The 115,343-nt window shown below is 56.2% G+C and carries 101 protein-coding genes and 3 pseudogenes; 46 read left to right on the forward strand and 58 right to left on the reverse strand.

Features of this window, described 5'->3' with window-relative positions; genetic code table 11:
* Nucleotides 1–449: pseudogene (locus IQ22_RS16600) on the reverse strand (signal recognition particle-docking protein FtsY); the annotation flags it as partial.
* 152 nt (nucleotides 450–601) lie between these two features.
* On the opposite strand from IQ22_RS16600, the gene IQ22_RS16605 reads away from it, so the two are divergent.
* From IQ22_RS16605 to IQ22_RS16630, 6 genes are all read left to right on the forward strand, one after another.
* On the forward strand, nucleotides 602–1,972 hold the full coding sequence (locus IQ22_RS16605) for a M16 family metallopeptidase (protein WP_145144024.1): 1,371 nt from the start codon (nucleotides 602–604) through the stop codon (nucleotides 1,970–1,972).
* Complete coding sequence (locus IQ22_RS16610; protein WP_145144027.1) at nucleotides 1,969–3,426, forward strand: M16 family metallopeptidase; 1,458 nt, start codon at nucleotides 1,969–1,971, stop codon at nucleotides 3,424–3,426. The genes IQ22_RS16605 and IQ22_RS16610 overlap by 4 nt, the downstream gene beginning before the upstream one ends.
* Nucleotide 3,427: 1 nt before the next feature.
* On the forward strand, nucleotides 3,428–4,000 hold the full coding sequence (gene rsmD / locus IQ22_RS16615) for a 16S rRNA (guanine(966)-N(2))-methyltransferase RsmD (RefSeq protein WP_145144029.1): 573 nt from the start codon (nucleotides 3,428–3,430) through the stop codon (nucleotides 3,998–4,000).
* A 7-nt stretch (nucleotides 4,001–4,007) separates the two neighbouring features.
* Nucleotides 4,008–5,045 (forward strand): hydrolase, encoded by a 1,038-nt coding sequence (locus tag IQ22_RS16620; protein WP_145144363.1) that lies wholly within the window; start codon nucleotides 4,008–4,010, stop codon nucleotides 5,043–5,045.
* 202 nt (nucleotides 5,046–5,247) lie between these two features.
* A complete protein-coding gene (gene coaD, locus IQ22_RS16625) occupies nucleotides 5,248–5,733 on the forward strand; it encodes a pantetheine-phosphate adenylyltransferase (protein ID WP_145144031.1) in 486 nt (161 codons plus the stop codon).
* A 124-nt stretch (nucleotides 5,734–5,857) separates the two neighbouring features.
* Nucleotides 5,858–6,109, forward strand: a complete 252-nt coding sequence (locus IQ22_RS16630) for a YfhL family 4Fe-4S dicluster ferredoxin (protein ID WP_145144033.1) — start codon at nucleotides 5,858–5,860, stop codon at nucleotides 6,107–6,109.
* A gap of 161 nt (nucleotides 6,110–6,270) precedes the next feature.
* On the opposite strand, the gene IQ22_RS16635 is transcribed toward IQ22_RS16630, so the two are convergent.
* From IQ22_RS16635 to IQ22_RS16645, 3 genes are all read right to left on the reverse strand, one after another.
* Nucleotides 6,271–6,633: a multidrug transporter gene (locus IQ22_RS16635; protein WP_145144035.1), complete on the reverse strand. Its 363-nt coding sequence runs from the start codon at nucleotides 6,631–6,633 to the stop codon at nucleotides 6,271–6,273.
* An 87-nt stretch (nucleotides 6,634–6,720) separates the two neighbouring features.
* A complete protein-coding gene (gene lgt / locus IQ22_RS16640) occupies nucleotides 6,721–7,533 on the reverse strand; it encodes a prolipoprotein diacylglyceryl transferase (protein ID WP_145144037.1) in 813 nt (270 codons plus the stop codon).
* 27 nt (nucleotides 7,534–7,560) lie between these two features.
* Nucleotides 7,561–8,343, reverse strand: coding sequence for a sulfite exporter TauE/SafE family protein (locus tag IQ22_RS16645; RefSeq protein ID WP_145144039.1), 783 nt, complete (start codon nucleotides 8,341–8,343; stop codon nucleotides 7,561–7,563).
* A gap of 105 nt (nucleotides 8,344–8,448) precedes the next feature.
* Between IQ22_RS16645 and IQ22_RS16650 the strand changes: the two genes are divergently transcribed.
* Nucleotides 8,449–9,195: an NRDE family protein gene (locus IQ22_RS16650; RefSeq protein ID WP_145144041.1), complete on the forward strand. Its 747-nt coding sequence runs from the start codon at nucleotides 8,449–8,451 to the stop codon at nucleotides 9,193–9,195.
* Nucleotides 9,196–9,221: 26 nt separating this feature from the next.
* Here IQ22_RS16650 and ptsP read toward each other — a convergent pair whose 3' ends face one another.
* The 4 genes from ptsP to ilvA all read right to left on the reverse strand — a co-directional run bounded on the left by ptsP (nucleotide 9,222) and on the right by ilvA (nucleotide 14,431).
* Nucleotides 9,222–11,501 (reverse strand): phosphoenolpyruvate--protein phosphotransferase, encoded by a 2,280-nt coding sequence (gene ptsP, locus IQ22_RS16655; protein ID WP_145144044.1) that lies wholly within the window; start codon nucleotides 11,499–11,501, stop codon nucleotides 9,222–9,224.
* A 1-nt stretch (nucleotide 11,502) separates the two neighbouring features.
* A complete protein-coding gene (locus IQ22_RS16660) occupies nucleotides 11,503–11,739 on the reverse strand; it encodes a hypothetical protein (RefSeq protein ID WP_145144046.1) in 237 nt (78 codons plus the stop codon).
* A 51-nt stretch (nucleotides 11,740–11,790) separates the two neighbouring features.
* Nucleotides 11,791–12,264, reverse strand: a complete 474-nt coding sequence (locus tag IQ22_RS16665; protein WP_167654176.1) for an RNA pyrophosphohydrolase — start codon at nucleotides 12,262–12,264, stop codon at nucleotides 11,791–11,793.
* A gap of 598 nt (nucleotides 12,265–12,862) precedes the next feature.
* Nucleotides 12,863–14,431, reverse strand: a complete 1,569-nt coding sequence (gene ilvA / locus IQ22_RS16670; protein WP_280177096.1) for a threonine ammonia-lyase, biosynthetic — start codon at nucleotides 14,429–14,431, stop codon at nucleotides 12,863–12,865.
* 98 nt (nucleotides 14,432–14,529) lie between these two features.
* On the opposite strand from ilvA, the gene rpiA reads away from it, so the two are divergent.
* The gene (rpiA, locus tag IQ22_RS16675) at nucleotides 14,530–15,201 is read left to right on the forward strand and encodes a ribose-5-phosphate isomerase RpiA (RefSeq protein ID WP_145144052.1); all 672 of its coding nucleotides are present in this window, start codon (nucleotides 14,530–14,532) and stop codon (nucleotides 15,199–15,201) included.
* A gap of 83 nt (nucleotides 15,202–15,284) precedes the next feature.
* Here the strand turns inward: rpiA and IQ22_RS16680 are convergent, their stop codons facing one another.
* From IQ22_RS16680 to IQ22_RS16695, 4 genes are all read right to left on the reverse strand, one after another.
* Complete coding sequence (locus IQ22_RS16680) at nucleotides 15,285–16,235, reverse strand: SdiA-regulated domain-containing protein (RefSeq protein ID WP_244309235.1); 951 nt, start codon at nucleotides 16,233–16,235, stop codon at nucleotides 15,285–15,287.
* 86 nt (nucleotides 16,236–16,321) lie between these two features.
* The gene (locus tag IQ22_RS16685; protein WP_145144054.1) at nucleotides 16,322–17,221 is read right to left on the reverse strand and encodes an SdiA-regulated domain-containing protein; all 900 of its coding nucleotides are present in this window, start codon (nucleotides 17,219–17,221) and stop codon (nucleotides 16,322–16,324) included.
* Nucleotides 17,222–17,288: 67 nt separating this feature from the next.
* Nucleotides 17,289–17,954, reverse strand: coding sequence for a fumarylacetoacetate hydrolase family protein (locus tag IQ22_RS16690; RefSeq protein ID WP_145144056.1), 666 nt, complete (start codon nucleotides 17,952–17,954; stop codon nucleotides 17,289–17,291).
* 127 nt (nucleotides 17,955–18,081) lie between these two features.
* A complete protein-coding gene (locus IQ22_RS16695; protein WP_145144367.1) occupies nucleotides 18,082–19,473 on the reverse strand; it encodes an FAD-binding oxidoreductase in 1,392 nt (463 codons plus the stop codon).
* Between the two features lie 154 nt (nucleotides 19,474–19,627).
* Between IQ22_RS16695 and serA the strand changes: the two genes are divergently transcribed.
* Entirely contained in the window at nucleotides 19,628–20,857 is a 1,230-nt protein-coding gene (gene serA, locus IQ22_RS16700) for a phosphoglycerate dehydrogenase (RefSeq protein ID WP_145144058.1), read from the forward strand.
* Nucleotides 20,858–21,522: 665 nt separating this feature from the next.
* Here the strand turns inward: serA and IQ22_RS16705 are convergent.
* On the reverse strand, nucleotides 21,523–22,014 hold the full coding sequence (locus IQ22_RS16705) for a 2-thiouracil desulfurase family protein (RefSeq protein WP_145144060.1): 492 nt from the start codon (nucleotides 22,012–22,014) through the stop codon (nucleotides 21,523–21,525).
* The gene (locus tag IQ22_RS16710; RefSeq protein ID WP_145144062.1) at nucleotides 22,015–22,653 is read right to left on the reverse strand and encodes a 2OG-Fe(II) oxygenase; all 639 of its coding nucleotides are present in this window, start codon (nucleotides 22,651–22,653) and stop codon (nucleotides 22,015–22,017) included.
* 215 nt (nucleotides 22,654–22,868) lie between these two features.
* Here IQ22_RS16710 and IQ22_RS16715 point away from each other — a divergent pair, with 215 nt between their 5' ends.
* Nucleotides 22,869–23,606, forward strand: a complete 738-nt coding sequence (locus IQ22_RS16715) for a DUF2059 domain-containing protein (protein ID WP_145144064.1) — start codon at nucleotides 22,869–22,871, stop codon at nucleotides 23,604–23,606.
* Nucleotides 23,607–23,610: 4 nt separating this feature from the next.
* Here IQ22_RS16715 and bipL read toward each other — a convergent pair whose 3' ends face one another.
* Nucleotides 23,611–24,555 carry a phospholipase BipL gene (gene bipL, locus IQ22_RS16720; protein WP_145144067.1) on the reverse strand — a complete coding sequence of 315 codons (945 nt, stop codon included), beginning with the start codon at nucleotides 24,553–24,555 and terminating at the stop codon, nucleotides 23,611–23,613.
* A gap of 131 nt (nucleotides 24,556–24,686) precedes the next feature.
* Between bipL and IQ22_RS16725 the strand changes: the two genes are divergently transcribed.
* From IQ22_RS16725 to IQ22_RS16745, 5 genes are all read left to right on the forward strand, one after another.
* A complete protein-coding gene (locus IQ22_RS16725) occupies nucleotides 24,687–25,256 on the forward strand; it encodes a DUF6436 domain-containing protein (RefSeq protein WP_145144070.1) in 570 nt (189 codons plus the stop codon).
* Nucleotides 25,257–25,469: 213 nt separating this feature from the next.
* Entirely contained in the window at nucleotides 25,470–25,937 is a 468-nt protein-coding gene (locus tag IQ22_RS16730) for a MarR family winged helix-turn-helix transcriptional regulator (RefSeq protein WP_145144072.1), read from the forward strand.
* 7 nt (nucleotides 25,938–25,944) lie between these two features.
* Nucleotides 25,945–27,411 carry an efflux transporter outer membrane subunit gene (locus tag IQ22_RS16735; protein WP_145144074.1) on the forward strand — a complete coding sequence of 489 codons (1,467 nt, stop codon included), beginning with the start codon at nucleotides 25,945–25,947 and terminating at the stop codon, nucleotides 27,409–27,411.
* 11 nt (nucleotides 27,412–27,422) lie between these two features.
* Nucleotides 27,423–28,625 carry an HlyD/EmrA/EmrK family protein gene (locus tag IQ22_RS16740; RefSeq protein WP_145144076.1) on the forward strand — a complete coding sequence of 401 codons (1,203 nt, stop codon included), beginning with the start codon at nucleotides 27,423–27,425 and terminating at the stop codon, nucleotides 28,623–28,625.
* Nucleotides 28,626–28,635: 10 nt separating this feature from the next.
* On the forward strand, nucleotides 28,636–30,159 hold the full coding sequence (locus IQ22_RS16745) for a DHA2 family efflux MFS transporter permease subunit (RefSeq protein WP_145144369.1): 1,524 nt from the start codon (nucleotides 28,636–28,638) through the stop codon (nucleotides 30,157–30,159).
* A 108-nt stretch (nucleotides 30,160–30,267) separates the two neighbouring features.
* On the opposite strand, the gene IQ22_RS16750 is transcribed toward IQ22_RS16745, so the two are convergent.
* The gene (locus tag IQ22_RS16750) at nucleotides 30,268–30,654 is read right to left on the reverse strand and encodes an MAPEG family protein (protein WP_145144078.1); all 387 of its coding nucleotides are present in this window, start codon (nucleotides 30,652–30,654) and stop codon (nucleotides 30,268–30,270) included.
* A gap of 255 nt (nucleotides 30,655–30,909) precedes the next feature.
* Here IQ22_RS16750 and IQ22_RS16755 point away from each other — a divergent pair, with 255 nt between their 5' ends.
* Together IQ22_RS16755 and IQ22_RS16760 are read left to right on the forward strand one after the other, a co-directional pair.
* Entirely contained in the window at nucleotides 30,910–32,178 is a 1,269-nt protein-coding gene (locus tag IQ22_RS16755) for a cation:proton antiporter (protein ID WP_145144081.1), read from the forward strand.
* 449 nt (nucleotides 32,179–32,627) lie between these two features.
* The gene (locus tag IQ22_RS16760) at nucleotides 32,628–34,163 is read left to right on the forward strand and encodes a succinyl-CoA:acetate CoA-transferase ScpC (RefSeq protein ID WP_145144083.1); all 1,536 of its coding nucleotides are present in this window, start codon (nucleotides 32,628–32,630) and stop codon (nucleotides 34,161–34,163) included.
* Between the two features lie 77 nt (nucleotides 34,164–34,240).
* Here the strand turns inward: IQ22_RS16760 and IQ22_RS16765 are convergent, their stop codons facing one another.
* Nucleotides 34,241–34,756 carry a dihydrofolate reductase gene (locus IQ22_RS16765; RefSeq protein WP_145144085.1) on the reverse strand — a complete coding sequence of 172 codons (516 nt, stop codon included), beginning with the start codon at nucleotides 34,754–34,756 and terminating at the stop codon, nucleotides 34,241–34,243.
* 105 nt (nucleotides 34,757–34,861) lie between these two features.
* Between IQ22_RS16765 and IQ22_RS16770 the strand changes: the two genes are divergently transcribed.
* Both IQ22_RS16770 and IQ22_RS16775 read left to right on the forward strand, forming a co-directional pair.
* Entirely contained in the window at nucleotides 34,862–36,259 is a 1,398-nt protein-coding gene (locus IQ22_RS16770; protein ID WP_145144088.1) for a DUF2868 domain-containing protein, read from the forward strand.
* Between the two features lie 42 nt (nucleotides 36,260–36,301).
* Nucleotides 36,302–37,681 (forward strand): DUF3482 domain-containing protein, encoded by a 1,380-nt coding sequence (locus tag IQ22_RS16775; protein ID WP_145144090.1) that lies wholly within the window; start codon nucleotides 36,302–36,304, stop codon nucleotides 37,679–37,681.
* A 13-nt stretch (nucleotides 37,682–37,694) separates the two neighbouring features.
* Here IQ22_RS16775 and IQ22_RS16780 read toward each other — a convergent pair whose 3' ends face one another.
* Entirely contained in the window at nucleotides 37,695–38,642 is a 948-nt protein-coding gene (locus IQ22_RS16780) for a LysR family transcriptional regulator (RefSeq protein WP_145144092.1), read from the reverse strand.
* A gap of 347 nt (nucleotides 38,643–38,989) precedes the next feature.
* On the opposite strand from IQ22_RS16780, the gene IQ22_RS16785 reads away from it, so the two are divergent.
* Nucleotides 38,990–41,194 carry an FUSC family protein gene (locus tag IQ22_RS16785; protein WP_244309236.1) on the forward strand — a complete coding sequence of 735 codons (2,205 nt, stop codon included), beginning with the start codon at nucleotides 38,990–38,992 and terminating at the stop codon, nucleotides 41,192–41,194.
* A gap of 20 nt (nucleotides 41,195–41,214) precedes the next feature.
* Here the strand turns inward: IQ22_RS16785 and IQ22_RS16790 are convergent, their stop codons facing one another.
* Nucleotides 41,215–42,105 carry a DMT family transporter gene (locus tag IQ22_RS16790; protein ID WP_145144093.1) on the reverse strand — a complete coding sequence of 297 codons (891 nt, stop codon included), beginning with the start codon at nucleotides 42,103–42,105 and terminating at the stop codon, nucleotides 41,215–41,217.
* A 169-nt stretch (nucleotides 42,106–42,274) separates the two neighbouring features.
* Between IQ22_RS16790 and IQ22_RS16795 the strand changes: the two genes are divergently transcribed.
* Nucleotides 42,275–43,186, forward strand: a complete 912-nt coding sequence (locus IQ22_RS16795) for a LysR family transcriptional regulator (RefSeq protein ID WP_244309238.1) — start codon at nucleotides 42,275–42,277, stop codon at nucleotides 43,184–43,186.
* Nucleotides 43,187–43,288: 102 nt separating this feature from the next.
* Here IQ22_RS16795 and IQ22_RS16800 read toward each other — a convergent pair whose 3' ends face one another.
* Entirely contained in the window at nucleotides 43,289–44,083 is a 795-nt protein-coding gene (locus IQ22_RS16800) for a thymidylate synthase (RefSeq protein ID WP_145144095.1), read from the reverse strand.
* Between the two features lie 326 nt (nucleotides 44,084–44,409).
* On the opposite strand from IQ22_RS16800, the gene tkt reads away from it, so the two are divergent.
* The 4 genes from tkt (at nucleotide 44,410) to IQ22_RS16820 (ending at nucleotide 51,229) form a co-directional block, all read left to right on the forward strand.
* Nucleotides 44,410–46,485 (forward strand): transketolase, encoded by a 2,076-nt coding sequence (gene tkt / locus IQ22_RS16805; RefSeq protein WP_145144097.1) that lies wholly within the window; start codon nucleotides 44,410–44,412, stop codon nucleotides 46,483–46,485.
* Nucleotides 46,485–49,313 carry a bifunctional transaldolase/phosoglucose isomerase gene (locus IQ22_RS16810; RefSeq protein WP_145144100.1) on the forward strand — a complete coding sequence of 943 codons (2,829 nt, stop codon included), beginning with the start codon at nucleotides 46,485–46,487 and terminating at the stop codon, nucleotides 49,311–49,313. The genes tkt and IQ22_RS16810 overlap by 1 nt, the downstream gene beginning before the upstream one ends.
* Before the next feature lie 29 nt (nucleotides 49,314–49,342).
* A complete protein-coding gene (gene gnd / locus IQ22_RS16815) occupies nucleotides 49,343–50,320 on the forward strand; it encodes a phosphogluconate dehydrogenase (NAD(+)-dependent, decarboxylating) (RefSeq protein ID WP_145144101.1) in 978 nt (325 codons plus the stop codon).
* Between the two features lie 81 nt (nucleotides 50,321–50,401).
* Entirely contained in the window at nucleotides 50,402–51,229 is an 828-nt protein-coding gene (locus IQ22_RS16820) for an HAD family hydrolase (protein ID WP_145144103.1), read from the forward strand.
* A 306-nt stretch (nucleotides 51,230–51,535) separates the two neighbouring features.
* Here IQ22_RS16820 and IQ22_RS16825 read toward each other — a convergent pair whose 3' ends face one another.
* From IQ22_RS16825 to IQ22_RS16860, 8 genes are all read right to left on the reverse strand, one after another.
* Nucleotides 51,536–52,429 carry an ABC transporter permease subunit gene (locus tag IQ22_RS16825; RefSeq protein ID WP_145144105.1) on the reverse strand — a complete coding sequence of 298 codons (894 nt, stop codon included), beginning with the start codon at nucleotides 52,427–52,429 and terminating at the stop codon, nucleotides 51,536–51,538.
* Nucleotides 52,426–53,322, reverse strand: a complete 897-nt coding sequence (locus IQ22_RS16830; protein WP_425298878.1) for an ABC transporter permease subunit — start codon at nucleotides 53,320–53,322, stop codon at nucleotides 52,426–52,428. Before IQ22_RS16830 ends, IQ22_RS16825 begins: the two co-directional genes overlap by 4 nt.
* The gene (gene potA / locus IQ22_RS16835) at nucleotides 53,319–54,473 is read right to left on the reverse strand and encodes a polyamine ABC transporter ATP-binding protein (RefSeq protein WP_145144107.1); all 1,155 of its coding nucleotides are present in this window, start codon (nucleotides 54,471–54,473) and stop codon (nucleotides 53,319–53,321) included. The genes IQ22_RS16830 and potA overlap by 4 nt, the downstream gene beginning before the upstream one ends.
* Nucleotides 54,474–54,608: 135 nt before the next feature.
* On the reverse strand, nucleotides 54,609–55,652 hold the full coding sequence (locus tag IQ22_RS16840; protein ID WP_145144377.1) for a polyamine ABC transporter substrate-binding protein: 1,044 nt from the start codon (nucleotides 55,650–55,652) through the stop codon (nucleotides 54,609–54,611).
* 240 nt (nucleotides 55,653–55,892) lie between these two features.
* Nucleotides 55,893–56,990 carry a polyamine ABC transporter substrate-binding protein gene (locus IQ22_RS16845; RefSeq protein WP_145144109.1) on the reverse strand — a complete coding sequence of 366 codons (1,098 nt, stop codon included), beginning with the start codon at nucleotides 56,988–56,990 and terminating at the stop codon, nucleotides 55,893–55,895.
* Nucleotides 56,991–57,174: 184 nt separating this feature from the next.
* A complete protein-coding gene (locus IQ22_RS16850) occupies nucleotides 57,175–58,536 on the reverse strand; it encodes an aspartate aminotransferase family protein (protein WP_145144379.1) in 1,362 nt (453 codons plus the stop codon).
* 59 nt (nucleotides 58,537–58,595) lie between these two features.
* On the reverse strand, nucleotides 58,596–59,954 hold the full coding sequence (locus tag IQ22_RS16855) for a glutamine synthetase family protein (protein WP_145144111.1): 1,359 nt from the start codon (nucleotides 59,952–59,954) through the stop codon (nucleotides 58,596–58,598).
* Between the two features lie 90 nt (nucleotides 59,955–60,044).
* Complete coding sequence (locus tag IQ22_RS16860) at nucleotides 60,045–60,794, reverse strand: gamma-glutamyl-gamma-aminobutyrate hydrolase family protein (protein WP_145144113.1); 750 nt, start codon at nucleotides 60,792–60,794, stop codon at nucleotides 60,045–60,047.
* A gap of 268 nt (nucleotides 60,795–61,062) precedes the next feature.
* On the opposite strand from IQ22_RS16860, the gene IQ22_RS16865 reads away from it, so the two are divergent.
* The 4 genes and pseudogenes from IQ22_RS16865 (at nucleotide 61,063) to IQ22_RS16880 (ending at nucleotide 65,262) form a co-directional block, all read left to right on the forward strand.
* Complete coding sequence (locus IQ22_RS16865) at nucleotides 61,063–62,439, forward strand: glutamine synthetase family protein (RefSeq protein ID WP_145144115.1); 1,377 nt, start codon at nucleotides 61,063–61,065, stop codon at nucleotides 62,437–62,439.
* 380 nt (nucleotides 62,440–62,819) lie between these two features.
* Nucleotides 62,820–63,249 (forward strand): annotated as a pseudogene (locus tag IQ22_RS16870) (nitrilase-related carbon-nitrogen hydrolase); the annotation flags it as partial.
* A complete protein-coding gene (aguA, locus tag IQ22_RS16875) occupies nucleotides 63,246–64,352 on the forward strand; it encodes an agmatine deiminase (RefSeq protein WP_145144117.1) in 1,107 nt (368 codons plus the stop codon). The pseudogene IQ22_RS16870 and the gene aguA, both read left to right, overlap by 4 nt.
* A gap of 229 nt (nucleotides 64,353–64,581) precedes the next feature.
* Nucleotides 64,582–65,262: a type 1 glutamine amidotransferase domain-containing protein gene (locus tag IQ22_RS16880; RefSeq protein ID WP_145144119.1), complete on the forward strand. Its 681-nt coding sequence runs from the start codon at nucleotides 64,582–64,584 to the stop codon at nucleotides 65,260–65,262.
* A gap of 103 nt (nucleotides 65,263–65,365) precedes the next feature.
* Here IQ22_RS16880 and IQ22_RS16885 read toward each other — a convergent pair whose 3' ends face one another.
* The 6 genes from IQ22_RS16885 to IQ22_RS16910 form a co-directional block, all read right to left on the reverse strand.
* Nucleotides 65,366–65,767 (reverse strand): Rho termination factor N-terminal domain-containing protein, encoded by a 402-nt coding sequence (locus tag IQ22_RS16885; protein WP_145144121.1) that lies wholly within the window; start codon nucleotides 65,765–65,767, stop codon nucleotides 65,366–65,368.
* A 22-nt stretch (nucleotides 65,768–65,789) separates the two neighbouring features.
* Nucleotides 65,790–66,011: a YgdI/YgdR family lipoprotein gene (locus IQ22_RS16890; protein WP_145144123.1), complete on the reverse strand. Its 222-nt coding sequence runs from the start codon at nucleotides 66,009–66,011 to the stop codon at nucleotides 65,790–65,792.
* Nucleotides 66,008–66,244, reverse strand: coding sequence for a hypothetical protein (locus IQ22_RS16895; RefSeq protein ID WP_145144125.1), 237 nt, complete (start codon nucleotides 66,242–66,244; stop codon nucleotides 66,008–66,010). The genes IQ22_RS16890 and IQ22_RS16895 overlap by 4 nt, the downstream gene beginning before the upstream one ends.
* Before the next feature lie 119 nt (nucleotides 66,245–66,363).
* Nucleotides 66,364–68,421, reverse strand: coding sequence for an AsmA family protein (locus IQ22_RS16900; RefSeq protein WP_145144127.1), 2,058 nt, complete (start codon nucleotides 68,419–68,421; stop codon nucleotides 66,364–66,366).
* Between the two features lie 103 nt (nucleotides 68,422–68,524).
* Nucleotides 68,525–69,271 (reverse strand): SDR family oxidoreductase, encoded by a 747-nt coding sequence (locus IQ22_RS16905; RefSeq protein WP_145144129.1) that lies wholly within the window; start codon nucleotides 69,269–69,271, stop codon nucleotides 68,525–68,527.
* Between the two features lie 67 nt (nucleotides 69,272–69,338).
* The gene (locus IQ22_RS16910; protein WP_145144131.1) at nucleotides 69,339–69,767 is read right to left on the reverse strand and encodes a VOC family protein; all 429 of its coding nucleotides are present in this window, start codon (nucleotides 69,765–69,767) and stop codon (nucleotides 69,339–69,341) included.
* A 192-nt stretch (nucleotides 69,768–69,959) separates the two neighbouring features.
* Here IQ22_RS16910 and IQ22_RS16915 point away from each other — a divergent pair, with 192 nt between their 5' ends.
* Nucleotides 69,960–70,484 (forward strand): GNAT family N-acetyltransferase, encoded by a 525-nt coding sequence (locus IQ22_RS16915; protein WP_244309251.1) that lies wholly within the window; start codon nucleotides 69,960–69,962, stop codon nucleotides 70,482–70,484.
* Between the two features lie 233 nt (nucleotides 70,485–70,717).
* Here the strand turns inward: IQ22_RS16915 and IQ22_RS24305 are convergent, their stop codons facing one another.
* Entirely contained in the window at nucleotides 70,718–70,816 is a 99-nt protein-coding gene (locus IQ22_RS24305; RefSeq protein ID WP_483247338.1) for a small membrane protein YohP, read from the reverse strand.
* Between the two features lie 157 nt (nucleotides 70,817–70,973).
* On the opposite strand from IQ22_RS24305, the gene IQ22_RS16925 reads away from it, so the two are divergent.
* Nucleotides 70,974–71,870 carry an alpha/beta hydrolase gene (locus tag IQ22_RS16925; RefSeq protein WP_145144135.1) on the forward strand — a complete coding sequence of 299 codons (897 nt, stop codon included), beginning with the start codon at nucleotides 70,974–70,976 and terminating at the stop codon, nucleotides 71,868–71,870.
* A gap of 163 nt (nucleotides 71,871–72,033) precedes the next feature.
* The gene (locus tag IQ22_RS16930; RefSeq protein ID WP_145144137.1) at nucleotides 72,034–72,423 is read left to right on the forward strand and encodes a hypothetical protein; all 390 of its coding nucleotides are present in this window, start codon (nucleotides 72,034–72,036) and stop codon (nucleotides 72,421–72,423) included.
* Nucleotides 72,424–72,522: 99 nt separating this feature from the next.
* On the opposite strand, the gene IQ22_RS16935 is transcribed toward IQ22_RS16930, so the two are convergent.
* The gene (locus IQ22_RS16935; RefSeq protein WP_145144139.1) at nucleotides 72,523–73,836 is read right to left on the reverse strand and encodes an MFS transporter; all 1,314 of its coding nucleotides are present in this window, start codon (nucleotides 73,834–73,836) and stop codon (nucleotides 72,523–72,525) included.
* 220 nt (nucleotides 73,837–74,056) lie between these two features.
* Here IQ22_RS16935 and IQ22_RS16940 point away from each other — a divergent pair, with 220 nt between their 5' ends.
* From IQ22_RS16940 to IQ22_RS16960, 6 genes are all read left to right on the forward strand, one after another.
* Entirely contained in the window at nucleotides 74,057–74,749 is a 693-nt protein-coding gene (locus IQ22_RS16940) for a TetR family transcriptional regulator (protein ID WP_145144141.1), read from the forward strand.
* Between the two features lie 97 nt (nucleotides 74,750–74,846).
* Nucleotides 74,847–75,347, forward strand: coding sequence for an urease accessory protein UreE (gene ureE / locus IQ22_RS16945; RefSeq protein ID WP_145144143.1), 501 nt, complete (start codon nucleotides 74,847–74,849; stop codon nucleotides 75,345–75,347).
* Nucleotides 75,344–76,015 carry an urease accessory protein UreF gene (locus IQ22_RS16950; protein WP_145144145.1) on the forward strand — a complete coding sequence of 224 codons (672 nt, stop codon included), beginning with the start codon at nucleotides 75,344–75,346 and terminating at the stop codon, nucleotides 76,013–76,015. The genes ureE and IQ22_RS16950 overlap by 4 nt, the downstream gene beginning before the upstream one ends.
* A gap of 13 nt (nucleotides 76,016–76,028) precedes the next feature.
* A complete protein-coding gene (gene ureG / locus IQ22_RS16955) occupies nucleotides 76,029–76,643 on the forward strand; it encodes an urease accessory protein UreG (protein ID WP_145144147.1) in 615 nt (204 codons plus the stop codon).
* A gap of 506 nt (nucleotides 76,644–77,149) precedes the next feature.
* The gene (locus IQ22_RS23210; protein WP_158635450.1) at nucleotides 77,150–77,290 is read left to right on the forward strand and encodes a hypothetical protein; all 141 of its coding nucleotides are present in this window, start codon (nucleotides 77,150–77,152) and stop codon (nucleotides 77,288–77,290) included.
* A 54-nt stretch (nucleotides 77,291–77,344) separates the two neighbouring features.
* On the forward strand, nucleotides 77,345–77,638 hold the full coding sequence (locus IQ22_RS16960) for a YciI family protein (protein ID WP_145144149.1): 294 nt from the start codon (nucleotides 77,345–77,347) through the stop codon (nucleotides 77,636–77,638).
* Between the two features lie 41 nt (nucleotides 77,639–77,679).
* On the opposite strand, the gene nhaA is transcribed toward IQ22_RS16960, so the two are convergent.
* Both nhaA and IQ22_RS16970 read right to left on the reverse strand, forming a co-directional pair.
* Entirely contained in the window at nucleotides 77,680–78,855 is a 1,176-nt protein-coding gene (nhaA, locus tag IQ22_RS16965; protein WP_145144151.1) for a Na+/H+ antiporter NhaA, read from the reverse strand.
* Nucleotides 78,856–78,897: 42 nt separating this feature from the next.
* Entirely contained in the window at nucleotides 78,898–80,001 is a 1,104-nt protein-coding gene (locus IQ22_RS16970; RefSeq protein WP_145144153.1) for an AI-2E family transporter, read from the reverse strand.
* Between the two features lie 469 nt (nucleotides 80,002–80,470).
* On the opposite strand from IQ22_RS16970, the gene ahpC reads away from it, so the two are divergent.
* Together ahpC and ahpF are read left to right on the forward strand one after the other, a co-directional pair.
* Nucleotides 80,471–81,034, forward strand: coding sequence for an alkyl hydroperoxide reductase subunit C (ahpC, locus tag IQ22_RS16975; protein ID WP_122041560.1), 564 nt, complete (start codon nucleotides 80,471–80,473; stop codon nucleotides 81,032–81,034).
* Between the two features lie 121 nt (nucleotides 81,035–81,155).
* Nucleotides 81,156–82,712, forward strand: a complete 1,557-nt coding sequence (gene ahpF, locus IQ22_RS16980; RefSeq protein ID WP_145144155.1) for an alkyl hydroperoxide reductase subunit F — start codon at nucleotides 81,156–81,158, stop codon at nucleotides 82,710–82,712.
* A gap of 84 nt (nucleotides 82,713–82,796) precedes the next feature.
* Here ahpF and IQ22_RS16985 read toward each other — a convergent pair whose 3' ends face one another.
* The 3 genes from IQ22_RS16985 to IQ22_RS16995 form a co-directional block, all read right to left on the reverse strand.
* Entirely contained in the window at nucleotides 82,797–83,150 is a 354-nt protein-coding gene (locus IQ22_RS16985; protein WP_145144158.1) for a rhodanese-like domain-containing protein, read from the reverse strand.
* Nucleotides 83,151–83,180: 30 nt separating this feature from the next.
* Complete coding sequence (chrA, locus tag IQ22_RS16990) at nucleotides 83,181–84,530, reverse strand: chromate efflux transporter (RefSeq protein WP_145144160.1); 1,350 nt, start codon at nucleotides 84,528–84,530, stop codon at nucleotides 83,181–83,183.
* A gap of 139 nt (nucleotides 84,531–84,669) precedes the next feature.
* Nucleotides 84,670–86,013: an alanine/glycine:cation symporter family protein gene (locus IQ22_RS16995; protein ID WP_145144162.1), complete on the reverse strand. Its 1,344-nt coding sequence runs from the start codon at nucleotides 86,011–86,013 to the stop codon at nucleotides 84,670–84,672.
* Nucleotides 86,014–86,310: 297 nt separating this feature from the next.
* Here IQ22_RS16995 and IQ22_RS17000 point away from each other — a divergent pair, with 297 nt between their 5' ends.
* A complete protein-coding gene (locus tag IQ22_RS17000) occupies nucleotides 86,311–86,940 on the forward strand; it encodes a hypothetical protein (RefSeq protein WP_145144164.1) in 630 nt (209 codons plus the stop codon).
* Nucleotides 86,941–87,025: 85 nt separating this feature from the next.
* Here the strand turns inward: IQ22_RS17000 and IQ22_RS17005 are convergent.
* The 11 genes and pseudogenes from IQ22_RS17005 to amaB all read right to left on the reverse strand — a co-directional run.
* A pseudogene (locus IQ22_RS17005) lies at nucleotides 87,026–88,030 on the reverse strand (glycoside hydrolase family 5 protein); the annotation flags it as partial.
* A 743-nt stretch (nucleotides 88,031–88,773) separates the two neighbouring features.
* On the reverse strand, nucleotides 88,774–90,573 hold the full coding sequence (locus IQ22_RS17010) for a glycoside hydrolase family 5 protein (RefSeq protein ID WP_145144168.1): 1,800 nt from the start codon (nucleotides 90,571–90,573) through the stop codon (nucleotides 88,774–88,776).
* A 1,067-nt stretch (nucleotides 90,574–91,640) separates the two neighbouring features.
* Nucleotides 91,641–93,299, reverse strand: a complete 1,659-nt coding sequence (locus IQ22_RS17015; RefSeq protein WP_145144383.1) for a glycoside hydrolase family 5 protein — start codon at nucleotides 93,297–93,299, stop codon at nucleotides 91,641–91,643.
* 899 nt (nucleotides 93,300–94,198) lie between these two features.
* A complete protein-coding gene (locus IQ22_RS17020) occupies nucleotides 94,199–94,960 on the reverse strand; it encodes an SDR family oxidoreductase (protein WP_145144170.1) in 762 nt (253 codons plus the stop codon).
* An 809-nt stretch (nucleotides 94,961–95,769) separates the two neighbouring features.
* Nucleotides 95,770–96,483 carry an ABC transporter ATP-binding protein gene (locus IQ22_RS17025; protein WP_145144172.1) on the reverse strand — a complete coding sequence of 238 codons (714 nt, stop codon included), beginning with the start codon at nucleotides 96,481–96,483 and terminating at the stop codon, nucleotides 95,770–95,772.
* On the reverse strand, nucleotides 96,480–97,355 hold the full coding sequence (locus IQ22_RS17030; RefSeq protein ID WP_145144174.1) for an ABC transporter ATP-binding protein: 876 nt from the start codon (nucleotides 97,353–97,355) through the stop codon (nucleotides 96,480–96,482). The genes IQ22_RS17025 and IQ22_RS17030 overlap by 4 nt, the downstream gene beginning before the upstream one ends.
* Nucleotides 97,352–98,689, reverse strand: coding sequence for a high-affinity branched-chain amino acid ABC transporter permease LivM (gene livM / locus IQ22_RS17035; RefSeq protein WP_145144176.1), 1,338 nt, complete (start codon nucleotides 98,687–98,689; stop codon nucleotides 97,352–97,354). Before livM ends, IQ22_RS17030 begins: the two co-directional genes overlap by 4 nt.
* A 3-nt stretch (nucleotides 98,690–98,692) precedes the next feature.
* The gene (locus tag IQ22_RS17040) at nucleotides 98,693–99,607 is read right to left on the reverse strand and encodes an ABC transporter permease subunit (protein WP_145144385.1); all 915 of its coding nucleotides are present in this window, start codon (nucleotides 99,605–99,607) and stop codon (nucleotides 98,693–98,695) included.
* A 249-nt stretch (nucleotides 99,608–99,856) separates the two neighbouring features.
* On the reverse strand, nucleotides 99,857–100,975 hold the full coding sequence (locus tag IQ22_RS17045; protein WP_145144178.1) for a branched-chain amino acid ABC transporter substrate-binding protein: 1,119 nt from the start codon (nucleotides 100,973–100,975) through the stop codon (nucleotides 99,857–99,859).
* A 282-nt stretch (nucleotides 100,976–101,257) separates the two neighbouring features.
* On the reverse strand, nucleotides 101,258–102,538 hold the full coding sequence (gene amaA / locus IQ22_RS17050) for an L-pipecolate oxidase (protein ID WP_145144180.1): 1,281 nt from the start codon (nucleotides 102,536–102,538) through the stop codon (nucleotides 101,258–101,260).
* 164 nt (nucleotides 102,539–102,702) lie between these two features.
* Nucleotides 102,703–104,193 carry an L-piperidine-6-carboxylate dehydrogenase gene (gene amaB / locus IQ22_RS17055; protein ID WP_145144182.1) on the reverse strand — a complete coding sequence of 497 codons (1,491 nt, stop codon included), beginning with the start codon at nucleotides 104,191–104,193 and terminating at the stop codon, nucleotides 102,703–102,705.
* A 148-nt stretch (nucleotides 104,194–104,341) separates the two neighbouring features.
* On the opposite strand from amaB, the gene IQ22_RS17060 reads away from it, so the two are divergent.
* Nucleotides 104,342–105,241, forward strand: coding sequence for a LysR substrate-binding domain-containing protein (locus tag IQ22_RS17060; RefSeq protein ID WP_145144184.1), 900 nt, complete (start codon nucleotides 104,342–104,344; stop codon nucleotides 105,239–105,241).
* A 197-nt stretch (nucleotides 105,242–105,438) separates the two neighbouring features.
* Here IQ22_RS17060 and IQ22_RS17065 read toward each other — a convergent pair whose 3' ends face one another.
* The gene (locus IQ22_RS17065; RefSeq protein ID WP_145144186.1) at nucleotides 105,439–106,152 is read right to left on the reverse strand and encodes a GntR family transcriptional regulator; all 714 of its coding nucleotides are present in this window, start codon (nucleotides 106,150–106,152) and stop codon (nucleotides 105,439–105,441) included.
* Between the two features lie 232 nt (nucleotides 106,153–106,384).
* Here IQ22_RS17065 and IQ22_RS17070 point away from each other — a divergent pair, with 232 nt between their 5' ends.
* The 4 genes from IQ22_RS17070 (at nucleotide 106,385) to IQ22_RS17085 (ending at nucleotide 111,511) form a co-directional block, all read left to right on the forward strand.
* Nucleotides 106,385–107,446 carry an aromatic ring-hydroxylating dioxygenase subunit alpha gene (locus tag IQ22_RS17070; RefSeq protein WP_145144189.1) on the forward strand — a complete coding sequence of 354 codons (1,062 nt, stop codon included), beginning with the start codon at nucleotides 106,385–106,387 and terminating at the stop codon, nucleotides 107,444–107,446.
* Between the two features lie 77 nt (nucleotides 107,447–107,523).
* Nucleotides 107,524–108,474, forward strand: coding sequence for a PDR/VanB family oxidoreductase (locus tag IQ22_RS17075; RefSeq protein ID WP_145144192.1), 951 nt, complete (start codon nucleotides 107,524–107,526; stop codon nucleotides 108,472–108,474).
* 196 nt (nucleotides 108,475–108,670) lie between these two features.
* Nucleotides 108,671–110,014 carry an MFS transporter gene (locus tag IQ22_RS17080; protein ID WP_145144194.1) on the forward strand — a complete coding sequence of 448 codons (1,344 nt, stop codon included), beginning with the start codon at nucleotides 108,671–108,673 and terminating at the stop codon, nucleotides 110,012–110,014.
* 246 nt (nucleotides 110,015–110,260) lie between these two features.
* Nucleotides 110,261–111,511, forward strand: coding sequence for an alpha/beta fold hydrolase (locus tag IQ22_RS17085; protein WP_145144196.1), 1,251 nt, complete (start codon nucleotides 110,261–110,263; stop codon nucleotides 111,509–111,511).
* A gap of 53 nt (nucleotides 111,512–111,564) precedes the next feature.
* Here IQ22_RS17085 and rutF read toward each other — a convergent pair whose 3' ends face one another.
* The 5 genes from rutF to rutA all read right to left on the reverse strand — a co-directional run bounded on the left by rutF (nucleotide 111,565) and on the right by rutA (nucleotide 115,263).
* Nucleotides 111,565–112,098 (reverse strand): NADH-dependent FMN reductase RutF, encoded by a 534-nt coding sequence (gene rutF / locus IQ22_RS17090; RefSeq protein WP_145144198.1) that lies wholly within the window; start codon nucleotides 112,096–112,098, stop codon nucleotides 111,565–111,567.
* Between the two features lie 40 nt (nucleotides 112,099–112,138).
* A complete protein-coding gene (gene rutD, locus IQ22_RS17095) occupies nucleotides 112,139–112,909 on the reverse strand; it encodes a pyrimidine utilization protein D (protein WP_145144200.1) in 771 nt (256 codons plus the stop codon).
* Between the two features lie 147 nt (nucleotides 112,910–113,056).
* Nucleotides 113,057–113,443, reverse strand: coding sequence for a pyrimidine utilization protein C (gene rutC / locus IQ22_RS17100; protein WP_145144202.1), 387 nt, complete (start codon nucleotides 113,441–113,443; stop codon nucleotides 113,057–113,059).
* A gap of 3 nt (nucleotides 113,444–113,446) precedes the next feature.
* Entirely contained in the window at nucleotides 113,447–114,175 is a 729-nt protein-coding gene (gene rutB / locus IQ22_RS17105; RefSeq protein ID WP_145144204.1) for a pyrimidine utilization protein B, read from the reverse strand.
* Complete coding sequence (gene rutA, locus IQ22_RS17110) at nucleotides 114,175–115,263, reverse strand: pyrimidine utilization protein A (RefSeq protein WP_145144387.1); 1,089 nt, start codon at nucleotides 115,261–115,263, stop codon at nucleotides 114,175–114,177. Before rutA ends, rutB begins: the two co-directional genes overlap by 1 nt.
* Nucleotides 115,264–115,343: the final 80 nt, after the last annotated feature.

Below are 115,343 nucleotides of genomic sequence, written 5' to 3' on the forward strand. Positions count from 1 at the left end.
GGCTCTGGCTCTGGCTCTGGCTCTGGCTCTGGCTCTGGCTCTGGCTCTGGCTCTGGCTCTGGCTCTGGCTCTGGCTCTGGCTCTGGCTCTGGCTCAGTGTTGGGCACTAAAGCAGGCGTGTCTACCGGCTTGATGGGCGTTTCTACCACCGGCTCTGGCAAAGAAGCCACAGGCGCAGGTGCGGGCTCCTCTAACGCCTGGCTCTCCGCTTGACGAGCAGGTTCATCTCGCCCCTGTTCGTCAGACGCCAGCGCTGCGGCGTCAGCAGGTGGTAATTGAGTCGAAGGGATCGAATCCGCCGGCTCAGGCACCGGTTCAGGATGAACAACGGGCTCGGAAGCCGCTTCCTGAGCGGTATCGGTTGTCTCTTGGGGCTTCTTACGGAACCAGCTGAAGAACCCTTTCTTTTCCCCGGCTGGCGGGGACTTTTTGTCGTCGGAACCAAACATGCAAAGGTCTATCTCAAAGGCGGGCCACGGGTAGCAAAATCCATATTGATCTGCCGCTAGGCGTGGCCGGCATGAAAAGGGATGCGTATCCTAGCACCTCATCGCTTGCTGGCGCTAAAGACCGGCAAGCCCCGGAACGAGTTCATCGCGTCATGACAGCTATTTCTCGCCGTACTCTCGGGCTGTTGATCAGCCTGCTCTGCGCACCGCTCCCAGCCTGGGCCGCCGAAAGCCAACTTACCCATGAATACCAGCTCGATAATGGGCTTACCGTCATAGTGCGGGAAGATCATCGGGCGCCGGTGGTCGTTTCGCAACTGTGGTACAAAATAGGCTCCAGCTATGAAACCCCCGGCTCGACCGGCCTCTCCCATGCTCTTGAACATATGATGTTCAAAGGCAGCAGTAAGACAGGCCCTGGCGAAGCCTCATTAATCCTGCGTGATCTGGGCGCCAAAGAAAATGCCTTTACCTCAGATGACTATACGGCTTATTACCAGGTATTGGCCAAGGATCGCCTGCCGGTAGCGCTCGAACTCGAAGCGGATCGCATGGCTACGCTTCGCCTGCCCGCCGATGAATTCAGCCGCGAGATGGAAGTCATCAAGGAAGAACGCCGCCTGCGGACTGATGACCAGCCCATGGCATTGGCCTATGAGCGCTTCAATGCTGCAGCTTATCCTGCGAGTGGCTATCGTACACCGACCATAGGCTGGCCAGCCGACCTGAAACGGATGACCATTGATGAGCTCCGCCACTGGTATCAAACCTGGTACGCACCTAACAACGCGACGCTAGTCGTCGTAGGCGACGTTGCAGGCGAAGAAGTGAAACAACTGGCCGAGCGCTATTTCGGCAAGACTCCTGCGCGAGCCGTCCCTGCGGCCAAACGTCCGCTCGAACTGAACACTCCTGGCGAGCGACGGCTTGTGCTCCCGGTCAGGACACAGATCCCGGCACTCTTGATGGGCTTTAACGTGCCTGGCATGGCCAGCGCTGAAAATCCACGCGACGTGCAAGCCCTGCGATTGATCTCCGCCCTTCTCGACGGCGGTTACAGTGCCCGCCTTGCCACACAGCTAGAGCGTGACGAGGAGCTAGTAAGCGGCGCCTCTGCTTCCTACGAAGCGTACACGCGAGGCGATAGCTTGTTCATGCTTAGCGCCACGCCAAATATGCAGAAGGGCAAGACGCTTGACGATGTAGAAAAGGGCTTGTGGAAACAGCTTGATGTGCTCAAAAGCACACCACCAACCCCTGCAGAACTTGAGCGTGTCCGGGCTCAACTCATTGCAGGTCTTGTTTATGAGCGCGACTCTATTACTGCACAGGCCAGTAGCATAGGTCAGCTGGAAAGTATCGGCCTGTCCTGGCATCTGATGGACAATGAACTGTCGGAATTACAGTCCATCACGCCAGCCGACATCCAGCGGGCAGCCCGTACCTATTTTATCCGCACGCGCCTGACCATTGCCCACGTCATTCCGGAAACCTCGTCCGTGCAGCAGGAGGCTCGCCAATGATTTCTCGCCTTATATCTACGACTGGCATCCTGCTGAGCCTGGCTCTATTAACAGGCTGTCAGGGCACCTCGCCTCTTGCAGACAGCGCGGCCGCTTATCCTCAGGTACAGTCACTGGCTGCCTTGAGCAAGCAGTCGCCGGTTACCCGCCCACTCAACATCCAGAGTTGGCGGACCGCGGAAGGTGCCCGCGTGCTATTCGTAGCCGCTACAGAACTGCCCATGTTTGACCTGCGCCTGACTTTTGCAGCTGGCAGCAGCCAGGACGGCAAACAACCCGGCATTGCCATGCTGACCAATGGCATGCTCAACGAAGGCATTGCTGGAATGGATACCACCGCCATTGCCACTGGATTCGAAAACCTCGGCGCAGACTTCACCAACGGCGCCTATCGAGACATGGCTGTAGCCAGTTTGCGAACCTTGTCCGACCCGACCAAGAGCGGCCCGGCGCTCGACCTGTTTGCACGTGTGGTTGGGCAGCCTACCTTTCCTTCCGCTGCCTTTGAGCGAATCAGAAATCAACTGTTGACCAGCATCGACTATAAGCAGCAGGACCCCGGTGCGTTGGCAGGCGACATGCTGATGAAACGGCTTTACGGCAATCATCCTTATGCCCACCCAAGCATAGGCACCGCTGATTCGCTGAAAACAATCACACCTGCTCAACTGCGGACGTTTCATCAGCGAGCCTATACAGCTGGCAATGCTGTTATCGCATTAACGGGTGACCTTACCCGCGCCCAGGCTGAGGCGATTGCCGCCCAGGTATCCCATGCCCTGCCCAAAGGGCCAGCGCTACCCCAGGTTGCACAACCGTCACCGCCTACAGGCGGCATCACCCATATTGAGTTTCCCTCTGAACAGACGCATCTGCTTCTGGCCGAGCAAGGTATTGCTCGTCGTGACCCTGATTACGCCGCGTTGTATCTGGGTAATCAAATTCTGGGCGGCGGCGGGTTTGGTACACGCTTAATGACAGAGATACGTGAAAAGCGTGGACTGACCTATGGCGTCTACTCAGGATTTACCCCAATGCAGGTACCAGGGCCCTTTACCATTACGCTGCAGACGCGTGCTGAAATGAGCCAGAACACACTGGCTCTGGTGCAAGATATCGTACGCCGTTATCTTGCTGAAGGACCAACCCAAAAAGAGCTGGACGATGCCAAGCGGGAAATGACAGGAAGCTTTCCGCTGTCCACAGCCAGCAACAGCGCGATTGTCGCGCAGTTGGGTATGATCGGATTTTATGATCTTCCTCTTACCTTCTTAGATGATTTTATGAAGCAGATCCAGGACGTTACCCCTGAACAGGTACGCACCGCGCTGAACAAACACCTGTCGGCAGACCGTTTCGTCATCGTGACAGCCGGTCCAACCGTAGCGCAACAACCGCTTCCTCCTGCTGTGGAACGTGGCGCCACACCACTGCCCAGCGTTCCGGAGCATTGATATGGCCCAGCAGAGTAAAGGCGGTCAACTCCGTATCATCGGCGGAGAATGGCGCAGTCGCCGCTTTACCTTTCCGGACGCGCCCGGCCTACGACCCACACCGGACCGCGTACGCGAGACACTTTTCAACTGGCTCGCGCCTTACTTGCCTGGCGCCCGAGTTCTTGACCCCTTCATTGGCAGCGGGGCGTTACTGCTAGAGGCTTTATCACGTGGTGCAGGTAGTACCGTGGGGCTGGATCTAAATCCTATCGCTGTAACAACCCTGCGAGGACACCTTGATGAGTTGAGCTGCTCTTCGGCTCAGCTTGTTCAGCAGGACGCACTGGTCTATCTGAACCAGAAAGAAGCTTTGGCTTTCGATATTGTCTTTCTTGACCCACCTTTCCAGAAAGGCTTGCTCGAGCCAGCTTGTCATGCCTTGGAAACCCAGGGCTGGCTAGCCGAAGACGCCTGGGTCTATACCGAAAGTGAAGCCCGGCCCTCAGCGCTTACCTTACCAACCAACTGGCATCTGCACCGGGAAAAGAAGGCTGGCAGCGTTCACTATGCCCTATGGCATCGAATGGCCTAAATACCGTATGCCCCAGCGCAGCCACTTATCCGAGCCAAATTTTACACCGGCCTGGTGGCTGCCAAGCGCTCACCTGCAAACACTATGGGGCTCTTTGTGGCGGCGCATTCCACTGATGACCCGCCCCCGCGAGCGCCTCTGGTTGGCGGATGGTGATTTTCTCGACTTGGATTGGTACGGCCCCGATGATCCTTCGGCACCTGTGGTACTGGCCATCCATGGGCTAACTGGAAGCTCATCGTCTCATTACATCTTAGGTTTACAGTTAGCCCTAGCCCGGCAGGGCTGGGCCTGTGTAGGTCTGAACTGGCGAGGCTGCTCAGGCGAGCCTAATTTATTGCCGCGCGGCTATCACTCTGGCGTGACTGAAGACCTTGCTGCTGTTATTGACCACTTGCAAGCCAAGCGCCCAAAGGCTCCTCTGTATGCCGTTGGCTATTCGTTAGGCGGTAATGTGTTGCTCAAATACGTTGGCGAGACAGGCACCCGCTGCCCGCTCAAGGCGGCCGTTTCGGTATCGGTACCGTTTCGCCTGGATCTTTGTGCGGACAGAATTGGCATAGGCTTTTCTCGTATATACCAAGCACATTTCATGCGCGAGCTAGTGGCCTACGTCAGACGCAAACGCCAGGCACTTGAACAACGACAGCAGCATGAGCACCTGGCCTCGCTGGATGCACTCGGCACGCTGGAAAACATGCGCACGTTCTGGGATTTCGACGGTCGTATTACAGCCCCCCTTCATGGATTCCTTGACGCTCAGGATTACTACAGGCGCGCCTCCAGTCGCTACTATCTGGGAGGCATGCGCATCCCTACCTTAATGATTCAAGCAGAAGACGATCCCTTCATTGGCATCGATAGCCTGCCCGAGCCAGCGGAACTATCTGACTGCACAACATTCGAGCGACATGAACATGGAGGGCATGTAGGGTTTATTGGTGGCTCTTGGAGAAATCCGGATTATTACCTGGAGCGTCGAATACCCAGCTGGTTGGCAGACCGCCAAGCCGAGCCTCTTAACGATACATGCTCCGACAGTTAGCCGATCAGCGAACAATATTTGCAGTCTTTTTTCGTTCCATTTTTCGGCTGATCTATAACTGTTTGCGATTTTTACCGGATATTTCGTTTACTTTTTTTCCAGCTCATACACAATTGTTATCTGGGATAACGTCTTGATGCTTGGCCGTCCTGTCAGGCTGAGCTACCATCCAAGCCCCCACGGACCGTAAGGACGCCGCGCGATGAATCGAGTGCTTTACCCGGGAACCTTCGACCCTATTACTAAGGGTCACGGTGATCTCATCGAGCGAGCTGCCCGTTTGTTCGAGCACGTTATCGTGGCAGTAGCGGCCAGCCCAAAGAAAAATCCAATTTTTTCGTTGGAAAAACGCGTCGATCTGGCCCGCCAAGTGACGGCTCATCTGCCTAACGTAGAGGTGATTGGCTTCTCGTGCTTGCTGGCCAATCTGGTCAAAGAACAGAAGGCAACTATCCTGTTACGAGGATTGCGAGCAGTTTCTGATTTTGAGTTTGAGTTCCAGCTAGCCAACATGAATCGCATTTTGGCGCCTGATGCGGAAAGTATGTTTCTAACTCCGTCAGAGAACTACTCCTATATTTCCTCGACACTGGTACGAGAAATCGCAGCACTCGGTGGTGATGTAACCAAGTTCGTTCATCCACTGGTTAAGGAAGCGTTGCATGAGCGCTTCAATTTGACGCCTTAAGCGCTAACAAGAGGAAAAGCAGCTCGGATCATCGGCGCAGGCGTGCACTGTAGGCGCCGATAGGGCACAATTTGTGTTTCTCTGTTTTGTATCGCCGCTTACCTTTGCGCGGCGGGAGCATTTCATGTCCCTCAAGATTACCGAAGACTGCATCAACTGTGATGTATGCGAGCCCGAATGCCCAAACGGAGCTATTTCCCAAGGCGAAGAGATTTATGTGATCGACCCTAACCTATGCACGGAATGTGTTGGTCATTACAACGAGCCGCAATGCCAGCAAGTATGTCCAGTTGACTGCATCCCCCTGGATCCCGAGCATGTGGAAAGTAAGGACCAGTTACACGAGAAGTACCTTAAAATCAGCGGCCAGGCCTGATCGTCTAAACGAGCTTGCCATAGCCTTATAGGCCTCTTGGTCTGCCTCTTTGATATCGCTCTAAACGCTTCGCCGCCAACAGCTCACGCTTGAAGAGAAGCAGAACTTTATTGAAAGGCTAGAAAAAGCCGGTCATTTGACCGGCTTTGAAGGTGCAAACCTTACTCGGTCTTCCCATATCCGCTGCGTGTACATCCCAGGCAGCGAACAAAAGCCGCCTTGCCTGGCTCGACAACCAGAGCCTGTCCTGCCTCGCCAACGTTCCCACCCAACAGGGTGAACGGCAAGCTGACCACGAACGCACCTGCGCCAATAGCCGTTGCAGCGATCAATAAGGGACGTGCGATCAAGAGATCGCCAATCATGGCATAACCCTTAGGCGCATTGGCATCGGTTGTATAGCTCGGATTGCCACTGTTATAGCTGACTTCGTCAACACTGCTCGAAGCAGCCTGCGCCGGAGCCAAACCGACCAGAGCGATAAGAAAGGTCATCGTCGTGACCCAGGTGCGAAACAGGCTCATACATCCATCCTTTCAAGGAGAGGCGATTATCTTTCAACTATAAGCACCGCCTCTTGGGTTGTCGCGTCCTTTCAACGGAAGATAAGGTCATTCCGTCAGGGGTTTATGTCCAGCCTGCTGCCGATAGGCCCAGATCATCAGCCCTATGCCAAGCACAATCATCGGAACGCAAAGTAGCTGTCCCATCGTCAGCCATCCCCACGCCAGATAGCCCAATTGTGCATCAGGGACACGTACGAACTCTACAGCGAAGCGGAAGAGACCGTAGCACAACACGAATAGGCCGGACACAGCCATAGTTGGCCTTGGCTTGCGGGAATACAGCCAGAGAATGACGAACAGGGCTACCCCCTCCAGAGCGAACTGGTACAGCTGAGAGGGATGTCGTGGCAGCTGGGAAGGATCGCTGTAAAGAGGAAAAATCATGGCCCACGGTACATCGGTCGGCTTGCCCCATAACTCTGCATTGATGAAGTTGCCGATCCGCCCTGCGCCCAAACCGATCGGGACCAGCGGCGCGATAAAATCCATCAGTTGAAAGAAGCCTTTGTTATGACGTCGGCCGAACCACCAGACCGCCAGAATGACACCCAGCAGGCCGCCATGAAAGGACATGCCGCCCTTCCATACTTCGAAAATCAATGTAGGGTTGGCAATGTACTCTTCTAGGTTATAGAACAAAACGTACCCTAACCGCCCGCCTACAATAACCCCGCAGGCTACCCAGAATACGAGGTCCGATAACGTCTCCTTGCTCCAGTTTGGATCGAAGGTCTTGAGCCGACGCGATGCCAATAACCAGGCACCACCAATACCGATCAAGTACATCAGCCCGTACCAATGGATCTTCAGAGGACCAATTGCGACCGCTACCGGGTCGATTTGTGGATAAGGCAGCATTACAACTCCTTGAAAAGAAAGGGCAGCTCAGAGTAGAAAGCTCAGCCCTACACTGAATAACAACAACGCAAATAAACGTTTTAGCAGGCGCGGCGATAATTTATGCGCTAAAACGGCCCCGAATCGGGCGAAGATCATGCTAGTCAAGGCGATGCCGGCCAAGGCAGGTAAATAAACAAAGCCAAGGCTCCACTCTGGCAGGCTATCTTCGTGCCAACCGACGAAGATAAACGAAAGAGCACCAAAAATGGCAATGGGTAAACCACATGCCGCAGAAGTCGCCACAGCCTGTTGCATGCTGGCGCTCCGCCAAGTCAGGAAAGGCACGGTCAGCGATCCGCCGCCGATACCAAAAATGGCCGAAGCCCAGCCAACAATGACACCTGCGACGGTCAACCCTGAGCGCCCCGGAATGCCTTTGCTCGCCGTGGGTCGAATATCGAGCACCATTTGCAGCGCTACGAGAATTGCGAACGTACCAATAATTTTCTGCAGAACAGGACCCTGAATATAAGACGCCGTTATGCCCCCAATAGCGCTGCCGAACACGATACCAACAGTCATCCATATGACGATTGGCCACAACACTGCTTTCTTGCGGTGATGAGCCAGAATCGAATTAATGGATGTGAATACAATGGTCGCCAGCGAGGTGCCTACGGCTAAATGGGTAAGTACATCAGCCGCCATGCCCTGTAATGTGAAGCTATAAACCAGCACCGGCACGATGATCAAGCCGCCACCGACGCCAAACAACCCGGCCAGCACGCCTGCGCATGCGCCCAACACCAGATAGAGTACGAATTCCACACCGACTCCTGCGAAGCAAAGCGGCCATGGTAGCCCAATCGCTCCGGTCAAACGAGCGCAGGCTTATGACTTCATACCAGATCTATCTTAGGAGAACGTTTTTCGATGTGCCTGATCGTATTTGCCTGGCGCCCTGGGAAGGCCGAGCCGCTAATCCTTGCTGCGAATCGGGATGAGTTTTATGCTCGCCCAGCCGCACCACTCGCCCGCTGGGAAGATACCTCACCCATTATCGGCGGTCGCGACCTCACTGCTGGCGGAACCTGGCTAGCCGCCGCGCCCGGTGGACGTTTTGCCGCGTTGACCAACATACGTGACCCTCATCAGACTCCCTCCGAACGCTCACGAGGCGAGCTAACAACCCGCTACCTGCTAGGCACGTTGTCCGCAGAAGCCTATATGACGGAAGTAGCCCAGCACAGCCACGCCTATACAGGATTCAATCTGCTGCTTGGCGACCGGCACACACTATGGCACCTCAATTCCAGAAGCAATCATCCACGCCGCCTCGAAGCAGGGCTTTATGGTGTCTCGAACGCAGATCTGGATACGCCTTGGCCTAAACTTCTCAGAGCCAAGGAAGCGTTGAATAAAGCACTTAACGAGGCCACAGATGACAATCTTTTTGCCTTATTAGGTGATACATGGCGACCAGACCCTGCCACGCTACCGCATACCGGTGTTAGCGCCGAACTCGAGCATCTTCTTTCGAGCGTTTTCATCAGCAGTAGGCATTACGGCACCCGGGCAAGTACCGTTTTACGTTTAAATCAGGAAGGATTGATACAACTTGTAGAGCGTCGTTTCGGCGAACAAGGTGTATTCCTGGGAGAAGCTCGCCAAACTCTTTAAGCTCGGCGAGACGATGCAGCAATCCGTCAGGACTGTACGGTAGTTACAGGATTAATGACGCGCCCCAGCCCCAAATTACGCAAGGCCAGGTGCAGGGCACTGTGTACTACCTGAGGGTTGTCTATTTTAAGCAACTGCTCAAGCATCTCACGTGCTTTGCTCAGGCTCATCTGCCGTAACAGCCACTTCACTTTGGGCAGGTTAGTCGCATTCATGGACAGTGAGTCATAACCCATAGCCATGAGCAGGACCGCGGCGGCCGGATCACCTGCCATTTCGCCGCAAATGCTGACCGGAATGTTTTCCGCATGACCGTCTTCTACGACCTTTTTCAAGGCCTGCAGAACAGCTGGATGAAAATAGTCGTACAGGTCAGCTACGCGTGGGTTGTTGCGATCTACAGCCAGCAGGTACTGGGTCAGATCGTTTGATCCTACAGAAATGAAATCCACTTCGCGCGCCAGATCACGTGCCTGATAGACTGCCGAAGGCACCTCCACCATTACCCCCACCGGCGGCATGGGAACATCTACGCCTTCGTCACGCACTTCACACCAAGCACGATGCAACAGGTGCTGGGCCTCGTCGACCTCATGTACACCTGAAATCATAGGCAGCATGATGCGCAGGTTATTCAACCCCTCGCTGGCTTTGAGCATAGCCCGTGCCTGCACTAGAAAAATTTCAGGATGATCCAGCGTGACGCGAATGCCTCGCCATCCCAGGAAGGGGTTATCTTCTTTAATTGGGAAGTAAGACAAGGCCTTGTCTCCCCCGATATCGAGCATGCGCATAGTTACAGGCAGCGGATGGAAAGCTGCCAACTGTTCCCGGTAGATGGAAAGCTGCTCCTTCTCGCTCGGGAAACGGTCGTTGATCATGAAAGGAACTTCAGTCCGGTACAGACCGACCCCTTCAGCGCCTCGCTGCTGAGCACGCGCCACATCAGCCATCAAACCGGTATTTACCCATAGAGGCATGCGATGGCCATCAAGGGTTTCGCATGGGAGGCTCCGCAGTGCCTCCAGACCCTGGGTTAGCTGCCGTTCCTCTTCTACAACCTCACCGTACTGCTTGAGCAACTGGGGCGAGGGATTGGTAAAGACCTCACCATGATAACCGTCGACAATAAGAGAGATACCGTCGACCTTGGAGTATGGAAGATCAACAGCGCCCATTACCGTGGGGATACCCATGGCGCGAGCTAAAATGGCAACATGGGAGTTACCTGAGCCCAAGACCGAAATCATACCGGCCAGCTTGCCCTCCGGCACTTCACCCAGCATGGCCGGTGATAATTCTTCACTTACCAGAATGGTCTGATCCGGATAAACCAGACACTGCTGGCGAGCCTGCTGAAGGTAAGCCAGAAGGCGACGTCCCAGGTCCTTCACATCGGCAGCCCGTTCGCTTAGGTAAGCGTCGTCCATAAGCTCGAAGCGCTGAACATGATCGCCTACAACCTGGCGTAAAGCACCCTGTGCCCATTGCCCGCCTTTAATGATCTGGATGACCTCCTTACCTAAGGCCGCATCATCAAGCATCATCAGGTATACATCGAACAGTGCGCGTTCTTCCTTGCGCAACTGGGTCGATAGCCGCTCGGACAACTGACGCATATCCTGCCGGACAGACTCGAGAGCATGCTGAAACAAGGCGATTTCAGCTTCGATATCGCTTACTTGCTTATCAGGCACGACCTCCAGATCAGCCGGAGGCAAGACCACTACAGCTGTACCGACCCCAACACCGGGCGCTCCAGGAATACCGACGAAACGGGCCTCTTGGATGCCTTTGCCAAGACGGCCAAGCCCGCGGATGGTACCGGTGGCCTCGGCATGGGCAATAACTCCGGCCAGCTGCGCGCTCATGGTGACAAGGAAAGCCTCTTCACCCTCGTCAAACTGACGCCGCTCCTTCTGCTGGACAACCAGAACGCCCATGACGCGGCGATGGTGAATAATCGGTGCTCCGAGGAAAGAAGCGAACCGCTCCTCTCCGGTCTCAGCGAAATAGCGAAAACGGGGGTGACTGGAAGCATCTTCCAGGTTCAGAGGCTCTTCGCGTGTGCCAACGAGGCCTACCAGCCCTTCATTGGGCGCCATGCTGACACGGCCAATGGAGCGCTTGTTAAGCCCCTCGGAAGCCATCAGAACGAACCGATTGGTTTCCGGATCAAGTAGATAGACCGAGCAGACCTGGGTGCCCATGGCTGCCCGAACACGCTGGACAATAATAGACAATGCCGACTTGAGATCCTTGGCGGCATTTACCTCTTGAACGACCTTACGCAGCGTATTCAGCATGCTAGAAGCCCTGGGCCTGGGTGACATCGAATGGCAACCGTGCGGCGGATGCCGAAGTGCGGGCGGATAATTCTTCCGCCACGACGGGAAGCGCCGTAATGAAGGAAGGGTGGCAACGATGCCCATATGACAGCACCATAGCCCACAACGTCACAAATCGTTCATCCCGCATGACCAACGCATACCCTCCATACCACGGCCCGCCAGAACAGCCCGGCAGCCGGTGAGGCAATGCCAACGGTGCCTCTTCCGTCTTCTATACGTATTGCCGGACGTGTCTACACTCCTTTCAGGCGAGCAGACGCGGCGCCAATTCCTTAAGGGCCCGGCGGTAGACCTCTCGCTTGAAGGTGACTACCTGCCCCAATGGATACCAATAACTTACCCAGCGCCAGCCATCAAATTCCGGCTTGCCGGTTACATCCATACGTACCCGCTGGTCTTCCGACATCAACCGCAGCAGAAACCATTTCTGCTTTTGACCAATGCACAGAGGCCGACTATGGGTCCTGACCATGCGCTGTGGCAGTCGATAGCGCAGCCAACCTCGGGTACAGGCCAGAATTCGAACATCCTCCGGCCCTAGCCCTACTTCTTCATTCAATTCACGATACAGCGCTTCTTCTGGCGTTTCACGATCATCGATACCACCCTGTGGAAACTGCCAGGCGTCCTGATTGATGCGCCGAGCCCAGAGTACTTGTCCAGCATCGTTTGCAAGAATGATGCCGACGTTTGGGCGAAAACCATCAGAGTCAATCACGGCTGACACCCCTGGAAAAATCAATAGGCTTGCATTGTTCCATAAAGCCCGCAAGCGCAGCAACGCGGCGCCTGGCCAGTATTTTGCCGCACCGGGTAAAGGGCTGCCCGTTATGCTCAGACTATGACAGACCGTGTTCCTGAGAATGCGCGTGAAAGTATCCCGGGCACTAGCTGAACCGCAGCTTAAACGTCAGCGAATCCCAATGTATTAGTTGCAGAGTAACTGATTAAATCTCGCAATACTTTTTAAAAGAATCCTGCCGGCTTTCTCGTTATCACAAGGCTCTAGCCAATCACCTCATTGGCTTGGCATTTGTTATTGATGGATGAGAAAAGGCCCATTGCTGTAAGAGAGGCTTCAGGCCAAGCCAGTCGCACGAGTGGAGTACCCACCTGATCTGTAACATGGCCTAACGGTTGTAATAGCCATGCCATTTACGGGTTGGGTTAGATAAGCATGAATAGTGGTCTTTAAGAGATTAAAGCCCGGGCCAGCGCATCGATGCTGCCAGGGGCTCACTACACGCCTGGAAAAGCGCAACCATATTGGCCATTACAGCGTCTTTCTGATTGAAGACGCTGTAAGGTACGGACTGTTAGCCCAGGAACAATCGGTAGGCTGGATTACTGGTCTCGTCCCAATAGCGGTAACCAATCTCGGTCAAGGCCTCGGGCACAAGATGACGCTCATCTTCTGGCACTTCCAGAGCCGCCAGGACACGACCGTCAGCAGCACCGTGGTTACGGTAGTGGAACATCGTGATGTTCCAGCGCCCGCCGAGACGATTAAGGAAATTGAACAAGGCACCCGGTCGCTCGGGAAACTCGAAGCGAAAGACCTGCTCCGTGTCTACATGAGGCGCATGGCCACCTACGGTATGACGTATATGAAGTTTGGCCAGCTCGTTTTCGGTGAGATCAACTACCGGGAACCCCTGGTCACGTAAACTTTCCACCAGCTTTTCCCGCGGGTCGGTTTCTGGATGGGTCTGCACGCCAACAAAGATATGAGCTTCTTTCTCAGTGTTATAACGGTAATTGAACTCGGTAATTTGCCGTTTGCCCAAGGCCTCGCAGAACGCTTTGAAGCTGCCCGGCCGCTCAGGGATAGTCACCGCAATAATCGCCTCGCGCTGCTCACCCAGTTCTGCCCGTTCCGCTACATGACGCAGACGGTCAAAATTGACGTTTGCCCCGGAATCGATGGCAACCAGGGTCTGACCTTTTATCCCGTGGGTTGCGACATATTTCTTAATCCCTGCCACGCCTAGCGCGCCTGCCGGTTCGGTAATGGAGCGCGTATCGTCGTAAATATCCTTGATGGCTGCACAAATCTCGTCGGAACTGACAGTTACCACGTCATCAACATAACGCCGACAGATTTCGAACGTGTGATGGCCAATCTGCCCTACCGCAACGCCATCTGCAAAAATGCCGACCTGGCTAAGCACCACTCGTTCATTAGCCTGCATAGCCGCCTGCAAGCAATTGGAATCGTCAGGCTCCACGCCAATAATCTTAATTTCCGGACGCAGGTACTTAACGTAGGCGGCGATCCCCGCGATCAGCCCACCTCCGCCTACCGGCACAAAAATCGCGTTCAGCGATCCGGGCTGCTGGCGCAAAATTTCCATTGCGACCGTGCCCTGCCCGGCAATGGTGTCCGGATCGTCATAGGGATGAATAAAGGTATAGCCCTTTTCTTCGACCAACTTGAGCGCATGAGTCAGGGCCTCCGGAAAGGCATCGCCATGCAATACCGCCTTGGCCCCACGAGCACGCACCGCCTTGACCTTGATCTCTGGCGTAGTCTTAGGCATGACGATAACCGCCTTGATACCCAGCTTTTGCGCAGCCAGTGCTAACCCTTGGGCATGGTTACCAGCCGAGGCAGCAATTACCCCGCGGGCCTTTTCTTCGTCGGTCAGCTGAGCCACCTTGTTATAGGCCCCTCTAATCTTGAAGGAAAAGACCGGTTGCAGATCTTCACGCTTGAGCAGAATCTGGTTACCCAACCGTTCAGATAAAGTACGGGCGGGTTGCAAAGGGGTTTCGACGGCGACATCGTAGACGGGCGAGGTCAGCATTTTCTTGACGTACTGTTCGAGCATCGATGTTTCTCGACAAGGCTTGGGCGGGGCCGACCAGTCTACTGCGCCAGCCACACACGAAGCCACCCACAATGAAACCAATCTCTTGTCAACGGCATGCCTAGCAAGCCCAGGTATACTCCTCTTACCTTCATTTTCTGTCGGAATCGCCTATGAACCAGGATCAACTCAAGCAAGCGGTGGCCCAGGCCGCTATCGACTACATCCTTCCGCATTTGTCCCGTGACAGTATCGTTGGGGTTGGTACAGGCTCTACCGCCAACTTCTTCATCGACTTGCTCGGTCAGCACAAGATGGAGTTTGACGGTGCGGTGGCTAGCTCCGAAGCTACCGCCGAGCGCCTGAAAAAACATGGCATTCCGGTCTATGATCTTAATGGAGTTAACAATCTGGAGTTCTATGTTGACGGTGCCGATGAAGCTACAGAGCACTTGCAGCTGATCAAGGGTGGTGGTGCAGCACTTACACGCGAGAAAATTGTTGCAGCCGTTGCGCGCACGTTCGTCTGTATCGCCGACGGTAGTAAGCGCGTAGACATTCTGGGTGAGTTCCCCTTACCGGTAGAGGTCATCCCTATGGCCCGCAGCTATGTTGCACGAGAACTCGTCAAGCTGGGCGGGGATCCTGTGTATCGCGAGGGCGTTAAAACCGACAACGGCAATGTGGTTCTTGACGTCCATAACCTACATATTGTTGATCCGGTCGGCTTGGAATCCGCCATCAATAATATTGTGGGTGTGGTCACTGTAGGTTTATTTGCCGCGCGCCCTGCTGATGTCCTGCTGCTCGGCACGGCTGAAGGGGTAAAAGCACTGAAACGCTAAACATACGCTTAGTGCTTTCAACGCGTGCACAGGGAACGTGCCCGTAATTAATGATCAGTAGTGCATAGCGCATAAGAAATCGTTTAACGCTTGCTAAAGCGATAAAACAGATTCGGCTCACTGATGACATAAAGGCGGCCTTGATCATCCAGGGTCATACCTTCTGCCTGAGGCACATCCAGATTCAGACCGTGCTCACCGGCTTCAAGCGACATGGAGCCAACAGGAAGGCTTTCCTTGTCCAGTTCAATTACTTTCTTTGATTCGTCCGACAGCGCTAGCAGATGCCCACTATCAGAATCGAACGCAAGGCTGGACAGATCCTTGACCAGCAGGCCGCTGTCGCGTTGTGTGTCTGTATACAGGCGGATTTCCATGGGCTGCTCAGGATGTGTCCCGGCAAATCCGTCAATCTCATAGATCTGTACCGGATCCATTTCTTTTGCCACGAAAAGCCGCTTGTGCTGGTAGTCGTAGGCTAGCCCTTCGAATCCCTTGTTATCAGGCTTAGATACATTCAAGGAAAATTGGGTCTGATTGACGGGATCGTTTACATCGATAACGCGGGTGTGCTCGTCGACATGAATCTGGACCAACCGCTGACTACGCTCCTCGACAACTATATAGACGCCTGGGCTGATGTATTCGATGGCCTCGGGATCGCTAAAACCACGCATGGGAATACGGCGCAGTACATCGCCTTCCAATGAAAGCTCGACGAACTCGGAGTCCTTGTTAGTCAGTGTTACCAACGTCTGCCGTGACGGGTCGAACGTTGCAGCCGAAAAGTCTCGATTGCCCGGTATAGGCTTAGCCTCGATATCGACCTGGTAGGCTGGCAGCCAAAGCGAACGTTCTTTCCACTCCTTGGCATACCACCGCTCTTGAACGCTATACCAGAGTCGGTCGAAAAGGCGCTGCTCCTGAACGATAAAGAGTGAGCCGAGTACGACACACAGTGCCGCTGCAGCCATGAAGCGAGGGGAAGGATGGCGCAGGGTTGTACGCCAGACCACTAACCGCTGAGTTGTCATAGGTCGTCCTGATATCGGAATCATCACAGCCTAGCGGGCCAAGATGAATCAAACCTGAATGATCAGAAGATTACGCAGCAAATGTGTCAGCTAGATTTCTTGAACACGTAGAACAGATTAGGCTCACTGACAATATAGACCGTTCCGGCTTCATCAATGGCTACCCCTTCGGCCTGGGGAATACTAGTGGAAAGGCCATTCAACCCACCAATCAGGCTGATAAAGCTGACCGGACGCCCCTCCTCGTCCAACTCCAGTAACAGATGTGATTCATCGGACAAGACGAGAGTGTGTCCGGTTCTCGGATCTATACTCAAGGCTGAATAGTCGTTCATCAAATGACTGTGCTCATCCATGCCCTGCAAAGTACCGAGAATATTCGTCCCGTCACTAGACAGGCTGAACAATGCAGCAGGATCACGCTCTTTGCTGAACAACAGACGCTGTTGCCGCTGGTCCCAGGCTACGCCTTCGAATCCCTTATTGCCCGCATCGGCAAAACCAAGATCGAAGAACTTGAAATCCTGGGGACCTAAGGACTCGGTATAGATATCAAGGTCGAACAAAGCCAGTGTTCGCTTTCGTTCATCAACGATCCCCATATGCCCGCCTCCCAGGACAACTACGCCCTCCGGGTTGGATAATCCCGTAATAGGGATCCGTCGAAGAATGTCACCTGTGAGACTAACTTCGACCAACAGCGGCTTTTTCCCCGTAACGATAAACAGACTGCCAGTAGCCGGGTTATAAGCGATATCAGAGGTCTCGGCATGCTCCAGGTCCGCCAGCGGCTTGGCCTGAATAATGGCCGTGTAGCCTGGTAGCCAGATAGTCTCGGCTCGCTGATCGGAAGAAGTGTTGTGCTCTTGCCACCAGAGCAGTGCTCGCTCATCCCAATGAAAAACTTTGGTTAAAATGGCCAGGATCATCAGTAGTGTACCGATGATCCAGACCTTCCATGAGCGTGGACGTAACGCATTTAACATGATGACGGTTTCGACTGCCGGACAGATGGGACGTGACCGCCGCTGAGTTATTGGGGTTGTAGATAAGTTACAGAACGCGACTTTCGAACTGGCTTTTGCCTGGTAGCTCCAATACCAGAGTGTCGCCCTTGTTCAATGGCCCGACCCCTTTTGGCGTGCCTGTCAGGACTACATCACCGGGCTGCAACGAGAAATGACCGCACAGGTGCTGAATAAGCGGCACGATAGGGTTGAGCATATCGCAGCTGTTACCGTCCTGACGGATCTCGCCATTAATAGTCAGCCGTACGTCAATATCTGCCAGATCGCTATAAGCATCGCCTGGTATGAAAGGCGCCAATACGCAGGCACCGTCGAAACTCTTGGCGATTTCCCAGGGGTAACCCTTTTCCTTAAGCCGAGCCTGGACATCACGCAAGGTAAGATCCAGCGCCGGTGCAAAGCCGGAAATGGCATCGCGCACTTCCTCCTCGCTCGGCTTGCGAGACAGAGGCTTGCCGATCAATACGGCAATTTCCGCTTCATAATGCACTGACCCACGATCATCCGGAATACTGAAGCCTCCCTCTATCGGCACGACGGCGCTGCTTGGCTTAATGAACAGCAGCGGCTCGGTCGGCACGGGATTGTTCAGCTCCTGAGCATGTTCGGCATAGTTACGGCCGATACAGACAACCTTACCTAACGGAAAGTGAATTTTTGTACCATCGACATACTGGTGCTGATAGCTCATGGTAAACCGACTCCTGAGGGAAAGCCCATGTTGATCCTTGAAGCCAGAGGCCTGGCCGCGCTGCCGAAACGGGCGACCAAGCATACCGGCCTAAACCTGAACATTACCGGAATGGCCGGCATGGACGTCAGGCAAATACTTTGCCTGGATTCATGATGCCGTTCGGGTCGAACGCCGACTTGATAGCTTTCATGTAGGCGATCTCGGCTTCTGAACGTGAATAGGTGAGGTAATCCCGCTTGGTCATACCTACGCCATGCTCGGCCGAAATCGAGCCGTTGTACTTCTCTACCGTCTCGAACACCCATTTGTTGACGATCTTGCACTTGTCAAAAAACTCATCCTTGGACAGGTGATCCGGCTTGAGGATATTAAGGTGCAGATTGCCATCGCCGATATGGCCAAACCAGATGATTTCGAAGTCCGGATAGTGCTTGCCAACAATGGCGTCAATGTCACGCAGGAAAGCGGGCACTTTGGAAACCGTGACAGAAATGTCGTTCTTGTACGGTGTCCAGTGCGCGATCGTTTCGGAGATGTCCTCACGCAGGCGCCACAAGTTCTGTAGCTGCTGCTCGCTCTGGCTCATAACGCCATCTACGACCCACCCTTCATTGACGCAATGCTCGAATGTAGCCAGAGCCTGATCGGCACGCTCCTCGGTGGTCGCTTCGAACTCCAGCAAGGCGTAGAACGGGCAAGGGGTATCAAACGGTGCCGGAACGTCTCCCCGAGCCAGAACCTTGGCCATGGCTTTGTCCGAGAAAAACTCAAAGGCAGTCAGGTCGAGCTTGTCCTGGAAGGCATGCAGTACCGGCATGATCGAATCGAAATCCGGTGTTCCTAAAACCAACGCCGTCAGGTTAGTAGGTTGACGCTCCAAGCGCATAGTGGCTTCCACCACGAAACCCAAGGTGCCTTCAGCACCGATGAACAGATGGCGCAGATCATATCCGGTCGCATTCTTCATCAGCCCTTTGTTCAGTTCTAGCAACTCGCCTGTGCCAGTAACGACCTTAAGCCCAGCCACCCAATTACGCGTCATGCCGTAGCGAATGACCTTGATACCGCCAGCATTGGTACCGATGTTACCGCCAATCTGGCTAGAGCCGGCCGAGGCGAAATCTACTGGATAGTAGAAGCCTTTTTCTTCGGCAAAAGCCTGTAGTTGCTCGGTGACAACGCCTGGTTGGCAAACGACGGTACGGTCATACACGTCGAAATCAAGAATCTGGTTCATATGGTCGAACGCCACGACCACCTCACCATGGGCCGCAACCGCCGCAGCCGATAGCCCAGTACGGCCGCCGGATGGCACCAGTGCCACGCGATGCGCGTTGGCCCATCGTACGATGGCCTGCACCTCCTCAGCTGTCTTGGGAAAGACGATGGCTGAGGGGGCTGGTGCGAAATGCTTGGTCCAATCTTTACCGTAGGTCTCCAGCGAGTCCGCATCGGTAAGGACCTTTCCAGGTTCGACCAGGGCCTTCAGGGATTCGATCAAGGCGGCGTCAATCATGATGGAAACTCTCGTGAAATTCATGGTCGCCCTGAGAATTCCTCAGGTCGCATCCGGGCAAGAAAAAGGAAGATCATGCTAGCATATGCCTATCTTACGGTGCTGCCAGCAGGCGACCGATTCACACTTCCTCGGGACTACGGGTTTAACGCAAATGAGCAAGACCTCACTCGACAAGAGCAAGATCAGATTTCTTCTTCTCGAAGGCGTACATCAAAGCGCAGTAGATACACTTAAAGCTGCCGGTTACACCAACATCGAGTACATCGCCAAAGCCCTGCCCGAGGCCGAGCTCAAGGAAAAGATCGCCGACGCGCATTTCGTGGGTATCCGCTCCCGTACCCAGCTGACCGAAGAAGTATTTGATTGCGCCAAGAAGCTAATCGCGGTTGGCTGCTTCTGCATTGGTACCAACCAGGTCGATCTGAACGCGGCGCGAGAGCGTGGCATCGTTGTTTTCAATGCCCCCTACTCTAATACCCGTTCGGTCGCCGAGCTGGTTCTGGCTGAAGCGATCCTGCTGCTACGCGGCATCCCCGCCAAGAACGCATCCTGCCACCGGGGCGGCTGGATCAAGAGCGCCAACAACTCCTATGAGATACGTGGCAAGAAACTGGGTATTATCGGTTATGGCTCCATTGGTACACAGCTATCCGTCCTAGCCGAGGGCCTGGGCATGCAGGTGTACTTCTATGACGTCGTCACCAAATTGCCGTTGGGTAACGCCCAGCAAGTCAGCTCCCTGACCGAGCTGCTCGGCATGGCCGACATCGTGACCCTGCATGTGCCAGAAACGCCGTCTACCAAGTTGATGATGGGCGAGCGCGAAATCCGTGCCATGAAAAAGGGTAGCATCCTACTCAACGCTGCACGCGGTACGGTCGTTGATTTGGAAGCCCTGGCCGCCGCGATCAAGGACGAACACCTGCTTGGCGCTGCGATCGACGTATTCCCCGTCGAGCCGCGCTCCAATAATGATGAATTCGTTAGCCCGCTGCGTGGCCTGGACAACGTGATCCTGACTCCACACATCGGTGGTTCCACTATGGAAGCACAGGCCAACATTGGCCTGGAAGTCGCCGAGAAACTGGTCAAGTACAGTGATAACGGCACATCCGTTTCCTCGGTCAACTTCCCGGAAGTAGCCCTGCCATCTCACCCAGGCAAGCATCGCCTGCTGCATATTCACCAGAACATACCGGGTGTGCTTTCTGAGATTAACCGTGTGTTCTCTGAGAATGGTATCAACATTTCTGGCCAGTACTTGCAGACCAATGAGAAAGTGGGCTACGTCGTGATTGATGTCGACGCTGAGTACTCCGATATGGCTCAGGAAAAGCTTCAGAACGTCAAGGGCACTATTCGCTGCCGCGTACTGTTCTAAGCGCGCATTGCTTCGATAGTCAAAAGCCAGGGTATATACCCTGGCTTTTTTATTGCGTGAGTATTTTGATTCTAAAAACCGATCTCTTACCGGATATGAAAGCCGTCTAGGGTTTCGAGGTAATCCAGCATAGCGTCAGCTGGATTAGGCTTTATAAACACGTTATCTACCGTGAGCTGTAACTACTGCCCATGATGCTTGGCGCGATCAGGTACTGGTTTTTCCAAAACAGACACCCAATCAAGTCATCTTTGTTCGATCCAGAGCGATGGAATTGCCACAGCTTTTAGGCCCAGCGCATTGCTCAACGTTTGGGTCATGTTAACAAGAATAAATACTGCCCCGCCCTCCTCGAACGTTTTCAGTAGTAGAGAGGGAAATACCTGCCTTGCTTGAAACGCGGGCTCGTACGATCAATTGTATTACGGCGCTTATCGAAACCGCTCGCCAGCGGGGAGAAATTCAGCCCGCTGAAGATGATGCCTTCGTCACGCAGACGATCTTTTATTTATAGCAGCTGAGATCCGGATGTGGCTGGCGGATGCCTCGGAAGAACCGGCGGATGGTTTGAAGCAGTTGATGCGTCGTGTCTCGCTGCTTGTTTTTGGGCTTTCTGCCAAGACACATCGGTAACGCGTCAAGTAAAAGGCCACCGAAAAACCGTCTTAGAGAGCTTCCAGCTGCTGGAGAAACTCAACCGCCTTGGCTAGTTCTTCCTCATTGAACACGGCAACTCCTGCCTGCCGCAGAGCCGCAGCCGTTACGCCTTCGCCCGGCACCTTGCGCCCAGAAAAGGTGCCGTCGTAGTTTTCTTGGTTACCACAGGAAGGGCTGCGCGCCTTGAGAACGGCCATACGAATGTTATGACGCTCCACTAGCGCGACGGCCTCCGCTGCACCGGCTATAAAAGCGGCCGTCACGTCTTCACCTGTGTTGGTAATGACTGGTTGCAGACCTTGCAGTACGGTAACGCCCTGCCCGCCTGGGATTTCTGCAGGTGCCCTAGGTGTAGGCAATCCTCCTGCGACTTCAGGACAAAGCGCGATGACACGGCCTTCGGCCTGCCAAGTGCCGAGCAGGTCGAACGGGCCATGGGCTCCGCCGTCATACCGGACGCGATGCCCTAGCAGACAGCGGCTGACCAGGATCTTTTGCATTTACAGCACATTCTCCAAAACGTTTTCACCACGTCGACGAAACCAACCGGTCAGTGACATCCGCTCGCGTGTTGCTGGCAAGACCTCATGGGGCATTTCACCGGACATGAAACAGACAAGACTCCCTCCAGTAGGCAACACATCGCGCTTCTCTCCATTCGGCAGGTGCAGGCGCAGGGCTCCGCCATGCTCGGGCAGCCATACATCATTAAGATAGAGCACGAGCGAAATCACACGCCGGTCATCATCGCGAAAACGGTCAACATGTGTTGCATAGAACGCACCCGGCGGATACAGGGCAAAATGGCTTTCGTAATCTTCGAGCCCCAGGAACAGTCCCTGGTTGAATGCCAGCCGCAGCGCATCCATCAAATCCAGATAGCGAGTCAGGGCCGGCTCGGTCTCATCTCCTTCCAGCCAGGCAATGTGATCACCACGTACACCCTCGCGGATAACCTGCGCTTCACCCCGCCCGATGGCCGCTGGTGCCAACAGACCATTGTCGGATCGCCGGCGGCACTCTTGCGCCAGTTCGTGAGTCAGATCGTCCGGCAGAAAAATGCGCTGATGCGACCAGCCAACATCGGCCAGATCATCGACGATACGTTGTAAAAGAGGATGATCGGAGCGAATGGACATATGAATTCCTGCGAGAAATCGCAACGAGATAAACCAGCATAGATGAGCGTGTTGCCAGCGCAGCGGCATTGTAATGGAGTCGCTGAGAGAACTGCTTAGGTTTATGTAGCCGACGAAGCGACTTTGTACAGCCTCGACAGCCGTGACATAGCTCACCACAATATTGTTCTTTTCCGATACGCCGTAGGTTCGAGCGTGTCCTTTCAGGAGTGTTCATGCGCGTTTTCATTGCTTTCGTACTGCTGGTATTCGGTCTTCCAGCACTGGCAGACAATTACCAAGCCCTCTATCAGGCTGCCGGCTGGCCGGAGCAACGCGGTCACTTCCGTGATGCCCTTCAGGCAGCACAACAACGTTATCAGAACAGCCTACCACCAGCGCTGTACCAGACCCTGGTGGACAACAGTAATCGCCGCTTTACCGCCGAAGCCATCGATCAACGTGCCATTGGTCAGTTACGCCTGAGCCTGCCGGAGGTCGATCCGGCCCTGCAATTCTTTCAGTCCCCGGTGGGCCGCAAGGTAGTCGCGGCTGAGGTCAGCGCCACACGCAGCGATCAAATCGCCCGCAGCAGCAGTGGTTTACCTAAGGTACAGGCCAGCCCGGAACGGCTTACTCAAATCAGGCGTCTTGCCAGTGCCATTCCCGCCCGCGAAGCGGGAGCCGAGGTCAGCATGGCTCTGGCCGGGCTGGCAGCCGATAGTCTGAGCCAAATGCTGCCGGGCTTGCTGGGCCAAGCTCAAGGTATGATCGGCCAGCAGCGTGAGCGCATCATGCAGCAAATGAACAACGGTGATCTGGAAAATACTCTGTTGTATGTCTACCGCGGCCTGACGGATGCCGAGCTAGGCCAATTTGCCGACTTTGCTAGCTCGCCTCAGGGCACGCTGTATTACCAAGCCGCCCTGGCTGCCTTAAAGGCTGGGCTGGGCTCAGGCAGCGAAACGCTGTAACCTGCTACGCCAGCCGATCGCTTAAAAAAGCGAAATAACGCTGGCGCAGCGCTTCTGTCTCGTTGACCAGATGGTGCCGCGCCTCCGGCAGGCGCAGTACTTCGGGACGATCAAACTTATCTTCCAAGACCCCAAGGTTATACCGCCAGTCGACGGTATAATCCTGTTCGCCCTGCACGATGATAGGCCGCCGCGTACTTTTCGGAGCCCGCTCGATCATTGGAATCCAGCGCGCCAGGGCCCCTACCCAGCGGCTGGGCAGTTCACGGGGCTGAAGCAAGTCGTGCTGCTGTAAGAAGGTTAGAAACTCCGCATCGCCGGAATTTTCCGAGAACCGCCGCGGTAACGCCTTGATGAAAGGTCCCACCAACCGGTAGGTCAGGTGCGAGGTGCGCCAACCATACGGACGTACCAAGGGCGCCAGCAACAAGGTCTCGCCAAGTTCAGGCGCAGGCTCACCGTTGAGCAGATAATCGAGCAGGATCGCCCCACCCGTACTTTGGCCAAGCACGTGCCAGGGCCTCGGAAGATCTAGCCGTCGAGCCTGATCGAACAATGCCCTGAGCACCGCCTGGTATTCAGCGAAGTCATCGATACTGGCCCGCGGGCCACTGGATAAACCATGTCCCGGCAGATCGCATGCCAGCACGGCAAACCCCATTGACAGAGCCCAATCGACCGCATGCCGGTATAACCCCATGTGATCGTAATAACCATGCATCATCAACACGGTGGCACGCGGCTGCGCAGGCCACCAGCCTTGCATCACAACCTCGTAGCAGTCCACAGTCACACGCCCCAGACGTGTCTCGATACCAGGATGGCGGCAGTGCAAATCAAGACCATAAAATGCCTGGTAGGCCTGCATGGCGGGCAACGGATCAGCAGCCTCCCGGCATAGGGGAGACAGGCACTGGCGTAAATGATCAGGATGAAACGGCGTAGTCATGGTCTTCTCGGACATACTAGGGGCAGACCTCATTTACGAAGCGCTACCGTAACGCTTGGACACGTTATGATGTTCTGCCTTGCATTGTCCCATGGCAAGCTATCCATTTACTTTTCCAGCGACACCTGCCTATGCCTTCTCGTCGAATGACCATCCTGTTCTGCCTTTTCACATTTCTCATCATCGTGGGTATAGGGGTCTCCTACTGGTGGTTCGAACTGCGTTACCTGCGCTCGTTTGGTGAGCAAACGGCCCTGTTCGACGGCAGCCAACTGCAACTGCCCCAGGAATTGGCCGGACCCGGCCCGATCCGGCTCGTGCACTTCTGGGACCCAGACTGCCCTTGTAACGAAGGCAACCAGCAGCATCTGAGAAACCTTACAGCGCGTTATGGCGACCGTAACGTGGAGTTTTATAGTGTGCAGAAACCTGGCAGCACGGGCGAGCTACCCACCATGCTACAAGGGCGCCTCAAGGCCCTTCCAACCATTCCAGGTGCGGAAACCCTGCCTGCCAGCCCAGCGGTCGCTATCTGGGACAGTACCGGCAAACTGGCCTATGTCGGCCCCTACAGCGAGGGCATGATCTGTACGGCTGGCAATAGTTTTGTCGAACCCATTCTTGAAGCGCTTTCCTCAGGCCGTAAGGTCGAAGCGATTAACACCTTATCCGTTGGATGTTATTGCGGCTGGAACTCTTAACCCCAAAGGCTGCATGCATGAGGTATGCAGCCTTTCTCTCCATTGATCCTTCCTCTTTCCAATAAAGCCTCGCCTCTAGCAAAGCGCTCTTTCGTTTTGGCACTTCTCATCATTGTTACGTTCTGAGCAATACATTTATTACTAAATGTATCTAAATGAATTACTGCCTGGGCAGTAACATAGAGAAACATTGCTGCCTAGACAGATACTGCCATGCCACATTTCAACCATGATGACTTTCCACTGTATCAATCGGTGGGCCATCTCATTCATCTGACCAACGCCTTGAAAGATCGCTTGCTCGATAAACATCTCGAGTCCCATGGCATTACGTCAGCCCAATTCAAGGTGCTTCTGCTGCTCTCCCGCGACGATGTGAACACGCCGGTCGGCCTATGCCGCTGCCTGTCTCTGGATAGCGGAGCTATGACACGCATGCTGGATCGGCTGGAAGGCAAGTATTTGATCACCCGTGTGCGCAGCACAACAGATCGCCGTCAGGTGCGGCTGGAGCTGACCGAGCAGGGACGCAGCCTGAGCCAACTGATTCCACAGATTGCCGCCGACGCCCTGAATGACTTGACCGGGGCGCTAAGCAGTACCGAGTTACGTGAATTCGAGCGGCTATTGCGCAAGGTTCTGACGCCAGCCGGCCTGCTACCGCCAATTCCAGGAGAGTAATGACTTCATGAAGCTCCGATTTTCTCTAACTGCCCTTACCCTGGCGCTGACCCTAGCCGGCTGTGTATCTCCGCGCGGGCTTCACACCGAAGGTCAGGCGCTTGATGCTACACATTTGCACAGTGAGAAAACGCTGGCTGGTACGACGTTATCGCCAGCTGCCTGGCCCCAAAGCGACTGGTGGAACAGCCTCGGCGACTCCCAACTCGATAGCCTGATCCGTGAGGCCCTGCAATCAAGCCCCGACCTGCAGGTAGCCGATGCCCGCTCTCGTCAGGCCAGTGCCGCCGTTGTGGCCGCCAATGCCGCACGCCAGCCTACCGTAGACGGTAACGCCTCGGTAACCCGATCCCGCTTGTCCCGGGTCAATGATCCAGTAGGCCTTGGCGACCGCTATAGCACGCTGCGTGAGTTATCGATCGGTGGTAGCTACACCTTTGATATCTGGGGCGGGCAACGTGATGCCTGGGAAGCGGCAGTTGGCCGTGCCCGTGCCAGCGAAGTGGACCGCAAGGCCGCTGAGCTGACCGTGGCGGCCAACGTGTCCCGCGCCTACAACCAGCTGGGTCAGGCCTATGTCCTTAGTGACTTGGCGGAGCAGGACCTAAAACGGACCCGCGCTATGCTCAACCTGGCTCAGCGCCGGGTCGAGGCCGGCCTGGACAGCGAGTTCCAACTGCAACAGACCCAGAGTCTCGAAGCGGCAGCCCAGGCGCAGTACACCGCTGCCCGACAGCAGGTAGACAGTGCCCAGATCCGACTTGCTGTCTTGCTGGGTAAAGGCCCTGACCGTGGCGGAGAAATTGCCCGCCCGCATCTCATTGCGCCCAAGGCCGTCAGCTTGCCCAGCCAGCTTCCGGCTGACCTACTAGGTCGCCGCCCCGATCTGATAGCCGCCCGTTGGCGGGTCGAAGCCGCGTCGAAAGATATCGAGGCCACCAAAACCACGTTTTATCCAAACCTCAATCTGGTCACCGAGGCAGGCACTCAGTCGCTTTTGGGTGATGCGCTGTTAGGCGCCCCCAGCCGCTTTTTCAATATAGGGCCGGCCCTGTCGCTACCGATCTTTGACGGTGGCCGCCGGCGGGCCGATCTGGCGAGTCGCAACGCAGACTATGACTTGGCCGTGGCGCAGTACAACCAGACGCTGGTAAAGGCGCTGGGCGATATCAGCGAAAGCCTTTCCAACCTGCACTCGCTGGACCAGCAGATCCAGGAACAGCAGCGCGCCCGAGACATCGCCCAAGCTTCATTTGATATTGCCATGCAGCTTTACGGCGCCGGCATCGGCAACTACCTCGATGCGCTTAGCGTCGAGCAGCAGTTATTCCAGGCCGAACGCCAGCTGGCCAGTCTTGCCGCCCAGCGCGTAGACAACGCCATTCTGCTGATGCAGGCCCTGGGTGGCGGCTTCGCCCCTTCTTCCAGCATGCCGCCGGCTCTTTCAGGTCCGCGTGCCGTCAATGATCGTTGAGATACAGAATCATGGCTGAATCAAACGTACAAACCGCTACTACTTCCCAAGAACCACCGCGCTCTGGTAAGCGCAGGCTATTTCTGCTGCTGCTTTTGTTGGTCGTTGTACTCGGCGCGGTGGGTGTCTATGCCTATCACATCCTGTACGGACGTTTTCACGAAGGCACCGACGACGCCTACGTGAACGGTAATGTCGTTCAGATCATGCCGCAGGTTACCGGTACGGTCATAAGCATCGCGGCAGACGACGGCGATCTGGTTCATGAAGGCCAGGCGCTCGTCCAGCTCGACCCGAGCGACACGGAAGTGGCTCTGCAAAGCGCCGAAGCCAACCTCGCCAAAACCGTGCGTCAGGTTCGTGGTCTCTACAGCAATGTGGATGGTTACAAGGCTCAGGTAGCTGCACGCAAGGTAGAGCTGGAGCGTGCTCGCGCCGACTATCAACGGCGTCAGGCTCTGGCTAAAAGTGGAGCGATTTCCCAGGAAGAACTGTCCCATGCTCGCGACACGCTCAATGCCGCACAAAGCGCCATGACCACAGCCGAGCAGCAGTTGAATACCAGTCGTGCCCTGGTGGACGACACTGTGATCGCCTCGCACCCGGATGTGAAAGCAGCGGCTTCGCAGGTGCGCCAGGCCTACCTGAACAACGTCCGGAGTACCCTGGTAGCGCCCGTGACAGGCTATGTCGCGCAGCGTTCAGTCCAGGTGGGCAGCCGCGTACAACCCGGTACGCCGCTGATGGCTGTAGTTCCGTTGGAGCAAATCTGGGTTGATGCCAACTTCAAGGAAACCCAGCTGCGCGACATGCGTATCGGCCAACCTGTCGAGGTTCATGCGGACCTGTACGGCGATGATGTGCTTTATCATGGCACCGTGGAAAGCCTGGGCGTGGGCACCGGTAGCGCCTTCTCGCTCCTGCCGGCCCAGAATGCCAGCGGTAACTGGATCAAGATCGTCCAGCGCCTGCCGGTCCGCATTCGGTTGAAGGACGACTCACTGCAAACGCACCCGCTGCGCATTGGCCTGTCGATGAACGTCGATGTGGACCTGCATAACCAGGACGGCCCGGTACTGGCACAAAAACCACTGCAACAGCCTCGCTATTCGACCGACGTCTATACCCGGCAGCTGGCCCAGGCCGACGAGCTGATCGAGCATCTGATTCATGAGAATGGCCCGGCCGCGCGTGACGCGATCACCAAGCGCTGAGGCATTTCCCATGACTGATAATGCCTTTCGCCCGGCGAGCCTTGTGCTCGCCACGATCGGTCTGTCACTGGCCACCTTTATGCAGGTGTTGGACACGACCATCGCCAACGTGGCCCTGACGACTATTTCCGGTAACCTCGGCGTAAGCTCTGAGCAGGGTACGTGGGTTATTACTTCGTTCGCGGTCAGTAACGCCATTGCCCTGCCGCTGACGGGCTGGATGGCCCGACGCTTCGGTGAGGTGAAACTGTTTCTTGCCGCTGTTGTGCTGTTTGTTATTACCTCCTTCCTGTGCGGGATTGCTCAATCCATGCCGCAGCTGGTGTTTTTCCGCGCACTGCAGGGATTCGTGGCCGGGCCGCTCTACCCCATGGCGCAAACGTTATTGCTGTCGATTTTTCCGACCGCCAAACGCGGCATGGCGCTGGCATTACTGGCCATGGTCACCGTCGTAGCGCCCATCGTCGGCCCTATCTCCGGGGGCTGGATCACCGATAACTACACCTGGCCGTGGATATTTTTTATCAACGTGCCGATTGGTATCTTCGCCACGCTGGTGGTCTGGGCACAACTGCACAAGAAGCCCGAGCAGATTGTTCGTCAGCCGATCGACTACGTGGGCCTGACCCTGCTTGTCATCGGCGTAGGCGCGTTGCAGATCGTGTTGGACAAGGGCAATGACCTGGACTGGTTCGAGTCGAACTTCATCATCATCGGCAGCTTGATTGCAGTCATTGCCCTGACCGCCTGTGTAATCTGGGAGCTGACCGACAAGCACCCCATCGTGAACCTGCGGCTGTTCAAATACCGAAACTTCACCTTTGGGACACTGGCGCTGGTACTAGGGTATTCAGGCTTCTTTGGTATCAACCTGCTCCTGCCGCAGTGGTTGCAGACGCAGCTAGGCTATACGCCTGTCTGGGCCGGTCTGGCCGCAGCCCCCATGGGTATTCTGCCGCTGTTCTTGTCACCTCTGGTCGGCCGCTTCGCCCATAAAACGGACCTGCGTCTACTGGCGGGAGGATCGTTTCTCATCATCGGCGCTTCGTGCTTTATGCGGGCAACCTTCAACACCGAGGTCGACTATCGGCACATTGCCGAGGTGCAGATGTTCATGGGGCTGGGGATTGCACTGTTCTTTATGCCGACAACCAGCATTCTGCTCTCCAGCTTGCCGCCCAAGGACATCGCGGACGGCTCGGGGCTGGCAACCTTTCTACGGGTGCTTGGAGGCAGCTTCGCTTCGTCGTTGACGACCTGGATCTGGGCCCGGCGCGCCACGTTCCACCATGCCCAACTGACTGAACACGTGACCGCCTACGACCCGGCAACACGGGATTACCTCTCGATGCTGGGCGGCCCTTCGCAGACAGCGTATGCGCAAATTGACCGGGTGGTGGAAGGACAGGCGTACATGCTTTCCACCATGGACTACTTCACGCTGCTTGGCTGGATGTTCATGGGCCTGTTTCTCATCATCTGGCTAGCCAGGCCCCCTTTTGGTGCCAAGGGCGCCGGTGGCGGTGGACACTGACTCAAGACACCCGAGACCCGAGCGCTTAGCGCTGCGGTCTCGGGATAGCCAGCGCCACCAGACTATAGAGCCTGACTTGTGCGACGCGCCTTTCACACGCCACCCAGGTCAGACAGCGGCGAAAAACAGGATCACGATACACAGCATGCCAAACGCCCAGACCTTGGAGCGTTGGCTGGCGCGGTCCTTGATATAGAGCCAGGTATAAACGATCCGGCTGATCACGAACAGAAAGGCAAAAAGATTGATCGTGCCCTGGGCAGCCCCACCCGTCACATGGGCCACGATAACCGCGGCGGCGAAAAGCGGCGTGATCTCAAAGGCGTTCTGCTGTGCCGCATGGGCACGGCCACGAGGCCCCTTGAGTCCGGCCAGAAAGGCGCGTGGCTCGCGGTTGTTCTCCGGCGTGAATCCGCCACCGGTGAATTTGGCATAGCTCGCAGCGGCGTAAGGGATGAGATAAGCGAAGAGAATGCACCAGTAACCGAACGTCATGACAGCTCCTTTGGTATCGAAGGTCCAGAGACCGCCAAGCCAGGAATACAACCAAAAGCACGTACCCGACCTGAAGCGAAAGCTCTCCTATAACGTAGCGGCCTCTCGGCCAAACGTCGACGCGTGCCGTCTGTTCCTGCAATCACATCCACTTTTCCGCTGTAACTTTTTACGCCTGCTGTCACTCAATAATGGAACGTTCGTGCCATCGAAGCGCCACGTCTCCATTGGCTTCTACTGCAAAAAGGACTCCTCATGCTTGAGCTTGCAGCTGTCTTCATCTGCTTCACTGCGCTGCTGACCTATGTGAATTACCGGTTCGTAGGTCTGCCGCCCACCATTGGAGTGATGGTCATCGCCCTGGTGTTCAGCGTGCTCTTGCAGATCGCTTCTTGGCTGGGCTTCCCCCTGCTGGAGGAAAGCATTGAACGCCTGATCCAACGGATCGACTTCAATGAATTGCTCATGAACTGGATGCTATCGTTCCTGCTGTTTGCCGGTGCGCTGCATGTGGACTTTTCGGAGCTGCGCAACTACCGCTGGCCGATCGGGCTGCTGGCTACTGTAGGCGTACTGTTTTCGACTGCGCTGATTGGCGGGGCCGCCTACTGGATTCTGCCGCTGCTCGGCTGGCAGGTGGACCTGCTCTATTGTCTACTTTTTGGTGCGCTTATTTCACCCACGGACCCTATCGCCGTATTGGGTATTCTGCGTTCGGTGGGAGCGCCCAAATCGTTGGAAATCACCATTGTTGGCGAGTCGCTGTTCAATGATGGCGTCGCCGTCGTGGTCTTCACCGTGCTACTCGGCATCTTGGTTTCTGGCACCACGCCCTCAACGGGCGAAGCCGTCCTATTGTTTGCCGAGGAGGCGCTGGGCGGTGTCCTGCTGGGTGCGGTAATCGGCTATGTCACCTATCATCTGCTCAAAAGCATTGATCAGTATCAGATTGAAGTTCTGCTGACCCTTGCACTGGTGATCGGCGGCACAGCACTGGCGCCTCACCTACACGTCTCCGGACCTATTTCAATGGTCGTGGCCGGTCTCATCATTGGTAACCGGGGACGGCAGCGGGCTATGTCGGACATTACCCGCCAGTACGTAGATGGCTTCTGGGAGCTTATCGATGAAATCCTCAATGCTCTGCTTTTTGTGCTGATTGGTATGGAGCTGCTGCTTCTGCCCGTTTCTGGCTCCCATCTGGTAGCAGCCCTGACCCTGGCAGTCGTCATTCTGCTCATCCGCTGCCTGAGCGTTACGCCGGTTGTATTCATGAGCTCCCGCTGGAGGCACGTGGCCAAGGGTACGATGGGAATCCTGACCTGGGGTGCCCTGCGGGGGGGAATCTCAGTGGCGCTGGCCCTGTCGCTGCCGGTCAGCCCTGAGCGTGATCTGGTGCTGACGCTCACCTATATTATCGTGCTGCTTTCCATTCTGTTGCAGGGCCTGACAATTGGCCGCCTCATACGCCGCGTGACCGGTGCAACAACATCCGAACGGAGTACCACTGGTCACGAACACTGATATCACCGCTCATCCAGCAGCTCTTCGAGCGCTGAAGGGCTGCCGGTTTGTCGCCCAGTATTGAGCCAGGTCAAAGGCCCGAGTGCCTATCCTGAGGAAAGATAAGGTGTATCAAGCGCCTGCCCTAACAATCAGAAGCCCTCTGACTGACCGATGATGCGCTCTATCCGGGTACTTATGAGAGCTCTTTCCGGCAGTGCCCGTATTGACGTAATCGCTATAGTTGGCACGGTCGCACACAGCGCGCCCGTCCCGTTTCATAAGCATTATCAACGTCACCAGATTGATTAAAGTGAGGCATCCAGTCGCATTCAGGTCCCGATTGAGGTAAAAGAATACGACCTATTGATTAGGGAACTATCGACCGTTTTGGTCTACTGTGCCTGCCGATCCGTTCTGCGTACCGTGGCGCAGGACGTGCTTCAACTCTTGCTGTGAGGTTTCGTCTGATGAGTGATCGCATCCGCCACCCCGCGTTCGCTGCGCGGCGCATGTCCGCTGAACAAGCGGCCCGTCATATTCGTCATGATATGACGGTTGGTATGAGCGGCTTTACCGGTGCGGGGTACCCCAAGGCCATTCCGGGCGCGCTTGCCCAGCACATCACCGATGCCCACGGCCGGGGTGAGCCGTTTCGTATTCGTGTTCTGACCGGCGCTTCCACCGCGCCGGAACTGGACGGTGCGTTGGCGCGGGTCGACGGCATCGAATTGCGCGTCCCGTTCCAGTCCGACCCGGAGCTGCGCAGCCGCATCAACGCCGGTAAGTTGGACTACATGGATATCCACTTGGGTCAACTGGCGGAAAAGGTCCGCTACGGGTTCTTTGGCAAGATCGACGTGGCCGTGATCGAGGTTAGTGCCATCCGCGAAGACGGTAGCCTCGTGCCCTCCTCTTCGGTCGGCAATAACAAGACCTGGCTGGACATGGCCGATGCGGTGATCCTCGAAGTGAACCGTTGGCAACCAGACGCCCTTGATGGCATGCACGATATTTTCTACGACACGGCCCTGCCCCCTTACCGCAGCCCCATTCCACTGACCCATCCGGGTGAGCGTGTCGGCGACCCCTACCTGCAGGTGCCGCTGGAAAAAGTCATCGCTGTGGTCGAGACCGATGCGCCGGACCGCAACAGCCCCTTCAAGGCGCCCGATGCCACGTCCAAGGCAATTGCCGAGCACCTGATCGACTTCCTGCGTTTTGAAGTGCGCCAGGGCCGTATTCCGGCCAACCTACTGCCGATCCAGTCTGGCGTGGGTAACATCGCCAACGCTTTTATGCAGGGCTTGGGCGAGAGCGAATTCACCGGGCTGACCGCTTTCACCGAAGTGATTCAGGACGGCATGCTGGAATTGATTATCAGCGGCAAGATGGATCTGGCGGCAGCTACGTCGTTTTCATTGAGCCCGGTGGGTATCGAGCGCTTCCTGGAGCACGCCGATGTCCTGCGCGACAAGATCATTCTGCGTCAGCAAGGCGTGAGCAACCATCCCGAACTCGTCCGCCGCCTGGGCTGTATTGCCCTGAATGGCATGATCGAGGCGGATATCTATGGCAATGTGAACTCGACGCACCTGATGGGTACGCAGATGATGAATGGCATTGGCGGCTCGGGGGATTTCGCCCGTAACGCCTATCTGTCGGTCTTCATGGCACCTAGTACGGCTAAAAATGGCCTGATCTCTACTATTGTACCGATGGTCAGCCATGTTGATCACACCGAGCATGATGTATCGGTAATCGTGACGGACCAGGGTCTGGCCGACTTACGCATGCTCAGCCCGCGCCAGCGCGCCAAGGTGATCGTAGAAAAATGCGTGCACCCAAGCTACCGCGACATGCTGGCCGACTATATCGAGCGTGCCACTGCCACCAGCTACGGCAAGCATACGCCGCACCTGCTGCCGGAGGCTCTGTCGTGGCATGAGCGGTATCTTGTTACTGGCAGCATGTTTGGGCCTGAGGCGACCCAGGCAAAAGACTGATCGCTTACGATACGACGCACTACGGTACGTGTAGTGCGTCTTCAACCGTTATGTCTCGCCCTTTAACCCGTTGTGCGTTATGCCTTGCGTTCCCAGACTTCCAGGGCATACGCCGGGCGACCATCTTCCGCAGCATGCTCGTCACGGGAGACACGCTGCCACTGCTGCTCGTCCCAAGCCGGGAAGTACACATCGCCTTCCGGTTCGAGCGCCACGCGGGTCAGGTAGAAGCGGTCAGCTACAGGCAACGCCTCGATAAAGAGCTGCGCGCCACCGATCAGCATGACTTCGCTGGCACCCTGCGCCTGTGCCCAGGCGTCGGCACGGGCTACGGCCTCGTCCAGCGAGGTAAAGGTTTCGGCACCTTCGAGCGTCAGGTCGGTCTGACGGCTAACGACCAGGTTCAAACGCCCAGGCAAGGGCCGCCCAAGCGAGTCCCAGGTCTTGCGCCCCATGATCACCGGCTTGCCTAGCGTCACGGCCTTGAAGTATTTGAGTTCTGCCGGCAGATGCCAGGGCAGGCGATTTTCATGGCCGATCACACCGTTGTCGGCGACCGCCACGATTAAGCTGAGAGGAAGTATCTTGTTCATAGCCGCGCAGCATAGCAGAGGCTAAATCGCTTGCCAGTGGCTTGCCCGTTAACAGGTTGGAGGGCTGCCGTTATCCTCCACGCATTCCCAGGACGAGTGTAACGCGTGACCGACCCTACCCTATCCCATACTGCCCCTACGCTGGACGATCTCTGGCTTACCGAAGCCGTACGCCTGACCGAAGAAGAAACCGGCCCATTGGACGATGCTGAGGCCAACCGCCGTGCCCGCGCAACCGGAGGTTCGTTCCTGCAGCGGCTCCTGCTTCGTGCCCACCTGCTTGGCCAGCGTGACGGCCTGCTCGAAGCCCGTCGGCACTGGCGGCAGGGCGCCAATCTGTCCTTGTGGCTGCTGCTCCTGCTGGCATTGCTTTCCGGAGCGGGCCTGGGCTTTGGCGCGTTGGGCGATGGCCTGCGCCCGGTCAATGTCTTCTGGGCGTTGGGCAGCCTGCTGGGGCTGCATCTGCTCACCCTACTCCTCTGGCTACTGGGCTTTCTGGGCGGCGGTCGCCACGCCAGTGTACTGGGCCGCCTGTGGCTGTGGCTGGCCGGTAAGCTCGCACGGGATGCACGCGCCGTTCATCTGGGGCCGGCCCTGATCGTTTTATTGGGCCGACAACGGTTGGTCCGCTGGGGCCTGGGAATGATTGTTCATGGACTTTGGCTGGTCGCGCTGCTGGCCGCGCTGGGAGTCGTACTCGCCCTGCTCTCTGCCCGCAGCTATAGCTTTATCTGGGAAACCACCATCCTTGGTAGCAACACGTTTGTCAGACTGACCCAGATTCTCGGTGTTCTTCCCGGTCTACTTGGCTTTCCTACACCAGACGTAGAAACCATTCGTGCCAGCGGTAATATCGCACAGGGCCTGGAGGCGGCTCGTCAGGCCTGGGCGGGTTGGCTGATGGGTGTGCTGGTGGTGTACGGCCTCTTTCCCCGAGCCGTGCTGCTGGCCTTGTGCAGCTGGCAGTGGCAGCGCGGCCGTCATCGCCTGACCTTGGACCTTGATCAGCCTGGCTACGTCCTGCTACGGGAGCGCTTGATGCCTACCAGTGAGCGCCTGGGCGTAAACGATGCCGCACCGGAGCTTTTACCCGAACCCGTCGGCGGCAACCTTGCCCTGGCCAGCGAAGCTGCCGTGCTGGTCGCCATCGAACTGGACGATAGCCAACCCTGGCCGCCCGTTCTGCCTGAACGTATCGTCGATGCGGGTGTGCTCGACGATGGTCAGCAGCGCCGTCGTCTTCTGGAGCAATTGACCCGCTATCCACCGGTTCGTCTGGTTATCGCCTGCGATCCTCGCCGATCACCTGACCGCGGAACGCTGTCGTTGATCGGTGAACTGGCCCGCTGCGCCGGTACTACCCGTGCCTGGCTCTTGCCTGCACCTAACGGTGAAACCCTCGACCCGGATCGCCTGGATGACTGGCAACAGGGCCTCGACCGCCTGGGCCTGTTTCATGGCGAACACTCGCCTCTGGACTGGCTGGAGACCGGCCATGAGTAAGACACCGGACGTTATCCGGATCGACTGCAGAGGGAACACATGATGACCCAGCCGCTGATACTTGCCGTGGTGGGCCACACCAATGTTGGCAAGACCTCGCTGCTGCGCACCCTGACACGGGACGTGGGGTTTGGCGAGGTCTCCCATCGTGCCAGCACCACGCGGCATGTAGAGGGAGTACGCCTTTCAGTAGACGGCGAGGCGTTGATCGAACTCTATGACACGCCCGGCCTGGAAGATGCCATTGCCCTGCGTGACTACCTGGAGCAACTGGATCGTCCCGGCGAGCGGCTGGATGGTCCGGCGCGGCTGGAGCGCTTTTTCGAAACCGTCGAGGCACGCAACCGCTTCGAACAGGAGGCCAAGGTGTTGCGACAACTACGGGTATCGGACGCTGGCCTGTACGTCATTGACGCCCGCGAGCCGGTACTAGCCAAGTACAAGGATGAACTCGCCGTGCTAGCCAGCTGCGGCAGGCCGCTCCTGCCCGTACTAAACTTTGTCGCCTCCCCCTCGCACCGTGAAGAGGAATGGCGCGCCGCCTTGGCACGGCTGGGCCTGCATGCCCTGGTGCGCTTCGACAGCGTAGCGCCGCCCGAGGATGGTGAGCGGCGTCTGTATGAAAGCCTGGCACTGCTGATCGAGCCTGCCCGTCCGCGCCTAGAACGTCTAATCGCCGACCATGAGGCGCAAGCGGTTGCCCGCCAGCACAGCGCCGCCTTATTGATTGCCGACTTGCTGATCGACGGCGCCGCCTGTCGCCATGTAGTGCCGCCGGAAGACGAAGCCGTCAAGGCCGCGACCCAGCGATTACGGGACGCTCTTCGCCAGCGCGAGCAACGCTGCGTGGAGGAGTTGCTCAAGCTCTACGGCTTTCGTCCGGGCGATGCCCGCGCCGCTGACCTCCCCTTGCTGGACGGCCGCTGGGGCGACGACTTGTTCAACCCGGAAACCCTGCGCCTGCTTGGAATTCGCCTGGGTGGCGGTGTGGCGGCAGGCGCGGCGGCGGGCGCAGGTATCGATCTGCTGGCCGGTGGCCTGATGCTGGGCGCGGCAACCGCCCTCGGCGCCCTGGCCGGCGGTCTGCTCCAAACCGGCGGCCATTACGGCCAGCGCCTGCTCAGCAAACTGCGCGGCCAACGCGAGTTGACCGTGGACGACGCCGTACTGCGCCTGCTGGCTCTACGGCAAAGGCAACTGCTCAAGGCTCTTAATGCTCGCGGCCATGCGGCGATAAAAACCATTGAAGTGGACACGCCACAGGATCAACGCTGGCGCGAGGGCAAGCTTCCCCCTGCGCTGAACCATGCCCGTGCTCATCCGGAGTGGTCATCGCTCAATGGCTCGCACAAACTGCGCGACAGCGCACGCCGTGAACATGTCGAAGCCCTGGCGGAACGGCTCTTGGAAGAGACTGAGTAAAGGCCTATATCTCTTAGCCGCTACGCGCCTCGCACAGCTCCCGGACCATCCGCTCATCGGCCTTGAGCAACCCTGGCAAGGTCTCGCGCAAGAAGTCCACCAGCGTACGGATCTTGGCATCAAGGTATTGCCGTGAGGGATACAGGGCATAGACATTCAGAGGATACAGGCTGTAGCCGGGCAAAACCTGCCGCAGGCTACCATCTTTGAGCCCTTTCACCGCCGCGTAGATAGGCAGCGCACCGATGCCCATACCCGACACAATGGCCTCGGTCAGCGCATCAGCCGTGTTTACCTGGAACAAGGTCTGGTTGATAGTGATCAGCTCCTCTCCCTTCGGCCCCTGCAGCAGCCACTTGTCGAGCGACATGGCCTTGTTGACCAGCCGCAGGCACCGGTGTTTGTGCAGAGCGGTTGTCGTCCGGGGCTCACCGTAGCGATCCAGATACGTAGGCGATGCGCAGAGAACGCTGTAAGTGCTGCCCAGGTGCTTGGAGAAATAGCCGGAATCTTTTAGCTGCGAGGCCAGAATCACCGAGACGTCATAACCGTCCTCCAGGATATCCGTAAAGGTATTACTCAGGCGCAGGTCGAAATTCACGTCCGGATACTGCTCGCAGTAACGGGCAATGGTCTTGATCAGGTAATGCTGGCCCAAGCCGGTCATGGTGTGAAGCTTGAGCTTGCCCATGGGGCGCGAGTGAGCATGCCGGGCTTCGGCCTCGGCATCCTGGATATAGGCAAAGATCTGCTGGCAACGCTGCAAATAGCGCTCACCGGCCTCGGTCAGCGCAATACGCCGGGTGGTTCGATGTAGCAGGCGAGTCTGCAGGTGGGTTTCCAGATTGGTGACCGCTCGGGAGACGTAGGCGGTGGTCAGTTCCAGACGCTGGGCGGCAGCTGTAAAGCTGCCAGTTTCGACGACGCACATAAAAGCGCGCATGTTGAACAGGTTGTCCATAGTACTCCTCTCAGGCGAAGCGATTCTGGCATACCTACCCCTCCTTCGATTACTCGCTTTTTAGTTAATAATGAATCGTTATTTTCCTGCTTATTCCGGCGGTGGCAGCTTCATAGAATGGTGACGCTCGTTCGAGCTGATGACCTTTGAGTATGCCGCTGTGCAGCAGCCCTTCCAAACCGCCTTTTCCCTACTTCCGCCTTTTCCCATTTTGCGCTTGTGCTGGCAGGCAGCAGTAACGCTATCGCTCCAGCCCAAACCCGGCCCAGTTATCCCGACGTAATCCTGCTGGCGTCTTTACCCCTCTCGAATTGTTTGCCTGCGCCTGAATAAGCGTTGAGGTCATTGTGCGTGTGATATCGCTGTTCAACCGATTGCCCAGCCGAAAAGCCTTGCGTCGCGGCCTACGTGAATGGAGCCGCACAGACGGCCTGACCTGGGCCTTTATCTTCAAAGTATTACTAACCGCCCTGCTGGCCTTGTGGCTCGCCTACCGGCTCGAGCTGCCTCAACCCAGTACCGTACTGGTCACAGTGTTTATCGTCATGCAACCCCAGAGCGGACAGGTGCTGGCTAAAAGCTTCTACCGCATCCTTGGCACGCTCGTGGGGCTAAGCGTCATGGTGCTGATCATTGCCCTGTTCGCCCAGGAACGCATCCTGCTGCTTGCCTCACTGGCCGTCTGGGTCGGCCTCTGCACAGCAGGCGCGGCCCGTTATCGCGACTTTCGCGGCTATGCCTTTTTGCTGGCGGGCTATACGGCCAGCCTGATTGGCCTGCCCACCACGAGCCATCCGGAAAATGCCTTCATGCAGGCGCTATGGCGCGTACTGGAGATCAGCCTGGGCATCTGTTGCAGCGGTATGGTCAGCGCGGTCGTCCTGCCGCAAACGACGCGCACCGTTCTGCACAATACCTTGTCCCTACGTTTTCGTGACTTTGCGCGCATGGCTCATGACGGCCTTAGTGGACGTCTATCCACCGAGCAATTCGAAGCCCTGGCCGCTCGCTTCGCTGCCGAGTCGGTCGGCTTCGAAAACCTGCGTAGCGCCAGCGCGTTCGAAGACCCGCACCTGCGCCAGCGAAGCGGCCGTCTGGCGTCGTTAGGCAGCCGCTTTATGCTGCTCAACACGCGCTTTCATGCCTTGCATCAATTGTTGAACCGCCTCCAGACACGACCTTATGTACTGGACACGCTCGCACCGTGCCTGGACGAAATCACCGCTTTGCTCGTGCCGCTGCGCGACCGACTGCCTATCGAAGCGGATGCGGCCCGCCTAGCACAGCGGCTGGCCGAGCGCAGAGAGCCTCTGATGCAGAGTATTCGTACGGCACGCGAACAGCTGACGCAGGCACAGCTTTCCGTAGAAGATTTGCTGGATTTCAATACCGCAGCGGAACTGCTCTACCGCTTCGCCGATGACCTGCACGGCTATGCCTCAGCCTACGCGACCCTGCACGGCCCTCGCCCCGCCAAAACACCAGAACCGGAGAGCTTCACGCCAATAGCCAACCGCATCGCAGCGGCAGTTACCGGGCTGCGCAGTGCGTTGGTTGTAGGCGTGCTGGGCCTGTTCTGGATCGAAACGGCCTGGCCGAGCGGCGACAGCTGCGCCCTGGCAGCAGTACTCATTTCTGCTTTGTCGTCTACATCGTCCAATCCCAGACGGTATTGCCTTCAGCTATCGGTCGGCACCTTGGGCGGTGCGCTCGCAGGTTTTGTCCTGGTATTTTTTGTCCTGCCACAAGTAAACGGGTTTGCCTTACTGTTTTACGCCCTATCGCCGGTATTCATCCTGGGTGCCTTTCTAATTACCCGCCCGCTCTGGGCCGGCTATGGCACAGGCCTGATGGTCTGGTTCTGCTCCGCTGCATTGCCGGGCAATATGCCGATATACGATGCCAGCGTCTTCCTTAATCAGTACCTGGCTTATTTGCTGGCCGCTTTCGTGGCAGCCGTGGCCGCGGCGGTTCTTATGCCGCCCAACCGCCCCTGGATGTGGCGCCGCCTGGAGCAAGACTTGCGCCTGCGGGTGGTTCAGGCCATTAGCGGTAAGCTGAAGGGGCTGAGTTCGGGCTTTGATAGCGGCACACGCGATTTACTTAACCAGGCGTACGTTCTGTCAACCGGCCATACCGTAGTACAACGTCAGTTCTTGCGCTGGATGTTTCTAGTGTTGGAAGTAGGTCATGCCATTATCGAGCTTCGCCATGAGCAGGAGAATCTGCCCAACCATCCTTGTTATCTTGAATCACGCGCTTGGCGTCAAGCCATCCGTGCCATGGGCCGCGCGCTGATCCGCCTGTTTATTCAGCCGGGCCCGAAACACCTCGAGCGTGCCCTCAGGGCAGTGGATTATGCAATCAATAGTGCCCAGGACGCTCGAATCCATCAGGAGCCCAACGCCGGTCACTTCGATCATTCGCCGCTACGGCGGGTATGCAGTTACCTGCATTTCATTCGAACCTCACTGCTCGACCCGAACTCACCTTTAGCCCGGCACCAGCGAGGACGCCTGGCGGAACGCTCGGCTCGGCTGGATGAGTTGTAATGTTGCTGTATGTGAGCTACTTATCCCCCCTGGCGCAACCGCGTAGCCCACAGTGCCGCGGCGACAATCAGCAAACCGCCTATCCAGGCCAGGGTATTTAGCGATTCGTCCAGCCACAGCACCGCGAACAACGCGCCGAACAAGGGCTCGGAGCCCATCAGCAGCGATACCCGGCTCGGGCTGGTATGGCGAATCGCATGGTTCTGCGCCACGAATGCAAACAGGGTACAGAACAGCACCAGATACCCCATGATCAGCCAGAACGCCAGAGCAGTCGGCAGCGGAGGCAGACCGGCAGGCAAACTAAAGGCCACGCCCAAACAGCCCAGCCCAACGACAGCCGTCTGCGCGGCCGTCAATGCCAACGCCGGAACAGCGCGGTCACGCATCAGCCGCTTAGTTAGACACATGGACAGGGCGCGCAGGCCGGCAGCTGCCACCATCAAGGCATCGCCCTGATTGAACTTAAACTCAGCTGACTCACCACTCGTCAACAGCCACGTCCCGATTAGAGAGACCATGGCTGCGAAAAAAGCGCCGTTCGACGGGCGACGGCGCAACATCCACCATTCCACGAGTGGTGTGAAGACTACGAACAGACTGATCAGGAAAGCCGCATTTGTGGCAGTCGTCAACGCCACGCCAAACGTCTCACACAAAAAGATCGCCAGCAGCATCAGCCCGAGCGGCAGCCCTGGTACCAGTGCCTTACGCCCGTCTCCACGCAGCTTTGGTAGCAGAAGCAGCGACGTCAGGCAGAAGCGGATCGCTAGAAACCCTAATACCGGATAGAACAGCAAGCCGTACTTGACCATGCTGTAACTGGAGCCCCAAAGAATGGCCACCAGTAGAAGAACCAGATCGGCCATCCACACGGGATAAGTCGCTTGTCGCCAGAATACGTTGATCATTAGAGCCTCCATGCATAAGCCCACCAGCCCAGTATGGCCAGCTCATCCTGTTTGGATAACCCGTGATGCCAGCACAACATTTGTTCCTTAATCGCATAAATGGTCTCTTTTTGATATGGCACTTGTGAATCGCAAGCTACTATGCGCTATTCATTGAATGGAGCGCCGTATGGACCAAGCACACCAGCTTTCCTTATTGCCGCTCATGGCAACCTTTGCGCGCGTGATCGAGACGGGTAGCTTTTCAGCGGCGGCCCGGCAAGCCGACACTAGCGCCTCGGCCATTAGTCGACAGATTGCCCGTCTGGAGCAGGCTCTGAGCCTGCGCCTTGTGGAACGCACCACGCGCCAACTGAGACTTACCGAAGCGGGTGCGGAAATCCTTGAGCAGTGCCACGCTCTGCTCATGGCGGCGGATGCTGTGCATTCGATCAGCGAGCGCTTTTTGACCGGGCCGCAAGGTGTAGTCCGCCTCGGTGTACCCAAGGCCCTGGGTCAGCGCATGATTGGTCCGCTGCTGCCCGCTTTCCTGAATGAATATCCTCAGGTGGATGTTCATTTGCTATTGAATGACCTGCCCCTGGACCTTATCGGCGACCGGCTCGATCTGATGATCCGTATTACCGAGCAACCGCCGCCAGGCCTGGCAGGACGGCCGTTGTTGCAGGTAAGTCATGTCCTGTGTGCTACGCCTGATTATCTGGCCACGCATGGAACCCCAACTACGCCTCAAGGCCTTAAGCAACATAGCTGCCTGTATCTGGGCGAATCGCTGGGAGACCATCGCTGGCACTTACGCCAAGGCGATGTACTGGAAACCGTGGCGGTACACGGCCGCTTGGCTACTAACCACAGCGGTGTCCGCTTGGAAGCTGCCTTGCAGCATTTAGGTATCGCCTGCCTTCCCGCCTTTACCGCCGCGCCGGCGTTGGCCGAGGGCTTGCTCGTACCGGTTCTGGAGGAATGGGAGTACACCGGCCCGTATCAGGGCACAGCCTGGTTGCTCTATGCGCCGAACCGGTATTTGCCGGCCAAGGTACGGGTATTGATTGACTTTCTGGCGGCGCGACTGGCAAGGTGAGTTGGGCTAAATGCAAGCACGGGTGCGCCGCAAATTTATTGCCCCCTGCTCTCTACCGCAGGGGGCAATAAGCGCAGCGCCGTGCACCCAGGGTACCGCTGGTTAAACCGCAACCGGCGCCTTGATATGCGGATGGGACTCATAGCCAACCAGCTCGAAGTCGTCGAAGGTAAAGTCGAACAGGTCCTTTACCTCCGGGTTGAGCTTCATGGTGGGCAGCGGCAACGGCTCGCGGGAGAGTTGCAGATCCGTCTGTTCCAGGTGGTTGGCGTACAAGTGGCTGTCACCGCCGGTCCAGATGAATTCGCCCGGCTCATATCCCGTTACCTGGGCCACCATCATGGTCAGCAGCGCATAGCTGGCGATGTTGAAAGGCACCCCCAGGAAAATGTCTGCCGAACGCTGATACAGCTGACAGGAGAGCTTGCCGTCTGCCACGTAGAACTGGAACAGAGCATGGCACGGCGGTAGCGCCATCTCGTCTACCAGCGCCGGGTTCCAGGCGGAGACGATTAGCCGGCGCGAATCCGGGCTCTTCTTGATCATTTCGATGACATTGGCGATCTGGTCGATATGGCGGCCGTCCGGCGCGGGCCAGCTGCGCCACTGGTAACCATAGACCGGGCCGAGATCACCATTCTCGTCGGCCCATTCGTCCCAAATGGAAACGCCGTTTTCCTTGAGATAGGCGATGTTGGTCGAACCCTTCAGGAACCATAACAGCTCATGAATAATCGAGCGAAGGTGCAGCTTTTTAGTGGTTACCATGGGGAAGCCATCGGCCAGATTGAAGCGCATCTGATAGCCGAACACGCTATAGGTGCCGGTTCCGGTGCGGTCGCTCTTGAAGGTGCCGTGCTCACGCACATGGCGCATCAGGTCTAGGTACTGTTTCATGCGGGACTCTGGGCGCGTCACTGAATGACGGTAAATGAATAGCCCATCATGATACCGGACCCATCGGTCTCGATCATCACCGCTTCTCGGGCCAATCGTGCGTCGTTTGGCGCAACATCCACAAAACGTGGAACAAACGCCTGCTTGAGAGCTCACACCAGAGAAGGTTTCGTCGCATGCGGGGCAGGCGCCATCACGCGAACCGCCCGACCTATCGTCCCGCATGGGCGAACGACCGCAGCGCCGCCGGTAGACTCTTAAGTGAGCTGCCCAGAGCGGCCGTCCCGGTAAAACAGCTAACCACGCTTCAACCGAGGGTCTTTGTAATGTGCTCTGCCACTACCGCTTCCACGCATGACCGCGATCAACTTTGTATCAACACCATCCGTACCCTGTCCATGGATGCCGTGCAAAAGGCCAATTCCGGCCATCCCGGCACGCCCATGGCCCTGGCGCCGGTCGGCTATACGCTGTGGAGCAAATACCTCCGTTATCACCCGGAACACCCGGATTGGCCTAACCGCGACCGTTTTGTCCTGTCGGTAGGGCACGCCTCAATGCTGCTTTATTCACTCCTGCACTTGTCCGGGGTAGTCGAGATCGATGAGCACGGCCAGGCTTCTGGCAATCCTGCTGTCAGTCTTGAAGATATCCGCCAGTTCCGCCAGATGGACTCCAAGACCCCCGGCCATCCCGAATACCGTATGACCACCGGTGTTGAAACGACCACCGGGCCGCTGGGCCAGGGTTGTGCGAACAGCGTTGGCATGGCAATGGCTGGCAGCTGGCTGGGTCAACGCTTCAACCGAGACGGTGCTGCCCTGTTCGATTACAACGTCTATGTTCTATGCGGTGATGGCGACATGATGGAAGGCGTCACCGCCGAGGCGGCGTCCATGGCAGGCCACCTGAAGCTGTCTAACCTGTGCTGGATTTACGACAACAACACCATCAGTATCGAAGGCCATACCGATCTGGCCTTCAGCGAGGACGTAGGCGAACGCTTCCGCGGCTATGGCTGGAATGTCATTCATGTCACCGACGCCAACGATACTCACGCGCTCGGCCAAGCCATCGAAGCGTTCCAGGCCCACGATGATGCCCCGACGCTGATCATCGTGGACAGCATCATTGGCTATGGTGCTCCAAACAAAAAGAATACCGCCGCTGCTCATGGCGAGCCCTTGGGCGCTGACGAGATCCGCCTGGCCAAACAAGCCTATGGCTGGCCGGAGGATGCAGACTTTCTGGTACCAGACGATGCCCGTACCTATCTGCGCGATCAGATGGTTGAACGCAACCAGCCTGCCTATGAACAATGGCAAGCTACCCTGCAGCAGCTAGACGCTACCCTGGCGGACGAATTGAACCGGATGCGTGCCGGGCAGATGCCGGACGGCTGGATGGATGTCATGCCCGATTTCGAAGCCAATGCCAAGGGCGTGGCGACACGGGAGTCAGGCGGTAAGGCGCTTAACGCCTTTGCCAGCAAGATCCCCTGGCTGATCGGTGGTTCAGCCGACTTGGCGCCGTCTACCAAGACCAAACTGACATTTGAAGGCGCTGGCAGCTTTTCCGCTCAGAATCCTTCTGGCCGCAACCTGCATTTTGGCATCCGTGAACATGCCATGGGCGCTATCGCCAATGGCATGGCGCTCTGCTACCTACGCTCTTTCACCGCGACCTTCCTTGTTTTCAGCGACTACATGAAGCCGCCGATTCGTCTGGCCTCCATCATGGAGCTGCCTGTCATTTTCGTCTTTACGCATGACTCTATCGGCGTAGGCGAAGACGGCCCGACCCACCAGCCCATTGAGCAATTGGCTCAGCTTCGCGCCACGCCTGGAGTGTTGACCTTACGTCCTGGCGATGCCAACGAAGCGGTTCAGGCCTGGAAGATTGCCCTGGAGCAAACCGACCGCCCCTCTTGCATTGTCTTGTCTCGCCAGCCGATGCCTACACTGGATCGAACACGCTATGCTTCAGCAGAAGGCGTGGCACGCGGTGCCTATGTCGTAGCCGATGCCGAAAACGGGCAGCCCCAGATCATCCTCATGGGTACTGGCAGCGAAGTCGGCTTGTGCGTAGAGGCTTATGAACAGCTCAAGGCCAACGGTATTGCAGCCCGTGTTGTCTCCATGCCGTGCTGGGAGCTTTTTGAGGAGCAAGACGAGGCCTACAAGCAGAGCGTTCTGCCGGATGCCGTAATAGGACGCGTGGCTGTTGAGCAGGCTGGGCCGCTGGGTTGGGAACGCTATACCGGCCGCACCGGGGCGATGGTTGTCATGAGTAGCTTTGGTGCTTCCGCGCCTATCGGCAAGCTACAGGCTAAATATGGTTTTACCGTCGATAATATTGTGAAACTGGCTACTGAACAGGCTCAGGCCACCGGGAGGTCATAATGACTATGCGCTTGCGTCAGCTGAGCTTGGCCGGACAGGCCGTCTGGCTGGACTTCGTCAGCCGTGAGTTCCTGCGCAAGGGCGAGTTGCAAAAGCTGATCGAACAGGACGGGCTGACCGGCGTAACGTCGAACCCGTCCATCTTCGAAAAGGCCATGGGGCATGGCACCGATTACGACGCATCCCTGGAGCGCTTTCTGAACCAGGGCGACGCCGAACCGGTGGATGTCTATGAGTATCTGGCGGTCGAAGACATTCAGAAAGCAGCCGAGATCCTGCGTCCGGTCTACAACCACCTCGACGGTAAAGATGGCTACGTTAGCCTGGAGGTATCGCCTTATTTGGCTCTGGATACCGAGGCTACGCTGGCTGAGGCTCGCCGCCTCTGGCAGGCTGTAGGCCGGTCTAACCTCATGGTCAAAGTGCCGGGTACCCAGGCGGGTGCTGCAGCTATCCAGCAGTTGATCGCCGAAGGAATCAACGTCAACGTTACCCTGCTGTTCTCGCGTGAATCCTACCGCGCCGTGGCCGAAGCCTATATGGCGGGTCTTGAGGCGCGGGTACAGGCGGGCCAGGACATTACCCGGCTGGCCAGTGTGGCAAGCTTTTTCATCAGCCGGATCGACGCCGAGATCGACAAGAAGATCGACCAGCGCCTCCAGGCCGGAGCAGGCGAAGACGAAGCCGCCCTCAAGGCGCTTAAAGGACGCGTGGCCATTGCCAATGCCAAACTGGCCTACGCGGACTACCAGGCCATGATCCGCAGTGAACGGTGGCAGGCTCTTGCGGCCAAGGGTGCCCAACCGCAACGCCTGCTATGGGCTTCGACTGGCACCAAGAACCCTGACTACCCGGACACGCTATATGTGGACGAGCTGATCGGGCTAAACACCGTCAATACCATGCCACCCGCCACCATGGACGCGTTTCGCGACCACGGCACGGTTCAGCAGACGATTACTCAAGATCTGGATGAGGCCAAAGCGGTACTCGAGTCGGTCGAACGTTTAGGGCTGGACTTGCCCGGCATTACGAACGGACTGGTTTCCTCGGGCGCCCAATTGTTCGCCGATGCGGCGGATAACCTGCTCGGCGCTGTAGGGGCCAAACGGATCGCCTTGTTGAAGGGCAATCTCAACCATGTGGAATATGCGTTGCCAGCTGATCTAGAGCAGGCTGTCGAGCAGGGGCTCGATAAAGCCCGGAAAGAAGGATGGTCACGTCGCCTATGGCAGCGTGATGCATCCTTGTGGACGAACCAGGACGAGGCCCAGTGGGGTGGCTGGCTCACAGCAGCCCAGGGATCACACATCGATACGACGGCCCTGGTGATTTTAAGCGAGTCGCTCAAGGCTGAAGGCTATACCGACGTCGTCCTGTTGGGCATGGGCGGCTCAAGCCTCGGCCCGGAAGTGCTGGCCAATACGCTAGGCACGACACCGGAGGGCTTGCGCCTGCACGTGCTGGATTCCACCGATCCGGCTCAGATCGCTCGTGTTCGGCAAGCGGTCGATCTTGCCCATACCCTGTTCCTAGTCTCAAGCAAATCAGGCTCTACGTTAGAGCCTGAAATCCTCAACGCCTACTTCTTCGAGCTGGCCAGCCAGGCGCTTGGCCATGAGCAAGCCACTCTTAATTTCATTGCGATTACCGACCCTGGCTCAAAATTGGAGGCTAGCGCCAAGGCCCAGGGCTACCGCACCCTCTTTTATGGCGACCCGACCATTGGCGGGCGTTATTCCGTTCTGTCAGCCTTTGGCGTCGTGCCGCTCAGCCTGCTTGGCCACGATGTGGACAGCTTTTTCGAAATTCTGCGGCCTATGGTGTTGTCCTGCGGGCCGAGTGCCCCGCCCTCAATCAACCCGGGCGTACACCTGGGCGTAGTTTTAGGCACAGCCGCTCAGACCGGGCGTGACAAACTGACTCTTCTGGCTTCCCCCAAAATCGCCAGTATGGGTGCTTGGCTGGAACAACTACTGGCCGAGTCCACCGGCAAACAAGGCAAGGGCATCATTCCGGTCGACCTTGAGCCCCTTATGGCGCCTTCGCAGTATGGGCACGATCGGCTATTCGTTTACATTCGAGTAGACGGCGACAATAGTGCCCTGGATGGGCAGGTAGATGCGCTGGAGCAGGCTGGCCAGCCGGTTATCCGAATTTCCCTCATGCGCCCTGATCTGATCGGCCAGGAGTTTTTCCGCTGGGAAGTAGCAACAGCCATTGCTGGAGCCGTCCTTGAGATCAATCCATTCGATCAACCGGACGTGGAGGCCAGCAAGATAAAGACCCGGGCGTTGACTGACGAATACGAGAAGTCCGGCCAACTCAGCACTGACAAGCCCTTTTACAGCGAAGATACACTGGCGTTCTATAGTGATATACCGTTGGACGGCGAATCGGGAGAAGCGATTTTAAAAGCCCATTTTGCACGTCTCCAACCCGGCGACTATGCCGCCATGCTGGCTTATATGGAGCGCAACCCGGCTCACGAAACCTTGCTCACCCGCATCAGGGTACTCTTGCGCGACCGCTACCGTGTCGCCACGGTGGGTGGCTTTGGGCCTCGCTTCCTGCATTCGACGGGACAAGCCTACAAAGGCGGCCCTAATAACGGAGTATTCTTGCAAATTACAGCAGAACCCGAGCAGGATTTGCCCATTCCAGGGCGGCGGGTCAGCTTTGGTGTCGTCGAAGCCGCCCAGGCGCAAGGGGATCTTTCCGTACTGGCCGAACGGGGTCGACGCCATTTACGTATTCATATTCAGCACGGCAATAGCGAAGCCGGGCTGCAACGTATCGTACAATTGGTCGAGGCGGCTATCGCCTGACGTAGAAAACGCTCGTGGAGGCAACAAACATGCAACTTGGCATTATCGGACTGGGCCGGATGGGCGGAAACATTGCTCGCCGGCTGATGAATAAAGGGCACGAGGTCGTTGTTTTCGATCGCAGCGCCGACTCCATCGAGACGCTTGCCAAAGAAGGTGCCGAGCCGGCGACGAGCCTCGAAGCCATGGTCCAGCAGATGGCCAAGCCGCGTGCCCTATGGGTCATGCTGCCCGCTGGCGACCCAACCGAACAGACCATCGAAACCCTGGGCCAGCTTTTGGAGCCGGGCGATATCATCATCGATGGCGGCAACACCTACTACAAGGACGACCTCCGCCGGGCCAAAGTCCTGGCTGAAAAGCAGATCCACTACCTCGACGTAGGCACCTCTGGCGGTGTCTGGGGCTTGGAGCGCGGCTACTGCATGATGATTGGTGGCGACAAGGAAACCGTTAACTATCTTGACCCCATCTTTGATGCCCTGGCTCCTGGGTACGGCAACATCGAGCGCACCCGTGGCCGTAACGCCCCAGATGAGCGCGCCGAGCGCGGCTATATCCATGCGGGCCCAGCAGGTTCCGGTCATTTTGTGAAGATGGTTCACAACGGCATTGAATACGGCATGATGCAGGCCTATGCCGAAGGTTTTGACATCCTCAAGATGCGTGGCTCGGAAAACGTACCGGAAGCGGAACGTCTGGAGCTGGACTTGGCCGATATCGCCGAAGTCTGGCGTCGGGGCAGCGTTGTCTCCTCCTGGCTGCTCGATCTGACAGCCGAGGCGCTGGCCCAGGACGAAGAGTTGTCCAAGTTCAGCGGTTTCGTTTCAGACAGTGGCGAAGGTCGCTGGACAATCGAAGCGGCCATCGAAGAGTCCGTACCGGCACCGGTATTAACTTCTGCCTTGTATGCCCGTTTCCGTTCGCGCCAAAAAGCAACGTATGGAGACAAGCTGCTGTCGGCCATGCGATTCGGCTTTGGCGGTCACGTCGAAGTACCCCAGTAACAACTTCTGCGAGCAGGTTCCGGATGCCGCACGGCGTCCGGAGCAGTCGTCGCTCTTTCTTGCTTTTCGACAGGAACGATGATGACGGATTCACCTTGCTACAGACTAATGCTGTCGGATGTGGACGGTACCTTGCTGCATTCCGACAAGCAGTTGAGCGACATCAACATCGCAGCCGTCAAACGGCTGAAAGAAGCGGGTATCGACTTTACGCTGGTCAGTAGCCGGCCACCGCGCGCTATGCATTGGCTTATCGAGGCGCTGGATATCACCCTGCCCGTCGCGGCCTTTAATGGCGGCACCCTGATCTTCCCGGACGGCTCACCACTCAAGACCCATCACCTTCCACGCGAAACGGTGCAGAGTGCTCTAGAGCAGTTGAGTCAGGACCGCATCGATGTCTGGCTTTTCGCTAATGATCAATGGCTGATTCTCAATCCGGAATGTCCCTACATTGGCCACGAACAAAAGGCTCTAGGGTACGACTTTGTTCTTGTCGACCGCTTCGACGAGTACCTTGACCGGGTCGACAAGTTGGTTGGTGTAAGCGCTGATCATGAGCATCTGGCGGCTCTGCAACCAGAGATCGAAGCCGCGCTGGGCGAGCAGGCGCATACCGTTCGCTCACAACCCTATTACCTCGACATCACCGCTGCTGAAGCGACGAAAGGCAAGGCTTTGAATGCTCTGGCTAAGTGGCTGGACGTACCGCTCGAGCACACTGTTGCCATTGGTGACGGGGAAAACGATATCCCGATGCTTGAAAGAGCAGGTTTTGCCATTGCCATGGGACAGGCCGAACACAAGGTCAAATCCTTTGCCCAGCACGTAGTAGCAGAAGCAGATCAAAATGGGTTGGCTCAGGCTATTGATCAAGTGATTCTGACCCGCAAGGCGTCTTGCTCTTGACCAAGGTCGGTATCAGGCTGATATCCCAATAAGCTACAACACACTTTTGAGAACCGATGCTTAGTTTAGGTGCTATACACGCTCAATGTTTCATCAAGCCAAGCCTGAATTTTGCTGTGAAACTGCCTAGCTTCGTTGCACGGCCTGGCGCCGCCAAGAGCCCAGGCCAATCAGGACTTACTGGACTCTCCGGCAATTAAACATGTGTTTTTATGCAAGAGCTGACTTATAGCGTTTACCTCAGTAGCGCTCCTTTGCTTTTTATCCAGTGAATAAAAAGCCCGTCTCTCGACGGGCTTTTTTATGTCAGCTATTGGTTGGCGGTGCCGTGAAACGTTCTACATCACGCTCATTAATGCTTTCAGCCGTGGTGGACTCCATTGCCTCACGCAGACCCTCCATACGCTTCTTCTCGGCGCGACGGGTAAAATACCAAGCGAGGAAAGTAAACAGCGAGACGGCCAGCAGAATAAGACTGGCGATGGCGTTGATTTCCGGCTTAACGCCCAAACGCACCGCAGAAAACACCTCCATGGGTAACGTGGTCGAGCCCGGCCCCGAGACGAAACTGGCCAACACGAGGTCATCCAGCGACAGCGCAAAAGACATCATCCCACCGGCTGCCAGCGACGGCGCGATCATGGGAATCGTGATCAAAAGGAATACCTTCCAGGGACGTGCGCCCAGGTCCATGGCAGCTTCCTCAATCGACAGGTCAAGCTCTCGAAGACGCGCCGACACGACAACCGCCACATAGGATGCACAAAAGCTGGTGTGAGCAATCCAGATGGTCATTACGCCCCGCTCTCTCGGCCAGCCGATGAACTGGGACATCGATACAAACAGCAGCAGCAAGGACAGACCGGTGATTACCTCCGGCATGACCAAGGGCGCCGTCACGATGCCGCCGAACAGCGTACGGCCGCGGAAGCGTGGGATCCGCGTCAGCACAAAGGCCGCCAACGTACCGAGAATGACCGAGGAGATAGCGGTATAGAAGGCAATCTCGAGCGAACGCCCCACCGCGCCCATGAGCTGCGCATTGTCCAGCAGGCCTGTATACCAGTGCACCGACCAGCCACCCCAGACCGTTACCAGCCGCGAAGCATTGAACGAGTAGATGACCAGAATAACCATGGGCAGGTAGATGAACACAAGGCCCAGTACCAGCATCAGATTCGTGAACTTGAGGCTTCTCATAGCTTGCCCTCCATTTCCTTCGCCTGATTCTTATTGAACAGCACGATGGGAATGATCAGGATCAGCAACATCACTACCGCCAGGGCGGATGCCACGGGCCAGTCGCGGTTGTTGAAAAACTCCTGCCAGAGCACACGTCCGATCATGAGCGTCTCTGGTCCACCCAGGAGCTCTGGAATCACGAACTCGCCTACTGCAGGAATAAAGACCAGCATGCAGCCTGCGATAATGCCATTTTTAGACAGCGGCACAGTTATCCTCCAGAAACTGGTGAAACGGCTCGCACCTAAATCAGCCGCAGCCTCCAGAAGTGTCAGGTCATGCTTCACCAGGTTGGCGAAGAGGGGCAGGATCATGAACGGCAAATAGGAATAGACGATCCCCAGATAGACCGCGAAGTTGGTATTGAGCAGTCGCAACGGCGTGTCGATGAGCCCGATCCCCATCAGGAATTCATTGATCAAGCCATTGGTGGACAACAACCCCATCCAGGCATAGACCCTGATCAGAATGGCCGTCCAAGTCGGCATCATGATCAGCAGGAGCAGTACCGTCTGGAGGTCCTTACGTGCGCGGGCAATCGCATAAGCCATCGGGTAGCCAATGAGCAAACAGGCCAGCGTACTAACCGTCGCGATCTTGAGCGAGCCCAAGTATGCATCAAGGTACAGCGTGTCCTCCGTGAACATCAGGTAATTCCCGAAGTTCAGGGCGATATCCAACTGCTGGTCCGCATAGGTCAGGATTTCCGTATAAGGCGGAATCGCGACATCAGCCAGGGTGAAACTGATCTTCAGCACAATGGCGAACGGCAGCAGGAAGAACAGGATCAACCACACGAACGGCACGCCGATGACCAGGCGGCGGCCGTCGAACAGTTTCTTTAGATTCATGATTGCAACACCACGCCGCTGTCGTCTTCCCAATACACCACTACCGGATCGTCCCATGTCGGACGCTTGCCGAGACGCTCGGCGTTGGCGATAAAGCACTGCACTAATTGGCCAGACTGAAGTTTGATGTAGTACACCGAGTGCCCGCCCAGATACGCAATATCGTGTACCGTACCGCTTGCCCAGTTGTAATCAGGATGCTCGTGATCCTCTGGCAGGCGGTTACCCATTAACAGTTTTTCTGGACGGATCGCATAGGTAACGTGCTTTTCCTCAGCCCGAGTACTGATACCGTGCCCCACATAGACAGGCCGCTCGAGTTGGGGCGAGGCTATGATCGCGTGGCCGGCATCGTCTTCAATAAGTTCGCCTTCGAACAGGTTAACGTTACCAATGAACTCACAGACCAGACGGCTGGCCGGGGTTTCGTAGATATCCATTGGACTGCCAACCTGAGCGATCCAACCCTGATGCATGATCGCGATGCGCTGAGCCATGGTCATGGCCTCTTCCTGATCGTGCGTCACCATCACACAGGTCACGCCCACACGCTCAATGATCTCTACCAGTTCCAATTGCATTTGCGAGCGCAGCTTTTTATCCAAAGCCCCCATGGGCTCATCGAGCAGCAGGAGTTTGGGCCGTTTGGCTAAGGACCGTGCCAGCGCTACCCGCTGGCGCTGGCCGCCGGAGAGTTGATGCGGCTTGCGCTTGGCATATTGAGACATGTGGACCAGCTTGAGCATTTCACTCACGCGGTGATTGATCTCGTCTCTGCCCATTTTGTCCTGTTTGAGACCGAAGGCGATGTTCTGCTCGACCGTCATATGCGGGAACAGCGCATAGGACTGAAACATCATGTTGATCGGCCGCTCATAAGGCGGCATATGGGTAATGTCCTGACCATCGAGAAAGATCCGGCCGTCGGTAGGCCGCTCGAATCCTGCCAGCATGCGCAGGAGCGTGGATTTACCAGAACCGGAGCCACCAAGCAGTGCAAAAATCTCGCCTTTGTTGATAGTCAGCGATACATCATCGACCGCCACTGTTTCATCGAATTTCTTGGTTACCCGATCGATCTTCACCAGCACTTCTTTGCTCTGCTGAACACCGGTCACGGCTTTTTTAAAGGCACCGGAGGCTATCGCCATTATGTACTCCCCAGGGTCTTGGAATCCTGCTCGATCGTCACACAGGCAGGCCTGGCCTGGCGGACTTTTCCGCCTTCTGCCCCAGCCCCAACCTGCCTGTCATGCATGTCGCCGAACAGGCTATTGATATGAATGCTATTTACCCGACTTGATTCGGGTCCAACTCCGTGTACTCATCCGCAGCACCTGCGGTGGCAGCTCAGCCATGACGTACAGCTTGTCCATCACCGCCTGAGGCAGATAGACCGTCTCGTCATGCCGCACCTCCTGGTCCATCAGTTCGCCCGCCTTGAGATTAGGATTGGCATAACCCACATAATTGCTCACCTTGGCAATCACGTCAGGGCGTAACAGATAATTAATGAAAGCATGCGCCTCCTTCACGTTGGCCGCGTCCCTGGGAATGGCCAACAGGTCAAACCACAAGTTCGCACCCTCTTTGGGAATGGCATAAGCGATCTTGACGCCCTTTCCGGCCTCCTCGGCACGTGATGCCGCCTGGAAAACATCACCGGAATAGCCGAACGCTACACAGATGTTGCCGTTGGCGAGGTCCGAGATGTATTTCGAGGAATGAAAATAGGTCACGTAGGGGCGGACGGCGAGGAGCTTGGCCTCAGCTTTCTTGTAATCGTCGGCCTTAGTGCTGTTAGGGTCGAGCCCCAGATACTGCAACATGGCGGGAATGACTTCATCCGGCGAATCCATGAAAGAGACGCCGCACTGGGCCAGCTTTTTCATGTTCTCCGGCTCGAACAGCACGGCCCAGGAGTCGATCGTGTCGGTGCCCAACACCTCCTTGACCTTGTCGATATTGTATCCGATGCCGTTGGTTCCCCATAAGTAGGGAACGCTATGCGTATTACCCGGATCGTTCTTTTCGAGCTGTTTGAGCAGTGCAGGATCGAGGTTTTCCCAGTTGGGCAGTTGGCTGCGGTCGAGCGGCATGAAAGCGCCCGCTTTGATTTGCTTGCCCAGGAAATGGTTGGACGGCACTACGACATCGTAGCCGGTGTGACCAGCAAGCAGCTTGCCCTCCAAGGTCTCGTTGGAATCGAATACATCATAGACGGGCTTGATGCCGGTTTCCTTGTGGAAATCCTCTAGCGTAGTCTCGCCGATGTAATCGCTCCAGTTGTAGATATGCACGACCGGTTCGGCCTTTGCCAACCCGGTCATGGACAAGGCGGCCACGGAAACAAGCAGCGTTTTGCGAAGGAAAGGAAACACGTTCTCGTCCTCTTGATTAGGGCCAGTCCATAACTCCAGAGGTGGCCGATTCCTTATAAGGATGGTTAATACATACGCAGGCAAAAGACGGAGGCGGCCCAGCGCTCACCAGACGCCATTAGGCAGACAACCACGCAACAGGGCGCCCCCATCAGCAATCTCCCCGGTCATGCCGGGGAGATTGTTGGGTCACTTGCCAGACTTGATGGTCGTCCAGCTACGTGTCATGGCCCGCTGCACCTTGGCCGGCAGATCCGGGAAGGCATACAGTTTGGCCATGATCTCCTCGGTCGGGTAGATGCCAGGATCGTTACGGACTTCCTCGCTTACCAATGCAGTAGCTTCCTTGTTGCCATTCGGGTACTGCACATAGTCGCTAATCTTGGCGATAACCTCAGGCTTCATGATGAAGTTGATGAAAGCGTGTGCGCCTTCCGGGTTTTCCGAATCCCTTGGAATTGCCATGGTATCGAAGAACGTACCGGCACCTTCCTTCGGGATGTTGTATTTAACGGTCACGCCGTTCTGGGCCTCCTCGGCACGGGCCTTGGCCTGGGCGATGTCGCCGGAATAGCCGACAGCCACGCAGATGTTGCCGTTGGCCAGATCAGAGATGTACTTGGAGGAGTGGAAATAGGTAATCGAGGGGCGAATCTGCATGAACAGATCCTGAGCGGCCTTCAGCTCCTTGGTATCCTGGCTGTCAGGCTTGTAACCGAGGTAATGCAGACCCGCCGGAATGATTTCGGTAGGCGAATCCAGCAGCGCTACACCGCAGCTCTTGAGCTTGGAAATGTTCTCGGGCTTGAAGACAAGGTCCCAGGAATCGACCGGGGCATTGTCGCCCAGCGCGGCCTTGACCTTGTCTGGGTTATACCCGATCCCGATAGTGCCCCACAGATAGGGAATCGCGTACTCGTTACCCGGGTCGCTCACTTCCAGGGTTTTCATCAACTGTGGGTCAAGGTTTTTCCAATTGGGCAGCTTGGACTTGTCCAGCTTTTGATAGACACCTGCTTTGATCTGCTTGGCCAGGAAAGAGTTGGAAGGAACAACCACATCGTAGCCGGACTTGCCTGCCAGCAGCTTGGCCTCGAGCACTTCGTTGCTGTCATAGACATCGTAGACAACTTTAATGCCGGTCTCTTTTTCGAACTCGGCAATGGTGTCTTCAGCGATGTAATCGCTCCAGTTATAAACGTGCAGAACCTTGTTGTCGGCGATCGCGTGACCGGCGAAAGCGCCAGCCAGACTGAGTGCGAGCAGTGTCTTGCCAAAAACTTTCATGCGGGAGTGCTCCTAAAGGATCATTCAAGTAATCCGGACGAGACCGTTATTAGTGTCTCATCCGATGCGTCTGGCCAACGCACCGGCGCAGTCTGGCAAGGTCGGGCGCAGGGCTCAAGAGCGAGCGTATAATCCTTGCCTCATTTGCCGTCTTAACCAGGCAGTCAAGCAGTCAATTCCGCGTTTACCCGTTTAAATCGGCTGCCGTCTGGTCCAGGCATTTGCGTGCCAACGTCACCAGCTCATCGATTTGTTCAGGCTTAATAATCAGCGGTGGCGAAATGATCATGGTGTCGCCCACAGCCCGCATGACTAACCCATTACGAAAGCAATGCTCACGGCAGATCATGCCTGCGCTACGGTCGGTAAAGCGTGCCCTGGTTCGTTTGTCGCGAACCAGCTCCAACGCGGCCACCATCCCCACGCCTCTTGTCTCGCCCACTAGTGGGTGATCAGCCAGCGTCTGCCAACGTTTCTGCAAATACGGTGCCGTTTCGCTTTTGACTCGCTCGACGATCCCTTCGTCCCGCAGAATACGAATATTTTCCAGCGCAACCGCGGCCGCGACCGGATGCCCGGAATAGGTGAATCCGTGGTAAAACTCGCCGCCCTGGTTAAGCACCTTGACGATACGGTCGCGAACGATCACACCGCCCATAGGGATATAGCCAGAGGTCAGCCCTTTGGCGATCGGCATGAGATCCGGCTTCAGACCATAATATTGGCTGCCGAACCACTCGCCGGTCCGGCCAAAGCCGCAAATAACCTCATCAGCGATGAGAAGAATGTCGTATTTGGCCAGAATCTCCTGGATCTTCGGCCAATAGGTCTTTGGTGGGACGATTACGCCGCCTGCCCCCTGGATCGGTTCGGCAATAAAGGCGGCAACCTTGTCCTCACCCACTTCGAGAATCTTTTTCTCCAACTGCTCGGCTGCCCAGACGCCAAACTCGTCTGGATTCATATCACCGCCTTCGCCGTACCAGTACGGCTGGACAATATGTTCGATGCCAGGAATAGGCAGATCGCCCTGCTCGTGCAGAGCCTTCATTCCGCCCAGGCTGACGCCTGCCACCGTCGAGCCGTGGTAACCATTCCAGCGGCCGATGATGACCTTTTTCTCTGGCTGCCCCTTGGTCGCCCAGTAGTGACGCACCATACGCAGCACGGTGTCGTTGGATTCCGAGCCCGAGCCGGTGAAAAATACATGATTCATCCCCTCCGGCGCCAAGTCGGCAATAGTCTGGGCCAGTTCAATAGCTGGCGGATGGGCCGTCTGGAAGAACAGGTTGTAATACGACAGCTCACGCATCTGCTGGGTCGCGGCCTGAACCAACTCCTCCCGGCCATACCCTACGTTCACGCACCACAGCCCGGCCATGCCATCGAGGATACGATGCCCGTCGCTGTCCCACAGGTAGACGCCTTCGGCGCGGGTGATGATGCGGGCGCCCTTGGCATTGAGCAGCTTGTAATCCGTGAAAGGCGGCAGGTGGTGGTCCCGACTGAGCGCCTGCCATTGGGCAGTCCGGTTAGTCGCCTTCATGTCGTCGTTCATGGTACGTCCCTCTTTAAACACGCGCCGGGCTAGCCGGCGCAGGCGGGTCATACACTCATCAGGAGAAACTCCCGCTCCCACGAGCTGATGACCCTTTTATAATTTTCGTGCTCGGCCCGCTTCACCGCGACATACCCTCGTGTAAAGCGGTTGCCAAGGTACTGCTCCATTGTGAGCGATTGCTCCATCCGCTCCAGCGCCGCCTCCAAGGTTAGCGGCAACCGTAAGTTACGCCGTTCATAGCCGCGCCCTTTCACCGGTGCGCTGGGCTCAATACCTTCGATCATGCCGAGATAACCGCACAAGAGGCTGGCCGCCAGCGCCAGGTACGAGTTGGCATCAGCGCCTGCCAGACGATTCTCCACACGCCGGTTCTGTGGATCGGAATCCGGCACGCGTAGTCCCACGGTACGGTTCTCTTCGCCCCACTCCACGTTGACCGGCGCGGAGGTATCCGGCAGGAAACGGCGGAACGAATTCACATTAGGCGCGAATAACGGCAGGATTTCCGGGATATATTTTTGCAGGCCGCCTATGTGATGACGGAACAGATCGGTCATGGAGCCATCCACCAGCGAAAAGACGGTTTTGCCGGTTTTCAGGTCCACCACGCTCTGGTGTAGATGCATGGCACTACCCGGTTCTCCGGTCATGGGCTTGGCCATGAAGGTAGCCGTCACGTTGTGCTTGAGTGCTGCCTCGCGCATGGTGCGCTTGAAAACGAAAATCTGGTCAGCCAGATGCAGCGGGTCACCGTGTCGGAAATTGATTTCCATCTGGGCGGTGCCTTCCTCGTGGATCAGGGTATCCAGATCCAGCTGCTGGGCCTCGCACCAGTCGTACATGTCCTCGAAAAGCGGATCGAATTCGTTGGCCGCGTCGATTGAAAAGGACTGCCGGCCCGTTTCCTGACGCCCGGAGCGCCCTACCGGCGGCTGCAGGGGATAATCAGGGTCGTCGCTGCGCTTGGTGAGGTAGAACTCCATTTCGGGCGCAACGATCGGCTTCCAGCCTTTGTCGGCATACAGCTTGAGAACTTTTTTGAGGATATTACGCGGCGACAGCTCAATGGGCCGCCCCTGTTTGTCATAAGTGTCGTGAATGACCTGGGCGGTAGGCTCGATAGCCCAGGGCACTAGAAAGACGGCATTTTCGTCGGGCTTGCAGAACATGTCGATATCGGCGGGATCGAGCAGTTCGTAGTAGATGTCGTCCTCAACATAATCGCCGGTCACGCTCTGCAACAGGACGCTTTCCGGCAAACGCATGCCTTTTTCGTTGATGAACTTGGACGTGGGCGAAATTTTACCACGTGCAATGCCTGTAAGATCAGAGATCAGACATTCAACTTCGGTGATCTTGTGCTCTTTCAACCATTGGGTGAGCTGGTCAAGCTGGTTAGCCATAAAGACCTCAAGGTTTTGAAAAACCCTGCCCGGAAGGTACGTTGAATCCGGCTGTCCGGGCAGGACGATACGAACAACGAGTTACCCTCGTCAGCGCAGCCCGGCGCGGTGGCGACAGGCCTCGCCAAAAGCATTGAAAATCGCGAGATAGTGCGGATTGTTACGCACCTGCCACTCCGGATGCCACTGTACGCCTAGCGCGAATGTAGCAGACTCGACCGAAAACGCCTCGACCAAACCATCAGAGGCCAGCGCTTCAACCCGCAGACCCGGCGCCAACCGATCGACGCCCTGACTATGAATGGAGTTGACCTCGAACTCGGCAGGCACCCCCAAGCGTGCGAACAGGCCATTCGGCTGTATGCGGACCGTGTGACGAGTACCGTACTGAACCTCAACCGGCATGTCAGGATCCTCACGATGATCCATGAACGGGCCGGCTTCATGCACCTTTTGATGCAAGCTGCCACCAAACGCCACGTTCATCTCTTGAAAACCGCGGCAGATTCCTAATAGCGGAATGTCTGCCTCTACCGCCGCGCGAATCAGCGGCAGTGTCATGCGGTCTCGCTCGGGATCATGAAGCGTATCCGGCTCGCTAGGCAAGCCCTGGTAGTTATGCGGCTCTACATTCGACGGCGAGCCGGTAAGCAGCAGGCCATCCAGGCGCTCAAGCAGCGCGCCTGGATCGATGAGATCACCCAACGCTGGAATAACCATGGGCAGCCCCCCGGAACCGCTGACAACCGCACGCAGATATTTGTCGCCCGCGATATGAAAGGGATGCAAACCGAGCTGCCTGGTGCAGGCGGTGACGCCGATTAACGGCAGACACGACATGGGACACCCGTTATGGTTGGCCTGTATGAGAGTTGTTTCGAGAGTAGTACCGTTCAATTTTTTCTACAACTGTCTCACGAGCTTGAACGGCTAGCTTCCCAGCTGTTCGTAAAACAAGTCTCACTCGCCGAAATGCTCGCTCAGAATGCGCAATTTTGGAGAAAGAGCACTAAAACAGAGCAAAGTTGACTTTGGTGAGTCTTTCAGATTGACTCCTAACTGAAGTCCCCCGCTGATTGATATTTTTAACAACGATAGGTGTTGCATCATGTCGGTACCCCCGCGTGCCGTTCACTTGAATGAAGCGACTGACTTCCTCCAGGCACATCCTGAAGTGCAGTTCGTCGACCTTCTCATCTCGGACATGAACGGCGTGGTGCGTGGCAAACGCATCGACCGAAACAGTCTGCCCAAAGTTTTCGAAAGAGGAATTAACCTACCCGCCTCACTCTTCGCACTCGATATCACCGGTTCTACCGTAGAAAGCACAGGCCTAGGCCTCGATATTGGCGATGCCGATCGCGTCTGCTTTCCTATCGCCGGAACGCTCGCCATGGAGCCCTGGCAAAAACGTCCTACCGCACAGCTGTTAATGACCATGCACGAAATGGAAGGCTCGCCCTTCTTCGCTGATCCGCGCGAAGTGCTGCGTCAGGTCGTGGAGCGCTTCACCGAGCTGGAACTTACGGTAGTCGCGGCCTTCGAGCTCGAGTTCTATCTGATCGACCAAGAAAATATCAACGGTCGACCCCAGCCGCCCCGCTCGCCTATTTCAGGCAAACGCCCTCAATCCGTTCAGGTCTACTCCATCGACGACCTCGACGAATATGCCGATTGCTTGCAAGACATCATTGACGGTGCCCGTGCCCAGAATATTCCGGCCGAAGCCGTAGTGGCCGAATCGGCGCCAGCACAGTTCGAAGTCAACCTCAATCATGTGGCTGACCCGATCAAGGCGTGTGACTATGCAGTGCTACTCAAGCGGCTGATCAAAAACATCGCGTATGATCATGAGATGGACACAACCTTCATGGCCAAGCCCTACCCCGGGCAGGCGGGCAATGGACTGCACGTGCATATTTCGCTTCTGGACAAGAATGGCAACAACATCTTCATGAGCGAGGATCCCGAGCAGAACGCCGCATTACGTCATGCCGTCGGCGGTGTGCTCGAGACCCTGCCTGCCTCGATGGCCTTCCTCTGCCCGAACGTTAACTCCTACCGCCGCTTTGGCTCGCAGTTCTATGTACCCAACGCACCTAGCTGGGGGCTGGACAACCGGACAACGGCACTACGCATCCCGACAGGCAATCCCGAGGCGTTGCGTATCGAACACCGGGTAGCGGGCGCTGATGCGAACCCTTACCTCCTGCTGGCAGGCCTACTGGCTGGGGTTCATCACGGATTGACCAACCAGGTTGAACCGCCTCCCGTAACAGAAGGCAACTCTTACGAGCAGCACGAGCAGAGCCTGCCGAACAACCTGCGTGATGCCTTGCGCGAGCTGGATGACAGTAAAGTCATGGCGCGTTATATCGACCCGAAATACATCGATATCTTTGTAGCCTGCAAGGAGCATGAGCTGGAGGAATTCGAGCACTCCATTTCGGACCTCGAATACAACTGGTACCTGCACACCGTCTAACTGTAATACCAAGCCATATTCCGCTTCTGCGAGACGGAATATGGCTTGGAAAAGCGAATGCTGTCGAACGGCTTGGGCGGGCTCCATTTACGTTCTTCCCGCTTTATTGAACCGCCAAGGTAGCCTTTCCCAGGCGCAGCTCATCGAGCAACCCGGAAAACGCTATTAGGGTGTTGATAAATATCTGCCTTTCATATGCCTCGTCAGCCGAGCATTGGCGAAGCCATCAGTGCACAAAAGGCAGATCGGCCGGTTTCCTGTATGGTTCCCAGGAAGGCTCCTATATATTCGTTGACAACCTAGCGATTCCAAGCAAATCTCGTAATCCTGTCCTGGCTTACACGTTCATCAACTACCTGATGCAGACAGACACTATGACCCGCATTGGCACGAGCATTTCCTGGAATCACTGTTTCCGGAAAGCGCACGTTGCATAACCGTCATGGATGCCAAGCTGCTGTTCTACCCAACCGAGCCCCATGGTGAGCCGCACGATAAGACCATTCAGTCACGCGCTCACTGGCAGCGCCAAGGCCAAGCCGGTGCCAATCTGATGCCGTTGATCGCATCCAACCGCATCGGCACAAAAGCACAGGATGATTACAACATTACCTTTTACGGCTCCTCCTTTATCACCGACCCGTTCGGTACAAGGTCGAGGAAGCCGGTGAAACCAAAGAAACAGTAGTGGTCCACACGTTCGACCTGAATCAACTTGAACATATCCGCAGTGCCTGGGGTGTGTTCCGTGACCGTCGCCTGAACCTGTACGGCCCGATCAAAACCCTTGATGGAGAATTGCAATCATGAGTCTGCTCGCCTCGACCCCTCGCGCCGAAGGCTTTCGCATGCCGGCAGAATGGGAGCCGCAAAAGCAGGTCTGGATGATCTGGCCTGAGCGCACCGATAACTGGCGCCTGGGCGCCAAGCCGGCCCAACTGGCCTTTGCCGAAGTTGCGCGGGCTATTGCGCGCTTCGAGCCAGTAACGGTAGGCGTTTCGGCCGCACAATACGACAACGCCTGCGCACGTCTGAATCACCCGGCAATCCGTGTCGTCGAGATCAGCAATGACGACGCCTGGGCCCGTGATACTGGACCGACCTTTGTTATCAACGACCAAGGCGAAGTGCGTGGCGTGGACTGGGCATTTAACGCCTGGGGTGGTCTTGTAGGTGGTCTGTATTTTCCCTGGAAACGAGACGATCAGGTTGCCAGCAAGATCCTGATGATGGAAAGCTGCCCGCGTTACCGGACCGAAGAGTTTGTTCTGGAAGGCGGCTCCATCCACGTGGACGGTGAAGGCACGCTGATCACCACGGCAGAATGCCTGCTCAACCGCAACCGCAATCCGCATCTGTCCCAGCGCGAGATCGAGGCGATACTCAGCGATTATCTGGCCGTAGACAAAGTGGTCTGGCTGCCGGATGGCCTCTATAACGATGAAACCGATGGCCATGTGGATAACTTCTGCTGCTACGTGCGGCCAGCCGAGGTGCTGCTGACGTGGTGCGACGATCCACAGGACCCAAACTACGCCCGCTGCCGCGCAGCACTCGAAGTACTAGAAAACACCAAAGATGCCAAGGGCCGTTCGTTCACGGTACACAAGATTCCGACCCCAGGGCCGCTGTATGCCACGGACGAAGAATACGAAACGGTCGATGCCTCGGTGGGCAGCCAGCCTCGTAAATCGGGCGAGCGCCTTGCGGCATCGTATGTGAACTTCCTGATCGTTAACGGCGCCATCATTGCACCCTCCTTTGACGTACCGGAAGACGCCGAAGCTCTGGCCGTTCTGCAACGCTGCTTCCCTGAGCGTGAAATCGTTCAGGTGCCAGGTCGGGAAATCCTGTTAGGCGGTGGCAATATTCATTGCATTACCCAACAGCAGCCCGTGCCGAGAAAGCGCTGAGGCTAACTCACCCGGAGCCTTGCCCAAGGCTCCGGATGTTCAACATGAGAAGCTTATGTCGGGTCGCTTGCCTATTGCCGCGTTATAGGCCGCACAATGCCGCCAGTTCTGAACAGTACAAAAGCAAACGTCCCGTAGTAATCTGAATTGTCTTTACCGGCAAGGTGTCCATAAACCTGAGTGCTCATCCCTAAACGAGCCAAAACAGGTATTTAACGTGGACAAGACTATGAAGATTCTCATCGTATTGACCTCCCATGACCAATTAGGCGATACCGGCAAGAAAACCGGTTTTTGGCTGGAGGAATTGGCTGCGCCGTATTACGTATTCAAAGAAGCCGGCGCTACACTGACCCTGGCGTCCCCAAAAGGTGGCCAGCCTCCGCTGGACCCCAAAAGTGACGAGCCTGATGCGCAGACAGAGGCCACACAGCGCTTCCGTAAAGACCCAGAGGCACAAAAAGCCCTTGCCCATACCGTGGCACTATCCACTGTAAAAGCCGGCGATTATGACGCTGTGTTTTACCCAGGTGGTCATGGCCCCTTATGGGATCTGGCGCAAGACGCTCATTCCATTGCTCTGCTTGAGTCTTTTTATGCAGCAGGTAAACCTACCACGCTGGTCTGCCATGCGCCCGGCGTGCTACGTCAGGTCAAGGGAGCCGATGGCGAGCCGCTGGTCAAAGGCAAGCGTGTAACAGGTTTTGCCAACTCCGAGGAAGAAGCGGTGCAATTAACAAACGTTGTGCCCTTTTTAGTAGAGGACATGCTTCAGGAAAAAGGCGGCCTGTACAGCAAGGGCACTGATTGGGCACCTTACGTTGTGACTGAAGGTCATTTGATTACCGGCCAAAACCCGGCCTCTTCCGAGTCGGCAGCGCATGCCCTGCTAACGCAGCTGGGCCGTTGAGCGAACCAGTACCCTGCTTAAGTAGCCAGCACCCAGTGCTGGCCTACAGGGGCGCATTATTGATAACAGCGCAGTAGCGTATTGTGCGGCTAAATGAGGCGCTTTAACTCAGCGCCTTTATCAAGTCATCTTTTCTCATGCGGGAGCGTCCATGAACATCTTGCTCGGCCGCCTTCTTCATAAGTTCATCGCGGGTCATGTCGCTCAGTGAAGTACTGCCGCGGCGCCCACGGCTAGACGATGCCCGGCCGGCATTAGGTGAATGCCCATGTTTGGTAGCCGAGGCCCGGCGGGCAGAATCCTTACGGTCGGCGCGCTTGGCGGTCTCGCTTTTTTGAGTGCCGGAACCGCTTTTGTTGCCGCCACCGGACTGCTTGTTAACCGTCGCCCAGGCACGTGCTTCAGCTTCGTCTTTTGACACGCCCTTGGCTTCGTAGCTCTCTTCGATGTGTTCGGCTTTACGCTTTTGCTTATCGCTGTAAGCTGACTTGTCACCACGGGACATGAGACCTCCTGTTCAGACGTTTTCAGTCTTCGGCTTTAATAGTGGCTACATCGTCAGCGCGAACACGGATGTGTCGGCCGCCAATGTCTTTGAACTCATAAAAGCCATCGGCCGTCTGGGTCGTCGGCTTGTCTTGCGTAACGTATTGTGTCCCGTCCTGCAACGTCACAACGGTTGATGTGGAACAGCCGCTTAGCAACAAGACACCAAGCAGCACGGACACGCTGGCCCATAGCCTGATCATTGCATGACCTCGTCCTCGAGCTTATGGATCGAGACATCGCTGATGCCCACGATAGGTAAGCCTGGCTCGAAATCGAACAGCCGGTACTGGGCGTCATTGACGGCGATTAGGTGCTTGGTAGCCAGTTCACGAATAACATCGGTAACCGGTACATCCAGGTCGGTAATACGATCGGTGTGCGGTTCACCCAGTAGTTTGTAGTGAATTTCATACTCTCTATTCGTACCGCTCATGGCTAGTATCTCCCTGAGTGACATACACCTTTTTTGAGGGTAGTTGGCGCCAGGTTGTTCTGCCAGAACCGCTGAGCGGTCGTCTCGCTAAGGGGGAAAAGATGAACGGCTGACGGCGATTAGTTCCCCCCTTTCATCTGCTCAAGAAGCCCTACGCACTGGTTATCCTGACGGTTACTGGGCGCAACCAGAGCAAGCAATCCGGCAGCAGGCGCGACAACCGTGGCCAATAGCGCAGCGGCGGCGCCCCGGGCGGCGAGAGGAGCAACCTTCACGCCCGGATCAGGGTCGTCGAACGTTCCGCGAACATATAAAGGAGAGCGTAGCGAGAAGATCCGGATACCCTTGCTGTGCGGATTGATGGATAGATCGATCCGTTCGGTAGCCAGGTTCACAGTGCCGCTGACCTCAATCAAGGCATTTTCGGTATCGAAGACAAAAGCGCGTGTACGGGCCAGTCCGTCTTTTATACCCAGGTCGACTACCGCGCAATTGATGTCTACCTCTTCATCGCCAAACAACCGCGTCACCAGGTAATTGCCGAGATTGAGGCCGGCGATCTCCATCAGGCTCCGACTGATCGCGCCGTCGTTCATTAACAGCTTGAGCTCTCCATCACTGCTCCCCAGCAAGGCAGCTACGGAATTGCCCGTTCCGGACAAGGTAGCGTCGCCATTGAGCTCGCCCAGGCTGTCACGCATCGCCTCAACGGTAGGAAACAACTGTTTGAGTTTGATCCGGCGGGCGTGCACATCCAGCCGCGCCGGCATAGGCGACTTATTGCCTTCCAGCCGAACCGTACCGTTGAGCGCACCGCCGGCGGCACCAAAGCGCAGAGGATCAATCAGCATCACCCCATCGTTCAGTTTCACATGCACATAGAGATCGCTCAGAGGTAGCGCTTCGTCTTGCACGATGCGCTGGCCTGTAAACTTCACATCAGCATCCATCGCTTGCCAGCGCTCGGTTTGGAACTCGGATACCGGCAGTACCTTGCCAGGCGGTTGCTTGCTCTCCTCTCCCCGCGCCTGTTTCTGCTCATCCGAATCGGCACCAATCAGAGGTGCCAGATCAGCAAATCGAAGCTGATTGGATGTGAGTTCGCCAATAAGTTTCGCTCGCGGTTTTCTGCCCGTGTATTCCAGAGTACCGTGCAGGTCGCTCTGTCCGACCTGCCCGGAAAACTCTTCATAGCGAAACAGTGCACCGGCCGGGTCATTGAGCACGACGGTAAGATGGCCATCCGTGGAATAAGGACCGGTTTCCGGCAACGTCACCCCTGTGAGTTGATAGAGCTGCGCCAGGCTCTGCCCGGACAGCTTTAGCCGCAAATCCAACGACCCGAGCTTGAGCGGTTCGGTCAGGGTTCCGAATGCATTCAGGTGAGTGGCACCAGCGCGAACATCGGCCTGAATAGGAAACGGCTCCTCGGCATCATGCAAAGCCAGCAAGCCGCCGATTTTACCGTTGCCCTGGACCGGCTGTTGTTTGTAGGTGCCGTCGACAGTCCAGCCGAACTGAAGCGCCTGCGTCTGTTTGACACTCGCCCGCTGCCGCTGCGTACCCGCTTGTCCGACGATATCGGCATAAGCGATCGGCGCATCAAGCGAGGTCACGGTGGTTTTGACGTTGGCCTGCACGATCGCATCGTCATAACTAACGCGCCCGGCATCGAAGCCGATCATGCCGATATCCACCGTCCAAGGGGAAGGCTCGGTGGTATCGGCATCAGCCTCCTTTTTATCCTGGTCGAACGTCCAAGTGCTGCGGCCATCAGCCAGCCGCTGCAGATTGGCAACTGGCCCTGTGAGATCGATACGGGGGATGTAGACCTGCTTGTGCAACAGGGCGAGCGGCGAAATACGCAGCTGGACCCGATCCAGGTGAACGAACAGCGGATCGCGAGCCCACTCGGGATTACCGAGGTTCACGTTTTCCGCCGAGATATGCGGCCACGGCACCCAGGCACGCCAGCCGCCCTGATCGGTTTCACGCGCCCAGTTCACGTCCAGATTGCCTTCGATGGCAAACGACCGGTTCAGGGCCGCAGAGGCTTTTTCATTGATCGTCGGCTTGAGCCGGTTCCAGTCGAACGTTGAAATCACGATTAACAGAACAGCCAGCACTCCCACCAGGCTGCCCAGTGTCCAGGCAATGAGCTTTGGTCCTCGTGTCACGCCGCTCTCCCGTCCGCCGTTCGCAAAGTGCAGCGATGGCACTGCACCGTCTCTTCTATACGTCAACGACGAACGGAAGGGGTTCAATTACACGCGAGGGTGATCAGCGTGCTCCGGAAATATCCAGGATAGCGCCGCTGGCATAGGATGCCTCGTCCGATAGTAGCCAGATGATACCTGCCGCAATTTCTGCAGGCTCGCCTGCACGCCCCATTGGGGTGGTAACACCCAAACGGTTAGCGCGGTCGGGATCGCCGCCGCTGGCATGGATATCGGTCAATGTCAGCCCTGGCCGCACAACATTGACCCGCACGCCCTGCGGCCCCAGCTCCTTGGCCAGACCAATCGTCATCGTATCGATCGCGCCTTTGGAAGCGGCATAGTCGATGTATTCATTTGGCGACCCCAACCGGGCGGCAATGGACGATACATTAACAATAACGCCGCCTCGCCCGCCGCGCGTGGTGGACATCCGTCGCGCCGCTTCGCGAGCACACAGGAAAGCCCCGAAGACATTCACATCGAACATGCGCTTCATGCGGTCGGCCGGCATATCGGCCAGTTGCAGCGACGCACCGGTAATCCCGGCGTTATTGACGAGGCCGTCCAGGCCGCCAAAGCGTTCCTGTATCACGTCGAACATGGCTAGCACATCCATTTCGGACGACACATCGCTCCGAACGGCAATAGCCTCTCCGCCGGCCTGTTTAACCAGTTCAACACAGGACCGCGCCGCCGCCTCGTCCGCCGTATAGTTCACGCCGACTCGCCAGCCACGTTGCCCGGCGAGTCGAGCGGTTTCACGGCCAATGCCTCGGCTTGCGCCGGTAATCAGAATGATCTTGCTCATCGTCAGCCTCTCGTGGGTACGTGCGATCAGCTTAGAAGCTATTGCGGCAAGAGGCGAACAGCTCGAATCAATAGTTAGCCCACAGGCCGGGCGTAGCCAATTCCACTAGATGGCCGTCCGGATCGCGAAAGTACAGGCTGACCCCGCCTTTGGGCCATTTCACTTCGCCTTCTATGGTGATGTCATGGGCGGCCAAGTGGTTGCGCCAAAGCTCCAAATGCTCTGGTGCGATGGAAAAGGCATAGTGCAACCGCCCGGTACCGTCGTGCGGGGGAATGGTCCCACCAGGTAATTGCGCGGGTGTATCGGTCGTGCCCCGCTGAAAGAGCAGCAAAACATTAGCGGCCGCGACGTCATACGCGGCCACCCGGTCATCGTGAAACATTACCCGCAAGCCCAGCAAAGACTCATAAAAGTGGCGGGCCTGATTAAGGTCCGCCACGTAGAGCCCAGTTTCCAGGACCGGGCCGAGCGGTGGTGCAGCATTGGTCATCATGGCAGGTCTCTCAGTAGCCTTACCATTCAGAGCCCTAGCATCGCTTACGGTTCGCATGCCCCTTACAGCATCACCCTCGCCGCTGAGAGTAGTGAAGGCTTGCTGATCTAACCCTATCGGCTCACCACCCAAACCAGCTTGCTTATGCCTTACATCAGGTGTATCACTGCCGAATCACCCCGTGCATGGACCCTGACGATGCCCCTCATTCGCGATGCTCTCGAAACGGATATTCCTGCCATCCAAACCATTTACGCCCACCATGTTCTTTACGGAACGGCGACCTTTGAAGAGGCTGTTCCTAATGTCGTCGAAATGCAGCGACGTTACGCCACGATTCGTCAGGCCGGTCTTCCCTACCTTGTGGCCGAAGTTGACGGGCACGTACGTGGATACAGCTATGCTGGCTTTTATCATCCCCGCTCCGCTTACCGGTTTTCGCTGGAGGATACGATCTACCTGGAGGACGGTTGGCAGGGACGTGGACTAGGTAAATCCTTGCTTATGACTTTATTGGAGCGCTGTGAAGCCGGTGGCTGGCGACAGATGGTTTCCCTTATTGGCGGCAGCGATAATGCTGGTTCCATCGGCCTGCATATCAGCTTAGGGTTCCGTCATGTAGGCGTCTTGGAGCAGGTCGGGCTTAAGTTTGGCCGCTGGCATGATGTTGTGCTGATGCAAAAATCGTTAGGCAAGGGTTCAACGGATATACCTTAAGTCGCCGAAAAGAACTTCTCCTCGCGGGCCCCCTCATACAAGAGCACCCTTTCAACGAGGAGATCGGACATGGCTAACGAAGCATCACCCGTGGCACCCGAGCGCAAAGAGGCTGAACTATCACCCGACGACTTTGACGAGCTGTCCGAAGACGAAGAGGAATAAGGCAGAGCGAATCCCCTGCCAAAAGAAAAGCCCACCGCTTACAGGGTGGGCTTCTCGAAAAGGGCGCATCAGAAAATCAGTTTTAGAATGCCGATTACCACGATCAGGCCAATGATAAAAATAACGCCTGCGGTACCGCCGATAAACTTAAGCATAAAGTACTCCATTTGTTAGCTGTCTCACTTTCTCTGACGACAGTCAGGCGCAGCCGTTCAACGAAACATCTGTTAAAGGCTGCAACCGAACCGCTTTAGCGATCATGGGTCTTCATGAACAAGGTGCATGCAGTTCCCTTGCAGCCGTTCGATCCTACTGATCTAGCCTATGACTATCTCTTCATCTTCTTCTGCTCCACGCCGCTGGCTGCCCTTGATTCTGCTCGTGCTGTTTATTGGCGTCGGCTTGCCGGTGGGCTGCTCACAACTGGCCCAAAAGGAACGTGAGCTGGTGTTCAACATCGAACCCGGCACAGCCAGCTGGTTCGCCGGTATTCCGTCTGGAGTTCAGGAGTTGAATATTCCGGTCACGACCGGCTTGAGCGAAACCCAGTACATCCATGCCTGGTGGTGGCCTGTGGCCCGCAAGGACGCACCAGCCGCGCTCTACCTGCACGGCACCCGTTGGAACCTTACTGCGCAAGTTCGCCGTATCACAGCGCTACGCAACCTGGGTTATTCGGTCCTGGCCATTGACTATCGCGGTTTCGGTGAAAGCCCCGGCGAGTTGCCCTCGGAGCGCACGGTCTACGAAGATGCACGGATCGCCTGGAAACGTCTTGTCGAATTCCAACCGGACCCTGGCAAACGCTACATCTATGGCCACTCACTGGGCGGAGCCGTAGCCGTTGACCTGGCTCGCGAAATTTCCAAGAACAAAGATCCTCAGGGCGACCCAGCCGCCGCTGCCGGCCTCATTATCGAGTCCACCTTTACTTCACTGGCCGATGCCGCAGCGGCCGTAATCGACACGTCCTTGCCGATTCGCTGGATCATGTCGGAAAAATTCGACTCCATCGACAAAATCGCTGAAGTCGATATGCCGGTGTTGATTGTTCACGGTACAAGCGACCGCTACATACCGCCACGCTTCAGCCAGGCATTGTTCGAAAAGGCCCGCGAGCCCAAACGGCTTCTACTGGTCGAAGGCGGCACTCATACCAACAGCATGTCTGTGGGTACCCGGGAGTACGCACGAGCGGTCAGGGATCTGTTCAAGCTGTAACCCTCCTGCCAGCCCAAGCGGAGCGGTACTATCAACCAGCCTGATAACTATTCTTTTTCACATCACTGGCACTGATGTTTGATATGCCTGCGATCTATTTTTTTATCGATTAACTGGAACCGATACTGAATCTGTCAAAACAATCCTATCGAGGAAACAGATCATGAAAGGTTCATCTCTCTTGGGTATCGGGCTTACCGTTCTGGCCGCTAATGTCTTTGCCGCTACCCCTACTTTCTCCAGCGACGCACCGGTTCTGGCTGAGAATGGCAGTTACCAGACCATAGATCGCATGATCAACCGCCAAACCAAAACGCTGGAAGAAACCTTGATGTCCGAAAACGGTTCCGAGCAGACCCTGGACCGGATTATCGATCGTCAACAGCAGCAGCTGAATCCTCAGTTAGCTGAAGACGGCTCGGAACAGACCCTGGATCGGCTAATCAACCGTCAGCAGCGTCGGCTTAATCCTGAACTGGCCGAGAACGGCTCCCAGCAGACAGTTGATCGCATGATTGATAACCAGCAGCGCACCCAGGCGTCTCAAGCCTGATGCTGGCGACATGAAAAAGCCCGACCTTTTGATCGGGCTTTCTTCTTAACAAGACTACGCCGCTATGGTGACTGTCTGTTCAGAAACAGCGTGCAGCCTTCATTGACCTTTCGTTTTCTCATCCGGTGGCGAGTCGGTAGACGGCCCGATACTGGGAGGCGCATCCACCATAAGGGCTTCCGGTACCTCGTCTACACGTGGATCAAGCGTTGCGGCCATCGGGCTAACCGTATCTGGCATGGCCACGTGATGCAGCGGTGCTTCGTCCAGGCGATGCTCCCCTGTTACAAAGCGCGGCTGAACCCAGAGCACTAGAATTACGGCGTAAACCGAAACCAAAATATAGAACATGCCCGGGCCGAACTGATTCATCAGAGCACCGGACAGTAAAGGTCCAATACAGGCACCGACGCCATACGTAGTGAGCAGCATGGCCGACAACTCTACCCGACGCTCAGACTCCACATGATCGTTGGCAAACGCCACCGCTAGCGGATACAGCGTAAACAGCAGCATGCCTGTCAGGAAACCGGTTGCCAGCAGCAGGTGATACGGCAGGGTATACAGCCCCCACATGGGTATTGCGGCCAGGCACAACAGCACGGCGTTGCCACGGATCAGCTTGCAACGATCAAAGCGGTCCGATAGCCAGCCCAGGGGCCATTGGGAACAGAATCCCGCCACAATGCAGATACCTACAAACAGGCTCGACTGGGCCGTATCCAGCCCATTGCGGCTAGCGTATACCGGCGCCAGGCCATAGAACGCCCCTACCATCAAACCGGCGGCAAAGATTGTCACGAGCGATTGAGGCACACGCTGCCAGAAGAATTTGAGATCAAGCGGCGCTGCGATCAGCTTGGCCGGGTGGACGCGCCGCGTCATGGCGATCGGAATCAGGCAAGACGCAAAGCAGATCGCCACCAGGATCAGCGGCTTGTAGTCCAGCGCCGGGTGCACGGCCAGAAGGCCCTGCCCCACAACCAGCCCCATGTCCACTGCAATCATGTAGCCAGCGAATACTTTGCCTCGCTGGTGATTCTCGGACTGCTCATTGAGCCAACTTTCGATGACCATGTATTGGTTCATCATCATGATGCCCATGACGAAACGCATGACCAGCCAGACGCCAAGGTGATCCGTCAGGACGTGGACCAGCACCGTCACGGTCGCTCCCCCTGCACAGGCAACATAGGAGCGGATGTGCCCTACATTGGCGATGAGCCGATGGCCCAGCTTGCCGCCAAAGACCAGGCCAAGGTAATACGCGGCCATCAGGCCGCCCACCCAGAAATCCCCAACGCCCTGCTCGGTCAGGCGCAGGCCGATATAGGTGGTGAACAGGCCAGAACCGGCCAGCATTAATAAGGTAGCGATGTACAACGCAGGAAACGTGACAAGCGGGCTGAACATGGTTCGTCTGATCTGGAGAAGCCCCTAAGAGGCTTGTAAGTGATATGGCAGGCAATCGCCTATCGGCCAGCGAGGCCGGTTCTTGAGTACATTCATCCGGAACGAATGCACGCGACTCATGCAGACAGACTAACCGTGCCGAGATTCAGTCACACCAAACCTTTCCTGTTCCAGCTGGCAGTATTTGCTAGAGTACTGGACTGAACGAATGGAATGAGCCATGACCACCCGCGCCGCGCAAAAATTGCAGACCCGTAACGCCCTTATGGACGCCGCACATTTACTCATGAGCGATGGTCGAGGCTTTGGCAGCTTGAGCCTTCGTGAAATTACCCGCAATGCCGGTATCGTGCCAGCGGGCTTCTATCGCCACTTCAGTGATATGAACGCTTTTGGCCTTGCTCTGGTGGCTGAAGTAGGAGACACCTTTCGCGACACCTTGCGCCGTGTTCGGCATCATGAAGTTGAATTACAGGGTGTGATTGAGGCTTCCGTAGGGATCTTTCTGGATGCCGTAGCCGAACACCACCGTCACTTCCTTTTCCTGGCCCGTGAGCAATACGGCGGCTCACACCCGATCCGCCAAGCCATTGCCGATTTGCGCCAGCATATTACCGATGACCTGGCAGCCGATCTGTTCCAACTCAATCGCCTGCCCCATCTGACTCGTCAGGACCTGGACGTTGTAGCGGACCTGGTTGTGAAAACCGTATTCGCGACCCTACCCGAATTGATCGATACCCCTTCTGCTGTAACGGCTCCACATTTGACGCCGCAGGCCAAAATCATTCATCAGTTGCGGTTCGTCATGATCGGTGCCAAACACTGGCATGGAATGGACACGTTTAGCGCACCATCCAAGTGCATAGAGACGCCAACCGCTTCATCCGTGCACCATAAAGCAGCAAACTAATCGCTAGTATCAGGCACAGGCACACGGACTAGCGCGTCTTCGTATTTTGGCAGGCCCCTTGCTGTACGTTAGGACACCTGCCTTTGCGGAAACTGTCATGCTGGTCATTCATCATCGTCGCCCACCTCAGCCCCATTGGGACGAAGAGCTTTACCTGACCTTCGAGGCGCGCAGCAAAAGCCGTCTGCGTACCTTTACAGCCCGTGGCGAGGAAGTCGGTCTGTTTCTCGAACGCGGGCAATCGCCTCTGGCTGATGGTGAATGCCTGGAGGCGCAGGATGGCCGAATCGTACGTATCTGCGCGCTTCCTGAAACGCTCTTGCATATCACTTGTGGCAGTCCCGTTGAACTGACCCGGGCGGCCTATCATCTGGGTAATCGCCACGTGGCGCTGCAAGTTGGTGGCGGCTGGCTCCGCATTCTTGAGGATCATGTACTCAAAGCCATGCTCGACCAGTTAGGCGCTCGAGCAGAACTCGTCGAGGCGCCGTTCCAGCCTGAACATGGCGCTTATGGGGGCGGTCATCATCATTCGCATCATGGTGACACCGATTTCAATTATGGCCCACGCCTGCACCATTTTGGGGTCCGCTTATGAGACCGGCCTGGGCACTCATGCGTCTGGCCAGCCCTCAGCTACCTATTGGGGGCTACAGCTACTCCCAGGGACTCGAATCAGCCATCGAGACCGGTATTGTCACGGATGCCGATACCGCATATTGCTGGTTACACGATCAGCTCGAACTCAATCTTGCGCGCTTTGAGGCGCCTCTGCTCCTAGCTCATTGCCATGCGGCAGCACAAGGCGATTGGAAGCGTCTCAGCGAGCTTGCCAGCCAGCATAGAGCGAGCCGGGAAACCCGTGAGCTGGGCTTGGAAAGCCGACAGACCGGCTTTTCTCTTACCCAATTATTGAAAGACCTGCCTGAACTCGACAATGAGGCACGTGAACACTTGCTGGCAAGTGAACCCACTTTTGCCCTGGGCTGGGCAATAGCCGCTCGAGCCTGGCACATCGCGCCTGCCGAGGCCGTATCGGCCTGGCTCTGGGGCTGGCTGGAAAATCAGCTTGCCGTCCTGATGAAAGCCCTGCCGTTGGGTCAGCAAGCGGCCCAGCGACTGACCTCCAAACTCATGCCTGTACTGGATGCCGTTCTTGCCACAACGCTCGACCTGCCGGAATCCCACTGGGGCAGCGCCCCATTCGGGCTGGCCTTGGCCAGCATGGCGCACGAAAGGCAGTACAGCCGTCTTTTCAGATCGTAGGAGAAGAACAACGATGAACACCCAACCTCTTCGCGTCGGCATCGGCGGCCCGGTCGGCTCCGGAAAAACAGCGCTGACCCTTGCGCTGTGCCGCGCCCTGCGCGAGCGCTATAACCTGGCCGTTGTCACCAACGACATCTACACCCGTGAGGATGCCGACTTTCTGGTCCGCAACGAGGCCTTAGCACCCGAGCGCATTATTGGCGTGGAAACCGGCGGCTGCCCGCACACGGCAATCCGTGAGGATGCTTCAATCAATCTGGAGGCAGTTGATCAACTCAACCGCCGCTTTCCTGGCCTGGATCTGATCCTGGTCGAGTCCGGCGGTGACAACCTGTCCGCCACGTTTAGTCCAGAGTTGTCCGACCTGACGATTTACGTCATCGATGTTTCGGCAGGCGACAAGCTACCGCGCAAAGGCGGCCCGGGTATCTGCAAATCCGATCTGCTGGTGATAAACAAGGTAGATCTGGCCCCTATGGTTGGCGCCTCCCTCGAAGTAATGGACCGTGATGCCCGCAAGATGCGTGGCAACAAGCCGTTCGTCTTTAGTAACCAGAAGGTCGGCCAGGGTCTTGAGGACATCATCGCCTTTATCGAAAAGCAAGGCATGTTAACGGCTGCATAACCCCTATACGCAAGGCAAGCTCCCTATCGGATTCGCTATAGGTCACGCACTTGCCTTCCGATAGGTCATTGGTCAGTTAAACGGTGATGTCGATACGGAAGATTTCAACGCACTCTTGACGTTATCCCCATCACTTTGACGATCAGAACCGCGACACTGGCCCAGGCAGCCCGCTAGCGTGGAACAAAAGGCAGTTAGCCGGACGATCATGAAATAACCCAACAGGATCAGTCTCGTCGCCACTGCCCAGGCGATCAATAACGTTTATTTGTCACCTTCCAGGCGAAAGGAAAGAGGCGCTGCCTAAACGCCAACAGCGCCTAACGGTTTACTGTTGAAGAATGGAGGCCATGTTGTTCATGCTAGCCGTCCAGCCGGGGCTGCTGAGCAGACATAAGATAAGGACCGCAATGGGCTTGGATACGGATGAAAACATGAGTGGTATCCTTGTGAGTCATAGGGTCAAACGTTAACGTCGACAGCCGAAACGACAGGATAAATCACTCATGGGGCAGCGCCTCGGTGGCCGCCTGCAAAACTCCTTTGACCGGGGTGATAAAAGCGCTTTGAGCGTCTCCCTTATCGAGGCAAACGGCCATCCATCCAAGGATGTACGGCGACAGACGGCAGGATTAGCTCTTGCCTGAAAGACTATGCGCCATGCCCTACACTGTCTTTTTAAGCATGCTCGGGAGACGGCTATGCAATTTGCTGTAACGGCTTACGACTACACCGATCCAGACGCCTTAGACCGCCGCATGGCCTGTTGTCAGGCCCATTTGGACGGTATCCGTGCCATGGCCAAGGAAGGGATCTTTATCAGCGGCGGCGCCATCCTTGATGATCAAGGCAGGATGATTGGTTCGAGCGTCCATCTGGACTTCCCGGATAGGGAAGCGTTGGAGCTATGGCTGCAGAGCGAGCCCTATATGAAAGGCCGGGTGTGGGAAAAGCTGGATATCCGGGAAGTAAAGCTCGTTGATATCCGCAATTAATACATTGATAAAGGGCGCCGTTTAGGCGCCCTTTATGCTCGCTACGCTTTTTTCTTCTTGCCCACGAGGACCAGCATCAATGCCCCTAGGCAACCAGACGTGACCGAGCCCAGCAATACTCCGATTTTCACAGCATCTACTAGCTCAGGCGACGAGGGAAACGCGAGCAGGCCGATGAACAGGCTCATCGTAAAACCAATACCGCACAGCAAACCAATACCGTAAAGCTGCTTCCAGGTAGCATGCTCCGGCAGTTCGGCCAAGCCCAGGCGAATCGCCAGCCAAGCAAACGAGAATACGCCAAACTGCTTGCCTACCAGCAACCCCAGGGCGATGCCCAGCGGTACAGCGCCCATTAGCGAAGACAGGTTTACTCCCTCGAACGACACACCAGCATTGGCGAACCCGAAAATCGGAATGACCAGAAACGCCGTATAAGGGTGCAGGGTATGTTCTAGCCGCTCCAGCGGAGGATGCTTTGCGCCGGTACGCAGCGGAATCGTCAGCGCCAACGCCACACCGGCCAAGGTGGCATGTACGCCGGATTTAAACACAAAGAACCACAGCACGACGCCCACCACCAGATACGGCAGGATGCGCGTCACACCCAGGCGGTTCATGACGATCAATACGCCGAGCGTCAATGCCGCCAAACCCAGCATTTCCAGAGACAAGTCCGCTGTATAGAACACGGCAATAATGCACACGGCAAAAAGGTCATCAAGGATTGCCAGCGCTGTCAGAAAGATCTTTAGCGATACCGGAATTCGTGAGCCCAGCAGAGATAACACGCCCAGCGCGAACGCGATGTCTGTAGCCGTAGGAATGGCCCAACCGCTTATAGTCTGATCATTACCCCAGTTGATCGCAGCATAGATAATGGCCGGGAAGATCGCGCCGCCCAATGCCGCCAACCCCGGAAGAGCACGCCGCCCCCAGGTGGACAGCTGACCAACCAGCATCTCCCGTTTGATCTCAAGCCCCACCAGCAAAAAGAAAACGGCCATGAGCGCATCGTTGATCCAATGCAGAACGCTCATTCCCAAGACATAGCGCTCCAGCGTACCGAAGTACACCTCCGCCAGTGGCGAGTTCGCCACGATCAGTGCAATGACGGCAACACCCATCAGCAGTAATCCGCCCGAAGCCTCACTGGTCAGGAAAGCCCTGTAAAACGCCTGAAGCCCTTTAGCGCTCCGAATCTTCTTGTCTTGCATCTGCCGTTGCACCTCTTACTCCGATGAATATAAAGCGAAGCCTTAAAGGCCTTCTTGTGTCGTTCCCTCATGGGTATTGCTTATCGCAGCAGGATCACTGCGTGGCCATGCCCTCCATAGTGCCTTGAGCAGCGTCGCCAGAGGAATGGCAAAAAAGATGCCCCAAAACCCCCAAACTCCTCCAAAGAACAAAATGGCCAAAATGATTGCGACAGGGTGCAGATTCACTACACCGGAAAACAATAGAGGCGACAGGACATTACCATCCAGCGCCTGGATGATGGCATAGGCAGCGATCACATAGAAAAAGGACTCACTCAGCCCAAAGGTAAAACCGGCAACGGCTGCGACCGGAACCGTTGCCGCCGCTGCACCAATGAACGGAATTAAAACGGACAATCCCACCACTAGCGCCAATAGCGTGGCATAAGGAAGCGAAAGCGCATAAAACGTGACATAGCTAACTACGGCTACGATCACGATTTCAATCACCTTGCCGCGCACATAATTAGCGATTTGGTCATCTACCTCCCGCCAGATGTGGCTCATGAGCGTGCGCTTGCTGGGCAGCAGCGACAGGAAGAAGTTTACTAGTACGTCCTTGTCCTTGAGCATAAAGAACACCAGGATAGGCACCAGAACCAGAAAAGTGACAAACCCAATCAGATTGCCCAGCGAGCTTAACGACAGGCGTAACGCCCGTTGCGCCAAGGTGGTGAGCTCATTACCTACCGTTCCCATCCAACTCTGTATTTGCTCGGGGGTAACAATCTTGGGATAGCGCTCTTGCAACTCATCAAGCAGGACCTGAGCCTGGGCAAACATCCGGGGGGACTCTTGCAACAGCGTGACCAGCTGATCCCAAACCAGAGGCAGCACGACCAGTAGCAAGGCCAGAAAAACGCCAAGGAACGAAAGAAAGACTATAAGCACAGCAGCCAGACGAGGAACGTGCCAGCGTTCCAGGCGACTGACGCCGCCCTGAAGCAGAAAGGCTAGAACCAGCGCCGTGAAGAAAGGCGCCAGCATGGAGCCGAATAACACGACAACTGTGCAACCTAGCACCAGCAGCACACCTAGAGTGGCGGCCTCATCCTCTGCGAAATACCGTGTTATCCAGTGCCGTAATACGCGCCAGAAGGCCATGACTTAATGCCCTCTCAAACCAAGCGACAGCCATCCCTGCCTATTAATGCAGTCACTGACCAAGAAATTCATGCCGACAACACGTCGAGTCGTGCATAAAAACGCGCGATAACAACGGTAAGGCAGGTCGTGCATAAGTTTTTCCTTGAAATTCAAAGCGCTGCGAACGAGAGGCAAACCTCAAGGAGACCACATTTGGCCCGTGAACTCCCGTACAGCTGTTTTTCATTTGATGTCTGAAATACATCTCGCTGTAATCTAAAAATGGCTTCATTTAACAAAACTAAGATTTTACTTGCCGCTTCGCTTCAATTAGACGCTTTTTACAGCATTAACCACCTTAATTTCATGTCTACTTAAGGAATAGGTCAAAGTAATGAGATTGATGCCTACATTCAATTAAGTCTAATGTGCGCAAGCGAGTATCTTATGCCTCGCCAACTTCTTAACCCCTGATGGAGATTCAGTGATGTCTTTGATCAATTCCGAGATCAAACCGTTTAAGGCTACTGCGTACAAAGATGGCAAGTTCATCGATCTGACTGAAGCTGACTTCAAAGGTAAGTGGTCCCTGGTTGTTTTCTACCCAGCTGACTTCACCTTCGTTTGCCCGACCGAACTGGAAGACCTGGCTGACCTGTACCCCGAGTTCCAGAAGCTGGGCGTAGAAATCTACGGCGTTTCCTGCGATACCCACTTCGCTCACAAGGCATGGCACGACACGTCTGACGCTATCAAGAAAGTCCAGTACGCCCTGGTTGGCGACCCGACTGCTACCCTGGCTCGCAACTTCGACGTTCTGATCGAAGAAGAAGGCCTGGCACTGCGTGGCTCCTTCCTGATCAACCCGGAAGGCCAGATCAAGCTGTGCGAAGTTCACGACAACGGCATCGGCCGCGACGCGTCCGAAATGCTGCGTAAGGTCAAGGCTGCTCAGTACGTTGCCTCCCACCCGGGCGAAGTTTGCCCAGCTAAGTGGAAGGAAGGCGAAGCTACTCTGAGCCCGTCTCTGGACCTGGTTGGCAAGATCTAAGCCACCTCTCAAGGTCGCCTGCGCTTAGGAGCCGGCTTCCGGTTCCCTTTAGTGCCCGAACGCCCGGGCGGAATACGTCCGGGCGTTTTTATTTCCGAAATTTGTCGAGAGGTAATGCCTCATGTTGGACGCCAGTCTTAAAACTCAGCTCAAAGCCTATCTGGAAAAGGTCACCATACCCTTCGAGATCGTCGCGTCCCTTGATGACGGCGCTAAATCTCAAGAAATGTTGGGAATGCTCCAGGACATCGTCGGACTGACCGACAAGATTACCCTGCGCACCGATGGCAGTGACGCACGCAAGCCTTCGTTCGCCTTGAACCGCCCGGGTGAGAACATCAGCCTGCGCTTTGCCGGCCTGCCAATGGGCCATGAGTTCACCTCACTGGTGCTGGCGCTGCTGCAAGTGGGCGGCCACCCGTCCAAAGCCAGTGCCGATACGCTTGAAGCGATTCGTTCGTTGAAAGGCGAATTCAATTTCGAAACCTATTTCTCGCTGTCCTGCCAGAACTGCCCAGACGTTGTCCAGGCGCTGAACTTGATGGCCGTGCTGAATCCGAACATCCGCCACGTCGCTATCGACGGCGCGCTGTTCCAGGATGAAGTCACCGAGCGTCAGATCATGGCTGTACCGAGCCTCTATCTGAACGGCGAGCCGTTCGGTCAGGGCCGTATGGGCCTGGAAGAGATTCTGGCCAAGCTCGACACCGGCGCCAGTGCCCGTGACGCCGAGAAGCTGAACGCCAAGGAAGCCTTTGAGGTATTGGTCATCGGTGGTGGTCCTGCCGGTGCCGCCGCCGCGGTCTACGCCGCACGTAAGGGTATTCGTACCGGTGTAGCGGCCGAGCGCTTTGGCGGTCAGGTGCTTGATACCTTGGCAATCGAAAACTTCATTTCCATCAAGGAAACCGAAGGCCCGAAACTGGCCGTTGCCCTTGAAGAGCATGTGAAGCAGTACGATGTCGACATCATGAACCTTCAGCGCGCCGAGAAGCTGGTTCCTGCCAGCGAGCCGGGCAAGCTGCATGAAGTGCAATTCGCCAACGGTGCTTCGCTGAAGGCCAAGACGCTGATCCTGTCGACCGGCGCCCGATGGCGTGAAATGAACGTGCCGGGTGAGAAGGAATACCGTAACCGCGGCGTAGCCTACTGCCCACATTGCGACGGCCCCCTGTTCAAGGGCAAGCGCGTAGCCGTTATCGGTGGTGGCAACTCCGGCGTGGAAGCAGCTATCGACCTGGCAGGTATCGTGGCTCACGTCACCTTGATCGAGTTTGACAGCCAGTTGCGTGCCGACGCGGTGCTTCAGCGCAAGCTGCACAGCCTGCCAAACGTGACCGTGATCACCAGTGCGCTGACTAGCGAAGTAAAAGGCGATGGCCAGAAAGTGGTGGGGCTGATCTACAAGGATCGCAACTCCAGTGAGTTCCACACCCTGGACCTGGAAGGCATCTTCGTTCAGATCGGCTTGGTGCCTAACACCGAATGGCTGAAAGGTACTGTTGAGCTGTCACCTCGCGGTGAGATCGTGGTTGACGCCCGTGGTGAAACGTCTCTGCCGGGCATCTTTGCTGCCGGTGACGTAACCACCGTGCCGTACAAGCAGATCGTGATTGCGGTTGGTGAAGGCGCGAAGGCCTCTCTGAGCGCGTTCGACTACCTGATCCGTCAGGTATAAGACCCCACCATCGCCATCGGCGAGACAAGGTCTTGAAAACGCAGAGCGTCAAACGCTCTGCGTTTTTTTATGCCTGCGATACGCTCAGTCTGCCTGGGTACTGTATGCGGCCATGCCGCCCTCAATGGAAACGACCTGGGTATATCCCATGCGCTGCAGACTGTCCGCCGCTAAAGCACCCCGGTTGCCGCCGCCACAGTAGCACACGATCGGCGTGTCCTTGGTCGGCGCTACATCCTCGATAGTCATCTCTAGGATACCTCGACTCATATGCCTTGCCCCGTCCAGGTGGGCCCGCTCGAACTCATCGCGCTCCCGAACATCCAGCAATACGGCCCCACCTTTGACCATCTCCTCTGCTTCCTTTGGTGAAATCTGTCGAATACGGGATTTAGCCTCAGCGGCCAGTTTGAGAAAATCGCCTGAATGTTTAGCCACGTGATCCTCCTTGGCAGCCAGGCTGCTCCTTCATACCCTTAACAGATACACAATCAACCCTGTGACAGAACAGGCTAGCAGCACTTCGATCACCGTGCGCTTGAATCGGAACAGCGCTATGGCTGCCGCCAGGGCAATAAGCGCTGAAGGCCAGTCGAAGACGCCCTTGAAACCTTCGGGCCAGAGCACGTGATAGCCGAAAAACAAGGCCAGATTGAGGATAACGCCTACTACCGCCGCGGTAATCGCCGTTAGCGGTGCAGTGAACTTCAGAACATTGTGGGTAGACTCTACCAGCGGTCCGCCGACCAAGATGAAGAGAAACGAAGGCAGGAAAGTGAACCAAGTCACCAGAACGGCAGCCAGCGCACCGGCGGCAAAAGTAAGCTCTGGGCCGAGCACCGCCTGACCGTACCCGCCGATAAACGCCACGAAGGCCACTACCATGATCAGCGGGCCTGGTGTAGTTTCGCCCAAGGCGAGCCCATCAATCATTTGGGTAGGCGTCAGCCAACCATAATGCGTGACGGCGCCCTGATAGACATACGGCAATACAGCATAGGCACCGCCAAAAGTTAACAAGGCCGCCTTGGTGAAAAACCAGGCCATCTGCGTAAAGGTATTGTCCCAGCCGAACACGCTCACCAACAGCCCCATCGGGACTATCCAAAGCAGCGCACCGATAACGGCCAGACCGTACAGACGCGACCAGCGAAACCGGGCATGCGCGGGGACGGGTGTCTGGTCATCGATCAATGCAGCTCCGTAAGACGTACCCTGACTACCATGCCCTCCCCCGGCCCTGAATGCTTCAGGAGCGATGCGGCCACCCGCATAGCCAATCACCGCCGCACCCAGCACAATCAGGGGAAACGGAACGCCCAGCGCAAAGATTGCGACGAACGAGGCCGCGGCAATGGCCCATAACCAACCGTTCTTTAAGGCACGACTGCCAATTCGATGAGCGGCTTGTACCACGATCGCCGTGACAGCAGGCTTGATGCCATAGAAAAGGCCGGCCACCACGGGCACCTCGCCAAAAGCGATATAAACCCAGGACAGCCCGATCAGGATAAACAAGGACGGCAGTACGAACAGCGCACCGGCAATCACGCCACCCCAGGAGCGATGCATCAGCCAGCCGATATAGGTTGCCAGCTGTTGAGCCTCGGGGCCAGGAAGTACCATGCAGTAATTGAGCGCATGAAGGAAACGTCGCTCGGATATCCACCGCCTGCGCTCTACCAGCTCTTGGTGCATGATCGAGATCTGCCCGGCAGGCCCGCCAAAGCTGATGAAGCCCAGCTTGAGCCAGAACAGGAATGCAGAAAACACGCTGACCGGCTCAGGTGGCGCCGGGGAGGTATCTGTAGCCGACATGGAGATGCTCTTGTTGTTGAATGGTTGCCGTTATAGCGCAGGCCCATTCGGCATACCATGTCGACATGACACTGTTGTGTGTGCAAACGCAACGGGTAGCGGCGTACCGCGGCTTTCGATCGCGATACGCCAGGAGCCGTCACGCCTTGGCGAAGTAGTCTCGCGTCAACTTGACCACAACCGGGCTGAGCAACAGCAGGGAGATCAGGTTGGGAATTGCCATCAAGCCGTTGAGCGTATCGGCCAGCAGCCAGGCGAAATCCAGATGCGCGATGGCTCCAAACGGCACGGCAGCTACAAAGACAATCCGGAACGGCAGGATCGTTTTTGCTCCGGCCAGGAACTCCCAGCAACGCTCGCAGTAATAGCTCCAGCCCAGAATGGTAGTAAAGGCAAATACCACCAGCGCCACGGTCAGGATGACTCCACCCACACCCGGCATGGCCGATTCGAAGGCGGCTGCTGACAAGGCCGCCCCGCTCTGCCCGCTGGTCCATAGGCCCGAGCAGAGAATAGCGAGACCGGTCATGGTGCAAATCACCAGGGTATCGATGAAGGTTCCCAGCATGCCGATCATGCCGGAGCGCACAGCACTGTTGGTCGTTCCAGCTGCCTGGGCGATACCGGCTGTTCCCAGACCCGCCTCGTTGGAGAAAATGCCGCGCGCCACGCCAAACCGGATCGCGGCCATAACAGCCGCCCCGGCAAATCCCCCGGTTGCTGCGGCAGGCGTAAACGCATGGGTAAACACCAGACCTAGGGCGTGAGGAATGGCCTCGGCATGGACGATGAGTACAACAATGGCAGCAATGATATAAGCGATACACATGGCAGGAACCAGCGAAGACGCTACCGCGCCAATACGCTTGATGCCGCCCAGAATGACCAGACCAACCACGACCATCGTTACCACGCCGGTCACCCACAGCGGGATGGCAAAGGTTGCGTCGAGCGCCTGGGCCATACTGTTGACCTGCACCATATTGCCGATTCCGAAACCGGCGAGCCCGCCAAACAATGCAAAGGCACCCCCTAGCCAAGCCCAGCGTGGGCCCAGGCCATTACGAATGGCATACATCGGTCCGCCCACATGCTCGCCGCGCTCACCCTTCTCACGGTAATGCACCGCCAGGACAACCTCTGAATACTTAGTGGCCATACCGACCAAGGCCGTACACCACATCCAGAATAGTGCCCCCGGTCCACCTAGAAATATGGCAGTCGCAACGCCAGCAATGTTGCCGGTGCCTACGGTTGCGGCCAAACAGGTCATCAATGCTTGAAACGGACTGATTTCGCCGCTTTCGTCGTCATCTTTGGTACGCCCCTTCCACATCAGACGAAAACCAGTACCCAACTTTGCCAAGGGCATAAGCTTGAGCCGCAGCATCAGGAACAGGCCGGTGCAAAGAATAAGGATCAGCATCGGCACGCCCCAAACGAGGCCGTTAAGGTCATTGACCCAGGTATGGAGAAGTTCCACGTAAAGGCTCCTTGCTTTTTATCGGGCGTGGCGGGTAACGGACGCCCTTTAACGAGGTCTAGCCATGAGTGATTGGCCTCAGGCACAGTGCAGCCTGAAGCCAAAATAGTACTCATGACGCTAGCGATCATGTGCGCTCCCGAACGGCTGCTCGTCGCAGTCGGGAGGCAGGAAAGAGGATGCTAGCATGCGCGCCGCTTCTAAGCGGGATGAGATGGCGCCAGGGTCATTCGAAAACAGGACATACCTTGCTCCAGACGTTACGGTCTGAATGTTCAATCCTTTCGGAGAAACGCCATGCATACCTCAGCTGAAATCCGCTGGTTCTGGCCCAGCACGCTGCCGGAAGGACTCTTCGACTGGTTCTGCCATCCCAGCCCTGAAGCCCATGCTCCAGGGGGAGGCCAGTGCAAGACGCATTGCTATCTGCGCGATAACACCCAGGCCGAACTCGGCATGAAATACCGCCCGGGCAAGCCTGAGGTCGAGGTCAAGGGATTGGTCGAACGCACCTGGGCCAGGCTCAACGCGGAACCGTTCGCCGGGCCGGTTGAACTCTGGAGTAAATGGACTTCACAAAGGCTTCACCTGCAAGAGCAGCCCCTCATTGCACTTGAAAAGCGGCGCTGGCTGCGCCTGTTCACAACATCCGCTTCAACTGTCGTAGAACTGGCCCTGAATGCCGATGAAGGCCTACAGAACCCTTGCAGTGTCTGGCCGACACGCGGTTGCACCATTGAGTTAACCGAACTTCGACTTGATGGCACGCTCGTCGGCTGGACATTGGGGCTGGAAGCCTTTGGGACATTAGCCGAACTGCCCCATCAGCTCCATAGTTTGGCCCAACACCTAGCGGCCCATCATCCGCCGGCCTTTGGCGATGCGATACAGGGAAGCTATCCCGTCTGGCTTCAACAGTTCGCCTGAGGCGCCAGCAAGGCCGAACCCTGTCTCAAGGAGAAGAGCGCCCCGCTTAACGCGGAGCGCCTCATGCATCACCAGAGCGTTATTACAACGGACCAAACGTGGTGCAACGGGTATTGTTGATGTACTTTTTCAACGTTGGCCACTGAGGGCGCTCTACGCCATTGATCGGCTCGACCGATAGGAAGTAGTCCCCCCAGCCTGGCCCTGCCGCCCAATAGGTTGACGGGATGCAGTTATCCCGCAGGTAAGCCAGCATGTTATCCATGATGGTATTCCAGCGGGCGTCGTTATCCGGCACACCGAACTCACCGATATAGCCTTTCTTACCGTTCTTCTTCAACCACTCTACGAACGGCTTGACCCGCTCCACCCCGTAGGTTGCACTCAAAGTTCCGACATCAACGCCTGTGTAATTCCCACCCGCGCCATCATCAAAGTAGGTATGCGCTTCAAAGATAAGGTTGTTGGCAGGGTCCGTCAGTTTGAGCAGAGGATCATTCCACTGTGCCCAGCGGGTCGCCTCAGCCCAGCCATTGCCTTCGATAAAGATCGGGCGCGTCTTGTCTACTGCACGCACACCGTTAATGCCGTACTGAGCGGCGGTCGGCCAGTAGGCCAGAGCATCGTGCGGCTCGTTCATGATGTCATAGGCATAAAGAGACGACTGACCGCTCCAACGCTGGGTGATTTTCGTCATGACATCCTGATACTTGGCATACGGAACGCTACTGGTGCCAATAATCTGGCCCCGATAACGGGCATAGTTGTGCAGGTCAAGAATAACCTTGACGTTATACTTCTGGGCATAACCAAAGGTACGGTCGATCAACGCTATGTAGGTAGGATCCAGCGCACCGCCCAGAGTCGGCTGCAAGCGTTCCCAAATAATAGGAAAGCGGACCAGCTTGATGCCCTTCGCGCTCCACTGCTGAAAATAAGATTCCACCGGGAAAATATAATTGGTGCCGTTGACACCCGGCAGTACCTGCGGCGCAAAACCGGCACCCGACAGATTGAGCCCAAGCAACTCGACCGACTCGGCACGGACCGTCGTGCTGACCATAGCCGCTATGGCAGCCAAGGGAAGCATCGTCTTGAACAGACGGCTGGAGCGTAACGCACGAAATACAGTTGAAACGTTCATCAATTCACCATTACTACTAGTGATATTCAACGCACGCGCCCAGGCCCCATGAAAAGGGAGGTGATAAGTTGTCAATCATGGAGCGACCATGAGTGGACGCGAGCAGTGAGGTCTTCCATATGGGAAACGTCCTAGAGCTCAACCGTGAGCGGGGACATGCTGGCCAAGGGCAGCGCTAGTGGCAGCATTTAGAAGCGATTCAGCGAATCGCTAGTGGCAGGCGGACTTCCTTTCACAGAAAAGATAAGCCGGAGCCAGAGGGTCATATCCTATGAGACGTCCTAACATGACAGGGGGTAAGCATCGTCAATGCCCAATAAACCGGGCGCTTTGAGTAATAGTCGTTTTTAGAAAACGGACCTGTAGTCACGCCTTACCACCCGCTTCCTTGCATCCAGAACTCTTGTAAAAATAAGTGACAAATTTTTATCGCCGCCACTGTATGTAACAATATGTGTGCCAACTTTGCTGAAAGCAGCGCTATCAGTTCTTCTTACTGACCGATGTATTGGCCTTACTAGCTAACCACCGCTTTCAATAGGCATAAAAAAAGGCAGAAGCCTTTACGACTTCTGCCTTTGAATTCTGAATACACGAACTATATTCAGAAGAATTTCCTATATAGAGCGTTCTGAATCAGCCTATCCATGACAAGATGAATGAACGTCTCCTGATTGGGCCCTTATCGATTAGTTAGATGCCAGCGTTAGTGTCTTCGGATAACCTACGGTAGATCCGCTCACCACAGCGCCATCCAGATAAACCCCCATGTTCTTGCCAATCTGAACATAAGTAATCTTGCGAACCTGCCCGTTAGCCATTTTCACGGAAGCACCCACCTTGAACGCAGCCTTGTTGGCAGCCGTTGCCGGGATCGAGAAGCCAGGCTTCTTGCGATAAACCCCATTCAACCAATCGGCATTGGTGAAGTTATTGATCGTGCTGGTAACTACCGTTGTTGCAGCGGTTGAGGTTTTTGCTGTGGTTGTGGAAGGCGTAGATGCCGTGGATGTAGCTGTAGAGGAAACAAGGGTAAGCGTCTTCGGATAACCCACAGTAGTTCCGTTTAGCACAGCACCGTCCAGATAGATCCCCATGTTGTTGCCAATCTGAACATAGGTGATCTTGCGAACTTCGCCATTAGCCAGTTTGACCGAAGCACCGACCTTGAACGCAGCCTTGTTGGCAGCCGTTGCCGGGATGGAGAAGCCAGGCTTCTTGCGATAAACCCCATTCAACCAATCGGCATTGGTGAAGTTATTGATCGTGCTGGTAACGGCCGAACTGGCAGACGCGCTTGGCGCGGTGCTTGTACTGGTAGTAGGCGCAGTAGTGGAGCCGCTACTGGAGCCCGTGGTCGTAGAGGGCGTAGTAGCTACCGGAGTCGACCCTGTACCACTGGAGGTGGTAGGTGTAGTAGTACCGGCTTTCAACGGACCATAAGCCGAACAGCTAGTGTTATCTACATATTTTTTCAGGGTTGCCCACTGCGGACGTTCCTTGCCATTGACTGGCTCAACCGACATGAAGTAACTGCCCCAGCCTGGACCCGCCGCCCAGTAGGAAGCAGGGATACAGTTCTGCTTCAGGTACGCCAGCATGTTGTCCATCAGCAGGTTCCAGCGCGGGTTGTTGTCCGGTACGCCGAACTCACCAATATAGCCACGCTTGCCGTGCTTCTTCAGCCACTCAACGAAGGGCTTGACCCGATTAACGCCATACATGGCGTCGAGCTTGTTCACATCAACGCTGTCGTAGCTGCCGCCCGCGTTTTCATCAAAATACGAGTGCGCCGAGAAGATGATGTTGTTGGACGGATCCTTCAGGTTCAGCAGCGAATCGTTCCACTCAGCCCAACGTGTAGCACTGGCCCAGCCATTACCTTCAACAATGATCGGGCGCGTCTTGTCTACTGCACGCACGCCGTTGATGCCGTACTGAGCGGCGGTCGGCCAGTAGGCCAGAGCACCGTTGGGCTCGTTCATGATGTCGTAGGCATACAGCGCTGGCTGCTTGCTCCACTGCTGAGCGATCTTGGTCATGATCTCCTGGTAGCGAGCATACGGAACGCTGCTCGTACCAATAACCTGGCCGCGATACTTCGCATAGTTATGCAGGTCCAGGATGATCTTGACGTTGTGCTTTTGAGCGTAACCAAAGGTGCGATCGATAAGGGCTACGTAGGTCGGATCAAGCGGACCGCCCAGTTTGGGCTGCAAGCGTTCCCAGATGATGGGGAAACGCATCGTCTTAATGCCCCTTGCGCTCCACTGTTGGAAATAGGACTCCACCGGGAAGATGTAGTTGGTGCCGTTGATGCCTGGCAGCACGTGCGGAGCAAAACCAGCACCCGACAGGTTCAGGCTGACCAGATCAATTTGCTCGGCTTGTACGGCCGTGCTGCCGAATGCAGCTACCGCTACAAAGGGAAGTGCTTTCTTGAAAAACCGGGTGGAACCTAATTTAGTAAAAAAAGTTGGAGCGTTCATCAATTCACCATTACTGCTAGTGAGAGTTAAAAGCGCAAGCGTCTCCTTGCTCAAACGTATGAGCTGACGCAGCAATTCAAGTGTTACGTTGAGTTATGCGTACAACCGTTCAATAAGCGACACGGCGGTTATTTCACCCCTAAGGATGAACTTCCCGAGACTCAGCCTTGAGTTATGGAAAGCGTTTGCCAGCATTAAAACCACTGGCAATAACAGGAACGATTCAAGAATCGTCTGCTGGGACTTTGCTATGAACACGTCAAACTTATATGAACATATCAAAGTGCCAGTATCCGGAGAGGTACTCATTGAAGCTGCTCTTTCAATGAGTATCCTTCCAATACATCGGCCGCTAAATAAGAATGTTTAATCACACTCTATTTAAGGCTTGATACTGGGTGACGGATTTCCAACATCACAATCCTGTTTATTCAACGGGCATGCCAGAAATAGGATGGTTGGTGGAACGTGGCTTAAGGGTTCTTTACTAATTATTACGGAAAAGAAAATTTATTTATAAACAATGACTTATCGGAACATTAATTTAGAAACAACTTCCCTTTTTATATGTAGAAAGAAGCCTTGACATAACTATTCAAGATGCTGTAGCGATATTGACATGGTATATATGAATAGCATGAATAGCGTTTTCTACTGTATGGCAAGATAAGATGGCCCTGGCGTAGCGGCCTTTAAAGCGTAAATACCATACCTGATAAAACGGTATAAGCCCCGGCCAGACAGGAATGAAAGAATTCCTAACGAGAACGCGTATGAAGTTTTAACTTGAGACAAACGAGAGTGATATTAAATAGCCATCTGCTGAAGAATTATTCGCTTGATACGGTGATGCTCTTTAATGTCTGTCATGGCTGAATTTTGACGGTAATAGAACATAGTTCTGTCTCTATAACCCTCACAAAGCCATTAACATTAATATCAAAATGCCTTCATCATTAGCTATTAAGCTTATGCCATAAAAAAAGCAGAGACCTTTCGGTCTCTGCTTCAAATACGATCCCTTTGATTGACGACAGTGCAGCACTGTCGTCAATCAATGAAGAGAATCAGTTCGACACAGTGCTCAGCTTGTTTGGGTAACCGACTGTCGAACTATTTACAGCTGCACCGTCTACAAACACGCTCATGTTGCTACCAATAACCTGGACATAGTAGATCTTGCGGATCTGACCGTTGGCCATTTTCACAGAGGCACCGACCTTGAACGCTGCCTTGTTTGCAGTAGTCGCTGGGATCGAGAAGCCAAGCTTCTTACGATAAACCCCATTCAGCCAATCCGTGTTAGTGAAGTTATTGATCGTACTGGTTACACCCGTCGCGGCTGGGGTCGTCGGCGCAGGTGTAGGTGCTGTCGGCGTGCTTCCAGAAACAGGGGCTGTGGACGTTGATGACACAACCGTCAGCGTCTTGGGGTAACCAACGGCGTTACCGTCAAGCAGAGGCCCTTCCACGAATACGCTCATGTTGCTACCTACCACCTGAACAGACGTAACCTTGACGGTCTGCCCATTAGCTAAACGTACAAAGGCTCCTACCTTGAACGCGGCTACGTTGGCGGTCGTGGCCGGAACAGAAAACCCAGCCTTGGCCCGATACACACCGTTCAACCAATCTCCATTGGTGAAACTATTGATCGCACTGGTAACACCGTCACTGGTAGAAGGTGCCGGGGTTGGAGCGGTCGGTGCTGGCGTAGGAGCCGCGCCGGTTGCCATAGGGCCATAGGCCGTACAACTGGTGTTATTAATGTACTTTTGCAGTGTTGGCCATTGTGGGCGCTCTTTGCCATTAATGGGCTCGACGGCCAACTTATAGGATCCCCAACCTGGACCGGCAGCCCAGTACGTAACTGGAATGCAGTTCTGGCGAAGGTAAGCTAGGACATTGTCCAGCACCACGTTCCAGCGCGCATCGTTATCGGGTATGCCGATCTCACCGATCATTCCGCGTTTGCCATTCTTTTTCAGCCACTCGACAAAGGGTTTGATACGGTTCACGCCATACTGCGGATCAAGGTTAGCAGCCGTGACATTGTTGTAAGTGCCACCAGAGCCTTCATCCCAATATGAATGAGCCTGGAAGATCAGGTTGTTGGACGGGTCCTTCAGATTCAGCAAAGGATCGTTCCACTGCGGCCATTGGTAGGCACCGGCCCAGGCATTACCTTCAATAAATATCGGGCGCCTCTTGTCCACAGCACGTACACCATTAATACCGTGCTGGGCCGCAGTCGGCCAGTAGGCCGTAGCATCATGCGGCTCGTTCATGATGTCGTAGGCATAGAGGCCCGGATGGCTGCTCCACTGCTTGGCGATCTGCGTCCAAACTTCTTGATAGCGTGCATAAGGAACGCTGTTGGTACCAATGACCTGGCCGCGGTAGCGGATATAGTTGTGCATGTCCAGAATGATCTTCATGTTGTACTTCTGGGCATATCCCAGTGTACGAGTGATCAATCCGGCATACGTCGGATCCAGCGGGCCGCCCAGCGTAGGCTGTAAGCGCTCCCACAGGATGGGGAAACGAATCAGGCGGATGCCTTTACTGCTCCAGTACTGGAAATAACGCTCTTCGGCAAAGAAGAAGTTTGTTCCGTTTACACCTGGCAGAACATGATCGGCGAACTCGGCTCCGGCGATGTTCAAACCGACCAGGTCAACTTGCTCGGCACGGGCTGTAGTACTGCCGAACGCCAAAGCGGCCATAAGGGGAAGAAGGGTTTTCAAGGAACGATTGAAACGTAACTTCTTGCCTACTGCTGAAGTTTTCACACATTCACCATAACGAATCGTGAGTTATTAAGCGCAAACGTCTCCATAGCCTTACTTAAAAAGCAGACGCAGCATGAACTTTTTAACGCTCAGTTAAAAAGATGCTGCCGGCCATCGAATGGCGCGGCGGTTATTTCATCCCTAAGAATGAACTTCCCGGCACTCACTCCTGAGTTATGGAAGTATTTGCCAGTTATAACAACTGACGACAGCAAGAAAGGCCTAAGAAACCTTTATGCTGGGCATGTGATAGAGGCTTTATATCGCTGTAAAACCGCACACATTTAATGCCAATACAAAGAATGGCGAATCTATAGGAGCAGCACTAAAAATGCCTTTTTCAACGAAGGACATTGCTTATTAAAAAGCTTTTATTCGCCCTCTTTGATATGCCCCTTGCGTTGCACAAAGACCTATTCAATCAATATGCCAATTCAAGGAATAAAACACGCTTGATGATACCGTTCGTCGCCCTTCGAAAGGAGCGCTCTAGCGTGATAGTTTCAAAAAAATCATTTTAGAGTGAAACAAGGTGTGCGTAGCGCGTTGCCTAGCGGCTTATAGAAAATGCCTCTGATTACGCCAGTTTTTTGTCGACAAGATGGGGTCCACCATAGCCCGTCAAGATTATGTCCACATTGAGAAAAAGCCGAATGCCGAAGTAATCAAGCCTTGTGGAATAGAGTTTCGTAATGAGATCTAGAAATGCAGGCGATAAAAAGGCAAAAGCCTAAATGGCTTTTGCCTTTAAAAACCCTTTATTGCTGGAACCTATTCGGGCAGAACCAGATAGGGTATGACGGCACACGTTGTTGTGTACCGTCAGTACTTCGTTACTCGCTACGATGAATATTGAAGTTATTCCAGGCTTGGCAAGTAGCCATGAGCTCGATGCTGTTGATATTCACGTGCTTGGGCTGATTCAGCGCCCAATGGATCGACTCGGCAATATCTTCAGGCGTGAGGGGATCGGTGCCGGCATAGACCGCATCAGCCTTGGACTTGTCGCCACCAAAACGGACAACGGAAAACTCCGTTTCGGATAAGCCGGGCTCGATGTTGGTAACCCTAACCCCTGTCCCTTGTAGATCGCAGCGCAGGTTCAAGGTGAACTGTTTGACGAACGCCTTGGTCGCGCCATACACGTGGCTGCCCGGGTAGGGCCAGTTTCCAGCAACAGAGCCCAAATTGACGATGCCAGCTCCTGCACCATAAGCAATCAGGCGTGGCAGCAACAGACGAGTGCAATACAACACGCCCTTAATGTTGGTATCGACCATCGTATCCCAGTCGTCAAGATCGCATTGCGGTGCCGGGGTCGTCCCCAACGCCAGGCCAGCATTGTTGACCAATCCACGTAAGGTGGCGAATCGCTCAGGAAGCGCCTGTACCGCGGCCTCTACTGCTGCCCGGTCACGGACGTCGAGAACGATGGAATGGACGTCCGTTTGTTCTGATAACTCCTCAGTCAATGCCTGGAGCCGGTCCTCACGGCGACCCGTGATAATGAGCGACCACCCTTCCTTGGCGAAACGGCGGGCTGTAGCGGCTCCAAATCCGGATGTGGCCCCGGTAATGAACAACGAAGAAGTCATTGGCACAGCTCCTCTCAATGGTTTGGCAAATATTGAGAGTACCCTATGCGCCTTGGCTTGAGACGCTACAGTTACAGATGCAATCGTCAAAACAGGTGAAAACCGTGGCTATGAACAGGTTAATGATCAACCTGTGTTGCTCAGCATTGACCAGCCCTTCTGCTCTGGGCTTATGCTTATTCACAAGGCTGTGCTTATAAGCTGCTTCTTGCACACTATGCAGCAAAATGTTCATACCGCTACAGTTACGTCATAAGACAGGCCTGCACTCAAAACCTGATCATTTTTTGTACAAACTTGCGCAGCCCGCTACAGACATGGCCTGTAGCCATCTACCCCATGGTTATACACAGGCTTGCTCTATAAAAATGCGAATAAAATGAGCAAAACAGGCCATGAGAGCACTGTTCATATTTTGATCAAAAGCCTACAGGCCGCTACCTGCTTGGGCTCTACGTAAGTCTCCATACGTTATACACAGGCTTTTCCAGTGAAAACGTGAGTACTGTGGATATATAAAAATGTGTCCACACAAAGTATTTGATAAAAGACAGAACTCAAAAAATGTCAGCTATTTAGTCTTCTAAAAGTTTTTTATATCCCCTAATAGCAATGTAAAAAAAGGTGGTCGATTTTTAACCACCACGCTGCAGAGCTAGCCAATCCTGGGCTCCAGCAATGGCTGCGCAGCTTGATCACATAGTTATTCACAGGAGCTGTGGACATTCTAAAAACTGTGTAAAACATACTGATTGTTGAATAAAGCCCGCCGAAAGCCTTCTGGCCCCTCAGACGGGCTAAACAAGCGCTTAATGCCCGCCCAAATAGGCTTCTTGCACCTGAGGGTCGGCCAGGAGTTCCTGGCCTGTGCCTGTCATGCGGATTTCACCGGTAACCATCACATAGGCTCGGTCCGACAGCTTGAGCGCATGATTGGCGTTCTGTTCCACCAGAAAGATGGTCATGCCTGACTGAGCCAGCTCACGCAGGATCTGGAAGATATGCTTGACCACAATCGGGGCAAGTCCCAGGCTCGGCTCATCCAGCAGAAGCAGCTTGGGACGGCTCATCAGGGCACGGGCAATCGCCAGCATTTGCTGCTCGCCACCGGACATGGTCATGGCACGCTGGTTGCGGCGCTCCTTCAGCCGCGGGAACAGGTCGAACATACGTTGCATGTCCTCGTCCACCCATTTCGTGCCAATCGGGATGGTGCCCATGAGAAGGTTTTCTTCAACGCTCATATCAGGGAAGACATGCCGCCCTTCCGGCGCCTGGGCAATGCCATTGGACGCCACGAAATGAGCGGTTTTGCGGGTAATGTCCTGGCCTTGGTAAAGAATATTTCCTTGAGCCGCCCGTGGCTGTCCGAAGATGGACATGAGCAGCGTGGACTTACCCGCTCCGTTGGCCCCGATCAGACTGACCGTCTCGCCCTCGTTAATGCTGAGCGAGACGTTTCGAAGCGCCTGGATAGGCCCATAGAACACATCGACATTCTGGAATTCGAGCAATGCTGTCATGCCACTTCCTCCTCATCGGCACCGAGGTACGCGGCGATGACCTTAGGGTTGTGCTTGATTTCATCAGGTATACCCCGGGCAATCACATTGCCATGATCCAGCACGATGATGTGGTCGGAAATACTCATGACCATGCCCATGTCGTGCTCAATGAGCAGCACGGTGATCTGATGATCATCACGCAGCCGGCGAATGATTCGGGAGAGCGCCTCGGTCTCGGCAGGATTCAGGCCCGCTGCCGGTTCGTCCAGACAGATCAGCTCTGGCCGGGTACACATCGCACGGGCGATTTCCAGGCGGCGTTGCTGTCCGTAGGACATCTCGCCGGCCAGGCGGTTAGCACAGTCGCTCAGGCCGACCACTTCCAGCCAGTAAAAAGCCGTGTCCAACGCGGCGTTTTCAGCACGGCGGAACCCTTGGGTATTGAGAACGCCGGCTACCAGGCTACGGTTGACATACATGTGCTGAGCCACCAGCAGGTTCTCCACCACAGACATTTCCTTGAACAGACGAATGTTCTGAAACGTGCGGGCCAGCCCTGCCCGGTTAACCAAGTGTGTACCGCCAAACATCTTGTACCAGAGCCGACTGCCGAGCTGCGCGGGGTTGATAAAGTCGGTCGCCTGAAAGCGCTCGCCCATCACCTTGCCTACCAGCGTGTCCCCCTTTTCGGCGGTATGCAGGGTAATGCGTCCGTCGGTAGCCTTGTAGAAGCCGGTGAGGCAGTTGAAAACGGTGGTCTTACCTGCGCCGTTGGGGCCGATCAGCGCCGTGATCGATAGGCGCTCAACCTCGAAGTCGACACCGGACAGCGCCACGATTCCACCAAAGCGCATGCCTAGCTGGCGGACAGAAAGAATCACATCGCTCATGGCGTTACCTCCTTGCCTGTCACGGGCGTGGGCATGACTCGGGTATGCGCAGCGCTGGGCGGCACGCCCTTGCGTACCTCATAACCACGTCGGCTGATTCGGATCAGGCCACGCGGGCGCCAGATCATCATCAGCACCATCAGGATGCCAAACATCAGGATGCGGTAGTCGGCAAAGCTTCTGAGCAGCTCGGGCAGTATGGTTAAAACAAAGGCTGCAATCACGACGCCTACCGTCGACCCCATACCGCCCAGCACGACAATGGCCAGAATCAGTGCCGACTCGAAGAAGGTAAAGGACGATGGATCGATAAAGCCCTGCTTGGTAGCAAAAAACACCCCTGCGATCCCGGCCGTAGAAGCGCCAATCATGAACGCCGACAACTTGACCAGCACATGATTAAGCCCCATGGCGCGACAAGCGATCTCATCCTCACGCAGGGCCTCCCAGGCCCGACCGACCGGCATACGCGTAAGACGATGCTTGATATACAGCACCGCTAGCACCACGATCACCAATACGACAAAGGTAAAGATAAGCTCGGCGTTGGGGTTGTACTTGAAGCCAAAGAACTCATGGATGGGCGTACCGCCCTCCTTGGCTCGCCGGCCGAATTCGAGCCCGAAAAAGGTCGGATTGGGGACAGGACGGCCATTCGGGCCGCCTGTGAACCCCACCCAGTTGTTCAAGACCAACCGAATGATCTCGCCAAACCCCAGGGTCACGATGGCAAGGTAGTCGCCATGCATCCTGAGGACCGGGAAGCCCAAGAGCGCCCCGGCCAACGCCGCCATCACTGCAGCCAGCGGGATCATCGACCAGAACCCCAACCCCAGGTATTCGTACCCCAGCGCCAGGCCATAGGCGCCAATGGCGTAGAAGCCGACAAACCCTAGGTCCAGCAGCCCCGCCAGACCCACCACAATGTTGAGGCCCAGCCCGAGCAGCACGTAGATCAGGCCCAGGATCACCACCGAGAGCAGGTACTTGTTGGCAAAGAAGGGAAACGCAATCGCCAGGAGGATCAGAATGGGAATGATGAAGCGCAGGTTGGACTTATGGTGCGGCGGCAACACATGCACGCCGCCCCCCGGCTTGCTGAACGACTCCGCTATCTTCTGACCGCGGACGGTCTGTAGAAACAGGCTCAGGCAGAAACGACCAAGCATGACGATGCCGATGAGCACGGCCAGCCGCTTGGGCTCAGTCTGGAAACTGTAGCCCTGTAACACGATACCGACGATGGGGCCGAACACCACCAGCGAGATGAGGCCGGCCATCACGGTATCGATCAGGCAGCGCTTGAGGTCAAACGACGTCTGGTAACCGGACATGGCTTACACCTTCGCTACCTGGGGCTTGCCCAGGAGTCCTTGCGGTCGAAAGATCATGATCGTGACAAGCAACGAAAAGGCGAATACGTCTTTAAAGTCCGAGTTCACCAGCCCAGAGAACTGTGCCTCGGCTACGCCCAGGATGATGCCGCCAAGCATGGCGCCCGGCAGCGAGCCGATGCCACCGAGTACCGCCGCCGTAAAGGCCTTGATGCCAATAATGAAGCCAGCATTGAAGTCAAACGTGCCGTAGTTCAGGGTAATCAGCACCCCAGCCAGTGCGGCCATGGCCGCGCCAATAACAAACACGTAGGAGATTACCCGGTCGGTATTGATACCGAGGATCTGCGCCATCTTGCGATCCTGCTGCGTGGCACGACACATGCGGCCCAGGCGGGTGTACTTGATGATGTAGGTCAGGATCAGCATGCCCGCGATGGACGCGACGATGATGAACAGCTTGGTGTACGTCAGCTGTACGAAGCCTTCCCCAATATGGAAGCGCAACGCACCGTCAAGCATGGTAGGAATGCCCTGTTGCCGGGCGCCCTGGCTGATCTGAACATAGTTCTGCAGGATCAGCGACATGCCAATGGCCGAAATGAGCGGGGCCAGGCGCGTTGAGTTGCGCAGCGGCTTATAGGCAATGCGCTCGATGGCATAGCCGTACATGCCGGTTACCGCAATGGTGAATAACAGCGTGCCAAAAATGATGAAGGGAAAGGACTCGAAGCCAAAGAAACTGAGCAGCGCGATACCAATGGCGGCGAGATATGCCGACACCATGTACACGTCCCCGTGTGCAAAGTTGATCATGCCAATGATGCCGTAAACCATGGTGTAACCAATGGCAATCAGGCCATAGACTGACCCGAGGGTCAGGCCGTTGATGAGTTGTTGCAGGAAGATTCCATCCACGATCAGATTCTCACGTAGTGGGAATAGGTGGACAGTCAGTGAAGCCAACGAACAACTGAGGACCAATCGGATAAAGCGGACCGGGCATGTACCTAGCAAACGAAGCCTCATGCCTCGCGCTGTTTCCAATACCCATCCCTCTATCCGAGCCCTCGCCAGGCGAGGAATCAGCGGCTATTCATTCAGGCGACCCGGCTGCCCTTGTATGCAGCATGACCATCCGCCTCAAGACGGATGGCCAGTATGGGTTTACAGCTGCTTGTATTTGCCGTCCGGGCCCCATTGGTACATAACGTAGTCCGAGACCTTAAGGTCGCCCTTCTGATCCCAGCTTTTTTCGCCCATCACTGTTTTTACCGAGTTCTGCTTGAGCCACTCGGCAGCCTCCTCACCATCGGTACTGCCTGCACCATTGAAAGCAGCCGCCAATGCCTGGACCGAGGCGTAGGAATAGAGTGTGTAGCCCTCTGGCTCATAACCGTTGGCACGGAACTTCTCGATTACCGCCTTGCCGTCAGGCAGCAGTCGGGGATCAGCGCCAAAGGTCATCAGCACACCATTGACGTACTGAGCGCCTCCAGCCGTGGTTACCAGCTCATCCGTGACGATGCCGTCACCCGACACAAACTTGGCTGTAACGCCTTGCTCACGCATCTGCCGGACCAGAGGCCCCGCCTCGGCATGCAGGCCACCAAAGTAGACGACTTCTGCACCTGAAGAGCGAACCTTGGTCACCAAGGCATTGAAGTCTTTCTCGCCGCGGGTCAGCCCCTCATAGAGCACTTCTTTTACCCCGCGCTTGTTGAGCTGTGCCCGTGTGGCATCAGCTAGCCCCTGGCCGTAGGTATCCTTGTCATGAATGATTGCAACCTTCTGAGCCTTGAGCTGATCGACAATATAGTCACCAGCCACAATGCCCTGCTGATCATCACGCCCGCACATGCGGAACTCAGCATTGAAACCGCGCTCGGTTACCTGCGGGTTGGTAGAGCCCGGGGTAATCGAAATGATACCTGCCTCGTCGTACACCTCAGAAGCGGGAATAGTAGACGAGGAGCAGAAGTGGCCAACAACACCAACAACCTTGTCCGAATCCACCAGACGGTTAGCGACGGCTACCGCCTGCTTGGGTTCACAGGCGTCATCGGCACGGATCAGTTTGATCTTTTCACCGTTGACCCCGCCTGCCGCATTGATATCTTCAGCCGCCTGGCTTGCGCCTCGCCAGAACTGCTCACCAAACGCTGCATTTGCACCGGTCATGGGACCGGCCACACCAATCAAAACATCAGCCTGTGCAAAGGAAGACAAACCCAGCGCACTTGAAACCGCCAGAGCCAGAAAACCATTTCTGTGAATCTTCGACATGGGGAGTTTTGCTCCTGAGGAGGGATTGTTGGCACTGCATGAACAGCAAACCACATGCCAAAGCGCTACTACGTCTATAAAAAGCTTAAAAACATAGGCTTATGGCAAAAATCCAGAGAATTTGAAGAAATTCCCCGATGATGAGCCTTTTGTATTCGACTAAAGAACAGCTTGCTCTGGCCAATGAAACGGAAATAGACCTGCAAATCAGGGTTTCGCAAACGTTTTGCACCCTCCTGATACGCCTGCACAATCTGAACGCACCAAGAGGTAACAATAGGGTTACACGACGATGCGCAAACATTGACCGGCGTGATAAAGGCTAAAACCTGCTTCATAGAGCGGGCTTCGCCATTGACCTACCCCCTGCTGCTCGAATCGGGTAAACGGCATCGGTAGCACTTCGTCACTGCCTCTGCACAAATAGTGTGCAAAGGCCTTCCCAACAACGGTACCGGTGGTTACACCTCGCCCGTTATAACCCGTCATGGCCAACAGGCCGGGAGCTGGTTCGAACAAACGCATCAGATGATCCGGCGTGAACGCGATACAGCCTGTCCAGGTGTACTCCCATTCGATCTTGCCGAGACGCGGAAAGTAATAGCGTTGAATGCGGTCCGCCCAGGCCTCGATGAACCAGGCAGGCCGATTCGACATATTACCCAGGCTGCCCAATAACAAACGGCCGTCCGCATCCCGGCGAATACTGCTGAGCACCGTCCGGGTATCCCACGAACCTTGCCCGCCGGGCAGGATAAAGTCAGCCTCCTCCCCAAGCGGCGTGGAGGCGACCTGATAGTAATAGCCGGGGAAAAAATGATTACGCAGCGTGGTCCACTCGCCTTCGGTATAGGCATTGGAAGCCATGATGACCTGCTCGGCCAGCACGGTTCCTTGAGCCGTCACGACGCACCACTTCGCGCTCTGCCGTTCAAGGCACAGAACAGCTGAACGCTCATAAAGCTGAACACCTAACCTTACTGCCGCCCTGGCCAACCCCAGGCTATACGCCATTGGATTAATCGTCCCGGCACGGCGATCCAGCAGCGCACCAGAAACATGGGTAGTGCCGCAGGCTTCGACGCAAGACGCACCGCTTAACAACTCGACGGGCGCACCGCGCCGCTGCCATTGTTCGGCGCGGCTCCTTAAATCTGCGAGGCCCTTGGCATTGTGTGCCATGTGTAGCGTGCCTTTGTGCTGCGCCTGACACTCAATACCGTAGCGCTCGATAAGGGAGAAAACCTCATAAGGAGCGTTGCCCATCACCTTGAGCAGCTTTTCACCCACTTCAGCCCCTAGCGTAGAGACTGCTGTGTCCGGAGGAATCCACATGCCAGCGTTGACCAGCCCGACGTTACGGCCGGAACCGCCATGACCCACTTCATGCGCCTCGACAATTACAACGCGCTTGCCCTGCTCCGCCAAATGCAAGGCAGCGGAAAGCCCGGTAATACCGGCGCCAATGATGCAGATATCAGCGTTGAGCTCGCCCTTCAAAGGCAGCGCATTAAGCGTATTAGGTGACAGGGCTTCCCAAAGGCAGTGCTGGCGGAGCGGCATAGGTATTCCTTCACACAATGACGAGAATCAGGGCCTTGCAAGAAAGGATTGTGGTTTGAAATATCGCTGCGCTCAGGTTATGTACCCAGCCTATCCTGCAAAGTACAGGCGGGATGGGTGGAGCACAGCGAGACCTATCAACCAGGCATCACGTCAATCAGCACTCAGTCGAACACAATACCCTGCGCCAGCGGCAGCTCTCGAGAGTAGTTCACCGTATTGGTCTGACGACGCATGTAACTCTTCCAGGCATCAGAGCCGGACTCGCGACCGCCGCCGGTTTCCTTCTCGCCGCCGAAAGCACCGCCGATTTCGGCACCGCTTGGGCCAATGTTCACATTGGCGATACCGCAATCACTGCCTACCGCCGACAGGAAGGACTCGGCTTCGCGGATATCTGTTGTGAAGATGCAGGACGACAAGCCTTGCGGAACCGCGTTGTTCATAGCGATAGCATCGTTGAATTCGCGGTAGGTCATCACATACAAAATGGGCGCGAAGGTCTCGGTCTGAACCGATTCGCTCTGCTCCGGCATTTCGACAATAGCCGGAGAGACGTAGTACCCATTCGGGTATTGGTCTGCCAGTTGACGCTCACCGCCAAAGACCACACCGCCCTCGCCTTTGGCCTGTTCCAGAATGCCCTGCATGGCCTGGAAGCTCTGCGCGTCGATCAGCGGACCGACCAGGTTACCCTCCAAAGGATGGCCAATGCGCACCTTGGAATAAGCCGACCTCAGGCGAGTGACCAGCTCGTCCTTGATGGACTCATGAGCAATCAGACGGCGCAGCGTGGTGCAGCGCTGGCCTGCCGTACCCACGGCGCTGAAGAGGATGGCACGGACGGCCATGTCGAGATCGGCACTAGGGCCAACGATCATGGCGTTGTTACCGCCTAGCTCCAGCAGCGAACGGCCGAAACGTGCGGCCACACGGGGGCCGACTTCACGCCCCATGCGGGTACTGCCCGTCGCACTGACCAATGCCACACGCGGGTCATCTACCAGCGCCTCACCACTGGTACGGTCGCCCACAATTACCTGACTCAGGTATTCCGGTGCATCGCCAAAGGCTTTCACCGCTCGTTCGAACAATGCCTGGCAGGCCAAGGCGGTCAACGGGGTTTTCTCGGAAGGCTTCCACACCACAGAGTTACCGCAGACGAGGGCAAGTGCGGTGTTCCACGACCAGACAGCTACCGGGAAGTTGAAGGCGCTGATTACACCAACTACGCCCAGCGGATGCCATGTCTCACGCATGTGGTGACCGGGCCGCTCGGAAGCGATGGTCAAACCATACAGCTGACGGGACAGGCCAACAGCGAAGTCGCAAATATCGATCATTTCCTGCACTTCACCCAGCCCTTCCTGAGTGATTTTGCCGGCCTCCCAGGAGACCAACTCGCCCAGGTCGGCTTTGTGCTTGCGCAGTTCCTCACCTAACAGGCGGACCAATTCGCCGCGGTGTGGCGCCGGCACAGCGCGCCACGCCTGAAAGGCCTTGTCAGCACGGGTAATCTTTTGTTCCACCTCGGCGGCGCTTTCCAGTGTGACGGCACCGAGCGAGCTACCATCGATAGGCGTGAACACGGTGTGGTTGCCGTTCTGGTAAAGGCTTGGATCAACGCCGAGGCGGCTAAGCAGTGCATCGATCATGGCGGGGCTCCTTGAGTCATTATGAACTCAGTATTAGCCAGTAGACACCTGCTCAACAAACGACCTTTGCTAGGTTTATCATTCCTTTTTTTCATGAAGCCCCATACGCAGCGGTATGCCTGCGCGCCGGCTCAGGTTGGAGCTATTTATGTCTCGTCGCCACATGCCCTCGATTACCGCCATGCAGTGCTTCGAAACTGTGGCGCGGCACTTGAGCTTTACACGAGCCGCCGAAGAGTTAAGCCTGACCCAGAGCGCCGTGAGCAAACAGGTGGCCCAACTCGAAGAGCAGTTGGGCCACCCTCTTTTCCGTCGCGTACGGCAGCGTCTCCAGATGACGCCGGCCGGCTCGCTCTATCTTTCTGAGGTCAGCAAGATTCTTACCCAGATCGAGATGTCGACCCATTACATCCGCTCCTATGGTGGCGAAACCGAGGTGCTGCGCGTGGTGACACCGCCTACCTTTGGCGAGCGTTGGCTGATCCCGCGTCTGAAGGGCTGGCGCCTGCGGTATCCCTCCATCCATCTGGATGTGCGGCATGAAGTAAAGACCATGGACCTCAACGATCCACCCTGCGATGTGGCGCTCTTTGCGGGTCAGGGCCGCTGGCCCGGAGCAGAATGCACTCCATTGATGACTGAGGACATGGTGCCGGTCTGCGCACCCGGTCTCTGGCCAGAGGGTCATCTAAGCGATCCGACACAATTGGCCGACTACATCCTGCTCCAGAACGTCGCCCGGCCCGAGGCATGGCACGAATGGTTCCAGAGTCAAGGGCTGCATACCGAGCACAGCTACCATGGCCCACGCTTCGATACCTTTACCATGTGCATTCGCGCTGCGCAGGTTGGTTGTGGAGTAGCCTTGGTGCCGCGTTTTCTCATCGACGAAGAACTGGCCGAGGGCAAGTTGGTAATCGCCTGGCCGCACAGTTTGACCAGCCCGCATACATATTTTCTTGGCTACCCCGAACATGCGGCGGAAGTCCCCAAGATCAAAAAATTCGTCGCCTGGATTCGTGAGCGGATCGAGACACCTACCCTTTAAGCAGTCCAGCCCCACAGACCTTATCTGCAAGCCTTCACATAAGTCCTTGAGGAAGGAAAACATGCTTTCCAAATAAGGAGTCAAGCCGCAGCGCTTCAAGCACTGCCTATCACGAGGTATGGCTCAAAGCGCCAGTACCGCAGCCCTCTTGACCGGGCAGTCGACGAAAGCAGATCCCGCCACGTCGCAGCCAGCCCTCAGGTATCCCGGATAACTTTGATACCGTCTGTCGAAGCCGGTATGGGGTTGAATATTTCGGCATACCGTAGGGTGGCATTGGCGTGCTCTCGCATCAGAGCCTCAGCGCGTGCGCCCTGGCCACTCACCAAAGCATCCACAATAGCGTGGTGCTGCATGTGAGCAAAATTGAAGCGGCGATACTCACGGGCCATATCATTACGATCAACAATCAGGGAGCTGACCGACGCGAACGGCAGGTGATCGTTGCGTGCCAGGGCATGGCTGATAGCCGGGTTACCACTGGCCTCGATGATCGCCTGGTGAAAACGCCGATTGAAGTCGTGATAGACCTCTGTATCTTCCTCGGTCACATACCCCTTGGCGAACAGGGCGTCGCCAATTTCCAGGCATTCATGCAGAACTGTACTGGTTTTTGGATCCAATCCGCGCTCAGCAGCCTGCCGTGCCGCTAGCCCTTCCAATACTCCCCGCACCTCTACCGCGCCAGCGATTTCGCTGGCGGTAACGGTACGCACCGTATAACCACGCCCTTCGCACTTAGAAAGCAAGCCTTCCTGCTCCAGAATACGAAACGCCATACGCACCGGCATCCGCGACACGCCCATCCGCTCTGCCGTCGGAATTTCCACAAGCCGCTCGCCGGCTGCTAACTCTCCCGATACGATCATTTTGCGCAGGGCGACCAATACACGCTGACCTGGCTTGCTCATGGAACCCTCATGACGACGAAATGCAATCATCTTAGCGCAGCCTGTATAACACATGCACAAAGCGCTCTACCCGGCGCTTTCTGCCTTTTCAATACAATGCAGGTTTTGGCGAACTGGTCGGTAATCGAACTGAAATAGGATCGAAAATATGCCTGGCTAGTTGACACCTAGCAGGATAAAGGCGAACTATTGGATCCAATAAAAACAAAACATGCCTTGTGAGGAGGCCACCATGTTCCCTAAAAATACGTGGTACGTAGCCTGTACGCCTGACGAAATCGCCGACAAACCCCTCGGTCGTCAGATCTGCAACGAAAAAATCGTTTTCTACCGTGGCCCTGAAGGCAAAGTTGCAGCCGTCGAAGACTTCTGCCCCCACCGTGGTGCCCCACTCTCCCTGGGATTCGTGCGCGACGGCAACCTCGTTTGCGGCTACCACGGCTTGGAAATGGGCTGCGACGGCAAGACCGTGGCCATGCCGGGCCAGCGCGTTCGCGGCTTTCCCTGCATTCGTCAGTATCCTGTTGAAGAGCGCTATGGCTTTATCTGGGTCTGGCCGGGTGACGCCGACAAGGCTGATCCTTCCCTGATTCATCATCTCGAATGGGCCGACAATCCCGAGTGGGCTTATGGCGGCGGTCTATACCACATCAATTGCGACTATCGCCTGATGATCGACAACCTCATGGATCTGACCCATGAGACCTATGTCCACGCCAACAGCATCGGCCAGCCGGAAATTGACGAAGCTGCTCCAATTACCAAGGTCGAAGGCGACACCGTCACTACCAGCCGTCACATGGAAAACATCATGGCCCCGCCCTTCTGGCGTATGGCCCTACGCGGCAACAACCTGGCGGATGATGTACCTGTCGACCGCTGGCAAATTTGCCGCTTCACTCCACCCAGCCACGTGCTGATCGAAGTGGGCGTGGCCCATGCCGGTCATGGTGGCTACGAAGCCGACCCGAAGTACAAGGCGTCCAGCATCGTGGTGGACTTCATTACACCCGAGACCGAAACCTCCATCTGGTATTTCTGGGGCATGGCGCGCAACTTCAAGCCGGAAGACGAGGCGCTGACCGCTACTATCCGTGAAGGTCAGGGCAAGATATTTGGCGAAGACCTGGAAATGCTGGAGCGTCAGCAGCAGAACCTGTTGGCCTACCCGGATCGTCAGTTGCTCAAGCTGAACATCGACGCAGGTGGCGTGCAGTCTCGGCGCATTCTCGATCGGCTGATCGAAAGTGAACGCAGCGCCGCTGCACCGCTAGGCATGATTGCCAGCGCCTGAAGCCGTTGCGCCCTTAGCGAGGGCGCGCTTTCATTACGAACAGGCTCTGACCGGCCGACCCAACAAGGACTCCTGTCATGATCGAAGTCATGATCGTCTCCAAAAAAACCGAAGCCACTGATATCTGCAGCCTTGAACTGGCCAGTGTGGACGGTACGCCCTTACCGGAATTCAGCGCCGGCTCGCATATTGATGTTCATTTGCCAGATGGCCTGGTGCGGCAGTATTCACTATGCAACCACTCTGACGAGCGTCACCGCTACCAGATCGCCGTGCTCAAGGACCCGGCGTCCCGTGGCGGCTCCGTTGGTGTTCATCAGCTTACCGAAGGCATGCATCTGCATATCAGCGAGCCGCGCAACCTGTTTCCGCTGGCCCATGGCGCCAAGCGCAGCCTGCTATTTGCCGGCGGTATCGGTGTTACGCCTATTCTGTGCATGGCTGAGCGCCTGGCTCACATGGACGCCGATTTTGAAATGCACTACTGCACGCGTTCGGCCGATCGCGCTGCGTTTGTAGAGCGCATCAAGCAGTCTCCCTTCGCCGACAGGGTACAATTTCACTTTGACGACGGCCCCGCCGAGCAAAAGCTTGACGCCCAAACTCTCTTACAAAATCCACAACCCGATGTGCACTTGTATGTGTGCGGCCCGACAGGCTTCATGGAGCATGTGCTAAGTACCGCCAAGGCCAACGGTTGGCCTGAAGAGAATCTGCACCGTGAGTACTTTGCCGCCGCCCCCATGGATACAACCAATGACGGCTCCTTCGAAATGAAGATTGCCAGCACGGGACAGACCTTACAGGTGCCAGCGGATCGAACAGCGCTGGAAGTACTGCTGGATGCCGGCTTCGACATTCCGATGTCCTGCGAGCAGGGCGTCTGCGGTACATGTCTCACCCGAGTGCTGGAAGGTACTCCAGACCATCGGGATCTGTTCATGACCGAGGAAGAACAGGCAGCCAACGATCAATTTACGCCGTGCTGCTCACGTGCCAAAAGCGCGGTACTGGTCCTGGATATCTGACAAGTCACGCAGCGTCACGCGTACGGTACTGCAAAAGCTGTTCGTTAAGCGGCCATCATTACTGAGAAGATGGCCGCAATACCGTATAAGAGCACACCTTAAACAATAATAAGAGGCGCCATAATAATCATGACGCAGCTACTTCTGCTTTTCCGTGCATCCTGTATGTCCATACTCACTCATCAGGAGATCGATCATGCATAACGATCTCCGCAAGGCTGTCGACGAAAGCCCAATGAATCGCTTTCAGTGGACTGCCATCATCATTTGTATCGCCCTGAACATGCTCGATGGCTTTGACGTGCTGGTCATGGCCTTTACAGCCGCGTCCGTTTCGGCTGAATGGAAACTGTCTGGCTCACAGCTAGGCCTGCTCCTGAGCGCCGGCCTCCTCGGCATGGCCGCCGGTTCGCTGTTCATCGCGCCCTGGGCCGACCGCTTTGGTCGCCGTCCACTGATTCTGTTCTGCGTTACATTGGCCGGAGCGGGCATGCTGTTGTCGGCTCTTACCCAGACACCTCTGCAACTGGCGGTATTGCGGGCCATTACCGGCCTTGGCATCGGCGGTATCCTGGCAAGCAGTAACGTGATTGCCAGCGAATACTCCTCCAAACGCTGGCGTGGTCTTGCAGTGACATTACAGTCCACTGGTTATGCATTAGGCGCAACCATTGGCGGCCTGATCGCGGTGGCACTCCTGTCTGCCTGGGGCTGGCGTTCGGTATTCATCTTTGGCGGCCTTGCTACCTTCGCGATCATTCCGTTCGTGCTGTGGCGCCTGCCAGAATCCCTGGACTTCCTCCTGGCTCGCCGTCCGGCCAACGCCTTGGAGCGTATCAATGTGCTGGCCCGCAAACTGGGCCATACTCCCCTGGCTGCCTTGCCCTCCCTTCCGACCCATGGCGCAGACGAAGTGAAAAGCAGCAGCTTCAAGCAATTGTTCGCTCCCCGCCTGCTGCGGACGACACTGCTGATCTGGGCCTCGTTTTTCCTGGCCATGTTTGGCTTCTACTTCATCATGAGCTGGACACCCAAGCTGCTTGTGTCCGCCGGGATGTCTGCTCAACAAGGCGTAACCGGCGGCGTACTGCTGAGCATTGGCGGTATCTTTGGTGCAGCCTTGATCGGCATGCTGGCAGCGCGCTTCAAGATCAGCCATCTATTGGCTGTCTTCATGGCCTGCACAGCCGTGTTACTTAGCGTGTTTGTCTCGACCACATCCTCGCTTACCGCCGCTTTCGTCATGGGCCTGCTGATCGGCCTCTTCAGTAACGGTTGCATTGCCGGGCTGTATGCGCTGGCCTCTATGGCCTACGACGCCTCGGTAAGAGCGACTGGCATGGGATGGAGCATTGGCATGGGCCGCTTCGGCGCGATCATTTCCCCTCTGGTGGCGGGTGGCCTGATCGACCTGCAGTGGGGGCCGAACCAGCTGTATCAGGGGTATGCGGTTATTTTCGTAATCGCTGCTGCTACCGTGCTGCTGCTCAAGCTCTCCGCTCCGGCACGTCCACTCGGTGCGCCGTCCAGCGCTCACTGATACTCGTAGCGCCTCTAAAGAGCCATGTCGGTTAATCAACATGGCTCTTTTCATTTCAGCTCGCCTACATTCACGTGCCCTCCGCTCAATCCTGCTTCATCGCTCACCTACTGCCCTACCTTGTACTATCAGCCTGCGACGGGCTGTAGGAACTACGTTCCTCTACCAGGCTCACACCTCTATCTCGGTTATTTCCGTGCAGGCGCATAGCCGCCTGCCCTCACGCGCATCTTGTAGGTTCCTGGTATGTTTAAACGCTTACACGCTCCTCGCCATGTCTGGACACACGTAGCGTCGCTTGGCATTCGCATGCACGCTCGTGCCTGGTTCGGCAGCCCGGAAGCCTTTGGCGGGCTTCCGGTGGTACTGCTCCATGGGCTGGGCTTTTCGAGCCGTTACATGGTTCCGCTCGGCCGACGTCTGGCGGAGCAGGGTTACGATGTCATCGCACCGGATCTACCCGGCTTTGGCCGCTCGCCGAGGCCGGTGGGTATGAAGTGGCCAGCGGGTCCTAGTGTCAGTGAGCAAGCCGATCACGTGTTGGCCTGGATGGACGCGTGCGCCATCCAGCGTGCCGTACTCTTTGGCAATTCGCTGGGTACTCAGGTTGCGGTAGAAGTCGCCACGCGCGCACCTGAGCGCGTAGAGCGCCTCATCCTGTCAGGCCCCACGCCCGATCCCCTTTACCGTTCACCAGGCAAACAGTACGCGCGCGTTCTGATGAATATGCCGTTCGAAGCGCCTTGCCTTAACGCTATCACGCAGCTGGACTATGCCTCGGCAGGCATACCTCGTATTGCGCAACAGCTCTCGCGTACGGTCGACGACCCGATCGAAGACATACTACCAGCTATCCAAGCGCCTACGCTCGTCATTCGTGGGCAGCATGATCAAACCTTATCGCAGCCTTGGGCCGAAACATTTACACGGCTCCTGCCGAACGGACAACTAGTAGTTATCGACAAGGCGGCCCATAACGTTCATTACACGGCGGCCCAGGTCACGGCACGCCTAGTTCAGTGCTTCCTTCAAGGCGCGCTGGACAATCATCGGGGCGACGAAGTCATCGTGCCCACCTTAAAACGAGACCCGCTCGCACCGCCTAAGCCGATCACGACGGCTGTCCACGGCGTGCTCGACTATGCGACATCCTTGCTCTGCCTGGGACTGTCCCAGACGCCTGGACTAGGCTCGCGGACGCGCAAGATTCTGGCCTACAACGGTGCTTCGGCTACGTTGTATAGCCTGTTCACCAATTATGAGCTCGGCGCACTGCGCAAGCTGCCCATGACCGTTCACCTCAACCTCGACACCATGAGCGGAGTAAAGCTGCTACTGGCATCATTAACCCTCCTACGACGCGAACCGCTGCCCGGAAAGCTGACCATCGCCCTGCTGGGTGCACTCGAACTGCTGGTAGTTTCGGCCACGCAACTGCCCATGGGGCCGGCACGGCTGATCCGTATTCAGGGGCAGAACCTGTACGCCGAAACCTGACGGCAAGCCCCAAGGCGGCTACCGGCTTACATACTATCCGGTAGCCGTAGGTATCAGGCTTCTGCCGGCTCGTTGCACAGGTCATGATAAACACGATTGAAATAGATCAGTCCTCCGGCGTTTTCCCTGCGCTCAATTGCTACCACTTCGCACAAGAGCACATCATGCGTACCTACGGTATTCACCGCCGAGATCCGGCAATCAAACGATACCGCTGCGCCGTCTAAGGCAGGCGAGCCAGTCACGAGGGTATGCCATTGAGCGGCAATGAAGCGCTCCTCCATGGTTGTCTTGCCACCAAACAAGGTAGAGAGTGCCCGATGCTCGCTGCTAAGGGTGTTCACGCACAAAGTACCGTTAGCTTTGAAAACCGGATACACCGAGGCTGATCGATTAAGGCAGACCAGCAACGTAGGGGGCTCGTCCGTTACACTGCACACGGCTGTAGCCGTAAAGCCTGCCCGCCCTTGCGGGCCGTCTGTGGTAATGACATTGACCGCAGCCCCGAGCCGGGCCATGGCGTCGCGGTAGTCCTGCTTGAGCACCGTTGGCTCTATAACCGATGTGATGACATGAGCAAGTTGCATGGCTGAATCCTCACAGCAAACCTGTTGCTGGTGTTCCGGTTCAAATCAGGTAATTGAGCATAACGCGGTTGAACGTATCGGGATCAGTCACGCTAGAAGCGTGCCCGCCATATTCCAGCCGCTCCAGGCGCGCGTTGGGCAAGCCTTCGGCCAGGCGATGCGAGCATGTCCAGGGCACGAGCATGTCGTCCTGATTGACGATAACCAAGGTAGGCGTTTCGATTCGGGCGAGCTGATCATCTATATCGAAGGCCAGCAAGGCCGCAATACGGCGGCGCACATTATCCACTGGCGGGAAATGCGCCAACGCGTGGGCTTCATCAGAAGCCAACCGTTCCGTGTTATCAATTATCCAGTCCGCGGGATAAAGAAAGATCGGCTGCGCCTGTACATAGGCTGCCGGGCCGCTGTCGTTCAGGAGATTGAGCCGCACGGCAAAACAGCGCGCACTGTGCGGGTTGGGCGCACTCCAGGCGTTGACCAGAATTTGGCTCAGCAACAGCTCTGGCCGCATAACGGCAATCTGCAAGCCGACCAGCCCGCCTAAGGCATGTCCCATGAAATGGCAGCGCTCAATGCCTAACTCATCGACCATATCCAGCACATCGCCGGCCATGGCCTTAAGGGTATAGCCTTCGGGAATAGAGGCTGGGCTTTTGCCGGTTCCGGTCTGATCGTAAGTAACGACACGGAAATGCGCACCCAGGGCTTCGAGTTGTGGCGCCCAGAACGCGGCGGCCCCGCCTAACCCGGATGACAACACGATTGTCTCGGCATCCGACGTCTGCTGGCCATGAATCTCGTAGTACATGCACGTTTCTCCTTTGCACCAGGGGAACAGGCTGGAGTAGTGGTGGGTATCGCTAACTCCAACCAGCCCTATAAGGGTCAGGGATACAAGGTGAAGGCGCAGACGATAATCATCACGCCAGGCGCCAGAACTCTTCCCCGTCCTTCTTCACTTGCCAACGTGCGCAATGCTCGCGATTTCAATAAGCGCATCCGGCTTTACCAACCCGCACTGGATGCAATACCTTGCTGGCTTATCACCAGGGAAGTACTCGGCATATACCGCGTTGACCGCCCCGTAATTTGCCCAATCCGTAATCATGATCATGTTGAACGTCACGTCGTCCATGGTCCCTCCCGCCTCTTCAACGACGCCCTTGATGGTCTCGAGCACATGCCGCGCCTGCGCGGCGGCATCGCCCACATGCACAACATTGTTGTCCTTGTCGAAGGGCAAGGTGCCGGAGACGTAAAGAATTCCGTCAGCCAGAGAGCCCGGAACGAAGGGTGCCAGTGGTTTGCCGGTCCCGGCAGGAATCACACTTTGCTTAGGCATGGATCAGTCCTTTTTGAAAGCTACGTGGAAGTCGGCAACGGTCGAGACCCAACCAAAAAAGGTCTCGATATTGAACAGCGCGGCGTCATGTGCCGAGCGCGGTCCCGCCTGATGGCAGGCGTCGCCCAGGCAGACGCCGAAATACTCGAGAAAGAAACCATCACGCAGAGTGGATTCGACGCAGACGTTGGTAGCGATTCCAACGAACACAAGGTTGCGAATACCACGAGCCCGCAGAAGACTATCCAGATTGGTGTTGTAGAAACCGCTGTAACGGGTTTTGGGTACGATCAGGTCACCTTCGCATGGCTGGAGCTGATCTACCAGTGCATAGTCCCAGCCGCCCTTGGCTAACAACGTACCCTGCAATTCGGGGCGCTTGCGCATGGTCTTGAGCGCGTTGGACTTATGCCAGTTGGGCGAGCCAGGGCCACCAGCTTCTTGGTATTCCGGGTCCCAACCGTTCTGAAACCAGACCACCTGAATTCCTGCCGTCCGAGCCGTTTCCACGACATCCGCGATGTTCTCAATGACCGGCCCAGTGGCTTCCACGTCGAAGCCGGCCAGATCCAGATAACCGCCCTTGCTGGCATAGGCGTTTTGCATGTCGACCACGATTACCGCCGTCTCGCCGGCCTTCAGACGCAGCGGTTCGGGACGTGCCGATAGCATCACGGCCTCCTGGTCACCCACCGGCACGGCATAACCCGCTACGGATTCGAACGCATTCATCAAGCACTCTCCTGCAGTTGGGTAATATGGCGGCGGCTTTCCATCAACGGCTGGATCTTCTCGCCAAAATCGGCCACGCCCTGCACGAAGTCATCAAAGGTCAGGAGCACGCCACTGGCGCCGGGCACCTCGGCAATTTCATCAAGCATGCGGGCGACGTTCGCATAGGAGCCCACCAGCGTGCCCATGTTGATATTGACCGCCGAGGTCGGGTCGGACATCTGCCGCACGTTCGTGTCACTGCCGGACTTGGTGTCGGCAGCGGCCTGGGCACCCAACCATTGGATCGCCTCCTCGTCCGCGCCAGCCTTGTAGTGTTCCCACTTGGCACGCGCCGCTTCGTCGGTATCAGCGGCAATCACCATGAACAACACAATGGAGCTTACGTCGCGGCCCGTCTTGGCAGTCGCTGCCAGGAGTCGCTCGGAAGTAGGCGCAAAAGCCTTGGGCGTGTTCACGCCTTTGCCGAAGACAAAGTTGTAATCGGCATATTGGGCCGAAAAGGCCATGCCCGCGTCGCTGGAACCCGCACAGACGATGGGCACGTTGACCTGGGGCTGAGGGCTGACGCGGCAGTCCTCCATCTGGAAATGCTCGCCCTTGAAATCGGAGCGGCCGGTTCGCCATAAGTCATTTAAGATCTGAGCGTATTCACCCAGATAGTTGTAGCGGGTGGCAAAAAACTCGTCGCCCGGCCAAAGACCCATCTGGCTGTACTCAGGTTTCTGCCAACCCGTTACCAGATTTACACCGAAACGCCCTCCTGAGATGGAGTCGATGGTGGATGCCATGCGGGCCACAATGGCAGGCGGCAAGGTAAGGGTTGCAGCGGTAGCGAACAGCTTGATACGTGATGTAACAGCAGCCAGCCCCGCCATTAGCGTGAAGGACTCCAGGTTGTGATCCCAGAACTCGGTCTTTCCGCCAAACCCACGCAGCTTGATCATCGACAGGGCAAAATCGAATCCATAGTGTTCAGCGCGCTGCACAATCTCCTTGTTCAACTCAAAGGTGGGTTTGTATTGCGGTGCGTTCTCGGAAAGGAGCCAGCCGTTATTACCGATCGGGATAAATACGCCAATGTTCAAAGCCATGGTCAACCTCAGATTCGCTCGTGATTCGAAGGTATTTCCCGCCGTACCGCCTGGCAGGTCTACCAAGGCCAGAA

The organism is Pseudomonas duriflava (assembly GCF_007830155.1).
Lineage (GTDB): Bacteria > Pseudomonadota > Gammaproteobacteria > Pseudomonadales > Pseudomonadaceae > Chryseomonas > Chryseomonas duriflava.

Excerpts from the sequence above, each read along its gene's own strand:
- IQ22_RS16685 (WP_145144054.1), bottom strand. The coding sequence starts at position 17,221 with ATGTTAAATGCGTTACGTCCACGCTCATGGAAGGTCTGGATCATCGGT.
- IQ22_RS16740 (WP_145144076.1), top strand. The coding sequence starts at position 27,423 with ATGGCTGAATCAAACGTACAAACCGCTACTACTTCCCAAGAACCACCG.
- IQ22_RS17060 (WP_145144184.1), top strand. The coding sequence starts at position 104,342 with ATGTCTCGTCGCCACATGCCCTCGATTACCGCCATGCAGTGCTTCGAA.
- nhaA (WP_145144151.1), bottom strand. The coding sequence starts at position 78,855 with ATGCAAGACAAGAAGATTCGGAGCGCTAAAGGGCTTCAGGCGTTTTAC.
- IQ22_RS16690 (WP_145144056.1), bottom strand. The coding sequence starts at position 17,954 with ATGAGCTATCAGCACCAGTATGTCGATGGTACAAAAATTCACTTTCCG.
- potA (WP_145144107.1), bottom strand. The coding sequence starts at position 54,473 with ATGGCGATAGCCTCCGGTGCCTTTAAAAAAGCCGTGACCGGTGTTCAG.
- chrA (WP_145144160.1), bottom strand. The coding sequence starts at position 84,530 with ATGTCGGCTACAGATACCTCCCCGGCGCCACCTGAGCCGGTCAGCGTG.
- livM (WP_145144176.1), bottom strand. The coding sequence starts at position 98,689 with ATGTCCGGTTACCAGACGTCGTTTGACCTCAAGCGCTGCCTGATCGAT.
- IQ22_RS16960 (WP_145144149.1), top strand. The coding sequence starts at position 77,345 with ATGCAATTTGCTGTAACGGCTTACGACTACACCGATCCAGACGCCTTA.
- IQ22_RS16865 (WP_145144115.1), top strand. The coding sequence starts at position 61,063 with ATGTCGGTACCCCCGCGTGCCGTTCACTTGAATGAAGCGACTGACTTC.
- IQ22_RS16775 (WP_145144090.1), top strand. The coding sequence starts at position 36,302 with ATGACCCAGCCGCTGATACTTGCCGTGGTGGGCCACACCAATGTTGGC.
- IQ22_RS16850 (WP_145144379.1), bottom strand. The coding sequence starts at position 58,536 with ATGAAGGCGACTAACCGGACTGCCCAATGGCAGGCGCTCAGTCGGGAC.
- IQ22_RS16895 (WP_145144125.1), bottom strand. The coding sequence starts at position 66,244 with ATGAGCGGTACGAATAGAGAGTATGAAATTCACTACAAACTACTGGGT.
- amaA (WP_145144180.1), bottom strand. The coding sequence starts at position 102,538 with ATGCCGCTCCGCCAGCACTGCCTTTGGGAAGCCCTGTCACCTAATACG.
- IQ22_RS16890 (WP_145144123.1), bottom strand. The coding sequence starts at position 66,011 with ATGATCAGGCTATGGGCCAGCGTGTCCGTGCTGCTTGGTGTCTTGTTG.
- coaD (WP_145144031.1), top strand. The coding sequence starts at position 5,248 with ATGAATCGAGTGCTTTACCCGGGAACCTTCGACCCTATTACTAAGGGT.
- gnd (WP_145144101.1), top strand. The coding sequence starts at position 49,343 with ATGCAACTTGGCATTATCGGACTGGGCCGGATGGGCGGAAACATTGCT.
- IQ22_RS16970 (WP_145144153.1), bottom strand. The coding sequence starts at position 80,001 with ATGGCCTTCTGGCGCGTATTACGGCACTGGATAACACGGTATTTCGCA.
- IQ22_RS16755 (WP_145144081.1), top strand. The coding sequence starts at position 30,910 with ATGCTTGAGCTTGCAGCTGTCTTCATCTGCTTCACTGCGCTGCTGACC.
- ahpC (WP_122041560.1), top strand. The coding sequence starts at position 80,471 with ATGTCTTTGATCAATTCCGAGATCAAACCGTTTAAGGCTACTGCGTAC.
- serA (WP_145144058.1), top strand. The coding sequence starts at position 19,628 with ATGAGCAAGACCTCACTCGACAAGAGCAAGATCAGATTTCTTCTTCTC.
- IQ22_RS16705 (WP_145144060.1), bottom strand. The coding sequence starts at position 22,014 with ATGCAAAAGATCCTGGTCAGCCGCTGTCTGCTAGGGCATCGCGTCCGG.
- rutC (WP_145144202.1), bottom strand. The coding sequence starts at position 113,443 with ATGCCTAAGCAAAGTGTGATTCCTGCCGGGACCGGCAAACCACTGGCA.
- ahpF (WP_145144155.1), top strand. The coding sequence starts at position 81,156 with ATGTTGGACGCCAGTCTTAAAACTCAGCTCAAAGCCTATCTGGAAAAG.
- rutD (WP_145144200.1), bottom strand. The coding sequence starts at position 112,909 with ATGTACTACGAGATTCATGGCCAGCAGACGTCGGATGCCGAGACAATC.
- IQ22_RS17015 (WP_145144383.1), bottom strand. The coding sequence starts at position 93,299 with ATGGCCGCTTTGGCGTTCGGCAGTACTACAGCCCGTGCCGAGCAAGTT.
- IQ22_RS17025 (WP_145144172.1), bottom strand. The coding sequence starts at position 96,483 with ATGACAGCATTGCTCGAATTCCAGAATGTCGATGTGTTCTATGGGCCT.
- IQ22_RS23210 (WP_158635450.1), top strand. The coding sequence starts at position 77,150 with ATGGGGCAGCGCCTCGGTGGCCGCCTGCAAAACTCCTTTGACCGGGGT.
- IQ22_RS17070 (WP_145144189.1), top strand. The coding sequence starts at position 106,385 with ATGTTCCCTAAAAATACGTGGTACGTAGCCTGTACGCCTGACGAAATC.
- ureG (WP_145144147.1), top strand. The coding sequence starts at position 76,029 with ATGAACACCCAACCTCTTCGCGTCGGCATCGGCGGCCCGGTCGGCTCC.
- IQ22_RS17010 (WP_145144168.1), bottom strand. The coding sequence starts at position 90,573 with ATGAACGCTCCAACTTTTTTTACTAAATTAGGTTCCACCCGGTTTTTC.
- IQ22_RS16790 (WP_145144093.1), bottom strand. The coding sequence starts at position 42,105 with ATGATCAACGTATTCTGGCGACAAGCGACTTATCCCGTGTGGATGGCC.
- IQ22_RS17045 (WP_145144178.1), bottom strand. The coding sequence starts at position 100,975 with ATGTCGAAGATTCACAGAAATGGTTTTCTGGCTCTGGCGGTTTCAAGT.
- IQ22_RS16795 (WP_244309238.1), top strand. The coding sequence starts at position 42,275 with ATGGACCAAGCACACCAGCTTTCCTTATTGCCGCTCATGGCAACCTTT.
- amaB (WP_145144182.1), bottom strand. The coding sequence starts at position 104,193 with ATGATCGATGCACTGCTTAGCCGCCTCGGCGTTGATCCAAGCCTTTAC.
- IQ22_RS16735 (WP_145144074.1), top strand. The coding sequence starts at position 25,945 with ATGAAGCTCCGATTTTCTCTAACTGCCCTTACCCTGGCGCTGACCCTA.
- IQ22_RS16935 (WP_145144139.1), bottom strand. The coding sequence starts at position 73,836 with ATGTTCAGCCCGCTTGTCACGTTTCCTGCGTTGTACATCGCTACCTTA.
- rutF (WP_145144198.1), bottom strand. The coding sequence starts at position 112,098 with ATGCAACTTGCTCATGTCATCACATCGGTTATAGAGCCAACGGTGCTC.
- IQ22_RS16880 (WP_145144119.1), top strand. The coding sequence starts at position 64,582 with ATGAAGATTCTCATCGTATTGACCTCCCATGACCAATTAGGCGATACC.
- rsmD (WP_145144029.1), top strand. The coding sequence starts at position 3,428 with ATGGCCCAGCAGAGTAAAGGCGGTCAACTCCGTATCATCGGCGGAGAA.
- IQ22_RS17065 (WP_145144186.1), bottom strand. The coding sequence starts at position 106,152 with ATGAGCAAGCCAGGTCAGCGTGTATTGGTCGCCCTGCGCAAAATGATC.
- IQ22_RS16610 (WP_145144027.1), top strand. The coding sequence starts at position 1,969 with ATGATTTCTCGCCTTATATCTACGACTGGCATCCTGCTGAGCCTGGCT.
- IQ22_RS16680 (WP_244309235.1), bottom strand. The coding sequence starts at position 16,235 with ATGACAACTCAGCGGTTAGTGGTCTGGCGTACAACCCTGCGCCATCCT.
- IQ22_RS16830 (WP_425298878.1), bottom strand. The coding sequence starts at position 53,322 with ATGAATCTAAAGAAACTGTTCGACGGCCGCCGCCTGGTCATCGGCGTG.
- IQ22_RS16860 (WP_145144113.1), bottom strand. The coding sequence starts at position 60,794 with ATGTCGTGTCTGCCGTTAATCGGCGTCACCGCCTGCACCAGGCAGCTC.
- IQ22_RS17030 (WP_145144174.1), bottom strand. The coding sequence starts at position 97,355 with ATGAGCGATGTGATTCTTTCTGTCCGCCAGCTAGGCATGCGCTTTGGT.
- IQ22_RS16725 (WP_145144070.1), top strand. The coding sequence starts at position 24,687 with ATGCCTTCTCGTCGAATGACCATCCTGTTCTGCCTTTTCACATTTCTC.
- aguA (WP_145144117.1), top strand. The coding sequence starts at position 63,246 with ATGAGTCTGCTCGCCTCGACCCCTCGCGCCGAAGGCTTTCGCATGCCG.
- IQ22_RS16715 (WP_145144064.1), top strand. The coding sequence starts at position 22,869 with ATGCGCGTTTTCATTGCTTTCGTACTGCTGGTATTCGGTCTTCCAGCA.
- IQ22_RS16780 (WP_145144092.1), bottom strand. The coding sequence starts at position 38,642 with ATGGACAACCTGTTCAACATGCGCGCTTTTATGTGCGTCGTCGAAACT.
- IQ22_RS16930 (WP_145144137.1), top strand. The coding sequence starts at position 72,034 with ATGAAAGGTTCATCTCTCTTGGGTATCGGGCTTACCGTTCTGGCCGCT.
- IQ22_RS17020 (WP_145144170.1), bottom strand. The coding sequence starts at position 94,960 with ATGACTTCTTCGTTGTTCATTACCGGGGCCACATCCGGATTTGGAGCC.
- IQ22_RS16800 (WP_145144095.1), bottom strand. The coding sequence starts at position 44,083 with ATGAAACAGTACCTAGACCTGATGCGCCATGTGCGTGAGCACGGCACC.
- rpiA (WP_145144052.1), top strand. The coding sequence starts at position 14,530 with ATGAACCAGGATCAACTCAAGCAAGCGGTGGCCCAGGCCGCTATCGAC.
- IQ22_RS16845 (WP_145144109.1), bottom strand. The coding sequence starts at position 56,990 with ATGAAAGTTTTTGGCAAGACACTGCTCGCACTCAGTCTGGCTGGCGCT.
- IQ22_RS16825 (WP_145144105.1), bottom strand. The coding sequence starts at position 52,429 with ATGAGAAGCCTCAAGTTCACGAATCTGATGCTGGTACTGGGCCTTGTG.
- IQ22_RS16750 (WP_145144078.1), bottom strand. The coding sequence starts at position 30,654 with ATGACGTTCGGTTACTGGTGCATTCTCTTCGCTTATCTCATCCCTTAC.
- IQ22_RS16745 (WP_145144369.1), top strand. The coding sequence starts at position 28,636 with ATGACTGATAATGCCTTTCGCCCGGCGAGCCTTGTGCTCGCCACGATC.
- IQ22_RS24305 (WP_483247338.1), bottom strand. The coding sequence starts at position 70,816 with ATGGAGTACTTTATGCTTAAGTTTATCGGCGGTACCGCAGGCGTTATT.
- IQ22_RS16765 (WP_145144085.1), bottom strand. The coding sequence starts at position 34,756 with ATGAACAAGATACTTCCTCTCAGCTTAATCGTGGCGGTCGCCGACAAC.
- IQ22_RS16940 (WP_145144141.1), top strand. The coding sequence starts at position 74,057 with ATGACCACCCGCGCCGCGCAAAAATTGCAGACCCGTAACGCCCTTATG.
- IQ22_RS17075 (WP_145144192.1), top strand. The coding sequence starts at position 107,524 with ATGATCGAAGTCATGATCGTCTCCAAAAAAACCGAAGCCACTGATATC.
- IQ22_RS16650 (WP_145144041.1), top strand. The coding sequence starts at position 8,449 with ATGTGCCTGATCGTATTTGCCTGGCGCCCTGGGAAGGCCGAGCCGCTA.
- IQ22_RS16710 (WP_145144062.1), bottom strand. The coding sequence starts at position 22,653 with ATGTCCATTCGCTCCGATCATCCTCTTTTACAACGTATCGTCGATGAT.
- lgt (WP_145144037.1), bottom strand. The coding sequence starts at position 7,533 with ATGCTGCCTTATCCACAAATCGACCCGGTAGCGGTCGCAATTGGTCCT.
- IQ22_RS16695 (WP_145144367.1), bottom strand. The coding sequence starts at position 19,473 with ATGATTGACGCCGCCTTGATCGAATCCCTGAAGGCCCTGGTCGAACCT.
- IQ22_RS16635 (WP_145144035.1), bottom strand. The coding sequence starts at position 6,633 with ATGAGCCTGTTTCGCACCTGGGTCACGACGATGACCTTTCTTATCGCT.
- IQ22_RS16905 (WP_145144129.1), bottom strand. The coding sequence starts at position 69,271 with ATGAGCAAGATCATTCTGATTACCGGCGCAAGCCGAGGCATTGGCCGT.
- IQ22_RS16885 (WP_145144121.1), bottom strand. The coding sequence starts at position 65,767 with ATGTCCCGTGGTGACAAGTCAGCTTACAGCGATAAGCAAAAGCGTAAA.
- IQ22_RS17085 (WP_145144196.1), top strand. The coding sequence starts at position 110,261 with ATGTTTAAACGCTTACACGCTCCTCGCCATGTCTGGACACACGTAGCG.
- IQ22_RS16620 (WP_145144363.1), top strand. The coding sequence starts at position 4,008 with ATGCCCCAGCGCAGCCACTTATCCGAGCCAAATTTTACACCGGCCTGG.
- IQ22_RS17000 (WP_145144164.1), top strand. The coding sequence starts at position 86,311 with ATGCATACCTCAGCTGAAATCCGCTGGTTCTGGCCCAGCACGCTGCCG.
- IQ22_RS16820 (WP_145144103.1), top strand. The coding sequence starts at position 50,402 with ATGACGGATTCACCTTGCTACAGACTAATGCTGTCGGATGTGGACGGT.
- ptsP (WP_145144044.1), bottom strand. The coding sequence starts at position 11,501 with ATGCTGAATACGCTGCGTAAGGTCGTTCAAGAGGTAAATGCCGCCAAG.
- IQ22_RS16605 (WP_145144024.1), top strand. The coding sequence starts at position 602 with ATGACAGCTATTTCTCGCCGTACTCTCGGGCTGTTGATCAGCCTGCTC.
- IQ22_RS16855 (WP_145144111.1), bottom strand. The coding sequence starts at position 59,954 with ATGGCTAACCAGCTTGACCAGCTCACCCAATGGTTGAAAGAGCACAAG.
- IQ22_RS16730 (WP_145144072.1), top strand. The coding sequence starts at position 25,470 with ATGCCACATTTCAACCATGATGACTTTCCACTGTATCAATCGGTGGGC.
- ureE (WP_145144143.1), top strand. The coding sequence starts at position 74,847 with ATGCTGGTCATTCATCATCGTCGCCCACCTCAGCCCCATTGGGACGAA.
- IQ22_RS16925 (WP_145144135.1), top strand. The coding sequence starts at position 70,974 with ATGACTATCTCTTCATCTTCTTCTGCTCCACGCCGCTGGCTGCCCTTG.
- IQ22_RS16910 (WP_145144131.1), bottom strand. The coding sequence starts at position 69,767 with ATGATGACCAATGCTGCACCACCGCTCGGCCCGGTCCTGGAAACTGGG.
- IQ22_RS16810 (WP_145144100.1), top strand. The coding sequence starts at position 46,485 with ATGACTATGCGCTTGCGTCAGCTGAGCTTGGCCGGACAGGCCGTCTGG.
- tkt (WP_145144097.1), top strand. The coding sequence starts at position 44,410 with ATGTGCTCTGCCACTACCGCTTCCACGCATGACCGCGATCAACTTTGT.
- bipL (WP_145144067.1), bottom strand. The coding sequence starts at position 24,555 with ATGACTACGCCGTTTCATCCTGATCATTTACGCCAGTGCCTGTCTCCC.
- IQ22_RS16950 (WP_145144145.1), top strand. The coding sequence starts at position 75,344 with ATGAGACCGGCCTGGGCACTCATGCGTCTGGCCAGCCCTCAGCTACCT.
- rutB (WP_145144204.1), bottom strand. The coding sequence starts at position 114,175 with ATGAATGCGTTCGAATCCGTAGCGGGTTATGCCGTGCCGGTGGGTGAC.
- IQ22_RS16840 (WP_145144377.1), bottom strand. The coding sequence starts at position 55,652 with ATGACCGGGTTGGCAAAGGCCGAACCGGTCGTGCATATCTACAACTGG.
- IQ22_RS16630 (WP_145144033.1), top strand. The coding sequence starts at position 5,858 with ATGTCCCTCAAGATTACCGAAGACTGCATCAACTGTGATGTATGCGAG.
- IQ22_RS16760 (WP_145144083.1), top strand. The coding sequence starts at position 32,628 with ATGAGTGATCGCATCCGCCACCCCGCGTTCGCTGCGCGGCGCATGTCC.
- IQ22_RS17080 (WP_145144194.1), top strand. The coding sequence starts at position 108,671 with ATGCATAACGATCTCCGCAAGGCTGTCGACGAAAGCCCAATGAATCGC.